Source organism: Streptomyces sp. NBC_00388, assembly GCF_036061255.1.
Lineage (GTDB): Bacteria > Actinomycetota > Actinomycetes > Streptomycetales > Streptomycetaceae > Streptomyces.
Genome location: NZ_CP107948.1, coordinates 1,632,501 through 1,742,549, shown reverse-complemented (window position 1 = coordinate 1,742,549; position 110,049 = coordinate 1,632,501). Strand labels below are relative to the sequence as shown.

Genomic DNA, 110,049 nt, shown 5'->3' with positions numbered 1-110,049 from the left:
GGACGCCTCCCTCGACGACATCGCGAAGCGCGCCGGAGTCGGTTCGGGCACGCTCTACCGTCATTTCCCCACCCGGCAGGACCTCCTCGAAGGGGTCTACGTCGACAGCATCGACGAACTGGCCGACCAGGCGGTCGAGTTCGGTGCCTCGGCGCGAGCGCCGGGGGAGGCGCTGGCCGACTGGCTGCAGAAGCTGGCGGAACAGCTGATCCACCTGCGCGGGCTCAAGACACTGCTCGGTGCGGCGATGGCCGACGGCACCACGCCGGTGATCTCGGACTGCAGCGGACGGCTCAAGGACGCGGCGGGCGACCTGCTCGCCGCCGCGCAGAAGGCGGGCGCGGTCCGTGCCGACCTGGAGACCGCCGAGGTGCTGCGCCTCACGCACGCCGTGGCCGCGGCGGCCGAGCTCGGCGCGGGCGGGCGGCCCGACGTGCGCCGCTATCTGTCCCTGATGATCGAGGGGATCGGTGGCGGGGACCGGCGGGCGATGTCCCTGTGAGGGGGTCGTGCCCGGCAGCCGGTGAGGCCGATGAGCTGCCCGGTGTCACGGATGTGGCAGGGCGGCAGCCCGGGGCGGTGGACGGGACGGGGTCGGAGGGGAGTGGCCGGACGGTGCTGTGCCGGATGTGCGGAAGGCCGCTGACGGGTCGCGCCTCGCGGCGCACCGGGCTCGGTCCGGCCTGCGACGCGAAACTGCATCCGGCGGGACCGGATATCCGGACCCGCCGGCACGGGGTGGATCAGGATCCGATCCCCGGCCTGGACTGAGCCCGGGGCGTACGGCTAGGCCGCGGGCCCGATCCCGCCCTGTATGGCAGCGGCCCACTCCAGCAGCAGGACTTCGTAGTCCTCCGAAGGCCACTCGCCGTCCGTCGTCTGGGCATCGACGAGCCTGCGAATGGCGTCGTTGGCCTGGGAGGCGGAAGGGGTGGTGGGCATACGAACCAGGCTACGGCCTGCCACTGACAGTTAACCCTCATCTGCGGGTGGTATCGGTCACGTGTTCCGGGTTGGGGCGTGTTGTCCGTCACTCGTACCGGGCAGTAGGGGCGCGACGGCCTTAACGGGCCTTTATGGGGACGGAGTTCGGGCCCGCGGGGTTGCCCCGCGATGGTGCGGCGCGGCTCACTCCGCCGGCGGGGCCACCGCCCCGGAAGGCGTCCCGCCCGGCGCGTCGCGCGGCGGGGTTTCGAGCCGCGCCCGGCCCTCCCGCATCGCCCGGTCGAGCGGGAGGCTCCCGTCCCCGAGGGCGATGCAGGTGTCGGCGTCCAGGGTGAGCCGGGCGTCGGGGCGGTCGGCCGGGCCGTCGCCGTAGAGCGGCTCGCCGCCGTCGGTGCGGACGTGGAACACCCCCTCGTCCAGCCGTACCTCGACCACCGCGGCGCCGAGCCCCGCCAGACGGCGGGCCAGGGGCAGGGCGAACCAGTGGGCGCGCAGGGCGTCCGTCGGCCGCCGCTCGCCGAGGGCGGGGGTGCCCCAGTCGGCCAGTGCGGTGAGGACGGGCAGCAGCGCGGTCCCCCGTGGGGTGAGTTCGTAGACGGAAGCGGGCGCCGGCGGCGGCAGCCTGCGCCGTGTCGCCAGCCCTTCGCGCTCCATGTCCTTGAGTCGTGAGGCGAGCACGTCGGTGCTGACCCCCGGCAGGTCGGCGTGGAGGTCGGTGTAGCGGCGGGGACCCGCCAGGAGCTCGCGGACGATCAGCAGGGTCCAGCGGTCTCCGACGGCGTCCAGGGCGCGGGCGGTGGCGCAGTACTGGTCGTAACTTCGGCGTGGCATGCACCGCAGTCTAGACAGAAAGTTGGACTTTCCAAGCTGCCACTTGGTAAAACCAAGTGAAGCAAGTGAGACCTGGGAGGGTCACGGCATGGAGTTCCGCCAGTCGAACAAACTGAGTGATGTCTGCTACGAGATCCGGGGCCCGGTGATCGACCAGGCCAACGCGCTGGAGGAGGCGGGGCACAGTGTGCTGCGCCTGAACACCGGGAATCCGGCGCTCTTCGGTTTCGAGGCACCGGAGGAGATCGTCCAGGACATGATCAGGATGCTGCCCCAGGCGCACGGATACACGGACTCGCGGGGCATCCTCTCCGCCCGGCGGGCTGTGGCCCAGCGCTACCAGGCGCTCGGGCTGCCCGACGTCACCGTCGACGACGTCTTCCTCGGCAACGGCGTCTCCGAACTGATCTCGATGGCGGTCCAGGCACTCCTCGAGGACGGGGACGAGATCCTCATCCCGGCGCCCGACTTCCCCCTCTGGACAGCTGTCACCACGCTGGCGGGCGGGCGGGCGGTGCACTACCTGTGCGACGAGTCGGCGGAGTGGTACCCCGACCTCGACGACATGGCGTCGAAGATCACCGACCGCACCAAGGCCGTGGTCATCATCAATCCCAACAACCCCACAGGTGCGGTCTATCCGCGCGAGATCGTCGAGGGCATCCTCGCTCTGGCCCGCCGCCACGGGCTGATGGTCTTCGCGGACGAGATCTACGACCAGATCGTCTACGACGACGCGGTCCACCACACGGCTGCCGCCCTCGCTCCCGACCTGGTCGTGCTCACGTTCAGCGGCCTGTCCAAGTCGTACCGCGTCGCGGGTTTCCGCTCCGGCTGGCTGGTCGTCACCGGGCCCAAGCAGCACGCGAAGAGCTACCTGGAGGGTCTGATGATGCTCGCCTCCATGCGGCTGTGCGCCAACGCCCCCGCCCAGTACGCCATCCAGGCCGCACTGGGCGGACGCCAGTCCATCAGGGAGCTGACGGCGCCGGGCGGCCGCCTGCGCGAACAGCGCGACCGGGCATGGGAGAAGCTCAACGAGATCCCGGGCGTCTCCTGCGTGAAGCCGAAGGGCGCGCTCTACGCCTTCCCCCGGCTCGACCCGAAGGTCCACCGGATCCACGACGACGAGAAGTTCGTCCTGGACCTGCTGCTCCGCGAGAAGATCCAGGTGGTGCAGGGCACCGGCTTCAACTGGCCGACCCCTGACCACTTCCGGATCCTGACGCTGCCGTACGCCGACGACCTGGACGCGGCCATCAGCCGGATCGGACGTTTCCTTGCCGGGTACCGCCAGTGACACCGGGCGGGGCCGCCGCCGTCACAGCGACTGGCCCGCGGGCTTGACCATGCCCCTGACCGTACGGGACTTCACGAACTCGCCCATCGCGGTCATCTCCCACTCGCCCGAGAACTGCCTGATCAGCTTGGCCATCAGCACCCCGGTCTGCGGTTCGGCCTCGGTCAGGTCGAACCGGACCAGCTCCTCCCCGCTCGCCGCGTCGATCAGCCGGCAGTAGGCCTTGGCGACCTCGGTGAACTTCTGGCCGGTGAAGGAGTTGACCGTGAAGACGAGAGCGGTCGCCTCGGCGGGGATCCTGCCGAGGTCGACCACGATCACCTCGTCGTCGCCGGCGCCCTCGCCCGTCAGATTGTCGCCGGAGTGCTTGACCGCGCCGCCGAGGATCGAGAGGTTGCCGAAATAGCAGCTGTCGATGTGGTTGCGCTGGGGGCCGAAGGCCATCACCGAGGCGTCCAGGTCGATGTCCTTGCCGTGGAAGGCCGGCTCCCAGCCGAGGCCCATCCGCACCTGGGACAGCAGCGGCTTCCCGCCCTTGACCAGGGAGACCGTCTGGTTCTTCCGGAGGCTGACCCTGCCCTTGTCCAGGTTGATCCGCCCGGTGCCGGCGGCCGGGGCCCGCGGTGCGGAGGGCGGGGGCGGCGCCGCGGCGGCGACCCGGGGGTCCGCCGGCGGCGCGGACGGCATCGGCGGGGCCTGCGGGGCTGCCGATGCGGGCGCCGGCGCTGCCGCGGGCTCCTCGACCGACACACCGAAGTCCGTCGCGATACCCGCCAGTCCGTTCGCATAGCCCTGGCCGACGGCGCGCACCTTCCAGGCGCCGTTGCGCAGGTAGATCTCCACGATGACCAGTGCGGTCTCGGCGCCCAGCCGCGGCGGGGTGAAGGAGGCCAGGACGCTGCCGTCGTCCGCGGAGCGGACGGTGGCCGTCGGCTCGATGCCCTGGAAGGTCTGGCCCGCCGCGTCCGGGCTCGCGGTGATCACGATCTTCTCGATGCCCGCGGGGACCGCAGCCGTGTCCACCACGATCGCGTCCGGCGCCGAGCCGCCGCCGGAGCGGTGGCCGACGCCGGGTCCCGACGGCTGGTTGTAGAAGATGAAGTCGTCGTCCGAGCGCACCTTGCCGTCGGCGGTGAGCAGCAGGCCCGACACGTCGAGCCGCACCGGACCTGCCACGTCCACCGCGACGCGGGAGGTCGGAAGCGGGATGTTCGAGCCTGAGGTCATTGCGGTCATGCCGGAGGAACGAGCGACAGGGCTTTACGGTTCCTTGAATCTTTCCCCGGGCCCGGGACGTCCCTCCCACGCGCCTCCCGCGGCCGGGTCACGTCCCCGGCAGCACCACGATCTTCCGGCCGATGCCCGCCTTGAAGCGGTCGAGCGCCGCCGGATATCCCGAAAGCGGCAGCCGGTCGCTGATGAAGACCGCCGGGTCCAGCACCCCGGCGGCGAACAGCTCCGCCGCCCGCTCGTAGCTGTGCAGCACCGCCATCGAACCGGTGATCGTGATCTCCTGGTTGTAGATCCGGTACGGGTCGATCGTCGCCCGTGTCGCGTAGTCGGCGACTCCGAACTGCAGATACGTGCCGGCCTTCGCCACCCGCCCCAGACCGTCCTGGATCGCGGCCGCGTTGCCGGTCGCGTCGATGACGACGTCCCAGCCCTGCCCTGCCCGGTCCAGCTCGTCCGCACCGCCCGCCGCCGCCGAGCAGCCCAGGCCGCGCGCGGTGGTGAGCCGTTCCTCGTTGATGTCGACGATGTCGACGCTGGCCGCCCCGGTCCGCTTGGCCAGCTCCAGCATCATCAGCCCCATGGTCCCCGAGCCGTAGATGAGCACGTGCGAGCCGAGCCTGCTGTTCAGCACGTCGTAGCCACGTACCGCGCAGGAGAGCGGTTCGATCAGGGCGGCGTCCTCGGTCCGTACGTGTTCGGGCAGTTTCACGCAGTTGGCGGCGGGTGCCACCGCGTACTCGGCGGCGCCGCCGGCGGTGGTCACGCCGATCGCCGCCCACTTCTCGCACATGTTGTTGTGGCCGAGACGGCAGTAGCGGCACTCGAAGCAGTACAGGGACGGGTCGACCGCCACCCGGTCGCCCGCGGCCAGCGAGGTGACATCGGAGCCGAGCGCCACGACCGTGCCGGCGAACTCGTGGCCGGGGACCACCGGCAGCGTGGGCGCGAACTCGCCCTGGAGGATGTGCAGATCCGTGCCGCACAGCCCGCACGCGGCCACCTCGACGATCACGTCGCGCGGACCGGGTGTGGGGTCGGGCACCTCCCCGTACGTGACCTTGCCGACGGCTTCGACGATGGCGGCCTTCATTTCACGGCTCCCAGCGAGAGGCCCTGGACCAGCTTGTCCTGGGCGGCGAACCCCGCGGCGAGCACCGGCAGGGAGATGACGAGCGACGCGGCGCACACCTTCGCCAGGAACAGGCCCTGGCTCGTGATGAAGCCGGTCAGGAAGACGGGCGCGGTCTGGGCGGTGACGCCCGTGAGCACCCGGGCGAAGAGCAGTTCGTTCCAGCTGAAGATGAAGCAGATCAGCGAGGTGGCGGCGATCCCGGGCGCGGAGATGGGGGCGACGATCCGGGTGAGGATCACCGGAAGTCCGGCGCCGTCGACCCGCGCCGCCTCGATGACGGCGACCGGCACCTCGGCCAGGAAGGACTGCATCATCCACACCGCGATCGGAAGGTTCATCGAGGTGTAGAGGATGACCAGCATCCAGATGTTGTCCAGCATCCCGGTGTTCTTCGCGAACAGATAGACCGGCAGCAGCCCGGCCACCACCGGGAGCATCTTCGTGGAGAGGAAGAAGAACAGGACGTCCGTCCACTTCTTCACCGGCCGGATGGAGAGCGCGTAGGCGGCGGGGAGGGCCAGCACCAGCACGCAGAGCGTGGAGACCACCGAGGCCACGGCCGAGTTGGCCAGCGCGGGCCAGGGGCTCGCGCCGCCGCCCGCGCCGAAGAAGTCGCGGTAGCCGTCGAGGGTGAGGGACGCGGCGAGTGACGGCGGGTTGGTCGCCGCGTCGGTCTCCGCGTGGAAGGAGGTCAGCGCCATCCACGCGATCGGCAGGAAGAAGAGGATCCCGGCCAGCCAGGCCGTCAGGCCGAGCAGGGTGCCCCCGGTGCGTGCGGCGCCCCGGGGCGCCGTCGTGTCTGCGGACTTCATGCGCGTGAGGCCTCCTCGCTGAAGAGGGACGAGACCACGCGGAGTGCGAAGGTCGCGATGATGATCGTGCCGATGACCACCAGGACCCCGGCGGCGGACGCGAGACCGTTCTCGTGTGCCTGGTAGAAGGCCTGGTAGACGGTGTACGGAAGGTTCGCGGTGCCCAGGCCGCCCGAGGTGATGGTGAAGACGGCGTCGAAGTTCTGCACGATGTAGATCGAGCCGAGCAGTGCGCCGAGCTCCAGGTAGCGCCGCAGGTGGGGCAGGGTCAGATGGCGGAAGATCTGCCAGCTGCCCGCGCCGTCGATCCGCGCCGCCTCGATCAGCTCCGGTGAGCGGCTCTGCAGCCCGGCCAGCAGGATCAGCATCATGAACGGTGTCCACTGCCAGACCAGCGACGCCTCGACCGCCAGCAGCGGAGTCTTCGAGACCCAGTCGGGCTGCGGGGCGCCCCCGCCCCCCACCCAGTGCAGGAGCCCGTTGAAGAGCCCGTACTCAGGGTTGTAGAGCACGTGCTTCCAGAGCAGCGCGGCCGCCACCGGGACCAGCAGGAACGGCGCGATCAGCAGCGTACGGACGAAGCCCCGGCCCTTGAAGCGGCGGTCGAGCAGCAGCGCCAGGACGAGTCCGAGCACCAGGCTGGCGAGGACGACGGCGACCGTCAGCAGCACTGTGGTCAGTACCGACTTGCGCAGGTCCGGGTCGGTGAGTACGTCGGAGTAGTTGGCGAATCCGGTGAAGTGCCGGGCTTTGGGGTAGAGCGCGTTCCAGTTGAAGAAGGAGATCACCACCGTCGCCACGAAGGGCAGCTGGGTGACGACGACCATGAAGATCAGGGCGGGCAGCAGGGGGGCCCGGGTGGCCCAGGCCCGCAGCCGGCCGCCCGGCGGTGCGGGCGGCGAGGGCGCCACGCGGGGCGCGGCCGGAGCGGTCGTCGCTGTCATCGTCCCTCGTACTCCTTCGCGATCTTCGCGGCGAGCCGCTGGGATGCGGCGATGGCCGCATCGACGGACTGGCGGCCGGCGATGGCCGCGCTGATCTCCTGGGAGACCTTGGTGCCGAGGTCGGTGAATTCGGGGATGCCGACGAACTGGATACCGGGTGCGGGACGCGGCTGCACCCCCGGGTTGCCGGGCTCGGCGCTCTTGATGGCGTTGAGCGTGACGTCCCCGAAGGCGGCGGACGCCTTGCGGTAGGAGGGGTCGGTGTAGGTGGAGGCGCGCTTGCCCGCAGGGGCGTCGGACCAGCCGCTCTCCTTGCCGACGAGCTCCTCGTACTGCTTGCCCGAGGCCCAGGAGATGAACTTCCAGGCCTTGTCCGGGTTGTGGGAGGTCTTCTGGATGCCCCACGCCCAGGTGTAGAGCCACCCCGAGCTGTCCGTCCTCTCGACCGGCGCCGGTGCGTAGCCGATCTTGCCCTTGACCGGGGACGAGGCCGACTCCAGCGATCCGGCGGCGGAGGTCGCGTCGTACCACATGGCGGTCTTGGACTGGGTGAGGTCGTTGAGGCACTCGGCGAACCCGGACTGCGCGGCGCCCGACTCGCCGTGGTCACGGACGAGTCGTACGTAGAAGTTCACCGCCTTCCGGAAGGCGGGGGAGTCGAGGCGGGCCTTCCAGTCCTTGTCGAACCAGGTGCCGCCGAAGGTGTTCACGACGGTGGTCAGCGGGGCGATCAGCTCGCCCCAGCCGGGCAGCCCGCGCAGGCAGATGCCCTTCATCCCCGGCCTGGCGCCGTCCGCCCTGGCGGCGAGCGAGGCGACCTGCTGCCAGGTGGGGTGGGCCGGCATGGTCAGATGCTTCGCCGCGAAGACGTCCTTGCGGTACATCAGGAAGGAGGACTCGCCGTAGAAGGGCTCGCCGTACAGCTTCTTGTCGTCCCCGGTGAGGGACTGCCGCAGCGCGGGCAGGATGTCCTTCTGGTCGAACGCGGTGTCCTGGGCCGCGTACGGGCCCAGGTCGTGCAGCCAGCCGTTCCTGGCGTAGATCGGGATCTCGTAGTTGCTCAGCGTGGCGACGTCGTACTGGCCCGCCTGGTTGGCGAAGTCCTGGCTGATCTTGTCGCGTACGTCGTTCTCGGGCAGCACGGTGAAGTTCACCTTGATGCCCGTCTCGCGGGTGAAGTGGGCGGCCGTGAGCTTCTGCAACTCCGTCATCTGCGGGTTGTTGACCATCAGCACATTGATCGAGTCCCCGCCGGACCCGCCTCCTCCGGCGCCGGTCCAGCAGCCGGACAGGCTGATGAGCAGCGCCCCCGATGCGGCCTGCGCGAGCAGTGCGCGCGGCCTCCGTCGGCTCGGGCTTCGCATGGATCGCTCCTCGGGTGGGTCGGGGTCAGACTCGGACGATCTGCGGTCCCAGCAGCGAGTAGCGGTGTGCCTCGGGTGCGGGCAGCAGGGTGCTGGTGACGATGGCTTCGAAGTCCGTGACGTCGGCGAACCTGCAGAAGCTCGACGCCCCGAACTTGGTGTGGTTCCCGGCGAACACCCGGCGTCTGGCGGCCCTGACCGCCTGCGCCTTGACCTCGCCGACCGCCGGGTCGGGCGTGGTCAGGCCGTGCTCGCGGGAGATCCCGTTGGCGCCGATGAAGGCCAGGTCGATGACGAACCCGGACAGCATCCTGGTCGTCCAGTGGTCGACGGTGGCCAGGGTGCCGGAGCGCAGCCGCCCGCCGAGCAGCAGGACGGTCGTCCGCTCGGCGAGTGCCAGTGCGCCCGCTGTCGCGAGGGACGCGGTGACCACGGTCAGCGGACGGTCGTGCGGCAGGGCCTCGGCGATCAGCTGGGGGGTGAACCCCTCGTCGATGAAGACCGTTTCGGCGTCGCCGAGCAGCCCGGCCGCAGCCTCGGCGATCCGCCGCTTCTCCGGTACGTGCATCGTCGTCCGGAAGTCCAGGGTGGTCTCGAAGCCCGCGCTCTCCACCGGGTAGGCGCCGCCGTGCGTACGCCGGACCAGCCCGTGGTTCTCCAGCGCGCGCAGATCGCGGCGCACGGTCTCCTTGGCCACCCCGAGGCGCGCGGACAGCTCGGTGACATCGACCGAGCCGGACTTCCGGGCGGCCCGGACGATTTCCCGCCGGCGCTGCTCCGCGCTCACTGACACTGGTTCTCCTCGGCTCTTCGCTTGCTGTGAGGAGATTTGTACAGCCGTCCGGATCATGTGAACAGGGCAGGAACGGGCTTGATCGTGCCCGTTTCTGTCTGTTTCCGCCGGGGTGGCACCGGTCCCACCTGGTGTGTTGTGCCCGTCCGGGCATGACAGAGGCCCGTCCGGTGTGCCGGACGGGCCCGTTTGCTGCCCGGATGCGGGCGCCCGCTGTGTCTGAACCGGTGGGTGGCGGGTCAGCGCGGCCAGATCGGCGGGTCGGTGAGGAATGGTCCGCCGAGGTGGGAGTGGGCCGGGTTCCCCGGGTCGAGCTCGCCCTGTTCGGCGATGAGCTTCGCCGCGTACGGCTCGGAGTCGTCCTGCGGTTCGTAGCCGAGCGCCCGCGCCGACGAGAGGTCCCACCAGATGCGGGTGTTGTCCGACGAGCCGTAGACCACCGAGTGACCGACACCGCCCGCGGTCAGCGCGGCGTGGAAGAGGCGCGCCCCGTCCTGCGGGCTCATCCAGACCGAGAGCATCCGTACGGAGACGGGCTCGGGGAAGCAGGAGCCGATCCGGACGGACACGGTCTCCAGGCCGAACTTGTCCCAGTACAGCTGGGCCAGGTCCTCGCCGAAGCACTTGGAGAGCCCGTAGTAGGTGTCAGGCCTGCGCGGGGTGTCGATCGGGATCAAGGCGCCCGGTGCGGCCGGGACTTCGCTGCCCGGGCTCGGCGTGTAGCCCACCGCGTGGTTGGAGGAGGCGAAGACGATCCGGGGGGTGCCCTCCTCGCGGGCCGCCTCGTACAGGTTGTAGGTGCCTTCGATATTGGCCCGCAGGATCTTGTCGAAGGTGGACTCCAGGGAGATACCGGCGAGATGGATCACGGCGTCGACACCCCGTACGGCCTCGCGCAGCGCCTCCCGGTCGGCCAGGTCGGCCGTGATCGCCGAGGGCTCGCCCTCGACCGGGACGGCGTCGAGGAGGCGCAGCTCGTAGCCGTACGCGGGCAACAGGCCCCGCATCAGGGTGCCGAGGCCTCCGGCGGCCCCGGTGAGCAGGATGGTGCGGGGAGCGGGCATGAGCGGGTCTCTCCTCGGTGAATCGGAACCGGCCGGCCGTGAGGGCGGATGCGTCCGGACGGATGCGTCCGTGGATCACATTCACATGCGTGGACAACGTAAGGAGGCCTGCCGAGCCTCGTCAAGTGGCGCGCGGAGCTGCGGATTCGGCGTCCGCCGAGGCGCTTCTTGTCTTGACCGCCCCCGCTCCGCTGGCTTAGCGTGGCGGAGTTCAGAGATATGGACACCGATCAGAACTATGCACGACTGGATGCCCCAGGGAGCGCCCGTGTCCTCAGCCCCGCTCGCCGGCCGACTCGATGGCCTGCTGTTCTTCCCCGTGACTCCGTACGGGCCGGACGGCGCCGTCGATCTCGATGCGTTCCGCGCGCATGTGCGCGACGGCATCGAGGCCGGTGCGGCCGCGGTCTTCGCCTGCTGCGGCACGGGCGAGTTCCACGCGCTCGGCCCCGAGGAGTTCGGCGCCGTCGTCGCCGCGGCGGTCGAGGTGAGCGCGGGCCGGGTGCCCGTCGTCGCCGGAGCCGGCTACGGCACTGCGCTCGCCGTCCGGTTCGCGAGGACCGCGCAGGAGGCGGGGGCCGACGGGCTGCTCGCCATGCCGCCCTACCTCGTCACCGGCGGCCAGGACGGGCTGGTCCGGCACTACACGGAGCTGGCGGCGGCCACACCGCTCGACATCATCGTCTACCAGCGCGACAACGCGGTGTTCACGCCCGCGTCGGTGGTGGCCCTCGCCCAGGTCGACGGGATCATCGGGCTCAAGGACGGGCACGGCGACCTCGACCTGATGCAGCGCATCATCAGCGCGGTCCGCACGGAGCTGCCCGGCCGGGACTTCCTCTACTTCAACGGTCTGCCCACCGCCGAACTCACCGCGCTCTCCTACCGGGCCATCGGCGTCACCCTCTACTCGTCGGCGGTCTTCTGCTTCGCCCCGGACATCGCACTCGCCTTCTACCGCGCGCTGCGCTCCGGCGACGACGCGACGGCGAACCGGCTGCTCGACGCCTTCTACCGGCCGCTGGTGGAGCTGCGCAACGAGGGGCGCGGGTACGCGGTGTCGCTGATCAAGGCCGGCGTACGGCTCGGTGGGCTGGACGTCGGCGGGGTCCGCCCGCCACTCGGTGAGCCGTCCCCCGAGCACATCGGCCGGCTCGCCGCCGTCATCGAGCAGGGCCGGGCGGCGCTGGCCGCCCCGGCGGTCGCGGCAGGGCCGGGGGAGCACGCGTGAAGACCTCCGCCTTCCTCTATCCCTGGGACGTCGTCGGCGACCCGGACGCCCCCGCCCGCATCGCGGATCTCGGTGTCCAGCAGGTCACTCTCGCCTCCGCCTACCACTCGACCCGCGCCCTGACCCCGCGTCACCCGCAGCACCGGATCGTCACCGCGGGACACGCCGCCGTCCTCTATCCGCCGTCCCCGGAGCGGTGGGCCGGACAGAAGCTGCGCCCCTACCCCGCCGGGTCCTGGGCCCCCACCCCCGATCCGTACGGAGAGGCCGCCGCCGCACTGGCCGCCGCGGGCCTTGAGGTCCACACCTGGGCGGTCCTGGCCCACAACACCCGGCTGGGCACCGAGCACCCGGAGACGTCCGTGGTCAACGCCTACGGGGACCGCTACCCCTGGGCGCCGTGCATCGCCCAGCCGGCCACCCGCGCCTACCTCACCGGCCTGGCCGTGGAGGCCGCGGTGCGCCCCGGCGCGCGCGGCACCGAACTGGAATCGCTGGGCTGGTACGGCCTCGCCCATCTGCACGCCCACGACAAGATCGCCGGAGTGGGGCTCGGTGACGCGGGCCAGTACCTGATGTCGCTCTGCTTCTGCCCGTCCTGCGCCGAGGGGTACGCCGGACTCGGCCTGGACGCGGCGGAGTTGAGCGCCGCGGTGCGCCGTGCGCTGGAACCCGGGTGGTCCTCGGGGGCGGCAGGCGCGGAGAGCGCCGCGGCCGGGGAGCTGCTCGGGGCCGGCCTCGCTGCCGCCACGCTCCGGTGGCGCACCCGGATCGCCCGCACGCTCCAGGAGCAGACCGTCGCGGCGGTACGGGCCGCGGCGGGCCCCGGCTTCCAGGTCCTGCTCCACGCCGACCCGGCAGCCCACCACTGCGGCGCGAACGCGGGCGTCGACCCCGGGCACATCCTGGGCGTCGCCGACGGTGTGGTGGTGCCCTGCACCGGCGGCCCCGCCCTCCTCGCCCCCTTCGCCGCGCACCGCACCGGCCGTACGGTCCTCGCGGCCAACCTCACCGTCGTCTCCGGCATGGGCGGCAGCCCGGCCACGCTGGCCGAGGACGCAGGCCGAGCCGCCGGACTGGGGGCGACCGAACTGCGGCTCTACCACGCGGGGCTGGCATCCGACGCCGATCTCGCGCTCGTACGGGCCGCACTGGCCTGACCCCCCCCGCTGCCCGGCCCGTACGCGCGGGCCCGCCCCTCACCCGGTGGCCGCGCTACCGCCTGCGGCGCAGCCCCGGGTCCTCGATCGCCGGCGGCGCCGCCGCGTAGTTGTCCGCCGGGTCGAGGTCCGTTCCCGGCGGGACGATCTCGTCGATGCGGTCGAGGATGTCGTCCGTCAGATCGATGCCGGCGGCGGGGAGCAGCCCGTCCAGCTGCTCCTGGGTGCGCGGGCCGATCAGCACCGAGCTGACGGCCGGGTGAGCGTGGGCGAAGGCGATCGCGAGCTGTGGCAGCGTCATCCCGGCGTCGTCGGCGAGAACGGTGAGCTCCGCCAGCGCGGCTGTCTTCAGCCGGCCGGCCGGAGCGGACGCGTCGTAGGCCAGTGGCAGGGCGGAGGACATCAGCCTGGCCCGGTGGGTGGCCGGAAGATCAGCCCGCCCGGAGAGCCATCCGCTGTTCAGCGGACTGAAGGTGAGCACGCCCAGCCCGTAGCGCTGAGCCGTCGGGAACACGGCGGCCTCGGGTCCGCGGGTGAAGACGGAGTACATGGGCTGCTCGGTCAGGAACCGGTGGAGGCCCCGCCGCTCCGCCTCCCACTGGGCCTCGACCGTCGTCTCCGCCGGGAACATGGACGATCCGAAAGCCCGGATCTTGCCTGCCTGTACGAGGTCGGACAGTGCGGAGAGCGTCTCGCCGATGCCGGTTCCGTGGTCGGGCCGGTGGATCTGGTACAGGTCGATGTAGTCGGTGCCGAGCCTGCGGAGGCTGTCCTCGACCGCCCGGACGATCCATCTCCGCGAGCCGCCCCGCTGGTTCGGGTCCTCGCCCATCGGCCGTCCGAACTTGGTCGCGACGACGAGACCGTCCCGGCGGCCCTTGACGGCCCTGCCGACGATCTCCTCGGACTCGCCCCTGGAGTAGACGTCCGCCGTGTCGATGAGATTGATCCCGGCATCGAGCGCGGAGTGGATGATGCGGATCGCGTCACCGTGGTCCTGGTTGCCCAGGCTCCCGAACATCATCGCGCCGAGCGCGATCTCGCTGACGGACATTCCGGTCGACCCGAGAGTCCTGCGTTTCACCACGTCATGCCTCCGATGCCTCATCGTGCTGATTCCTGCCAGCCCATCACGCGGCCGCGCCCGCCCGGTAGACCGATCCTGCTGTCCGGTTGCACGATCCTGGCGACTCTGCTCTTATCCCGCCATGACTGATGTGGCATCAACGCCCGGGCCCGCCGAGCGGACCGCGGCGCTTCTCGGCGAACTCACGGCGCTGATCGTGCGCCACGCGGGCGGGACCCCGGTGCGGAAGACCAAGATCCTGGACGGCGTGGCCATCACGTACGCGGACAGGCCCACGCTGCCGGTGAGCGCGATGTCGGAGCCCTCGCTCGCGGTGGTCTGCCAGGGCGTCAAACGCACGGTCCTGAACGGGGTGCCGCACGACTGCCGCGCCGGGCAGTATCTCGTCGTCCCGGTCGACCTGCCGGTGACGGGGCAGGCGCTGGAGGCCGGCGCGGACGAACCCTTCGCCGTCTTCAGCATGACGCTGGACCCGGCGGCGATCGCACCGCTGCTCCTGGAGACCGCCCCCACCGGGAAACGGCCCGCCCTCTCCGGCCTCGCGGTCAGCGAAGCGACGCCCGGACTGCTCGATCCGGTCGTCCGGCTGCTGCGCCTGCTGGGACGGCCGGACGACCTGCGGGTGCTCGCACCCGGCATCGAGCGGGAGATCCTGTGGCGCCTCATCACCGGTGACCAGGGCGCACTGGTCCGTCAGATCGGCCTCGCCAACAGCTCGGTCGCGCGTATCTCCCGCGCCATCCGCTGGATCCGCGGGCACTACGACGAGCCCCTGCGCGTCGCGGACCTCGCGGGGCTGGCCCACATGAGCCCGTCGGCCTTCCACCGGCACTTCCGCGCCGCGACCTCGATGACGCCGGTCCAGTTCCAGAAACAGATCCGGCTGCGGGAGGCACGCGCCCTGCTCATGGCCGGGCCGGCGGAGGTCGCGGAGACCGGCCACCGTGTCGGCTACGGGAGTCCGTCCCAGTTCAGCCGCGAATACCGCAAGGCGTTCGGCGCGCCGCCCGGCCGGGACGCGGCGCGCCACGCGGGGCAGGGTGCCGGGACCGAGTCGAAGGGCCCTATCCCCGTGCCCCGTACGCATGAGGCGTCGTCGTGGTGAGTGCGCTGAAGCCGAGCCGCTGGAGGATGGGGCGGCTGTCGTCGGACGCGTCGACCTGGAGGAGGCGGACGCCGCGCGCCGCTGCGATCCCCGTGCGGTGGGCGACCAGCGCGCGGTAGATACCCCGGCCGCGCCAGGCCGGGGCCGTGCCACCGCCCCAGAGGCTGGCGAACCCGGTGCCCGGATGGAACTCCATCCGGGCCGCGCAGACCGGTTCGTCCCCGGCCATCGCCACCACCGCGACCATCGAGTCCGGGTCCTCGGCCAGCCGGGTCAGCACCTGGTGGTGGATCCGCGAACCGTCCGAGCCGAACGCGGCCTCGTGGGCCCGCGTCATGAGAGCCACCCCGGCGGCATCGGTCACCGGCCGCAACTCCACCCCGTCGGGCAGCCGTACCCCGGTCGGCAGCTCCCGGACCTCGGCGACCATCACCGTCTCCTGCGGCTCCGGCGTGAACCCGGCAGCGACGAGCCGCTCGGCCAGGCCGGCCGGGCGGTCATGGCCGTACAGCTTCCACTCGAACTCGCGCTCCAGGGCGGCGAAATGGCGTACCACCGCGGCGATCGCGGCATCGGCGCCGGCCGCGTCGAGATCCGACCAGAGCACGCCGTTCCAGCTCTCGGCGTCCGGCCCCGTCTGCACCACCACCCCGCCGACGCGCTCGACCACGCTGCCCGGGCCGTCCGGCGGAGCATCGCGCCGCATGCGCAGGTCGAACGCAGCCCGTACCGCTTCCAGATCCATCCGATCACTCAACAGCGGGCCCCCGCGGCCCGCAACCGGGTTTCTCCGCAACGGATCCGCAAAGACCCTTGTGCACTCCATGTGATGCGCGTAGACAACCAGTGACCTGCAGTCCGTCACACCAGAACCGGAGCACACGCGCATGCCCTCCAGACTTGCCAGGATCTCCGCCTGTACGGTTGCCCTCGCCGCGGCCGGCAGCGCCCTCTACGGCATCGGCGCCGCCAGCGCCGACAACGCGGTGCCGAGGACGGACCGGGAGATCCCGAACGTCACCAAGGTCGAAGACAGCATCAACGCCTACTACGGCGGCACGCCCGACGCTTCGGGCGCCTACCAGGCCTCACCGGGGAGCAACTACGCCAAGCAGGTCCGGGGCATCGAGGCGCGCGCGAAGCGGCAGATCGCCGAGGCCGTCCACCGCACCGGGCACGGGCGCAAGCCCGCCATCGTGCTCGACGTGGACGACACGACGCTGCTCACCTACGACTGGGAGAAGAAGAACGGCTTCGCCTACAACGCGACCGCCTTCGACGACTACGTCCAGAGCGCGCGGTCGATCGCTGTCTTCGGGATGCCCGACGTCGTCAACTACGCGGCGAAGAAGGGCGTCACGGTCTTCTTCCTGACCGGACGTGACGAGTCGCAGCGCACCGCATCGGCCACCAACCTCACCCGGGCCGGATACCAGGTGCCGGTGGACAGGTCCCGCTTCTACCTCAAGGACAAGGCCGCAGCGCCGTCGTACCTGAGCTGCGCACAGCCCGAGTGGACCTGCACCACGGTCCAGTTCAAGGCCGGGACCAGGAAGCACATCGAGTCGCTCGGCTACACCCTCGTCGCCAACTTCGGGGACCAGTACTCCGACCTCAGCGGTGGCTACGCCGACAGGACGTACAAGCTCCCGAACCCGATGTACTTCCTGCCGTGACCCGCTGACGGCCCGCCGGGGCAGGGGATGATCCGTGCCCCGGCTCCGGCGCCCGGCCGGTCAGGCCGCCGGGGCCGGGGAGGAGCGCCGCGCCGCGACCGTCTCGTACCGCAGCGCCACCCCCGTCACGACCGCGCCGGCGCCCTCCCAGATCCCGACCCCGAGGAAACCGGACGGCGCACGGCCGGCCACGACGGCAGCGGTGAAGACCGCGAAGGTGAGCAACCGGAACGGCACCGTCCAGCGGAAGAAGGCCCGCCAGTCGGCGGCGGCCGCCAGCACGTAGTACGCACCCATGTTCAGCGCGGCCATCGAGGAGGCCGTGATGAAGGTCCGGGTGTAGTCGGACGCCGGCCGCCCGGACGCGGGCGCGGAGAGGCTCATCGCCTTCAGCAGCGCGTCGGGCGAGACCAGGCCGAGTACGCCCAGCGCGGCGGCGAGCACACCGAACACAGCCATGGTCCAGCCGGACGGGGAACGGGGCAGTCGTATGACCATGGCGGCACCCTACGGCCCGGCGGCCCGGCCGGGGGCCACTACGGGTCACCGGGCGGCTACTTCAGCGCCGCCGCCATCATCTTCTGCGCGACAGGCCCCGCGAGACCGTTGCCGCTGACCTCCGCACGGGCCGCGTCCGAGTCCTCGACCAGCACCGCGACGGCCACCTCCTTGCCGGTCGACCTGTCCTTCGCGTACGAGGTGAACCAGGCATAAGGCGTCTTGCTGTTGTTCACCCCGTGCTGGGCCGTGCCGGTCTTGCCGCCCACCACGGCGCCGGGGACCTTCGCGCTCGAACCCGTCCCCTGCTCGACGACCGTCTCCATCGCACTCTGCAGCTGGGACGCGGTGGACGCCGAGACGATCCGCTCGGACCGCGCCTTCTCGTAGGACTGGAGGGTGTTGCCGTCGCCGTCCGTCACCTTGGAGACCATGTGCGGGTCGGCCATCACCCCGCCGTTCGACAGGGCGGACGTCACCATCGCCATCTGGAGCGGGGTGGCCGTCACGTCGAACTGGCCGATGCCGCTCAGCGCCGTCTGCGCCTTGTCCATGTGCGAGGGGTAGGTGCTCGCCGACGCGCGCACCGGCACATCCCGCCGGGCGTCGTTGAAGCCGAATTTCTCCGCCATCGCCCGCACCTTGTCCTGGCCCAGATCGTCGGCCACCTTGGCGAAGACCGTGTTGCAGGAGTATTCGAGCGCGGTGCGCAGCGTCGCGTTCTCGCAGGGGTCCGCGGCGCTCTCGTTGGTGAGGTCCGTGGTCGTGCCGGGGAGCCGGTACGGGTCGGGGCTGTCGGTCTTCTCGTCGATCGAGGAGAAGAGCCCGTCCTCCAGCGCGGCCGCCGCGACCACCAGCTTGAAGGTCGATCCCGGGGGCAGCGGCTGGCGCAGCGCCCGGTTCAGCATCGGCTGGCTCTTGTCGCCGGTCAGCTGCTTCCAGGCGTCACCGTCCGTCGTGCCGCTGATCTTCGACGGGTCGTAGGACGGCGTGGAGACCATCCCCAGGATCCGGCCGCTCTTCGGGTCGATGGCGACGGCGGCGCCCTTCTTGTCGCCGAGTGCCTCGTACCCCGCCTTCTGCACGGCGGGGTCGATCGTGGTCAGGACGTCGCCGGGCGCGGTCTGCTTGCCGGTGAGCGCGTCGACCGGGTTCTTCAGCCGGGTGTCCGTCCCGTCGAGGACGTCGCTGTAGATCCCTTCGAGCTGCGTCGACCCGTACGCCTGCGAGCTGTACCCGGTCACCGCCGAGTACAGATCCCCGTCGGTGTAGGTACGCCGGTAGGCGAGATCGCCGCTCTTCGTCTTCTTCGATCCGGTGACCGGCCTCCCTCCCACGATGATGTCGCCCAGCGGGTTCGCGTACTGCGCGATGGCTGTGCGCCGGTTGTTCTTGTTGTCCGCGAGGGCCTTGGTCTCGTATGCCTGGACCCAGGTCGCCCGCGTGAGCAGGGCGAGGACCAGGAGCAGGCAGAAGACGGAGGCGCGCCTGATTGTCTTGTTCATCCCGTATGAGGACGAGCGGGACGGGCGGTGGCGTTCCGCTCCGGCGACTTTCTCAGGGATCTCTCATCCGGGCCGGACGAACCCCGACTCGTACGCGGCGATCACCGCCTGGGTACGGTCACGGGCCCCGGTCTTGGCCAGCACCGCCGCCACATGGCTCTTGACGGTGGCCGCCCCGATCCCCAGGCGCGCCGCGATCGCGGCGTTGGTGAGGCCCGTCGCCATCAGCCGCAGCACCGCCGCCTCCCGCCCGGTGAGCCGTGCGGCCCAGGGCGGCGGGGCGGCGGCCCGTTCCCGGCGGCCGTGCTCGGCCGCCAGCGCACGGACCGCCGCCGGGAAGAGCAGCGAGTCGCCGCTCGCCACCAGCCGTACCGCCTGGATCAGCTCATCCGGCGCAGCGCGCTTGAGCAGGAACCCCGAGGCACCCGCACGCAGCGCGTCGTAGACGGATGAGTCGTTCTCGAACGTCGTCACGACCACGATGCGCGGCGGCTCGTCCATCGTGGCCAGGATCTGCTCCGTGGCGCGGATGCCGTCGGTCTGCGGCATCCGGACATCCATCAGGACGACGTCCGGGCGCAGCTCCCGTACCGCCGACAGCGCCTCGGCGCCGGTCGCCGCCTCGCCGACGACCGTCAGACCGGGCTCGGCGTCGATGATGACGCGCAGCGCCGTACGCACCATCCGCTCGTCGTCGGCGAGCACCACCCGGATCACCGGTCGCCCCCGCCCAGCGGCAGCCGGACCGTGAGCCGCCACACCCCGTCCGCGGGCCCGGCCGCGGCCTCGCCGCCGAGCAGCGCGGCCCGCTCGCTGATCCCGCGCAGCCCCTGGCCGCCGCCGGGGCGTTCCGGGCGCGGCCGGGCCGGCAGCGGACTGTCCATCCAGATCCCCAGCTCCCTGCCCGCGAGGGCGATCCGCAGCTCCACAGGGCCGGCCCCGCCGTGCCGCAGGGCGTTGCTGAGTCCTTCCTGCACGATCCGGTACGCCTCACGGGAGACCCGCTCCGGCGCCCGGCCGGGGTCGCCCGACGCGGTGTACGCCACCGCCAGCCCGCACTGCGCGACCAGGCCGCCGAGCGCGTCCAGCGCCGGGCCGGTGGCGCGGTCCGGGTCCGGCGGTCCGCCGGGCGGCGCGGGGTCCGGCTCCCGCAACAGGCCCAGCACCGAGTCCAGTTCACCCACGGTGCGCCGGGTCGTCTCCTCGATCGCGGCCAGCGCCTCCCGCACGAACTCCCGGTCCGTCTCCAGCACCCGGCGAGCGGCGACCGCCTGCAGCGTCACCGCGCTCAGCGCGTGCCCCACGGAGTCGTGCAGCTCCCTGGCGAGCCGGTTGCGCACAGCCAGGGCGGTCGCCCGCCGCTCCGCGTCGGCCAGCCGGTCCATGGGGGTGGGCCCCAGGAGTACCGGTGCGGCGCGGGCCAGCAGCGCACCTGCGCCCGTGCCGCACCCCACCAGCGCGATCAGCAGGGCGGCCCCGGCCGGCGGGGCGAGCAGTACGGTCCAGCCCCCGAAGGCGTGGTCCGGTCCCGGACCGGCGCCCGGGCCGCGGTCGCGCAGCGCCGCCGAGAACGGCAGCGCGATCAGCAGCACGGCGAGCGGCGGTACGGCCAGCGTCAGCGCGCCGAGCACACCGCCGAGTCCGGTGTGCAGGGCGAACCACGCGGCGGCCCGCACCCGCGCCGCCCAGGACCGGGCCGGGCCTTCGGCCAGCAGCCCCGGACGCGTACCGCACAGCGTCCGGGCGGCGAGGACCGACAGCGGGCGGGCGCGCGGGACGAGCGCGGTGAGCGCCGCGAGCGGCAGGGCGCAGGCGAACGAGACGAGTTGCAGCGGCAGCGAGGTGTACACGGAGCGCCCGCCCGGGAGCGCTCCGGTCACCGCCGACGTGGCCAGGAAGTAAGGCATCAGCAGCGCGCCGCCCAGGACCAGGTGGACCCAGCGCAGCCGCGCCCGGAGACCGAACGGAGAGCTCACCGGTCGCGTTCCGCCAGGAAGCAGGCGCCGGCGGTGAGGACCAGCATCCCGACGGTCATCTGCACAGAGTAGGTCAGCGTCATCAGCTGGGTGGGGGTCCTGCCGGAACCGGCAGGACCGCCGGAGGCGAGTGAGGAGAGCAGCAGCCACCCTCCCCAGCAGGCCAGGGCGCTCGAGCCGGTCCAGGACAGGGCCAGCGGGACCCGGACAGGCAGCCGCCCGCTCCACCGGAAGGCGAGCAGCAGCACCCCGGCGGCGGTGACCGCGGTGAAGACGGCGAACACCGCTTCCAGGGCATAGAAGTCGCCGGTCCTGTCGGCGGCCCGGGCGGTGCCGAGACCCGCCCGCACCCCGCAGGCCCAGAGCGTGTGCATGACGCAGGGGAGCAGGGCGAACACGGTGGCTGCCACGGCCGTCGCCCGCTGGACCGGTGCGGTGGGGGTGCGGGCGGGCAGCTCACCGGCCCGGCCGCGCCAGAGGTGGCCCCAGCGGTCCCTGGCGTACAGCACGAAGAGGGTGCCGAGGGCGAGCCCCTGCACGATGAAGCCCGCGTAGACGACGTCGAAGACCCACTCGTCGAGGAACGGCGGACCGGGTGCGGCCGGGGCGGTGGAGCCGGCCAGGCCGTGGACCAGCAGCTGGACCGGGAAGCCGGTCATGACCGGTGCCAGCAGCCCGGTCGCCACCCACATCGGCAGGATCAGCAGCCAGGCCGGGACCCGCCGGCCCCAGGGCTGGGTGAGGAGCAGCGCCAGCACGATGACGCAGGAGTCCAGCAGCACCGATCCGCTGTTGCCTGCGATCATCGCCCCCCGGTGGTCGAGGAGGGTGCTGCCGTCGGGGATGCCGGTCCTGCCGCCCGCGACCCAGACGGTCTTCAGGGCGAGGTACGGGCCGCAGGACAGGATGGCGGCGGCGCGGAGCACGGCGCGCGGCCGGGAGGGGTGCGCGGGCGGCGCGGGGGCCGGGCCTGGCAGGGTCGTTGTCATACCCTCCACGGTCCGCCTGAGCCGCGCCGCGTACGTCGTTCCCGCAGACGATCCGCCTCCGCCGTGCGGCGGAGGCGCCCCTCATCCGGCCGCGACCGGATCCCGCCGGGAGCCGCCGTGTCCGGCCGCGGGGAGCGGCGTCCCTCAGAGCCGGCGGGTCGCCAGGGTCAGCCGGTCGCGGGCGTCGAAGAGCGCGTCCTTGACCATCTGTTCATGGGCCGGGGTGAGCCGGGCCACCGGCACCGAGCAGCTGATCGCGTCGCGGGCCGGGGTCCGGTAGGGGATCGCGACACCGAAGCAGCGCAGTCCCAGCGTGTTCTCCTCGCGGTCCACGGCGTACCCCTGCTCACGGACCTGGTGCAGCTCCTCGATGAGCTTCTCGCGGTCGGTGATGGTGTGCTCGGTCAGCTGCGCCATGGTCTCCGGCAGCATCTTGCGGACCTGCTCGTCGCTGTGGGTGGCGAGCAGCGCCTTGCCCAGCGAGGTCGAGTGCGCGGGCAGCCTGCGGCCGACCCGGGTGAACGGGCGCAGATAGTGCTGCGACTGCCGGGTGGCCAGATAGACCACGTTGGTCCCGTCGAGGCGGGCGAGGTGGATGGTCTCCGTCGTGTCGTCGGAGAGCCGGTCCAGGGTGGCGCGGGCCGCCGCGACGACCTCGTCGCCGTCGATGTAGGAGGTGCCGACGAGCAGGGCGCGTACCCCGATGCCGTACCGCGTGCCGGTCGCGTCGGTCTCCACCCAGCCCAGCTCCACCAGCGTGCGCAGCAGCATGTAGAGGCTGGACTTGGGGTAGCCCACGGCCTCCTGGACGGCCGCGAGCGAGTGCATGCCGGGGCGTCCGGCGAAGTACTCCAGCAACTCGACCGTCCGCACCGCGGACTTGACCTGCGCCCCACCTGCTGTCTCGGCAGTCGACATTCGACCTTGCCCCTCTTGTCAATGCTCAACGCGCGTTATTAGAGTTCCAGCAGAAATTCATCATCAGGAACTGTGTTCAGAATACCGAACAACTTTACCGAACAACTCGTTGTGCGGCAGTGGTTTGCGGCAGTGGATCTGGAAGGACGTCACGGTGGCAGCAACACCAGTCTGGAGTGTCGACCCCCGAACCGGGAAGCAGCGCGAGCAGGTTGCGCTGGAGGCCACGACGGGTGAAGTGGACCAAGTGGTCCGCGCCGCCCACGCCGCACGTGCGTCGCTCACCGACCGTAGGGTACGGGCCGCGCTGCTGCGCGCCGCGGCCGACCTGCTGGACGAGGCCGGGCCTCATGTCATCGAGGCCGCCGACGCGGAGTCGGCCCTCGGTCCCGGCCGCCTCACCGGTGAACTCGCCCGCACCACCGCGCAGTTCCGGGCGTTCGCCGACGTGATCGACGAAGGTTCCTTCCTCGACATCCGTATCGACCACCCGGACCCCGCCGCGACACCGCCCCGGCCCGACCTGCGCCGCTACAAGCTGCCGCTGGGTGTGGTCGCGGTGTACGCGGCGAGCAACTTCCCGCTGGCCTTCTCGGTGCCGGGCGGCGACACCGCGAGCGCGCTCGCGGCCGGCTGCCCCGTCGTGGTCAAGGCGCACCCCGACCACCCCGCCACGTCCGAACTCTGCGCCTCCGTGCTGCACCGGGCCGCCGAACAGGTCGGAGTGGACCCCGCGGTCGTCTCCGTGGTGCACGGCTTCGACGCGGGAGTGGCGCTCGTCAAGCACCCGCTGATCGCCGCCGCCGGTTTCACCGGGTCGGTGCGCGGGGGCCGTGCCCTCTTCGACGCGGCGGCCGCCAGGCCGGTCCCGATCCCCTTCCACGGTGAGCTGGGCTCGCTCAACCCGGTCGTGGTGACGGAGGCAGCGGCCGCCGAGCGGGCCGAGGAGATCGGCGCGGGTCTCGCCGCGTCCGTCACACTCGGCACCGGACAGTTCTGCGTGAAGCCCGGCTTCGTGCTCGTGCCCGCCGGGCCTGGCGGCGACGCCGTGGTCAAGGAGCTGACCGCCGCGGTCAGCGACAGCGAGGCCGGTGTCCTGCTGGACCACCGGATGCGGGACAACTTCCTGGCGGGCGTCCGCGAGCGGGCCGCCCTGACCGGGGTCGACGTGCCGGTCACACCCGGCGCGGGCGGCGAGCACACCGTCAGCGCGGGCTTCCTTTCCCTGCCCGCCGCGCTGCTCGCCGCCGACGGTGAGCACGATCTGCTCCTGGAGGAGTGCTTCGGCCCGGTCACGGTCGTCGCGCGGTACGACTCCACCGACGAGATCGCCGTGGTGCTCTCCCGGCTGCCCGGCAACCTGACGGCGACCCTCCAGGTGTCCGCAGCCGAGGCCGCGGGCGACGGCGACGCAGCCGCCCTGCTCGACCGGCTCACCCCGCTCGCCGGACGGGTCCTGGTCAACGGCTGGCCCACCGGCGTGGCGGTCGCCCCCGCCCAGCACCACGGCGGCCCCTACCCGGCGACCACCTCCACCTCCACCTCGGTCGGCGGTACCGCCATCGAGCGCTGGCTGCGCCCGGTCGCGTACCAGACCACACCCGAGGCGCTGCTCCCGCCCGAGCTGCGCGACGCCAACCCGCTGGGCCTGCCGCGCCGTATCGACGGGCTGCCCGGGTGACCCGGCTGCCGGAGCTGCCCTTCCCGCTGCTCCCGTACGGTCCGCAGGCGCCCTGGGCGTACCGGGAGGGAGTGCTCTCGGTACGCGCCGGAGCGCACCAGGACCTGTTCGTGCCCCCGGCGGGCGACTCGCCCGAGCCGGCGTCGGACGCGCCCCGGCTCGTCGGCACACCACCGCCCGGGGACTTCCAGCTGATCGCCAGGGTGGCGGTCGGCTTCGCCGGAGCGGGGGACGCGGGCGCGCTGTACCTGGAGACGGGCGAGCGCGAGTGGGCCAAGCTCTGCTTCGAGCTCTCCCCTGACACTCCCACGGTCTGCTCGGTGGTGACCCGGGGGTACTCGGACGACGTCAACTCCTCGGTGGTGGAGGGCGGCAGCGTCTGGCTGCGGATCAGCAGGACCGGGAAGGCCTTCGCCTTCCACGCCTCGGCCGACGGCGAGCGATGGACCTTCGTACGGGTCTTCGCGCTCGGCGACGCCGCGGCGGCTGCCCGGGCCCGGATCGGCTTCCTCGCCCAGTGCCCGGCGACCGACGGCTGCGCGGTGACGTTCGACTCCGTGCGCTACCGGGACCACGCCCCCGCGGGGATGCGCGACGGCAGCTGACGGTGCGGGACCGGGCCATCCCGCACCGCCCGTTCCCGCCGACCGGCGGACCGGCGGGCCGAGGTCTGCCGTGCGGTCCCTGCCCATGCGCTCGGCGCGGGCCGCCGGGGCTCACGCCTCGCGCGGCGCGGGCTCATCCGGGCGGGCCGCGGGCACCTCTCCCGGCGGGTCGGCCTCACCCCCAGCGCCTACCGGGCCTCCTTCAGCCGCCTCACCACCACGCGGTGACCGGCCGCCCTGCAACCGGACGGTGATCAGCCGGCGTCCCTTCCGGCATGACACCCGCCGTTCTGATCCGCCCGGCCCGCCCGGCGGACATCGGTACCATCGCCGCGTTCCACGTTGCGGCCCGCGCCACGTACTACGAAGGCCGGATACCGGTCGAGGAGTACGCGAGCCCGGAAGTGCACGCACAGGTCCTGGACGGCTGGGCCCGTGCGATCGGACGGCAGGACGGCGGGGTGCTCTGCGCCGAGACCGCCGGCACCGTCTCCGGTGTCGCGTCCTTCCGGGTCTCGCACGGAGCCATGACGCTCATGCAGTTCCACGTCGATCCGGCCTGCTGGAGCCGGGGGATCGGGGGCGCCCTGCACCGTGCGGTCGTGGCTGCCTGGCAGCGGGACGGCGTGCCCGAGGCGCGGCTCGACGTCTACGAACACAATCTGCGGGCCCAGCGGTTCTACGCCCGGCACGGGTGGCTGCCGGAAGAGCCGGCGACCGGTGAGCCCGGCGGCGCGCACCTGACCCTGCGGCTGGAGATCCCGGCCGCCCCGGCCCGCGGCTGACGGCGGGGGCGCGTCCCCGCGGTGCGGCACCGCGGCCGTGGTCCCGCGGCCCGGCGCGCCCCGGACGGCGGGGAGCGGAAGCCGGGCCGCACTGTTGCCCGGGAGCGCGGCGCTCCGCGGCATCCGCGGGCACCCGCCGGTGCGTCCGCGGTGTACGGCCGGACCGCGCCCCTCGCCGTCCCGCGGGACCTACTCGGTGACGCGCACCGCGCCCGACGGGCAGAGCATGCCCGCCTCACGCGCCGCTGCGTGGGCCTCGGCGCCGGGTGCGGCGGCCAGGACCGTCACCACACCGTCGTCGTCCTGGTCGAAGACCTCGGGCGCCGTCAGGGCGCACAGGCCCGCCCCGACGCAGACCTCCCGGTCGGCCGTCACACGCATGGCTGCTCCTTCCGCCGCGGTCACCAGGTGACCGGGAGTTCGTTGACGCCCTGGATCGTCGTTCCCGGGCGCAGTGTCAGCTGCTCCACCGGCACCGCGAGCCGCAGGCCCGGCAGCCGTGATATCAGCGCCGTGAGAATGATCTCCAGTTCCAGGCGTGCCAGGTTCTGGCCGAGACACTGGTGCACGCCGTAGCCGAAGGCCAGGTGGTGGCGGGCCTCGCGCCGCACGTCGAAGGTGTCGGGGTCGGCGAAGACCGAACTGTCGCGGTTGGCGATGGAGTTGGTGACGATGACGCCCTCGCCCGCACGGATGATCTCCCCGGCGATCTCGATGTCCGCCGTCGCGATGCGTCCCCCGGCGATGTCCGCGATCGCCAGATAGCGCAGCAGCTCCTCGACCGCGCCCGGTACCAGCGACGGGTCGGCGCGCAACGCGGCGTACTGCTCGGGGTGTTCGAGCAGGGTGATGACGCTGAGCGACGTCATCGAGGCCGTCGTCTCGTGGCCGGCGACCAGCAGCAGGATGGCGGTCGACACCAGTTCCTCGCGGTCGATCGTGCCCTTCTCCAGCTGCTCCGTGACCAGCGTGCTGAGCAGCCCAGGACCCGGATTTCCGCGCAAGGAGTCCACCAGGCCGCCCAGATAGCCCTCCAGCTCGTCCCGGGCCGCGCGGGTGCCCGCGGCGTCCGGGGACTGGATCAGCCGCTTGCTCGCGTCCTGGAAGAAGTCGTGCTCGGCATAGGGCACGCCGAGCAGCCGGCAGATCACCATGGAGGGCACGGGCAGCGCGAACTGGCTGACGAGGTCGGCGCCCGGTCCGGAGGCGATCATCTCGTCCAGGAAGCCGTGCACGATCTCTTCGATGTCGGCCCGCATGCCCTTGATGCGCCGGACCGTGAACTCGCTGATGGTCATGCGGCGCTTCGGCCCGTGCTCGGGCGGGTCCAGGCCGATGAAGGCCGGCCGGCGGTCCCGGAAACTCGTCACCCGCTCGGAGGTCGCCGGGAAGTCGGCATGGGTGCGATCGGACGAGAGCCGGGGGTCGGCCAGCAGCTTCCGTGCCGTGTCGTATCCGGTCACCAGCCAGGCCTGGCGGCCGTCGTAGAGCGTGATCCGCTGCAGCGACCCCTCCTGGTCGCGAAGGTCGTTGTACTGGTCGGGCAGGGCGTAGGGGCAGGTGCGGTCGCTGGGGAAAGCGGGTGCGCCTGATGGGGGCGTCGTAACGGTCTCGGTCATCGTTCCCTCGATGTGCTCGACGCTTAAAGAACGGTCAGTTCTCTAATGGGAGGCTAGGCTGACCCACTCCAGGTTCACAACGGGTGCCTGACAAATGGCTGGGAGTCATGCCTCCGATGAACGGGGACGCGCCGGACCGGCCGGCCGGCGACCATCGCAGAAACCCCCGCCGCCGCGGCGAGGAGCTGGAGAACGCGATCCTCGCGGCGGTCCTGGACGAACTCGCCGAGGCCGGTTACGCCGGACTGACGATGGAGCGGGTGGCGGCGCGGGCCCGCACCGGCAAGGCCGCCCTGTACCGGCGGTGGCCCGGCCGCGCCGAACTCGTCATCGACGCCTGCGCCGCCCACCGGCTCGCCGAGGCCGATCTGCCCGACACCGGGGCCCTGCGCACCGACGTCCTGGGCGCGCTGCGGCAGCTCTCCGCCCGGCTGGCCACCTCGCACGGCGACATCCTCCGCGGCCTCCTCACCGAGGCCATGCACGATCCCGAGTTCGCCCGCCTGGTCCGCGAACGGGTCCACACCGCGGGCCCGGGGCCGATCGAGGGCCTGCTGCGGCGCGCTGTCGCACGTGGCGAGATCGCGTCGTGGGTCCCTGCCTCCCGGCGGGCGACCGTCGCGGTCGACCTGCTCCGCAACCACTACCTGCTCTTCGGCGCCCCGGTCCCGGAGCACGTCATCACCGAGATCGTCGACGACGTCTACCTCCCCCTCCTGCTCGCCCCGCCGGGCGTCCCGCCGGAGCCCCCGCCGGCCCCGCGGCCCGGCGGCACGGGCGGCGACGCGCGGCCGTGACGCGGACGCTCCTCGCGTGCGGCGGAACCGCCGGACCCCGGTACCGGCTCTCAGCGGTCGGCCCCTCGCCTCCCGCCGGGCACGCCCGCCCGGGTGGGAGAGCTGACCGCGGGATGGCTGGAGGGCCGCAGCTGAAGGACTCGGGGCGGTCCGGCGCGTCCCGAGTGTCCGGCGCGCCCGGAGTGTCCGGCTGGGTGCTCACCCCGCCGGGGGCCGCCCCGCCGGGAATGGGCTGGTCCGTACGCATGTTCTCCAGGGTGCGCAGGGGCTTCCTGCACCGTACGACCCTGGAGAGATGAAGAACATGCGCGTCGAGATCTGGAGCGACATCGCCTGCCCCTGGTGCTATGTGGGCAAGGCCCGGTTCGAGAAGGCCCTGGCCGGCTTCCCGCACCGCGACCAGGTCGAGGTGGTGCACCGGTCCTTCGAGCTCGACCCGGGGCGCGCGAAGGGCGATGCCGCACCCGTCATCGAGATGCTCGGCAAGAAGTACGGGATGAGCACGGAGCAGGCACAGGAGGCCGAGAACAACATCGCGGCCAACGCCGCCGCCGAGGGGCTCGGGTACCGCACGGAGGGCCGCGACCACGGCAACACCTTCGACATGCACCGGCTGCTGCACCTCGCCAGGGAGCAGGGCCGCCAGGACGAGCTGATCGGGCTGTTCTACCGGGCCAACTTCGCCGGGGAGCGGTCCGTGTTCGACGGCGGCGACACCTACCTGGTGGAGCTGGCGGCGGAGGCGGGGCTCGACGCCGGCGCGGCCCGCGCGGTGCTCGCCGACCCCACCGCCTACGCCGACGAGGTACGGGCCGATGAACGCGAGGCCGCCGAACTCGGCGCGAACGGCGTGCCCTTCTTCGTCCTGGACCGGGCGTTCGGTGTGTCCGGCGCCCAGCCCGCCGAGGTCTTCACCCAGGCGCTCGGCCAGGCCTGGGACGCCAAGCCGCGGCTGGTGCCGGCCGGCGGCGGCGGTGAGGTCTGCGGCCCCGACGGGTGCGCGGTCCCGGCGCCGGGCGACCGGGCCTGACCGCAGGGCCCGGCCGCCCGGGGTCACCCCCGGCCGATGGTGTGCGCCGCGTCGTGGAAGGCGCGGCGCACCGCTGTGATGCCGTCCCCGGTCCTGCTGGGGTGCACCCGGTTGGTGAGCAGCACCGCGTACCGCCCGGCCGCCGGGTCGACCCAGAGGCTCGTACCGGTGAACCCGGTGTGCCCGTACGAAGCGGGCCCGAAGGAGTCGCCTACGGGGGAGCCGACCGGATCCTGGCCCTGCCAGGCGAGCCCCCTGCGCAGCGCCAGGGTGTCCGTGTGACCCGCTGTCATCCGGGCGTACGTCCCGGGGCGCAGCAGCTCGCGCCCGCCGCCCGCGAGCGACCTGCCGAGCCGCTCCATGTCTGCGAGTGAGGCGAACAGGCCCGCGTGGCCCGCGACCCCGCCGAGAACCACGGCGTTCTCGTCGTGCACCTCGCCGGTGACCACCCGGCCGCGCCACGGGCAGTCCTCCGTGGCCACCGCACGCGCCCGGCCCGCCGCATCCGGCGTGAAGCCGGTGTCGGTCAACTCCAGTGGCGCGCACACCAGTTCCGCCACCAGTCGGTCAAGTGGCCGCCCTGCGGCCGCCTCCGCGATCAGCCCGAGCAGGATGAAGCCCTGCGAGGAGTACTGGACCAGGGTGCCGGGCGGCGCGGCCGTGGGCAGTCTCCGTACGGCGTCCAGCAGCGCCGCGCGCGTGGGGTGATCCCGGTAGAGGGGCACCCCGCCGGGCATCCCCGAGGTGTGCGTGAGCAGGTGATGAAGCGTCAGGTCTGCCTTGTCGCCGCCCCGGTACTCCGGAAGGTGCGTGCCTACGGTATCGGTGAGCGCGAGTGCGCCCGCGTCGACCAGGGCCATCACCGCGAGGCCCGCGACCGGTTTCGTCACCGATGCCAGGTCCCACAGCTCACTGCCGTCGAGGGCCGGTCCGCTCCAGCTCCTGGTGCCGGTCCAGCCCCGGTCCAGCGGGCCGTCGGCCGTGCCGACCGACCAGGCTGCCGCCGAGTACACCCGGCGCTCACGCCCCGCGGCGAGCACCTCGGCCGGCCGTGCGCCGTACGTCCCGCCCGCGTCCCCGGTGTCCATGCCGACCGCCCCTGTGTCCGTCCCCGCGTCCGCCTGGTCCATGCCTGCCGCCCCCGTGTCCTGCGGGACCGCGCCCGCCCTCGGATGTGCTTCCCGTCCCGCGCCGTTCTCGCTCATCCCCGGCCGCCGTCCCGCGCCTGCGTGCCCCCGGCGATGCCCAGTGCGGGACCGCTGCTGCCGAGACCGGCCGACACCGCGCGTGCCGCCGCCCGCACCATCGGCCCGAACACCTCGGCGCTCTCCGGGTCCAGGGTGAACGTCAGCCCCGAGATGCCGATCGCGCCGATCACCCGTCCGTCGCCGTGCGTCACCGGTGCCGCCACCGCCCGGACGTCCTGCTCGTGGTACTCGTCGTCGACCGCGTAACCGCGCGCCGCCGTACGGCGCAACTCGGCCCGGAGCGAGCCGGGTTCGGTGAGGGTGCGGGAGGTGTACGCGACCGGCGGGGCCTCTTCGAGCACCGCTGCCACCTCCTCGTCCGGCAGCGCGGAGAGCATCGCCAGGCCGGCCGCCGTGCAGTGCAGCGGGGTCTCGCCGCCCGGCCGGGTGCTCATCCGGTAGCCGCGTACCGGCTCCGACTGTTCCAGGAGGACGGCGGTGCTCCGGTGGCGTACGGCGTAGTAGGCGAGCCGGCCGGTGCGTGCGCGCAGGTCGGCCAGTGCCGGACGGGCCAGCCGGAGGTCCTCGCCGGCGTCCAGTGCGGCCGCGGCCAGGCCCAGCAGCCGCGGCCCCGCCCGGTAGCTGCCGCCCTCCGCCGGCTGTGCGAAGCCGTACTCGGCCATCGTCCGCAGATGGCGGTGGACCGTCGGTTTGGTGAGCCCGGTGCGCCGTGCGATCTCGCCCAGCCGGTGCGGGCCGCCCGCCTGTACCAGTGCCTCCAGGACCTCCATGGCTTTGTCGACGGGGCCCTTCCCGGGCTCCTGCTCGCTCGATCGGGTGTTGACCATGTTCGCCATGACGCCTAGCTTAACCGCAACGAATTCCATCTTCCGGAACGGAAGTGTTGCTCAATGGAACGAATACGTCAGGGGTGGGCCGTGGACCGCAACCACCTGTCCCGCCGCGACGTGGTGCGGCTCGGCGGTCTGCTCGTCCCGGCCGTCGCCGCCCCGGCTCTCCTGACGGGGTGCGGTACCGACCCCGCGAGCAGCGCCGGCAATGTGCTGCGGGTCTCGCAGCCCGGCGACGCCGCGACCATGGACCCGCAGAAGCAGGGCGACATGGTCTCGATGAACGCCCTCATCAACATGTTCGACACGCTCACCACCCGGGGCCGCGACAACAAGCTGCACCCGCGCCTCGCGCTCTCCTGGACGGCACGGTCCGAGCGCACCTGGCGGTTCCGGCTGCGCCCGGGGGTGGTGTTCCACAACGGCGAGCCGTGCGACGCCGCCGCGGTGAGGTTCAGCATCGAGCGCCTGCTCGACCCGGCGACCAAGTCACCCATCGTCGAGCTGCGTTACGTGAAGAGCGTGAGCGTCGTCGACCGGCTCACCGTGGACGTGCACACCACGCTGCACGACCCGATCCTCCCCGACAAGCTCTCGCTGTTCGGGGGTGTGGTCGTCCCGCCCCGCTACATCGCCCGGGTCGGGGACGGGGGATTCGCCGCCCATCCGGTCGGCACAGGGCCGTTCACCTTCGTCAGCTGGCAGCGCGACCACCAGCTGCGGATGCGGGCCGACGCGAAGCACTGGGCGGGCAGGCCCCGCGTCGCCGAACTCGTCTTCAGCCCTGCGCCCAATCCCTCGTCGTCGCTCGCGGCACTCCAGAGCGGCGGCGTCGACCTCGTCGCGGGACTGACCCCCGACGCCGCCCAGCAGCTGGAGGGATACGCCGGAGTCACGCTGGACAGCTACCCGGGCATCCGCACCTCGTACCTCTCGCTCAACACCCTGGACGGCGGCCCGCTGGGCGACCACCGGGTACGGCAGGCCCTCAACCACGCGATCGACGTCCCGCTGCTGATCAAGGAGGTGCTGGGCGGCAAGGCCCGCGAGGTACCCGCCATGATCCCGCGCGGCGCCTACGGCTTCGACCCGTCCGTCAAGCCCTTCACCCGCTCCGTGGCGAAGGCCCGCGCCCTGCTCGCCGAAGCCGGGTACCCGCACGGCTTCTCCACCACGCTCACCGCGTCCAACGCCGACTCCAACGTCGCCGAGGCGCTCTCGGGACTCCTCGCCCGCGCCGGGGTGCACGCCCGTGTCGCCCTCCTCGACCCCGGTACGTACGCGTCCCGCCTCACCTCCGACAACCACGGCGCGCTCGGCCCGATGTACCTCGCCGCGAGCACCGTCTGGACCCTCGACGGCGAGAGCATGCTCCAGTCCGTCGTACGCAGCGACCGCAGGCAGAGCCGCTGGCACTCCAGGGAGGCGGACCGGCTCATCGACGCCGAGGAGCTCTCGGTCGACCCCGGCGAACGCGCCCGCGCCTTCTCCGACCTGCAACGGCTGATGCGTGAGCAGGCCCCCTTCGTCTTCCTCTACCAGCTCGACAACATCCTCGCCCGCAACTCACGCCCCCGGTGGAAACCGGGCGCCGCGGGCTCGCTGGCCATGCAGAACGCGGAGGTCACGGTATGAGCGACCTGTCCCTGCGGGAACCGGTAACAGCGCCCGGCGCCCCGGCCCGCACCACCCGCGACCGGACCCGGCTGCTGCGCGGGGTCCTGGTGCGGCTCGGCACCGCGCTGCTCGTCCTGCTGTGCACCGCGACCGTCTCGTTCTTCCTCGTCCGCCTCTCCGGGGACCCCGTCAAGCAGCTGCTCCCGCCGGACGCGACCGCCCGCCAGGAGACGGTGCTGCGCGCGAGCCTCGGCCTGGACCGCCCGCTGCTCACCCAGTACCTGGACTTCCTGTGGGGGCTGCCCCGCCTCGACTTCGGGAACTCCCTCTTCTACAACGAACCGGTGCGGACCGTGCTGGCCGACCGGCTGCCCGCCACCCTCCAGCTCGCCGGCGCGGCACTGGTGGTGACCCTCGTCATCGCGGTACCGGCAGGGATCTTCGCCGCCATGCGCCGCGGCCGGGCCTCCGACCGCGGAGTGATGACCGGCGTACTCCTCGGGCAGTCCACGCCGCCCTTCTGGGTCGGCATCCTGCTGATCCTCGTCTTCGCCGTGGGTCTGCACGCCCTTCCCGCGTCCGGATACGGCACCTTCGCCAACCTGGTCCTGCCCGCGGTCACCCTCGCCGTCTACTCCGTCGCGGTCGTCGCCCGGCTGCTGCGGTCCTCACTGATCGACGTGCTCTCCTCCGACCACATCCGCACCGCCAGAGCCAAAGGGTTCGGCCCGGTCAAGGTGGTGCTCCGGCACGGGCTGCGCAACGCCTCGCTGCCCGTGATCACCGTGGTCGGCCTCGAAGTGGGCAGCCTGCTCGGCGGCGCGATCCTCACCGAACAGGTCTTCTCCTGGCCCGGGGTCGGACAGCTGACCATCGAGGCCATCTCCAAACGCGACTTCCCCCTGGTCCAGGCAACCGTGCTCTTCTTCGCCGCGACCTTCGTGGTGGTGAACCTGCTGGTGGACCTCTCCTACAGCTTCCTCGACCCGAGGGTGAGGTCAACCAAGTGAGCCCGCTGCGCCCCATGACTCCGGCGAAGACGGACCGGACGCCCGTCCCACCGCAGGCCCCGTCCGCACAGGCCGCGGCCCCGGCCCGCGGCCCCGGCTCCGCCGCACTGCGGGCCCTGCTGCGCAACCGGCTCGCCGTCGCCGCCCTGGCCGTACTCGCGGTGATGCTGATCGCCGCTGTCCTCGCCCCGCTCATCGCCCCCTGCGACCCGAACACCCAGGACCTGCTGCTGCGGCTCCGTCCGCCCGTCTGGCAGCACGGCGGCAGCAGTGCCCACCTCCTCGGCACCGACCAGCTCGGCCGGGACATGCTGTCCCGGGTCATCTACGGCACCCGGGTCTCCCTCCTGGTCGGCGCGGGCGCCGCACTCCTCGCCGGCGTCATCGGCACGGCCGTCGGCCTTGCCTCCGGGTACTTCGGCGGCTGGACCGACCGGGTCCTGATGCGGCTGGCCGACGTCCAGCTCGCCTTCCCGGCGATCCTGCTGGCCCTCGCCATCGTCGGCTTCCTCGGCTCCGGCCTCTGGTACGTGATCCTCGTGCTCGGCTTCACCGGCTGGGTCTCCTACGCCCGCGTCGTCCGCTCCGAGGTCATGTCACTGCGCTCCCGCGACTTCATCACCGAGGCACGGGCGATCGGTGTCACGGACGGCACCATCATGCGCCGTCACCTGCTGCCCAATGTGATGGCGCCCCTCGCCACCATCGGCACCCTGCACATCGCCGCGGCCATCGTCGCCGAGGCGTCCCTGAGCTACCTCGGCCTCGGTGTCCCCAAGGAGACCGTCACCTGGGGCTCGATGCTCTCCGACGGACAGCTCTACCTGGGCACCTCCTGGTGGCTCGCCGTCTTCCCCGGAGCCGCCCTGATGATCACCTCGCTCGCTGTCAACATCACCGGCGACGCCCTGCGCGACGTCGCGGACCCGAAGGCGTACCGCCGATGAAACCCACCCCCGCCCCCGCGGAGCCGCTGCTCCGCATCAGCGAACTCAGCGTCGACTTCCGGCTCGAAACCTCCACCGTGCACGCCGTACGGGGTGTCTCCCTGGACGTCGCCGCCGGCGAGACGCTCGCTGTCGTCGGCGAGTCAGGCAGCGGCAAGACAGCCACCGCCCTCTCGGTGCTGCGTCTCAACCCGGCGCCCCCCTGCGTCTACAGCGGCGGCGAAATCCTCTTCGACGGCCGCGACCTGCTCGCGCTCTCCGAGAAGGAGCTCGGCCGGATCAGGGGCCATGACATCGCCATGGTCTTCCAGGACCCGATGACCAGCCTCGACCCGCTCCAGCGAGTGGGCGGGCAGGTGGCCGAAGTGCTCCGGCACCACCGGGGGCTGTCCCGCGCCGAGGCGAGGGAAGCCGCCGTCGCTGCCCTGGACGAGGTCGGCATCCCCGACCCGGAACGCCGCTACCGGCAGTACCCGCACGAGCTCTCCGGCGGCCTGCGCCAGCGCGTGATGATCGCGACCGCGCTGGTGGCCAGGCCGCGCGTGCTCATCGCCGACGAGCCGACCACCGCCCTCGACGTCACCGTGCAGCGGCAGATCCTCGACCTCCTGGTCGAGCTGCGGCAGCGGCACGGCATGGCCGTCGTCCTCATCACCCATGACCTCGGCGTCGTGGCCGAGACCGCCGACCGGGTAGCCGTCATGAACCGCGGCACGGTCGTGGAGACCGGCGACGTCCTGGACGTCTTCACACACCCGGCGGACGACTACACCCGCCGGCTCCTGGACGCGACCCCCCGACTGGAGTCGGCATGACATCCGGAACCGGCCCCGCGCGGCCCCGTACCGACCCCGCCACCGCCCCCGGCCCGCACGCCGGACGAGGCCGCCCGCTGCTCGAACTGGAGAACCTGCGCAAGGAGTTCGGCAGCAGGCCGGTGAGCGTCGCCGTGGACGACGTGTCGCTGACCGTGTACGAGGGCGAGACCCTGGCCCTGGTCGGCGAATCGGGGTGCGGCAAGACCACGCTGACCAGGCTGCTGCTGCGGCTCATCGAGCCCACCGCGGGCCGGGTGCGCTTCGCGGGACAGGACATCGGCGCCCTCGCACCGGCCCGGCTGCGCGCGGTGCGCAGGGAGATGCAGGTCGTCCTGCAGGACCCGTACTCCTCCATGAACCCCCGGATGCGGATCACCGACATCGTCGCGGAACCCCTGGTCACCCACGACCCGGCGGCGCGCGGCCGGCGCGGCAGGGCCCGCACCAGGGAGCGTGTCGGCGAACTCCTGGAGGCGGTCGGCCTGGACGCGGGGATCCAGGACCGCTATCCGCACGAGTTCTCCGGCGGCCAGCGCCAGCGCGTCTCGATCGCCCGCGCGCTCGCCATCGAGCCCCGGCTCGTGGTGCTCGACGAACCCACGAGCGCCCTCGACGTGTCCGTGCAGGCCAGGATCCTCGATCTGCTCGCGGAGCTCCAGCAGCGCCTCGGCCTGACGTACGTCTTCGTCTCGCACAACCTGGCCGTGGTACGCCAGGTGGCCGACCGGGTCGCCGTGATGCGCGGGGGCGCGCTGGTGGAGGTCGGCGACGCGGCCGATGTCTTCGCGCGCCCCCGGCACGCGTACACCCGCCGGCTCCTCGACGCGGTTCCCGACCCGGATCCGCGCACCGCACGCCGCACGGCAGGACCGGCGGGCGGCGCGGCCGGGGCGGGCCCGCGATGACAGGACCCCGCCGCATACGCGCCGTCCGGCCGTCCGGTCCGGGGTCAGCGCGGATACGGGCCCTACAGATGCGACAGGACGAGACCGGCCCCGCCCAGCAGCGCCACATCGTCCACGGCAGCCGCGCTGACCAGCACCCTCGGCTGCTCGGCGGCGGCGGACGCCCCGTCGGCGCTGTCGGCGCGCAGCCGCTCCTCGATCAGCGTGCGGAACCGCTCGCCGCCCTCCTGCGCCTCGCCGTGCAGCACGAAGAGCCCGGGGGCGAAGAGCTGCTGCACGTTCATCAGCCCCAGGGCCAGGTTCCGTGCGTACTCCTCGACCACGCGGCGGGCCGGCTCGTCCGCGTCCTCCACCAGCGCGGCCAGCGACAGCCGGTCGCCGAGCCCGGACGCCCGCGCGCGTTCCCGGAGCCAGCGGGTGGTGGCCACGGTCTTCCAGCAGCCGCGGCGGCCGCAGGTGCACGGGTCGCCGCTTGCCGACACTGTCATGTGGGCGCCGCTGCGGCCCCCGGGCGGGGCCAGCACCTCCCCGTCGTACAGGATGCCCACGCCCAGCACCTCGCCGGTCGAGACCGAGGCGAAGGTACGCCGCCCGCGCCCCGGTCCGAACCAGCGGTCGCCCAGCACCTGGAGCCTGGCCCGGTGCTCGACCCGCACCCGCAGCCCGGTCAGCGCGCCCAGCCGTGCGGCCACCGGGTAGCCGCGCAGCGCGGGAACGTCGTTGACCTCGGTGATCAGACCCGCGGCCGGGTCGACCAGGCCGGCCGCGGCCACCCCGACGCCCTCCGGGTCATGACCGGCGAAGATCCGGGCGGCTGCGGCAAGCGCGGCGTCGACGTCCCGCGGTGTCGCCGCGCCCGCGTCGTACGTGGCCTCGGCCCGCTCCAGCACGGCGCCCGACATCGTCAGGACGGCCGCCGTGATCCGGCCGGGCACCAGCTCCACCGCACCGAGCGTCCGCCGGGCGCCGGACTGGAGGGGGACCGGAGCGGGCTCGGGCACCAACCGCAACGGAGAACGTCTCTGCACCATGCACCGACTCTGCCACGGCGGAGTTTCGAGGAGGTAGCACTGTGAGCCAACTGCAACCAGCCCGGCAGACCCGGCTGACCGAACTGACCTGGGGCGAGGTCCGCGCGGCGGGCGAGCACGGCATCGCCCTGCTGCCCATCGGGTCCCAGGAACAGCACGCAGGGCATCTGCCGATGGGCACCGACACCCTGCTCGCCGAGGCGGTCGCGGACCGGGCGGGCGCCCTGCTGGCCCGGGAAGCGGACGCGCCCGCGGTGGTCCGGCTCCCCACGCTGCCCTTCGGGCACAGCCCGCACCATCTGTTCGCCGCCGCCGTCTCGCTCTCCGCCGCCACCCTGGGCGCGGTACTCGACGACATCCTGGACTCGCTCGTGACCAGCGGATACCGCCGGATCATGGTGGTGAACGGGCACGGGGGCAACGACGAGATCATGCGCCTCGCCGTGAAGCGGTTCGCCCTGCGCGCCGACGTGACCGTCGCCGCCTGCTCGTACTGGACCGTCACATCCGGTGCTGACGACGGGGGCAGGCCCGAGGTCACCCCCGGCCACGCCGGATGGTTCGAGACCTCACTGATGCTGGCGGCTCACCCGGACCTGGTCCGTACGCCGGTAGCGGCGCGCGCCCCCGTCGAGCCCCCGCCGCTCTTCGACAACCCGCCGTACCCGGGGCTGACCGTGGAGCGCCACGGCGAGTGGGAGCGGGTGGGCGGGGCGACCGACGACGCTTCCGGCGCCGACGCGGAGCGCGGCGCCCGGCTGCTCGACGACCGCGCCACCGGACTGGCCCGCGCGATCCGCGCGTTCGACGCCGCGACCCGCTGAGCCGCAGGGCGCCGCACTGCCGCACCGCTTCACCGACGCAGATCCGAGGAGAGACAGAGAGACATGAAGATCACCGATGTCGACGTATGGGTTGTGAACCTTCCGCTGGTCAATCCGTTCACCAGCTCGTTCGAGACCAAGACGGGGGAGACCCGCACCGTGGTGCGGATCCGTACCGACTCGGGTGTGGACGGCTGGGGCGAGACCATGTGGGGCCGGCCGGTCGCGGCGATCGTCGAGGCGCTCGCCGCCGACCTGATCGGCACCAGCCCGTTCGCCCTGGAGAGTTTCCACCGCAAACAGCACATGGTGCCCTTCTTCCACGGCTACCTGGGTTACGCGGCCATCGCCGCCCTGGACGTGGCCTGCTGGGACGCGATGGGCAAGGCCACCGGGCAGTCGGTCACCGACCTGCTGGGCGGGCCCGTACGCGACGAGGTCCCCATCACCGCGCTGGTGACCCGCGCCGACGCGCCGGGGGTGGGCGCCGACGGACTGCCGCAGGCCCTCGCCGAGCACACCGCGCGGGTGGTGGCCGAAGGAGGCTTCGACGCGGTCAAGCTCAAGGGCACCCGGGACGTCTCCGGTGACGTCGCCATCCTGCGGGCCGTCCGCGAGGCGCTGCCCCGGGTGAACCTGCGGGTCGACCCGAACGCCGCCTGGTCGGTCCCCGACTCGGTGCGCGCCGGGATCGCCCTGGAGGAGCTCGACCTGGAGTACCTGGAGGACCCCTGTGTCGGTATCGAGGGCATGAGCCAGGTGCACGCCAGGGTCCGCATCCCCCTGTGCACGAACATGTGCGTCGTCCGCTTCGAGGAGTTCGCCCCCGCGGTACGGCTCAACGCCGTCGACGTGATCCACGGCGATGTCTACAAGTGGGGAGGCATCGCCGCGACCAAGGCCCTCGCCGCCCACTGCGAGACCTTCGGGCTCGGCATGAACCTGCACAGCGGCGGCGAGCTGGGCATCGCGACCGCGGCCCATCTGGCGGTCGTGTCCAGCACACCCGTCCTCTCCCGGGCGATCGACAGCATGTACTACCTGCACGCCGACGACATCATCGAGCCGCTGCACCTCGAAGCCGGCCGGCTGCGGGTGCCCACAGGGCCCGGCCTCGGAGTGACCGTGGACGAGGAGAAGCTGCGGCACTTCGCCGCGGTCAACGAGCGGGAAGGGGACCTGACCGGATGAGCCGCGTACCGGAACAGCCGGCGGAGCCGACCGGCACCCGGGCGGTGCACACCGTCCGCGCGCCCCGCCCCGCCGGGGCCTACAGCCAGGGAGTGGTCGCCGGGGACTTCCTGTTCACGGCGGGCTTCGGCCCGCAGGACCCGGCGACCGGGAAGGTGCCCGGCACAGTGGGCGAGCAGACGGCCCAGGTCCTGCGCAACGTCCGTTCGGTGCTCGCCGAGCGGGGGCTGGGCCTCGACCACGTCGTCAAGGTGACCGTGCATCTGGCGGCGCTCCACCAGGACTTCGCCGCCTTCGACGCTGCGTACGGTGAGTTCTTCACCGCGCCGTACCCGGTGCGCACCACGGTGGGCTCGGAGCTGATGGACATCCTGGTCGAAATCGATGTGGTGGCGTACGCCGGTCGGTGAGCCGCCCCGCGGCGGCGGGTGAACACGCAGGTCAGCGCCGCTCCATAAGGACCACTTGGCGGTACCCGGCGCCATCGCACCATGGACGGTGCGCAGCCGGGGCCGCAGAGTGGGAGCCATGGAGACCTTGGCAGGCGCCGAGTTCGCGCCCGAGATGACCTATCTGAACACCGCGAGCAGCGGGCTGCTCCCGGTCCGTACGGTCGCCGCGATGCACACCGCCGTGACGAGGGCGGCCGCGGGCAGGCCGACCGACATGTTCGCCGATGTGGAGGCGGCCCGCGCCTCCTTCGCGCGGCTCGCCGGAGTCCCGGCCGCCCGGGTCGCGGCCGGGGCGTCCGTCGCCGTCTACAGCGGGCTGATCGCCGCTTCGCTCCCCGACGGGGCGGAAGTCCTGTTCGCCGAGGGTGACTTCAGCTCGCTGGTGAACCCCTTCGTCGTACGGGGCGGCCTCAAGGTGCGTTTCGCGCCGCTGGACTCACTGGCGGAGGCGGTGCGCCCGGGCACGGCTCTCGTCGCGGTGAGCGCGGTGCAGTCGGCCGACGGCCGGATCGCCGGCCTCCCGGCGATCCGGGACGCGGCCCGGGCGTACGGCGCCCGCACCCTGGTGGACGCGACCCAGGCGGCGGGGTGGCTCCCGCTCGACGCGGCCGGGAACGACTACACCGTCGCCGTCGCCTTCAAATGGCTGGCCTGCCCGCGCGGGGTCGGGTTCCTGGTGGTGCCCGAAGACCTGGGCGGGCTGACGCCTGCCTTCGCCGGCTGGGTCGCGGGGGAGGAGCCCGCGGACAGCTGCTACGGCCCGGTGAGCGAACTCGCCCGCTCCGCGCGGCGGTTCGACGAGAGCCCCAGCCTGTTCTCGTACGCCGGCGCCCGGCACTCCCTCGCCCTGATCGAGGAGGTCGGACCCGCGGCGATCAGGCAGCACAATGTGGCACTCGCCGATCGGTTCCGGGACGGTCTCGACCGGATCGGACAGCGCGCCGTCGCAGCGCCGGGTTCGGCGATCGTCGCGGCCCAGGGGCTCGGCCACCGCAGGGACGAACTGGGCCGGGCCGGCGTCGAGCTCTCCGACCGGGCGGGCCATCTGCGCGCCGCGTTCCACCTCTACAACTCGGCCGCCGACGTCGACCGGCTCCTCGACGTGCTCTCCGGCTGACCGGGCCGCCGGCCCGGAGTGGAGGACGGGCCGAAGCCGCATACGCGGGAGGGGGACGGCACTCAGTGCCGTCCCCCTCCCGCGTACTTCGGATCACTTCACCGGAGTGAAGTCCCGTGCCCCGATGAACTCGGGGCGCCGGATCGGAGCCGCGTAGGGCTCCACCGCCGCGTTCTCCACGCTGTTGAACACGATGAAGACGTTGCTGCGGGCGTAAGGGGTGATGTTGTCACCCGAACCGTGCATGCAGTTGCAGTCGAACCAGGTGGCCGAACCGGCGCGGCCCGTGAAGAGCCGGATGCCGTGCGCGCCCGCCATCCGGGTCAGCGCGGCGTCCGACGGGATGCCCGCGTCCTGCATCTGCAGCGACTTCTTGTAGTTGTCCTCCGGCGTCTCGCCCGCACACCCCAGGAAGTGCTGGTGCGAGCCAGGCATGATCATCAAGCCGCCGTTGGTGTCGAGGTTCTCGGTCAGTGCGATCGATACGGACACCGTCCGCATGTTCGACAGACCGTCCTCGGCATGCCAGGTCTCGAAGTCCGAGTGCCAGTAGAAGCCACTGGCCCCGAAGCCGGGCTTGACGTTGATCCGGGACTGGTGGACGTAGACGTCCGAACCAAGGATCTGCCGGGCCCGGCCCAGCAGCCTTTCGTCCCTGACCAGGCCGGCGAATACCTCGCTGAGCCTGTGTACCTCGAAGACCGACCGTACGTCCTGGGACTTCGGCTCGATGATGGACCGCTCGTCGGCGCGGACGCCCGGGTCGGTGATCAGCCGGTCCAGTTCCGCACGGTAGAGGGCCACCTCGTCGTCCGTGAGCAGATCGCCGACGGTGAGGAACCCGTCCCGCTCGAAGCCCTGGAGCTCCGGCTGAGGAATCGGGCCCGCCGCGCCGGGCTGCGACCAGACCACCGGGTCCTGGCGGGGGGTGGTCACTTCACTCGCACCGCGGGTGGGATAGAGATCCGCCCGGATGTTGGACAGTACTTCGGTCATGGCTCAGACCTCCTCGGTCAGCAAGGGGTAAACGCCGTTCTCATCGTGGTCCTCCCGTCCGGTGACCGGAGGGTTGAAGACGCAGACGCAGTGGAAATCGGTCCTGGGGCGCAGGGTGTGCTTCTCGTGCCCGTTCAAGAGGTACATGGTGCCGGGCTCGATCCAGTGGACCTCGCCGGTGTCGTCGTTGGTGAGCTCGGCCTCGCCCTTGGTGCAGAGCACCGCCTCGATGTGATTGGCGTACCACATCGACGTCTCGGTCCCCGCGTACAGGATGGTCTCGTGAAGAGAGAAGCCGACTCCCTCCTTGGCGAGCACGATGCGCTTGCTCTCCCAGGTTCCCGACTTGGACTTGATGTGTCGGTCGGTTCCCTCGACATCCTTGAACGATCGGACAATCACTGTGACTTGAGCCTCTCTGTGTAGCGAACGCGCGGCGGGTGCGCCGTGCGTCAGGCGGTGTCGCGGACGGACCGGGCCAGAATGCTCAGGCCCTCGTCCAGTTCTTCGGCGGAGACGGTCAGCGGCGGCAGGAGCTTGACGACCTCGCTCTCCGGTCCTGAGGTCTCCAGGAGCAGCCCCAGATCGAAGGCGCGGCGGCAGACCGCCGTGGCACGCGGCTTGTCGGCGAACTCGATGCCCCAGACGAGGCCGCGGCCGCGGAAGCTCACGCCCGCGCCGTCGTTCTCCTCGACGAGGGCGAGCAGCGCGCGCTCGACCTGCTCGCCGCGGGCCAGGGTCTGCTTCTCCATCTGGCCGTCGGCCCAGTACGTCTCCAGCGTGGCGGTGGCGGTGACGAACGCCGGGTTGTTGCCGCGGAAGGTGCCGTTGTGCTCGCCCGGCTCCCAGACGTCGAGCTCGCCCTTGAAGAGGCAGAGCGACATCGGCAGGCCGTAGCCGCTGATGGACTTCGACAGGGTGACGATGTCCGGGGTGATGCCCGCTTCCTCGAAGGAGAAGAAGCCACCCGTACGGCCGCAGCCCATCTGGATGTCGTCGACGATCAGCAGCATGTCCTGGCGGTGGCAGAGGTCCTGCAGCGCGCGGAGCCACTCGGCGCGTGCGACGTTGATGCCGCCCTCGCCCTGGACCGTCTCGACGATCACGGCGGCCGGCTTGTTCAGGCCGGAGCCCTGGTCCTCAAGCAGACGCTCGAACCAGAGGAAGTCCGGGATCTGGCCGTCGAAGTAGTTGTCGAACGGCATCGGCGTGCCGTGGACCAGCGGGATACCGGCGCCGGCCCGCTTGAAGGCGTTGCCGGTCACGGCCAGCGAGCCGAGCGACATGCCGTGGAAGGCGTTGGTGAACGAGACGACGGACTCGCGGCCCTTGACCTTGCGGGCCAGCTTCAGCGCCGACTCGACGGCGTTGGTGCCTGTCGGGCCCGGGAACATCACCTTGTACGGCAGGTCACGCGGGCGCAGGATGACGTTCTGGAAGGACTCCAGGAAGGCGCGTTTGGCGGTGGTGGCCATGTCCAGGCCGTGGGTGATGCCGTCGCGCTCGATGTAGTCGATCAGCGCGCGTTTGAGCACCGGATTGTTGTGGCCGTAGTTGAGTGAGCCGGCTCCGGCGAAGAAGTCGAGGTAGGTGTGGCCGTCCTCGTCGTGGAGGTAGCTGCCCTGGGCGTGATCGAACACGGCCGGCCAGCTGCGGCAGTAACTGCGCACCTCGGACTCAAGGGTCTCGAAGACACTCAGGGCGGGCGGGGTGATGGTCACAGCAAGTCTCCTGGGGTGAGGGATGTCAGTCAGGCCGAGACGGGGCTGATGCGGTACAGCACTTCCGGCTGGTGCGTCCCTTCGGGGAACAGTCCGCCGTCGAAGAGCACTTCACGTTCCACTGCTGCCCCGTGACGCTCTGCGAACGAGCGGAACAGGCGGTCGGACGCGGTGTTGTCCGGGGAAATGGTGGTTTCGAGCTCACGAACCACTCCCCTGGCGGTGACCTTGGCGATCAGCGCGTCCAGCAGGAGACCGGCGAGGCCCTGGCCGCGGGCGGCCCGGTCGACGGCCACCTGCCAGACGACGAGGGCTTCGGGGCGGTCGGGGCGCACGTAACCGGTGACGAAGGCGACGGGGTCACCGGTCGAGTCGCGCGCCACCACAGAGGTCGCGGCGAAGTCGCGACACCACAGCAGGTAGCTGTACGAGGAGTTGAGGTCCAGCACCTCGGAGTCGCGGGCGATACGCCAGATCGCGGCCCCGTCCTCCACTCGTGGGGTGTCTATCTCCGGGAATTCGCTACGGGCACGTACAAGGTCTTCTTGCGCGGCGGTCATGTAAGGAAAATTTACCCAGCAAATTCAAAAAATGCATTCTGGCCCGGGGTTGGCCAAAACTGGAGTCCGTGCTATCGCGCGGGCGCGGGTCGAGGCGCTGTGGGTCGCGAATATGGCTGATTTGTCCTGGAATTATCGGGCAAATTGACGCCATTGTGGGGTCGGTCACATGTGCGTAACCTTCGTGACGCGTGTCCGAAACCCGCTGGTCGACCGGTTGGAAAATCCTGCGTTTAGGGGGCCGGAAAGCGGGCAGAAGAAACAAGTGCGCTGTGCAGAAAAAGCCGGAATTCTGCATTCTGTTAATTCTCTTTGATTACAACGGCGGGCCTGCCCCGGCCCTGTGCGGCCGGGGCAGGCCCGCCTTCGTCGCGCGGGGGACCGGCGGCTCAGCCGCGCTGCCAGGCCTCCGAGACCGCCCCGCGGGCGGCCTCAAGGTCCACAGCCGCTCCCGAGCCGCCCAGTGCGGCACCCAGTGCCGCGAGCGAGGAGTGCACCACGCCCTGGGTGGCGTCAGGGCCGTAGTGGTTGATGCGGACCATCTCGCGGGCGAGCGCCCCGCCACCCGCGATCAGCGGCAGCGTGGGGTCGGCCGCAAGGGCCTTCCTGACCAGCTGTGACGCATCGACTCCGGAGGGGGTGCGGAGCGTCGTGGCCACCGGGGCCGCGTCCCGCGCCTCGTGGACGAACGGCGTGATGCCGCCGCCCAGGGCGAGCGCCCCCGCCCGGGTGGCCGCTGCGGCCCTGGCGTGCCGGTCCATCAACGCCGCGGGACCCTCCGACTCGATCCGCTCCAGACAGGCTCCCAGTGCCAGCATCTCCAGCTGGGCGGGCGCGTGCGGCAGCGCGGTGCGGCCCGCGTCGATCCAGCGCTCCTTCCAGTCCAGGAGCGACAGGTACGAGCGGCGCGGGGCCTGCGGATTGTCCGCGAACCGCTGCCAGGCGCGCTCACTCACCGAGACGGCCGAGACCCCGGCGGGGCCGCCCATGCCCTTCTGCGCACCGATCACGCAGAGGTCCACCCCCCAGACGTCGGGCAGCAGCGGCTCCGCGCCCACCGACGCGACCGCGTCCAGCATGAAGAGCGCGCCGTGCGCCCGGACCGCCTCACCGATCTCCGCGACCGGGTTGGTGTTGCCGGTGGCCGCCTCCGCGTGGACCAGCGAGACGAAATCGATCTCGGGGCGGGCCGCCAGCGCCTCGCGGACCTGGGCCGCGGTGACCGCGGTGTGGAACGGCACGGCCAGGTCGACCACGGTGACCCCGCAGTCGCGCAGCCAGTTGCCGAAGGTCTGGCCGTACGGCCCGGTGATCACGTTGAGCGCGGTGGAGCCCGGCCTGGCACCGGAGCGGATGCATCCCTCCAGCGGCAGCAGTGCCTCTCCCTGCATGATCACGACGTCCTGCCGGGTGCCGAGCAGCGCGGCCGTCTGCCGCTCGATCGCGGCGAAGTGCGCGGGGGTGAGCGGGGCGAGGTCAAGGAAGGGGTGCGTCACGGTGGTGCTCTCTTCGCGAGTTCGTTCGGGCTGGCCGTCCGATGGTACTGAGCAGGCACCCGGCCCCTCCCGGGCGGCGCGGCCCCGTCGTTAGGCTCGCGCCATGAGCGATCACACGGTGCTGCATGTGAAGGGGCGGGTGCTGGTCGGGCCCGACGACGTCAGGGACGAGCTGTGGGTGGTGGGCGGGCGGATCACCTACGTACGCCCGGCCGCGGAGGCCGCCACCGTGCGGGGCTGGGTGCTGCCGGGTCTGGTCGACGCGCACTGCCACGTCGGGCTCGACGCGCACGGCGCGGTCCCGGACGGGACGAGCGAGAAGCAGGCGCTCAGGGAGCGGGAGGCCGGTGCGCTGCTGCTGCGCGACGCCGGGTCGCCATCGGACACCCGCTGGATCGACGGCCGGCCGGATCTCCCGAAGATCATCCGGGCCGGCCGCCATATCGCGCGCACCCGCCGTTACATCCGCAACTACGCCCACGAGATCGAACCGGGCGACCTCGTCGAGTACGTCGCAAGGGAGGCCCGCAACGGTGACGGCTGGGTCAAACTCGTCGGCGACTGGATCGACCGCGCCACCGGGGACCTGTCCGCCTGCTGGCCGCGCGGGGAGGTGGAGGCCGCGATCGCCGAGGCGCACCGGCTAGGCGCCCGGGTCACCGCGCACTGCTTCGCCGAGGACTCACTGCGCGACCTCGTGGAGGCAGGCATCGACTGCGTCGAACACGCCACCGGGCTGACCGACGAGACCGTCCCGCTCTTCGCCGAGCGGGGGGTCGCGATCGTGCCGACCCTGGTGAACATCGCCACCTTCCCGCAGCTCGCCGCGGGCGGGGACGCCAAGTACCCACGCTGGTCCGCACATATGAGGCGGCTGCACGAGCGCCGTTACGACACCGTCCGCTCCGCCTACGACGCGGGCGTCCCGGTCTACGTCGGCACCGATGCCGGCGGTTCCCTGCCGCACGGCCTGGTCGCCCAGGAGGCGGCGGAGCTGGTGAAGGCGGGCATCCCGGTGCCCGACGTGCTGTCGGCGGCCTCCTGGGGCGCCCGGGAGTGGCTCGGCAGGCCCGGTCTCGCCGAGGGTGCTCCGGCGGATCTCGTGGTGTACGCGGACGACCCCCGGGAGGACGTCCGGGTGCTGGGCGCGCCGCGGCAGGTGGTGCTGGAGGGTCGTCCGGTGGGGTGAGGCGACGCGGGTCGCTGCGTTGACGCCCCGTGGGGCGCCGGGTTGACCGGGCGTGACGTGAGGGCTCCGGCACTCGTTGAGGCACCCGGTGTGCTCCCCGTGGGGCCACCGGCGCACCACCCTCGGGGAGTGAAACAGGGGGCCGGAGGGAACGCCCGTGCCTCAGGATTCGAATGCAGACGCGGAAACACCACTTTGGAGTGAACTCACCTCAGGTTGCTGACCGTTCACCCACAGTGCGTAAAGATTCCGGTGTCTCGGTCGCCGGCGCACCCACGAAGTCCCCGTGGGCCGCGCCCCCGGCGACGTCATGTCTCTTGTGGGGGTTCCACCACTTTGAACAGCAACACCTTCCGCATGCCCGCACGCCGTACGGCCACCGTCCTCGTGGCCGCCGCGCTGACCGCAGGCCCGGCGGCGCTGCTCGTCGCGGTACCGGCGCAGGCGACGACCGGCAGTGCAGGAAAGGCGAGCGCTGTCGTGCTCCGTACCGGGCTCGACGTCTCGCTGCTCAACAAGACCGTCGATCTGCCGCTCACGGTCGCGCTCAACGAGGTGCACGCCCCGGCCAGCGCGGACAGGACGGCCCTCACCGCGAAGCTGGACGGCGTCGACCGGGGACGCCCGTTCAGCCTGCTGCGCGCCGACGTCGCCACCGCGCAGGCCACGGCCGACCGGCACAAGGCCGAGGGATACGTCAACGTCGCCCGTGCTTCGGTCCATGTCCCCGGGCTGCCGCTGCTCTCGCTCATCGAGGTCGAGAAGGTCACGTCGAAGGCGGTGTGCGAGGCCGGCGAGCGACCGCACGCCGAGTCCACCGTGCTCGGCCATGTGGCCGTCCTCGGGAAGAAGATCACGCTCAGCGCCGCCGGCACGACACAGATCCACGTGCCCGCCGTGGGCGATGTGACGCTGGGCCTCTCCAGGACGAGCACGACGTCCCGCACGGCCGCCGCCACGGCGCTCCAGCTCAAGGTGTCCGTCAACCCGCTGAAGCTGAACGTCGCCGATGTGCAGGGCGAGGTCACCCTCGCGCAGGCGACCTGCGAGTCGCCGAAGGCCGTACCGGGCCACGGTGGTGGCCACCCGGCGCAGCCCACTCCGGCTCCCGGGGTCAAGGAGCAGACCGCGGCCCACCCGAAGCCCGTGGCCCAGCCGGAGAAGGAGAACCTGGCGGAGACCGGCGGCAGTTCCACGACGCCGTACATCGCGGGCGGCGCCGCGGCGCTGGTCCTGGCCGGCGGCGGCGCGCTCGTGGTGGCCCGGCGGAGCCGCGACAAGGCCTGATCCGCACGGAGCCGGAGCCGCACCGGGGGGTACGGCCCGGGGACGGCAGGGGGGCCCGGAGGAAGCGGACCCAGGGAGAGGGGGCCCTGGGCACAGGACCTCCGGGTGCAGGGGGAGACGGGGGAACAACGGGGAGCGGGGGAAGACGGGGGGACGGGGGAGCAAGGGGGCACGGGGGAGGGGAACGGGGAGGGCAGGAGGGGACCGTACCGGCCGGTACGGTCCCCTCCTGCCCGGGCGTCAGCCGCAGACCCCGCTCAGCGCCTGGTCCAGCGCCAGCAGGAACCGGTTGGTGGTGGTGCGGTCGCGCACCGCGAGCCGCAGCCACTCGGGCCCGAGCCCCGGGAAGGTGTCGCCGCGGCGGGCCGCGAAGCCCAGTCGGCGGAGCCGCTCGCGTACCTCGTCGGCGCGTTCCATCCGGACGAGCACGAACGGGCCCTCGGCCGCCTCCACCGCGTGGACCTCGTCGAACTCCGCGAGCCCGGCCAGCAGATGGGCGCGGTCCCCGGCGACGGCGTGCGCGGCCAGCGCCGCCTCGGTGAGCGCCGGAGCCGTCGAGCAGGCCTCGGCCGCGGCCAGCGCCGGGGTGGACACCGGCCACAGGGGCTGGGCCCGGGCCAGCAGCTCGATGGTCTCCGGCTCGGCCAGCACATAGCCGATCCGCAGCCCCGCGAGCCCCCAGGTCTTCGTCAGGCTGCGCAGGACGATCAGGCCCGGCACATCCGTACGGCCCGCCAGCGTCTCGCGCTCGTCGGGCACCGCGTCCATGAACGCCTCGTCGACCACCAGCAGCCGCCCCGGCGCCGTCAGCGAGGCGAGCGTCTCCGCGGGATGCAGCACCGATGTCGGGTTGGTCGGATTGCCGGCCACCACCAGATCAGCCGACTCCGGGACGGCCGCAGGGTCCAGCCGGAAACCGTCCGCGGCCCGCAGCAGCACCCGCCGCACCGTGTGCCCGGCATCGCTCAGGGCCGCCTCGGGCTCGGTGAACTGCGGGTGCACGACCACGGGTCTGCGTACCGGCAGCGCGCGGGCGATCAGTACGAACGCCTCGGCGGCGCCGGCCGTCAGCAGGACCCGCTCCACCGGCAGCCCGTGCCGGGCGGCAACCGCCGCTCGGGCGGCCCGCCCGTCCGGATACGCGGCCAGTCCGCCGAGCGACCCCGCTATGTGCTCCCGGAGCCAGGGCGGGGGAGTGCCCGCCCGCACGTTGACCGCGAGGTCGGTGAGGCCGCCGGGGCCGCAGTCCCGTACCTCCGCATCGCCGTGGTGCCGGAGATCGTGGACTTCAGTGTGTGTGCGCATGACTGCCATGGTGGTGAAGGAGTTGCCCCTCGTCATCAGGGTTGACGTGGTGCTGTTGTGGAAGTCCGGCGTTCGCCGCGCTGCCGGGCGGGCTGCCCGGGTCCGCCGGGGCAGGACCCGGCTGCGCCCGGCGCACCACGGCGCAGGTCGCGCGCGCCGGCCGGCTGCCGTGCGGCGCCGACTTGCGCTTCGGCACGAGCAGTTCGCCGCCGCCGGCGAGCGCGGAGGCCTCGGCGACCGACGGGGTGCCGACCGCGGCCAGCGCGGTGGCGGACGGATGGGGGACGGGGATCCGCGCGAGGGCGCGGGCGGGGTACGCGCGCAGCGGTACGCCGAGCCGTCCGGCCGCTGCCACCAGCCCCGGCTCTGCGGCCCTGGTGTCCACGGTCGCCAGCTCATCGACATCGAGCACCGAGAGCCCGGCGTCCCGCAGTGCGGCAGAGACGAGTGCGAGCACCTCGTCGGCGCTGACCCCCCGGGAGGCCCCGACGCCCACGACGAGCCGTCCGGGCGGGGCCGCCGCGTGCTCCGGGTCGCCCGCGGGGCCGGGGCCGGCCGCGGTCATGAGGGCGGGGTCCGCTCCTGGTGGGTTCCCGCGTTGACATGCGGGACCGGGGTGTCATGGGCTAGCAAGGGCCCATGGCGGTCTTCGTCGCGCTCGGCGCGTTCCTGATGACGCTGGTCGGTGGCTGGACGGCCCAGCGCGTCACCGACCGGCGCCATCTGGTGCTGGGACTGGCCGGCGGTCTGATGCTCGGCGTGGTCGGCCTCGACCTGCTGCCCGAGGCGCTGCGCGCGGCGGGCGGCGAGATCTTCGGCGTCCCCGCGGCGCTGCTGCTGTTCGTCGCGGGCTTCCTCGCCGCGCACCTGGTGGAGCGGCTCCTCGCCGTGCGCCAGACGGCACACGGGGCGGCGGAGGAGCGGGTGCCCCAGGTCGGGCTGACGGCGGCGGCCGCGATGGTGGGCCACAGCCTGATGGACGGCGTCGCCATCGGCGCCGCCTTCCAGGTGGGCGGCGGCATGGGCGCCGCCGTGGCCATCGCGGTGGTGACCCACGATTTCGCCGACGGCTTCAACACGTACACCCTGACCAGCCTGTACGGGAACGCCCGCCGCAAGGCGGTGGCCATGCTGATCGCCGACGCCCTGGCTCCGGTGGTGGGGGCGGCGTCGACCCTGCTGTTCACTCTTCCGGAGCAGCCACTCGGCTGCTATCTCGGCTTCTTCGGCGGCGTGCTCCTCTACCTCGCCGCCGCCGAGATCCTTCCCGAGGCCCACCACGACCACCCGGCCCGCTCCACGCTGCTCTGCACGGTCGCGGGGGTGGCGTTCATCTGGCTGGTGGTGGGAGTCGCCGGCTGAGCACCCGGGGCTGCCCTGCCCCGCACCGGGAGCGCGTCCGTTCATCCCGCGCATCCGTCCAGGAACCTGCGCGCCACGGACGGCTGCGCGGCCCAGTGCGTGTGCAGATAGCTCGCGTGCACGCCCTGCTGGACGAAGCCCTCGACCCGGCGCTCCGGCTGGTGCACGCCCCACGCGGGCGAAGCGCCCGCGCCGGGCTCCAGCACCGTCCGGTGGAACTCGTGGGCCCGCAGCCGGGTCCCGGCCGGGGCGAGCGAGCTGTCCGACACGGCGACCGCGTCCCGGTAGCCGAGCGTCAGCCGCTCCGACATCCGGGCCTCGGCGTCCAGCACTCCGCACATCGGATGTCCGTCGAGCGAGCGCGACAGATAGAGCAGCCCCGCGCACTCGGCGGCGACCGGTGCGCCCGATGCCGCGAGCCCGGCCACGGCCTCGCGCAGCTGCTCGTTGGCGGACAGTTCGGGCCCGTACACCTCCGGGAAGCCGCCGCCTATGACGAGCGCGGCGGTCCCGTCCGGGAGTTGCTCGTCGTGCAGGGGGTCGAAGCCGACGACTTCGGCGCCCGCGGCGGTCAGCAGCTCGGAGTGCTCGGTGTACGAGAAGGAGAACGCGGCGCCGCCCGCGACGGCGACGACCGGACGGCCGCCTCCGCCCGTGCCGCCACCGCTGCCTTCACGGGCGCTGCCTGCCCGCTCGCCGGCCCCGGCGCCCAGGGCGTCCCGCGGGTCCCACACCCCGGTCTCCAGCGGCGGCGCACTCCGGGCCAGCGCCAGCACCGCCTCCAGGTCGCACCCCGCTCGCACCTGCTCGGCCATCGCGGCCACCGCGTCCACCGCGTCGGGCCGCCGTTCGGCCACCGGCACCAGACCCAGGTGCCGGGAGGGGGTCCGGGCCTGCCCGGTACGCCGGAGCACCCCGAGCACCGGCACCCCCGACTCGTCCAGGGCCTCCCGCAGCAGCGCCTCGTGACGGTCGGAGCCCACCTTGTTGAGGATCACCCCGCCGATCCGCACCCGGGGGTCCCAGGAGGCGAACCCGTGCACCAGCGCCGCCGCCGACCGGGACTGCGACGACGCGTCGACCACCAGGACCACCGGTGCCCGCAGCACCTTCGCGACCTGCGCGGTGGACGCCAGCTCGCCCTGCCCTGCCGCTCCGTCGTACAGGCCCATCACGCCCTCGACGACCGCCAGATCGGCGCCCGCCGCACCGTGCGCGAAGAGCGGTGCGATCAGCTCGGTACCGCAGAGGTACGCGTCGAGATTGCGCCCGGGGCGGCCGGTCGCCAGCGCGTGGTAACCGGGATCGATGTAGTCAGGACCCACCTTGTGCGGCGACACGGTCAGCCCGCGCCCGGCGAACGCGGCCATCAGGCCGGTGGCGACCGTGGTCTTGCCGCTGCCCGACGACGGTGCCGCGATGACGAGTCTGGCTACCACTCGATGCCCCTCTGCCCCTTCTGCCCGGCGTCCATCGGATGCTTGACCTTGGACATGTCGGTCACCAGGTCGGCGAGGTCGAGCAGCGGCTGCGGGGCGTTCCGCCCGGTGATCACCACGTGCTGGGTGCCGGGCCGGTCCCGCAGCACGGAGACCACCTCACCGGTGTCCACCCAGCCCCAGTGCATGGGGTACGCGAACTCGTCGAGCACGACCAGCCGGTAGGTCTCCGCGGCCAGATCGCGCTTGACCTGCTCCCACCCCTCACGGGCCGCTTCCTCGCTCGACTCGATGTCCCGCTGGACCCAGGACCACCCCTCGCCCATCTTGTGCCAGTCGACCGTCCCGCCCTCTCCGCTGTCCCCGAGCACCCGCAGGGCCCGCTCCTCGCCGACCTTCCACTTGGCGGACTTGACGAACTGGAACACCCCGATGGGCCAGCCCTGGTTCCAGCCGCGCAGCGCGAGCCCGAAGGCCGCGGTCGACTTCCCCTTGCCGATGCCCGTATGGACCATGGTCAGCGGCCGGTTGCGGCGCTGGCGGGTGGTGAGCCCGTCCTCGGGCACGGTGGTCGGCTGTCCCTGCGGCATTACGCTGCCCTCCTCGGTGAACTGCTCTGTACGTCCTTGACCAGACCGGCGATGCTCTCGGCCCGCAGCTCGTCCAGCGTCACGGCGGTGCCGCCGAGCCGCTGCGCCAGCTCCGCTGCGAGCCCCAGCCTGACCGGCCCCGACTCGCAGTCCACGACGACCGACGCGACGCCCTCCGCCTCGTGCAGCCGCGCCGCGCGTGCGGCCAGCGCGACCGGATCGGGGCCTCCTGTGGCCCGCCCGTCCGTGACGACCACCAGCAGTGGCCGCCGCGACGGATCCCGCATCCGCTCGATCCGCAGCACCTCGTGGGCCTTCAGCAGCCCTGCGGCCACCGGGGTGCGCCCACCGGTCGGCAGCGTGTCGAGCCGGGCCGCCGCCGCGTCCACCGACGAGGTCGGCGGCAGCGCGATCTCCGCGCCCTTCCCGCGGAAGGTCACCAGACCCACCTTGTCCCGCCGCTGGTACGCGTCGAGCAGCAGCGAGAGCACGGCGCCCTTCACCGCGCCCATCCGCTGCCGTGCCGCCATCGACCCGGACGCGTCCACCACGAAGAGCACCAGATTGCCCTCCCGCCCCTCGCGGGTGGCCTGCCGCAGATCGTCCCTGCGCACCACCAGACCGCGGCCCGACCGCCCGCGCGCCCGCTGGTGCGGCGCCGCGGCCTGGACCGTCGCCGCCAGATGCAGCTTGGTCAGCGCGCCCTGCGGCCGGCGCGAACCGGTGGTGCGGCCGTGCTCGGTCCTGGCCCTGGAACGGCGGCCGGCTGCGCCCTCGCCGAGCCCCGGCACGCTCAGCATCCGGGTACGGAACGGTTCGGCGGCCTTCGCGGCCGGCTGCTCCCGTCCACCGCCCGGTGCGGCGGGCCCGCCCTCGCCCGCCTCCTGCGGCGCGGGCGTGTCGGACCCGTCGGCCGGCGGCTCCTCCCGCGGCGGCGTGTCGCCCGGCGTGCCGTCCCCGTCGCGCTGCGGCGGCAGCCCGCCGCCGCCGCCACCGTCGGGGCCCGGCCCGTCGCCGTCCCCGTCGCCGTCCTCGGTCCCGGACTCCCTCAGCGTGTCGTCGAGCTTGTCCTCGTCGAGTCCCGGCGCGTCGAACGGATTGCGCCTGCGGCGGTGCGGCAGCGCCAGCAGCGCGGCCTGCCGTACGTCATCGGCTGTGACATCCGTACGGCCCGCCCAGGCGGCCAGCGCGGTCGCGGTACGGGCCATCACGATGTCCGCGCGCATCCCGTCCACCTCGAAGGCGGCGCAGGTCGCGGCGATCTGCCGCAGCGCCGGATCGCCGAGCCGCACGGCGGGGAGCAGCGCCCGCGCGGCCACGATGCGCTCCCGCAGTTCGTTCTCCTCGTCCGCCCACCGGGCGGCGAACCCGGCAGGGTCGTCGTCGTACGCGAGCCTCCTGCGCACCACCTCGACCCGCTGGTCCGTGTCGCGCGAGGCGGCCACCTCGACGGTCAGCCCGAACCGGTCGAGCAACTGCGGCCGCAGTTCGCCCTCTTCGGGGTTCATCGTCCCGACGAGCAGGAACCGTGCGGCGTGCCGTACGGAGACACCTTCGCGCTCCACGTACGAGGCGCCCATCGCCGCGGCGTCGAGCAGCAGGTCCACCAAGTGGTCGTGCAGCAGGTTGACTTCGTCGACGTAGAGGATCCCGCGGTGTGCGTCGGCGAGCAGCCCCGGCTCGAACGCCTTCACGCCCTCGGCCAGCGCGCGCTCGATGTCCAGGGCGCCGACCAGCCGGTCCTCGGACGCGCCGACGGGCAGTTCGACCATGCGCGCGTCGCGTGTCACGCCGCCCGTGTTCTCGTGCGGACCGTCCGGGCAGTCCGGGTCGGGTGCGCCGGGGGCGCAGGAGAAGCGGCATCCGGCGACCACCGGGACCCCGGGCAGCAGCGCGGACAGGGCGCGCACCGCCGTACTCTTCGCGGTCCCCTTCTCGCCGCGTACGAGGACGCCGCCGACTGCGGGGCTGACCGCGTTGAGCAGCAGCCCGAGACGCAGGTCATCCATGCCCACGACAGCGGTGAACGGGTAGGGCGTACTCATTCGGGGTTCACTCCTTCACATGCTCGGGTGACAGGTTCGGTAACGGGCGGACGCCCGGCGGGGACCTCCGGGGCCCCGGGAGCTCTCATGGCGCTCCCGGCGGGACGAAGGGGAGCCCGGCCGGGGCGCCCGACTCGATGAGCGCGAGCAGCCCATCGGTGTCCGCGTGCTCCTCGATGAGGTCGCCGAGCCGGTCGAGCTGCTCCTCGCGGAGCACGCCGAAGCTGGTGTCGGGGGCCGGTACGAAGCGGCGCCCCGCGACGGCAGCGACCTCGCGCAGGAAGGCCCTGCGGAAGCCGTCGCTCTCCAGCGAGCCGTGCCAGTGGGTGCCCCACACGGAGCCGGCGCGACAGCCGTCCAGGAAGGGGGAGCCGCCCAGGACCTCCGCGACCCCGTGGTGGATCTCGTATCCGTCGACGGGCTCGCCGAGCGCCTCACCGGTGGGCCGCGCCAGGGTCTTGCCGACGGCGAACCGTACCCGCACGGGCAGCAGGCCGAGCCCGGCCACGGACCCCGCACGCGATTCGACGGTGTCGTCGATGTGCTCGCCGAGCAGCTGGAATCCGCCGCAGATGCCCAGCACGGGACGGCCATCGGCGGCCCGCCTGGCCAGCGCGTCCGCGAGCCCGCGCCGGCGCAGCCACTCCAGGGCGCGCACCGTGCCGCGCGTCCCCGGCACGATCACCAGGTCCGCGTCGGCCAGCTCATCCGGGCGGTCCACGAACCGCACCACGACGCCCGGTTCGGCGGCCAGCGCGTCCACATCCGTGAAGTTCGACATCAGCGGAACCGCGCAGACGGCGACCCGCAGCACGTCCTGCCCGTGCGGCGCCGACACGGCCGACTCGCGCACCGCGCCGCGCATCGACACCCGCAGCCCGTCCTCCTCGTCGATGCCCAGACCGTGGGTGTACGGCAGAACGCCGTAGGTGCGCCGTCCGGTGAGCCCCTGCAGCATGTCCAGGCCCGGCTCAAGCAGGGACACGTCACCGCGGAACTTGTTGACGAGGTACCCGGCGACGAGCGACTGGTCCTCGGCGCTCAGCAGCGCCGTCGTACCGAAGAACGACGCGAAGACCCCGCCCCGGTCGATGTCGCCGACGACGACCACCGGGAACCGCGCGGCGCGCGCGATGCCCATGTTGACGATGTCGGTCCGCCGCAGATTGATCTCGGCGGGACTCCCCGCCCCCTCACAGATCACCGCGTCATACGTGCTCCGCAGCTCGGCGAGGCAGTCGGTGACCGTGGAGAGCAGCGCCTGCTGCCGTCCGCCGTGGTAGCCGCGGGCGCTCATCTCGCCCACCGGCTTCCCCATCAGCACGACCTGGCTCGACCGGTCGCTGCCCGGCTTCAGCAGTACCGGGTTCATCAGCGCGGTGGGTTCCACCCGCGCCGCCTGCGCCTGCATCGCCTGGGCCCGCCCGATCTCCGCGCCCTCGCGGGTGACGAACGAGTTGAGCGACATGTTCTGCGCCTTGAAGGGGGCGACCTTCACGCCCCGGCGCACCAGCCACCGGCAGATCCCTGCCGTCACCACGCTCTTCCCGGCATCCGATGTCGTCCCGGCCACCAGCAGTCCGCCGCTCATCCGCGCACCTTCCTCACTGCGAGAGCCGTCGCGAGCGCCAGCAGGGACACCCGGCGGGACAGCCGCACCGCGCGCTCGATGTCGCCGACGGCCACGGGCCGGCCGCCGCTGTTGAGTACCGCCCGGTGCTCGGGCCGGCCGCCGTACGCGAGGGTGCCCCCGAGCCGCACACCGAGGGCGCCGGCGAACGACGCCTCCACCGGGCCCGCGTTGGGGCTCGGATGGCCGCCCGCGTCCGACCGCCAGGCCCGCAGGGCGCCCCGCGGGTCGCCGCCCGCGAGGACCGCGAGTACGGCGGTGAGCCGGGCGCCCGGCCAGCCCGCCAGGTCGTCGAGCCGGGCCGACGCCCAGCCGTACCGCAGATAACGGGGCGACCGGTGGCCGACCATCGCGTCCAGGGTGTTCACCGCCCGGAACCCGGCGAGCCCGGGGACCCCGGCCAGTGCTCCCCATACCAGCGCCCCCACCACCGCGTCGGAGGTGTTCTCGGCCACGGACTCCACGACGGCCCGCGCGATCTGCTGCTCGTCGAGGGCCTGCGGGTCGCGTCCGCACAGATGGGGCAGCCGCTCCCTGGCCGCCGCGACATCACCGGCGGCCAGCGCGGCGCCCACGGCGCGCGCCTCACGCCCCAGCGAGGTGCCGCCCACGACGGCCCAGGTGGCGGCGGTGGTCAGGGCGACAGCGGCGGCAGGACGGCCGCGTACGGCACGCCGGGCCAGCACGGCGGCGCCCACCGCGCCGCCCGCACACACCGCGGTGTGCAGGGCGCCCCACCCGCGGTGGTCGCGCCACAGCCGGCGCTCCACCGCGGCGGCGGCCCGCCCGAAGGCAGCGACCGGGTGGCCACGCCGGGGGTCGGCGAAGACGAAGTCCGCAAGGAGGCCCGTGGTGGCGCCGTAGACGAAGACACGCTCGGCACGCATGGGGTCAGCAGGCCGGTACGCCTCGGCGGGCCGTCGGAGCGGCCGTGCTCGGTACAGCGGGCGGTTCGGGCAGCTGGCAGCCGCACATGGCGTAGTCCTCACTCAGGGTGTCCGCGCCCTGGTACGACGTGACCGGCGGTGAGAGTTCCTGGCTTCCGGGGTGTGATCCCCGGTGACAGTGGCGGGACCGCGCCGGATTCGCACCGGCTTCCTCTCCTGCCGCCGTATTGGCCCCGGAAGTCCACCACGGTCGGCGAACACCCGTCAACCCGCCTTGACCTGCGGCGGGGCAGTGTGCCGAGCCCCACACGGACCGCCGGGGGCCGCCCGGACGCCCCGCACGGTCCCGGCCGCGCGCGGAAGCGCCCGCCCGGCGGCCGGTGGGGGCCGCAGGACGGGCGCGGGGGCGCTGTGGGGGAGGGGTGGTGGTCAGGCGACGATCAGATAGATCCCGTACGCCACGGCCGCCGCGCAGAGCGCGAAGCAGGCGTACGAGCCGGCCCGCACGGCCTGCGCCGGGCCCCGGCCCGTCCCGGCCGGTGAGGCGGCGGCGGGCGCGGTCGCGGTACCCGCTTCTGCCGCGGGCTTCCGTGCCAGGCCCACCACGCCGAGGGTGAACAGGCCCACCAGTCCGACGGTCGCCACGAGGCTGACGCCGAAGACGGTGCCGAGAGCTGCCCAGTCGATGTCCATGTGCGGTGTCCTTCTCCTTCAGACCGTGGCGGGCCGGTTGGGCTCCGGCGCGGGGATGGTGGCCCGGAGACCGTCGGAGACCGCTCCGGCGGGCGGCGGGGCGACGGCCGCGATGGCGGTCGTCACCACCCCCGCCGGTCCGTCGGACGCGACCGGTTCGTCAGGGGTGACACTGTGCTGGCCGACCGGCGTGCGGCGGGAGAGCGACCAGATCACACCGGAGCCCACGACCAGCAGAGCGGCGACGGCTCCGACGCCCCACGGGCCGCGGCCCGTCAGGTACTCGGCGCCCGCGCCGACGAGCGCCGCGGCGGGCAGGGTCAGACACCAGGCGACGAACATCCGGGTGGCGGTTGACCAGCGGACCACGCCGCCCTTGCGGCCGACGCCCGCTCCCATCACGGCGCCCGAGCAGACCTGGGTGGTGGAGAGGGAGAAGCCGAGGTGCGAGGAGGCCAGGATCACGGTTGCGGCGCCGGTCTGGGCGGCGAAGCCCTGCTGCGGCCTGAGCTCGGTGAGGCCCTTGCCCATGGTGCGGATGATGCGCCAGCCGCCCAGGTAGGTACCCAGTGCGATGGCGGTGCCCGCGGAGACGATGACCCACAGGGGCGGGTTCGATCCCGGTGCGATGACGTGGCCGGTGACCAGGGCGAGGGTGATCACGCCCATGGTCTTCTGCGCGTCGTTGGTGCCGTGGGCCAGCGAGACGAGGCCGGCGGACGCGATCTGGCCCGCCCGGTAGCCCTTGGCGGTGGCCTTCTCGTCCGTACGGCGGCCGATCCGGTACGTCAGCCTGGTCGCCAGCAGCGCGGCGAACCCGGCGACCACCGGAGCGGCGACCGCGGGGAGCAGCACCTTGGTGATGACGACTTCGCCGTTGACACCGGACGAGCCGACCGACATCAGCGTGGCCCCGATGAGCCCGCCGAAGAGTGCGTGGGAGGAACTGGACGGCAGGCCGAGCAGCCAGGTCAGCAGATTCCAGAGGATGGCACCGACGAGTGCCGCGAAGATCACTTCTGTGGTGATGCCCTGTTCGTTGATGATCCCGCCGGAGATCGTCCTGGCGACCTCGACGGACAGGAAAGCGCCGACCAGGTTGAGCACGGCGGACATGGCCACCGCGGTCTTCGGTTTGAGAGCGCCGGTCGAGATGGTCGTCGCCATCGCGTTGGCCGTGTCGTGGAAACCGTTCGTGAAGTCGAACACGAGAGCGGTAATGATCACGATCCCAAGGAGCAGGGTCAAGTGTTCCATTTACCTGGGCAATCGTTCGAGGTCATTGACGAGACGAACCTAGGCAACCTTGGTGAACGGAAGATGAACTGAGCCGGGCGCTGTGGTGACCCTCCCCGGAGGCGCTGGTTCCGTCTCTGTCCCGCGGGTGCGCCGGCGGCATACCGGAGCGCGCGGGGGCCTGGCATCATCGCCGGACGACCGGCCCTGCCCGCTCCCCGCGGGCGGCGGGCCGGCGGCGCACCCACCGGGGCGGTCCCGGGACCGGCAGCGACGGAGGAGCGGAAGCGATGGAAGGTACGGCAGGGGAGCCGCAGGAGGCCGGTCCGCTCGCGAGGGCCTGGCAGGAACTGGTCGCCACCGCCCGCAGGACCGCGGCCGATGGGCTGGTCGTCGGCACATCGGGCAACGTCTCGGTGCGCTGCGGCGACCTGGTCCTGGTCACGCCCAGCGGAGTGCCGTACGAGAGGCTCGGGCCCGGCGACACCGTCGCCGTCGACCTGGACGGCCGCCAGGTGACGGGCGAGCTGAGACCGACCAGCGAACTGCCCCTGCACCTGGCCGTGTACCGCGCGACCGCGGCCACCGCCGTCGTCCACACGCACGCCGTGCACGCCACGGCGGTCTCCACCCTCGTCACCGAGCTGCCCGTCGTGCACTACATGGCCGCCGCGCTGGGCGGCCCGGTCCGCGTCGCCCCGTACGCGCTCTACGGAAGCGAGGAGCTGGCCGCGCACATGCTCACCGCCCTCGCGGACCGCTCCGGCTGCCTCCTCCAGAACCACGGCACGGTCACCCACGGCGGCTCGCTCGATCAGGCCTACGACCGCACCGCCCAGCTGGAGTGGATGTGCCGGCTCTGGCTCACCGCCTCCGCGCTGCCCGGCCGCACCCCGTCCCTGCTCTCCGCCGCGCAGCTGGCCGAGGTCACCGGGAAGCTCCGGGGATACGGCCAGCCCGGCCGGGACAGCCCGGGCCCCTGATCCGGCGGCCGTGCCGCACCGGCCCCGGACCGATTGCCCCGGCCGGGTGGCATCCCGGTGCGGGGCCACCGACACTGGAGGGATGCGCCCGGCAACCGCGACGGCAACGGCCGTCACCACCCTGATCGGCGTCGGCGCGGCCGCGGCAGCGGCCGGCCGGCTCGCCGCGAACGCCGCCCTCAACGCGTCCCACGGCCGGGCCCTGCCCGCCGAACCCCGGCTCTCCGTCCACGCCACGGCCCCCGGCCGGGTCACCCTCACCCGCTGCCTGGCCTCGCTGCGCCCCGGTGTGTACGGGCTTGAGGGCTCCGGGGTCCACGCGGTCGTCGGGCCGGTGATCGACGGCGGCTCGGAGACCGCCGACACCGTGGTGCGCCGGCTCGACCGGGTCACCTACGGCAAGCTCACGCCCGGCACCCGGGTGCGGCTCACCCCGCAGGTGTACACGGGCGACCCGCGCTCCGCTCTCGGCATCGACCACGCCGACGTGGACATCCCCGGCGAACTCGGCTCCTTCCCGGCCTGGTTCGTGCCCGGCCCCCGGCCCGCCTGGGTGATCACGGTGCACGGGCTCGGCACCGGCAGGGAACACCCCATGAACGTCCTGCGCTTCCTGCACGAGCAGCAGTTCCCCGTCCTCGACATCTCCTACCGCGGGGACCCCGGGGCTCCCGCGTCCCCGGACGGCGTCGGACACCTCGGCGCGTCCGAGTGGCGCGACCTGGACGCGGCCATCCGCTACGCCGTCCGCTACGGCGCGGAGCGCGTCATCCTGCACGGCTGGTCCACCGGCGCCGCCATGGCGCTGCACGCCGCGGCGGGGTCAGGGATGCGCGAGCTGATCAGCGGCCTGGTGCTCGACTCGCCGGTCCTCGACTGGGAGGCCACCCTCGGCGCACTGGCCTCCGCCCGGCGCACCCCGGCGGCCCTGGTGCCGCTCGCGGTACGCGCGGCCCAGGGACGCACCGGCGTCAACGGCGACCGGCTGCGCTCCGCCGCAGACCCGCGGGCGCTGACCGTCCCCACGCTGATCTTCCACGGCCCCGACGACCGGGTGGCCTCCTGGCGGCGCTCCGCCGAATTCGCCGCGGGCGCGCCGTCGCTCGCGGAGCTGCGGACCGTCGAAGGCGCCCCGCACGGAGCCATGTGGAACGCGGACCCCGGCGCCTACGAAGAGGCCCTGCGGCGCTTCCTGACCCCGCTGATGTAGCGGAAGCGGCCCGCAGGCCCGCTTCCGTGCGCCCAGCGTCAACCTGTAGCGAGGGGTTCCGTTTGGGCTTTCGGCCCGTCAGAGGCAAGACTGCTCCCCGTGACGTCCCGTAACCCGCGCGACTCCAGACTCCGCCTCGTCCGCCCCCGACCTCTGGTCACGGCCCGCCGTGTCGTGAGCAACCGGCCCATCCGCCCCGCCCCGCGCCCGCCGGCCGGCACCCCGGCCCCGTCGGAGCTCGCCCGCCAGGCCAGGGCGGTCCTCGCCGACGCCGTCCGGATCGCCCGCTGGGCCGGGGACGCCCGGCCGGTGCAGGGCGGCGGGGCGCTCACCGCCCCCGCCGCCGAACACGCCGTGAGCGCCCTCTCGTTGACACCGGAAGCCGTCCGCGCGGGCTGGGACCGCGCCCGGCTCGCCGGACTCGTCGAACTGCACGGGGACGTCGCCCGCCCCGGGTGGCGGCTGCGCGCCTGGGACGGCGACGACAGTGCGGTGCTGCGCGGCTGGGTCGCCCTCTTCGACGCCTGGTCGATCGTCCACCCGGTCGCCGCCGACGTCCCGCCCACCGCGGTCGCCGAGGTCGTCGAGGCCGTACCGCAGGTGCTCTCGCTGCTCCAGCTCTCCGCGGGCGCGGTGACCGTACCGGCCCTGCTCGACCTGCTCCGGCAGCGCGTCGCCGAGCTGCACGAGGAGCGCTGCGAGGTCGCCTACGGCCCGCAGCCGCAGCCGCAGCCCGAGCCGCCATCGGACGGGGCGCAGCTCGCCGCGCTGCTCGACTGGGCGCTGCGGGGCCTGGCGGCGGTCGGGGCCCTCACCCTGGCCCCCGGCCTGGCGACGCTGACCCCGCTCGGCAACTGGGCGGTCTGGGTCAAGCTGGAGCAGATCTGTGTCGCGGCGCAGAGCCCGGCGGGCAACATCGAGCAGCGCGCCGACGCCATGCTCCGCGGCTGCGCGGGGCTGACGCCCGGCCCGGCACGGGCCGAGTACCGCGCCTGGCTGGCCGCCCGCACCGTGAGCAGCGCCGTCTCCGAGCTGCTCGGAGTGGCCCGCGGCGAGGACGCTCTGCTGCGGGGCCTCGCCTTCGAGGCCCTGCGGGTCGTCGGGGCCCCCGCGGAAGCGGCGGTACGGGGCGCGGCGGCGGAGAGCTCGCTGCGTCCGTACGCGGTGCTCTGGCTGGCGGAGTACGAGGGCGCGGACCCCGAGGACGCCCACGACGCGCTCACCCGGGAAGAGGCGACCTGGCTCTGGGTGGACACGGCGGCGGCCGTCGCCGACCACGGGGAGAGCACCCTGCTGGTCCGCCATCTGGAATCGGCCGTGCAGGGCACCGTGCCCGCGCTGCTCGAAGAGGTGCGGGCCGTCGGGCACCCGCGCACGGTGCAGGTGCTGGTGGCGCTGGCGGCCGCGCACCCCGATCCCGCTCTGGCGAAGGCGGTGCGCAGGGCCGCCTTCCAGGTGCACACCGGAGGCGTCTGAGCCCTGGCGCCGGTGGGCCGGCCGCACCTCCCGGCCCACCGGCGCCCGGCCGTGGGATCTCCCGCACGGTCCGCGGACCGGAGTGCGGTTCGCCCGGCTTGCGACCGGTATGTTCCCGGCCGGGTGCCGGGCACCGGCAGAGTGTCCGCGCGGCACCGTTAGACTGGGCCCCATGGCATTTCTCCTTGTGCATTAGCCGGCGTCGAAGCAACCCTCCGCCTGCCCTTCCGCCGTCCATACCGCCCTGGAGTTTTTCCGTGATCACCGCTTCCGGCATCGAGCTGCGCGCCGGCGCCCGAGTCCTCATCGAGTCCGCTTCCTTCCGTATCGCCAAGGGCGACCGCATCGGCCTCGTCGGCCGCAACGGAGCGGGCAAGACCACCCTCACCAAGTGCCTCGCCGGCGAGGGCGTCCCCGCCGGGGGCACCATCACCCGCTCCGGCGAAGTCGGCTACCTCCCGCAGGACCCGCGCACCGGCGACCTCGACGTCCTCGCCCGCGACCGCATCCTCTCCGCCCGTGACCTCGACTCCGTGCTGCGCAAGATGCGGGAGAACGAGGAGCGCATGGCGAACGGCCAGGGCGCGACCCGCGAGAAGGCGATGAAGAAGTACGAGCGCCTTGAGACGGAGTTCCTGACCAAGGGCGGGTACGCGGCCGAGGCCGAGGCGGCCACCATCGCCGCGGCCCTCGGACTGCCCGACCGGGTGCTCGGCCAGCCGCTCCACACGCTCTCCGGCGGTCAGCGCCGCCGGGTCGAGCTGGCCAGGATCCTCTTCTCGGACGCCGACACCCTGCTCCTCGACGAGCCCACCAACCACCTCGACGCCGACTCCATCGTCTGGCTGCGCGAGTACCTGAAGAACTACCGCGGCGGCTTCATCGTGATCTCCCACGATGTCGAGCTGGTCGAGACGGTGGTCAACAAGGTCTTCTATCTGGACGCCAACCGCACCCAGATCGATGTCTACAACATGGGCTGGAAGCTCTACCAGCAGCAGCGCGAGGCCGACGAGAAGCGCCGCAAGCGCGAGCGTCAGAATGCCGAGAAGAAGGCCGCGTCCCTCAACTCGCAGGCCGACAAGATGCGCGCCAAGGCGACCAAGACCGTCGCCGCGCAGAACATGGCCAAGCGCGCCGACCGGCTGCTCGCGGGGCTGGAGGCCGTCCGGGTCTCCGACAAGGTCGCCAAGCTGCGCTTCCCCGACCCGGCGCCGTGCGGCAAGACCCCGCTGATGGCGGAGGGCCTGTCCAAGTCGTACGGCTCGCTGGAGATCTTCACCGACGTCGACCTCGCGGTGGACAAGGGCTCCCGCGTCGTCATCCTCGGCCTCAACGGTGCCGGCAAGACCACGCTGCTGAAGCTGCTCGCCGGGGCCGAGAAGCCCGACACCGGTGAGGTCATCGGGGGCCACGGCCTGAAGATGGGCTACTACGCCCAGGAACACGAGACGCTGGACCCCGACCGCTCGGTCCTGGAGAACATGCGCTCCGCCGCGCCCGATCTCGACCTGGTGCAGGTCCGCAAGACGCTCGGCTCGTTCCTCTTCTCGGGCGACGACGTCGACAAGCCGGCCGGGGTCCTCTCCGGCGGTGAGAAGACCCGGCTGGCCCTGGCCACCCTCGTGGTCTCCTCGGCCAACGTGCTCCTTCTCGACGAGCCCACCAACAACCTCGACCCCGCGAGCCGCGAGGAGATCCTCGGAGCGCTGCGCACCTACAAGGGCGCGGTCATCCTCGTCACCCACGACGAGGGCGCGGTGCACGCCCTGGAGCCCGAACGGATCATCCTGCTGCCCGACGGTGTCGAGGACCTGTGGGGCCCGGACTACGCGGATCTGGTGGCACTGGCCTGATCCGCCGGGCCGCGGCCGGCCTTCCCGGCCGGTCCCGTGGCCTGATCCACTCGCTGATCCACCGCCTGATCCAGTCGGGGTGGATCATTCGGCTTACACGTGATCCTTCATCTGGGTGAGCCGCTCTCGTACCCCGGCGTGTCCCGCGCCCGCTTCCCGTTGCACGGGCCCGGCGCGGACCCGTATCGGGCCCCGTCTGCCGCACCGCCTCTGACCAGCGACTTCGTGCTCAGCGGCGGTCCGGCGCGTGCCCCGCGGACGCCGGAATGCCGCGATCCGCTCCGCACAGTGAGCCGGGACACAGAAATACCCGGGGCACAGACCTTGCCGAATGGGTGGCCAGGAAGCCCGGTAGGGGTGATCATGAGAGTCCAGAGCGCACTTCCTTGAGGAGGCACGGGTGGCCGAGACTCTGAAGAAGGGCAGCCGGGTTACCGGCGCCGCGCGTGACAAGCTCGCGGCAGACCTGAAGAAGAAATATGACTCCGGTGCGAGCATCCGGGCACTGGCCGAAGAGACCGGCCGTTCCTACGGATTCGTTCACCGGATGCTCAGTGAGTCCGGTGTGACGCTGCGAGGGCGCGGCGGAGCAACGCGGGGCAAGAAGGCCGCATCGGCCTGACGGGCCCGCGGTCCGGGGCTCACCCGGTTCACGTGACCACCCGCCCGGCCGAGAGGCCGGCGGGATGGTTACTGTGCAGTCACTTAACTGTCTGCACCGAACCGGAGACGCTCATGACCTCGCTCGACTACGTGCTCGACAAGGACGGCGTACGGCTCACCGTCGAGGACGCGGTTGCCACGGTGACACTGGCCAACCCCGCGAAGCGCAACGCCCAGTCTCCCGCTCTGTGGCGGGCGTTGACGGAAGCGGGACGGTCACTGCCGGGCAGTGTTCGCGTCGTGGTGCTGCGCGGAGAAGGCGCGTCCTTCTCCGCGGGCCTCGACCGGCAGGCGTTCACGCCTGAGGGTTTCGACGGTGAGCCTTCCTTCCTCGATCTGGCCCGCGGTGATGACGCCACGCTCGACGCGGCCATCGCCGGGTACCAGGAGGCGTTCACCTGGTGGCGCCGGACCGACCTGATCACGATCGCCGCCGTTCAGGGCCATGCGATCGGTGCCGGGTTCCAGCTCGCTCTCGCCTGTGACCTGCGGGTCGTCGCCGAGGACGTGCAGTTCGCCATGCGCGAGACCAGCCTGGGGCTCGTCCCCGACCTCACCGGCACACACCCGCTGGTGGGGCTCGTCGGCTATGCCCGTGCGCTGGAGATCTGCGCCACCGGCCGGTACGTGCACGCCGACGAAGCCGTCCGCACCGGCCTGGCCAACCTCGCGGTGCCCGCCGCGGAGCTCGACGCGGCGGTCACCGACCTCGCGGCGGCGCTGCTCGCCGCCCCCCGCGACGCGGTGATCGAGACCAAGGCGCTGCTGCTGGGAGCGTCCGGCCGTACCTACGAGGAGCAGCGCGCAGCGGAGCGGGCCGGGCAGGCCCGCAGGCTGCGCGACCTGGCCGGCCTGTCCGACTGAGTATCCGTACGGCGCTCCCGGTGTCCCTCACGAGACCCGCCGCGGGCGGTGCTTCACCGCGCGCAGCCTGACCTCGGCGGGAAAGCTGTCCAGCCCCGCCGACTCACGGGCGTGTGCCAGGGTCCCGGTGGTGAGCCCCGAGAGCGCCGTCACCGGCTCCGCGTGCGCCGCGAGGCGCAGCCCGATCCGGGCCGCGGGGGAGGTGCGCCGGCCGGTCAGCCGGACCGCCGCACCGTCGACGCCGTGCAGCGACTCGGCATCGGCGGCCATCGCGTTCTCCAGGGCGCGGCCCCTGAGCCGGGCGCCGTCGCCGTCCCCGCTGTCCACCAGCACCTCGGAGAGGCGCGAGCGGCGCAGCTGGGAGAGCAGCCACCACAGCGCGAGCAGCACGATGACGGCGAGCGCCGCGATGACCACCGGCCACCACCAGCTGTCGCCGCGCCACTTGGTGCGGCGTGCCGTGCTGAGCAGGACGTCGTGCGGACCGTTCCAGGGCCACCACGAGGGCACGGAGAGGTGGAGTCCCGCCGCCAGCACCGCTCCGCCCAGGGCGAGCAGTACCAGTCCTGCGAGGGTGAGCAGCACCCGGTTGACCGTCTTCACCATCGCGGCGTCACCCCTTTCCTGCGGGCCGCAGGACCCGTACGGACAGCCGGGGGCGTGAGGCGAGCCCGAGCCCGCTGATGCCCGCGGCCATCGCGCTGTCCAAGTCGGTCCGCACGTCGTCGAGTTCACGGAAGTGCGAGCGGGCCCGCACCTTGACCCTGGCTCGCTTCACCCGGATGTGCACGGACTGCACACCGGCCACCTCCATCGCCCGGTCGCGCAGCACCAGCGCGGCCGCGTCCCTTTCGAGACCGGCCTTCACCTGCGGGCTGCCGCGCCGCATCGAGAGCAGCGAACGCAGCCCCGGGGTGAGCGCCAGGATGATCAGCCAGAGACCGATGGCCATCACCACACCGGAAAGGACCTTGATCCAGATGCTGTCGAGCGGCCGGGTCGCCAGGTCGTGGGCGGCCACATGGCGCCAGTGCATCGCGGGCCGCCCGGCCCGGACCGCCGACACGTCGTACAGCAGCAGGCCGGCCCCGCCGATCAGCATGAGCGCCAGCAGCGCCGCCGGTGTCCTGCGCCGTGACCAGAAGCGTCCCGCCCGGCCGCCCGCGCCGGACTCCGGAGCGTACGCCGTCGCCGAACCGGGCCGGCCGGGCTCGGCGGGGGGTTTCTCCATCACGGGGAGCCGCCGGGTGCTGTCGTCGGCTTCGCTCATCGGGCCCTCCCCCGGTCGGAGCCGCGGGTCTGCTCGGAGTGCAGGCGCTCGACCTGTACCGCCACCTCGGGCACTTCCATGCCCGCCAGCGATTCGACCCGCTGGGCCACCCGGCGGCGGACCGCACCGCACTGGGCGCCGATGTCGCACGGATAGCCGAGATCCAGACTGACCCGCACCCGCGCACGGGAGTCCTGCACCGTCACTGTGGCGTTGGGCGGGCTGCCGCCACCGGGCACCGTGCCGATCGCCTCACGTGCCGCCTGCGCCGCGATCTTCGACACGACCCGGTCGGCGATGCGGGTCGAGCCCCGTTCCGCGGGCGCCACCTGACCGGTCATCGCCGCCCGTCGCCGTGGTCGCGGCCGCGGAAGAAGTCGCCGGCCTCCAGGTCGCCGTCGGCGAACTTGCCCACGACGAAGCCGATCGCGCCGAGCGCGGCCACCAGAAGAAAGGCTCCGAAGCCGCCGAAGTAGCCGGCGAAGCCAAGTGCCATACCGACCAACAGGCCGACCACAGCCATACTCATCGTGCGCTCCTAAGCCGAAGGTACGGGGTCACTGAAGTCGGGACTCCGGCTCTTCGTCGTCCTCCTCGTCGGGCAGCTTCACATCGCTGACCGCGATGTTGACCTCTACCACCTCAAGGCCCGTCATACGCTCCACGGCCGAGATGACGTTCTCCCGGACGTCGCGGGCGACCTCCGCGATCGAGACTCCGTAGTCGACGACGATCTCCAGGTCGAGAGCGGTCTGGACCTCTCCGACCTCGGCCTTCACCCCGCGTGACACGGACTTGGAGCCGCCGGGCACCCGGTCGCGCACCGCACCGAAGGTACGGGAGATACCGCTGCCCATCGCGTGCACGCCGACCACGTCGCGCGCCGCGAGGCCGGCGATCTTCTCGACCACCCCGTCCGCGATGGTGGTCCTGCCGCGGGTGGCGGGGTTGCCGCCGCCGCGCTTGGTCACGTCGGCCCTGCGGGACTCCTGGCCTGCCGGTCCGTTGCCAGGGGTCTCGGACTGGTTCTGCTGCGGGGTCTCACTCATCGCGTACGTCCCTCTCCGAGCGGTAGCGGATTCTGTGCCCACGGTAGGTGTGCTTTCCCGGTTCCGCGCCGGGAATGCGGCAGGGTGGGGGCATGACGGGTGACGGAAACGACGGTTGGGCGCAAGCCGTCCGCAGCAGGCTCGGCCTCGGCAGGCTGCTGCCGCTGGGCGGTGCGCAGGACGGCGCATGGATCGCCGAGGAGGCGGCCGTCGCGGTGCTGAGACGCGCAGCCGCCGGTGTGCCGGGGACCGTGCTCGGCAGGCTGAGGATCGCTCAGGCCGGGTCCGGCGCGTCGGTGCCCGCGGCGGTCCCTGCCCCGCCGAGCGCCCTCCCGCCAGGCCCGCTGCGGGTCGAGGCGGAGGCCGAGGGGATCGCCGGGGGAGAGGCGCTTCCGGCAGCCGTCGAGCGGCTGCGGGACAGGGTGTTCGGCGCCTGCGCCGATGAGCTGGGGCTCGCTGTGACCGAGGTGGACGTACGGGTGACGGGGCTCCTGGAGACCCGGCCGAATCCGTCGGTGGTGGTTGGGCCGGACAGGGGAGCCGCCTCCGTGCGGGGCCCCGAGGCGGAGGCGGCGGCCGCCGTCCCCGGCGTCGCCCGTCTGACCGGCGTGCTGGGAGCGGCCGTGCAGCGCACCGACAGCCATATCAGGGTGGAGTTCGCGGTGGCCGCCGGACGGCGGGCACTGGATGTGGCCGGGGCGGTGCGGGCCGCGGTGGCCGCCGCCGGTGCGGACCGGCCGGTGGCGGCGCTGGTCACGGCGGTGGAACTGCCCTGACCATGTCCTGGTCCCCGCCTCGCCCCGCCTCGCCCCGCCTCGCCCCGCCTCGCCCCGCCCCGGCCCGGTGGCCGGGGCGGGACCGGTGATCAGAACCCGTGCCTGGATCCGCCGTCGACCGGCAGCATGACCCCGGTGAGGTACGAGGCGCCCGGCGACAGCAGGAAGGCGGCGGTCCTGCCGAACTCGGCGGGCTGCCCGTAGCGGCGCAGCGGAATCCCCGCCTCGGAGCCGGCGCGCGAGGCCTGCGGGTCGCCGCTGAGCGAGTCCAGCTGCCGTACCCGGTCCGTGTCGATCCGGCCGGGCAGCAGCCCGACCACGCGGATCCCGCGCGGACCGACCTCGTCGGCCAGCGACTTGGCGAATCCGGCCAGACCGGGGCGCAGTCCGTTGGAGATCGTCAGCCCCCCGATGGGTTCGTACACCGAGCCGGAGAGCACCAGCCCGATGACGCCCCCGTCGGAGAGCTCGGCGGAGGCGGTGCGGGCCAGCCGCACCGCGCCGAGGAAGACGGACTCGAAAGCCGTCTGCCACTGCTCGTCCGTGGTGCCGGCCGCGGAGCCGGGGGCCGGGCCGCCCACGCTGATGAGGATGCCGTCGAAGCGGCCGAAGTGCTCCCGCGCGGTGGCGATGAGCCGCCCGGCGGCAGCCGGGTCGCTGTTGTCCGCCGCCACCCCGAGCACACCGGGACCCAGCTCGGCCGCCGCCGCTCGCGCCGTCTCCTCCTCGCGTCCCGTGATGAGCACCTTCGCCCCGTCCGCCGCCAGCTCGCGGGCGGAGGCGAACCCCAGCCCCCTGGTGGCCCCGGTGACGATGTAGACGCGGTCCTTCAGTCCAAGATCCATGGCTCTATCCTGCATCCTCCTCGGGCGCCCCCAGCGCCCGGGCCAGCGCCAGAGCGGTGTTCACCAGACCGACGTGGCTGAACGCCTGCGGGAAGTTGCCGAGCTGCCGCCCCGCCACCGGGTCGTACTCCTCGGCGAGCAGCCCGACATCGTTGCGGAGTGCCAGCAGCCTCTCGAAGAGTGCTTCCGCCTCCTTCACCCGGCCGGTCAGCCGCAGTGCGTCGGCCAGCCAGAACGAGCAGACCAGGAACGAGCCCTCGCCCCCCGGCAGACCGTCCACCGCGGGCCCGGCGGTGCTGTACCGGCGCACCAGCCCGTCGTGGCTCAGCTCTTCGTGCACCGCGTCGATCGTCCCCATCACCCGCGGGTCGTCCGGGGGCAGGAAGCCGACCTGGGGGATGAGCAGCGTCGCCGCGTCCAGCTCGGCGGAGCCGTAGGACTGGGTGAACGTGTTGCGCTCGGGGTCGAAGCCCTTCTCGCACACCTCCGCGTGCACCTCGTCCCGCATCCGCCGCCACCGCTCGACGTCCCCGCGCAGCTTCGGCTCGGCCTCCAGGGTGCGGACGGCCCGGTCCGCGGCCACCCAGGCCATCACCTTGGAGTGCACGAAGTGGCGGCGCGGCCCGCGTACTTCCCAGAGCCCCTCGTCCGGCTCGCGCCAGCGCGACTCCAGGAAGCCGAGCAGGGCCAGCTGGAGGCTCCAGGCGTGCTTCTCGCCTGCCAGCCCCGACGTGCGGGCCAGATGGAGCGAGTCGATGACCTCGCCGTACACGTCGAGCTGCAGCTGCGTCACGGCCCCGTTCCCGGTGCGCACCGGCGCCGAGCCCTCGTGGCCGCGCAGCCACCCCAGCTCCGTCTCGGGCAGCCGCCGCTCGCCCGAGAGCCCGTACATGATCTGCAGGTCCCCGGGGCTGCCGGCCACCGCGCGCAGCAGCCAGTCGCGCCAGGCGGCGGCCTCGTCCAGATAGCCGCAGGCAAGCAGCGCGCCGAGGGTGAGCGTGGAGTCGCGCAGCCAGCAGAACCGGTAGTCCCAGTTGCGTACGCCTCCGAGCTCCTCCGGGAGCGAGGTGGTCGGGGCGGCGACGATGCCGCCGGTCGGCGCGAAGGTGAGCGCCTTCAGGGTGATCAGCGACCGGACGACGGCTTCACGGTACGGGCCCTGGTACCGGCAGCGCGCCGACCAGGCGTGCCAGTCCTCCAGCGCGTGGTCCAGCGCCTCGTGCGGGTCCACCAGCGGCGGGCGCTGTTCCTGCGAGGGGTGCCAGGTGAGGACGAACGCCACCTTCTCGCCCGCGGCGACGGTGAACGACGAGCAGGTGGAGAAGTGCTCGCCGTATGTCCTCACCTGTGGCTCGCTGCGCAGCCACACCGAGTCCGGGCCCGCCACCGCGACCCGGTGGCCGTCCGAACGGCGCATCCACGGCACGACGGATCCGTAGTCGAAGCGCAGGCGCAGCTTGCCCGCCATCTCCACCTCGCCGGAGATTCCTTCGACGATCCGCACGATGTCGGGGGCGGTGTCGCGCTGCGGCATGAAGTCGATGATCTTGACCGTGCCGGTGGCGGTCTCCCAGACCGATTCCAGGACGAGCGATTCGTCCCGGTAGCTCCGCCTGGTGCAGTTGCCGGCCCCGGCCGGGGCGATGCGCCAGTGGCCGTTCTCCTCGTCGCCCAGCAGGGCGGCGAAGCACGCCGCCGAGTCGAAGCGGGGCAGGCACAGCCAGTCGATGGAGCCGTCCCTGCCGACCAGGGCCGCGGTCTGCAGATCGCCGATGAGGGCGTAGTCCTCGATACGTTGGGTCACGGATTCCCGTGTTCCCGGGAGCGCGCCGCGCTAAGCAGCCGCGGGCACCGGTTCGGGTGTGCTCTCGGAGACGGCCGCCGCCCGTTCGCGCCTCTCACGGCGTGCGAGGACGACGAACCCGATGGGCACCCCGGCGGTGAAGAGCCACCACTGGACGGCGTACGCCATGTGCGGGCCGATGTCGGAGTGGTCCGGCGGCGGGATCAGCTGCGGCGAGTCGCCCCTGGGCTCGGGCGCGGTCTGCTCGATGTAACCGCCCAGGACCGGCCTGCCCAGCGCTTTCGCCTGCTGGGCGCTGTTGATGAGCATCACCTGGCGGGGCGGCAGCCCCCGTACGTCCTTGATGCCGCTGTCCCCGGTCGTCTGATCGGCCATCAGCCGGCCGGTCACGGTCAGCTCACCCCTGGGGGCGGCCGGGATCCTGGGCAGGGTGATCTGGCTGCCGTTGTCCGGGATCCAGCCGCGGTTGATCAGTACGGTCCGCCCGCCGTCCAGGACGAAGGGCGTCAGGACGTGGTACCCGACGGTGCCGTCGGACGATGTCCTGCGCCGTACGACGACCTCGTGCGCGGTGTCGTAGTGCCCGGTCGCCGTCACCTGGCGCCAGTACTGGCCGTACGGCACGGTGTGCCCGGGGGAGGTGAGCTCCCCGACCGGCACCGGTTTCGATTTGAGGTTCTCGCCGATGAGCGTGTTCTGCGCGACCTTGTGCTCGTGACGGTGCAGCTGCCAGAAGCCCAGCTTGATCATCGTCGGCATCAGGACGAGAGAGACAAGGGCGAGAATCACCCACTGCCGTGTCAACAGGAAGCGGTACACGTCTCTGAAGGTACCCGCCCGGAGAAGCCCCCCGGACGGGGGGTCCCGCCGGAGGGACAGAACCGGGCAGAATCAGACCTTGTCGACGATGCCCTCCTTCCCCTCCGCACGGGCGCAGTGCCCGCCGCAGTACCACTCGCCTTCGACCTCCACGCCCTGCCCGATCACCCGGACACGGCAGTGCTCGCAGATGGGTGCCATCCGGTGGATGGCGCAGGAGAAGCAGTCGAAGACGTGCACCGCGCCCTGCGCGTGCACCTCGAAGGACATGCCGTAGTCGTTTCCGCATACCTCGCAACGGGCCATGCGCCACAGGGTGGGACGCACGGGCGGCGACGGGCCAGCGGGCGGCGGGCGAGTCGCCGGGCAATCACCCGTCTGCCGGGGCCGGGCCGACGTCGCGCAGCAGCTGGGTGAAGGCGGCCTCGTCGATCACGGGGGTGCCGAAGGACTTGGCCTTGACCGTCTTGGAGGTCGCCGATTCCGGGTCGTTGGTGACGAGCAGGCTGGTCAGCCGGGAGATGCTCGTCGCCACATGCAGCCCGGCCGCGGCGGCCCGGTCCTCCAGCAGTTCGCGGTCGACGGAGGTGTCACCGGAGAACGCCACCCGCATCCCCTGCGCCAGCGGCTTCCCCGGCACGTACCGCCCCGGATTCGGGTAGGGGCAGGCGGGCCGCTTCCTGGCCGGGCGCCAGCTGCCCTGACCGTACGAGGCCTGGTAGCCGACGCGCGGCGCGGCCGGTGCGTCCGACCACTCGGTGAGCGGCCGGCATTCCAGCAGCGGCAGCCGCACCCCGTCCCTGGCCGCGGCGTGCAGGCTCGGGCGGAACGCCTCGGCCAGGACCCGGGCGTCGTCGAGCGCGTGGTGGGCGCGCTCCTGCACGACACCGAAGTGCGCGGCGAGCGACTCCAGCTTGTGGTTGGGCAGCGGCAGGGCGAGCTCCTTGGCGAGCGCGATGGTGCACAGCCGCTGGCGGACCGGGGCGGTGCGCTCGGCGCGGGCGTACTCCCTGGCGATCATCTGCCAGTCGAAGATCGCGTTGTGCGCGACCAGCACACGGCCGTCGAGCCGCTCGGCGAACTCGGCCGCGATCTCCGGGAAGAGCGGGGCGCCCGCCAGGACATCGCTGGTCAGACCGTGGATCCAGACAGGGCCGGGGTCCCGCTCCGGATTGACCAGCGTGTACCAGTGGTCCTCGACCTCGCCCCGGGCGTCCAGCCGGTAGACGGCAGCGGAGATTATCCGGTCGTCGCGTGCGAGGCCGGTGGTCTCCACGTCGACGACCGCGTACCCCTGCGGGTACGCGGCCGGCCACGCTGTCGCTGCTGTCTGGCGGTCGTCGAGCATGGTCACAGAGAATACGGGCCCCTGCCGACAACGGGGCAACCCCGGTGGCCCCCCGGCCCGCCCCGTGGGGCCTCCCCGCCCGCGCGGGGCGGCGGATATGTGCCGCCTCCGGTGCCCCGTACCGGATATGACGGTACGTCGGTTCCAGCGGGCGCCGCCCGCTCCGTTCTGTCCGGCGCGGAAGCCGGGCCGTCCGGATGAGACTCTGGGCCGATGACCGACTCCTCGCACCACGAACCCCACCACAGCGGCCTCGGAGCGCGCCTCAACTGGCTCCGGGCCGCGGTGCTCGGAGCCAACGACGGCGTCGTCTCCACCGCCGGTATCGTCGTCGGCGTGGCGGGCGCCACCGGCTCGCGTACCGCGCTGCTCACCGCCGGTCTCTCCGGACTGCTCGCCGGATCCATGTCGATGGCGGCGGGGGAGTACGTCTCCGTCTCCACCCAGCGCGACTCGGAGAAGGCCGCGCTCGCCCAGGAGAAGCGCGAACTGCGTGAGACCCCGGAAGCCGAACTCGACGAGCTGACGGGGCTCCTGGAGGAGAAGGGGCTCTCCGCCGAGCTGGCCCGCGAGGCCGCCGAGCAGCTCACCGAGCGCGACGCCCTGCGCGCTCACGCGGAGGTGGAGCTGGGGATCGACCCCGACGACCTCACCAGCCCCTGGCACGCGGCGGGCGCCAGCTTCGCCGCCTTCACGGCCGGCGCGCTGCTGCCGCTGCTGGCCATCGTGCTGCCGCCTGCCTCGCTCCGGCTGTACATCACGGTGCTGTCGGTCCTGGCCGCGCTGGCCGTGGCGGGCTGGTGGAGCGCCCGGTCGGGCGCGGCGCCGGTGCGCCCCGCGGTGGTGCGGAACATGGCCGGGGGCGCGCTGGCCATGGCCGTGACCTACGGGGCCGGGGCGCTGCTGGGGGCGGCGGGGGTCTGAACCGGGCCGCAGGGCCGGTCCGGGCGGCGCCGCGGCGGCCCGGGAAGGCGGGCTGCCCGGGGGGCCGGACGCCGCTCGGGCGGCGCCGGTTGGCGGAACTCACCAAAGCGCGCTGACAGAATGTCTCGCATACTTGTCGGTAACAACATCTAGCCGGGGCCGATCCGGCGGCCTTACGGTGCTGGCATGCCGAACCTGCCCGATGTCGTGCTGTGGTCCATACCGGCGTTCGTCCTGCTCACTGTCGTGGAGATGGCGAGCTACCGGTTCCATCCCGATGAGGACTCCGCCGGATACGAGACCAGAGATGCCGCCACCAGTATCGGCATGGGCCTCGGCAGCCTGGTCTTCGACTTCCTCTGGAAGATCCCGATCCTGGCGGTCTACACGGCGGTCTACGAACTCACCCCGCTGCGCGTCCCCGTCCTGTGGTGGACCGTCCCGCTGATGCTGCTCGGCCAGGACTTCTTCTACTACTGGTCGCACCGCGGACACCACGTCGTCCGCGTCCTGTGGGCCTGCCATGTCGTGCACCACTCCAGCCGCAAGTTCAACCTGACGACCGCCCTGCGCCAGCCCTGGACGTCGCTGACCGTCTGGCCGTTCTACGTCCCGCTGATCGCCCTCGGCGTGCATCCGGCCGCGCTCGCCTTCTGCTCGTCCGCCAACCTCGTCTACCAGTTCTGGGTGCACACCGAGCGGGTCGGCAAGCTCCCGCGCCCCTTCGAGTACGTGCTCAACACGCCCTCCCACCACCGGGTGCACCACGCATCGCAGGGCGGCTACCTGGACCGTAACTTCGGCGGGATCCTCATCGTCTGGGACCGGATGTTCGGGTCCTTCACCCCGGAGACCCTGCGGCCGGTGTTCGGGCTGACCAAGAACATCGAGACCTACAACCCGCTGCGGGTCGCGACCCATGAGTACGCGGCGATCGCCCGGGACGTACGGGCCGCGACGAGCTGGCGCGAGCGGGCGGGGCGGGTCTTCGGCGGGCCCGGCTGGCAGCCGGCGCAGGCGCCGGGGGCGGCAGCCGTCCCGGCGGAGCCCGCCACGGCGGTCACCGCCCCCGCGCTCACCGCCCCCGCCCTCCGCGAGACCCCGACCGAGCCCATCGCGTGACGCCGGAGCGGGAGAGGGCGGCGCGGCTGCTGCTGCTCGCCTACGCGCTCGCCGCCCTCACCGACCTCTGCGCGCTCCTGGCGCACGGACACACCGCCGATACGCTGCACACCGTCGCCAAGCCCCTCCTGATGCCGCTGCTCGCGGCCCAGGTACACGTCCGCGGCGCACCCCGGCTGCTGATCGCCGCGCTGCTGTCCGGCTGGGGCGGCGACATCCTGCTCCTGATCGACGCGCAGCCCGCCTTCCTCGCCGGGATGGCGCTCTTCGCGGCCGGGCACCTCTGCTACCTGGTGCTCTTCGGCCGCGGCCGGACGAACCCGTACCTCGGGGCGGGGTACGCGGTCGCGCTCGCCGCCACGGCCGCCGTACTGCTGCCCGCGCTCCCGGCCGGGCTGCGGGCCCCGGTGGCGTGCTACTCGCTGCTGCTCACCGCCATGGCGTACCGGGCGAGCGCCCCGGGACTGCGGGCCGGGCTCGGCGGGGCGCTCTTCCTGGTCTCCGACACTCTGATCGCCACGGGGATCGCGGACCTGCCACAGCCGCCGGCAGCCGACTTCTGGATCATGGCCACCTATATCGCGGCTCAGTCCCTGCTGGCCGCCGGGGTGCTCGGTTACCGGACAGGGCCGGCCTCCGCGTACCGTGAGGCTCGTACATCTGTCTGATCAGCAAGGATCCGCCCCATGCGCGCCACCGTCATCCACGCCCCCCACGACATCCGGGTGGAGGAGGTACCGGACCCCGCGGTCCAGCAGCCCACCGACGTCGTCGTCCGCGTCCTGCGCGCCTGCATCTGCGGCAGCGATCTCTGGGCCTACCGGGGCGTGGCGGCCCGCGTCCCCGGGCAGCGCATCGGCCACGAGTTCCTCGGCATCGTCGAGGAGGCCGGTTCCGGTGTGCGGGGCTTCGCCGCCGGTGACCTCGTCGTCGCGCCCTTCGTCTGGTCCGACGGCACGTGCGGGCAGTGCTCCGAGGGGCTCACCACCTCCTGCCCGCAGGGCGGCTTCTGGGGCTCGGTCGGCTCCGACGGCGGACAGGGCGAAGCCGTCAGGGTGCCGTTCGCCGACGGCACGCTCGTCAGGCTCCCGGCCGACGCCGCGTCCGACGACCACCTGCTCACCGCTCTGCTCGCGCTCTCCGACGTCATGGGCACCGGTCACCACGCCGCCATCGGCGCCGGAGTGCGCCCCGGCTCCACCGTGGCCGTCGTGGGCGACGGAGCGGTCGGGCTCTGCGGCGTACTGGCCGCCAGGCGGCTCGGCGCCGAGCGCATCATCGCGCTCGGCCGTCACCAGGCCCGTACGGACATAGCCCGGACCTTCGGCGCCACGGACATCGTCGCCGTCCGCGGCGACGAGGCCGTCGCCGCGGTGCGCGAACTGACCGGCGGCCAGGGCGCGCACGCAGTGATCGAGGCCGTCGGCACCGAGCAGTCGATGGCCACCGCCGTCGCCGTCACCCGCGACGGCGGGGCCATCGGATACGTCGGTGTCCCGCACGGCAGCGGCACCGGCCTGGACCTGAGCGACATGTTCAACCGCAACATCACGCTGCGCGGCGGTGTCGCGCCGGTCCGCACCTACATCCCCGAGCTGCTCGCGGACGTCCTGGACGGCACGATCGACCCCTCGCCCGTCTTCGACCGGACCGTCGCCCTGGACGAGGTGCCGGACGGCTACCGGGCGATGGACGAGCGCACCGCGCTCAAGGTGCTGGTGAAGTAGGCACGGAGACCCGGTGGCCCCGGCAAGCCGGGGCTACCGGGTGACCGCGTGCAGGGCGTCGGCCAGGCCCGCCCCGTAGAAACCGTTGTGACTCCCGCTGCCCCGGCAGACCGCGTCGGCCTTGCCGTCACCGTCGAAGTCGTACGGGTCGGGGCAGGCGAGCGGGTCCGCCCCGGCGTACAGCAGCGCCTTGACCTGCGCCGGTGAGGCGTGCGGATGACGGGACTCGATCAGGGCCACCACCCCGGCGACATGCGGGGACGCCATCGACGTACCGGCCATGTAGGCGTAGCCGCCGCCGGGCACAGGGCCGAGGACCGCGCTGCTGGTGGCCGGCTTCTCGGGGGGCTGGTACGCGGTCGAGTCGCCGCCGGGCGCCGCGATGTCGACGACCCCGAGGCCGTAGTTCGAGTAGGAGGACTTCAGCGTCCTGGTACCGGTCGCCGACACCGTGACGACGCCCGGCAACTGGGCCGGGACATCAAGGCACTTGGACGGATCCACCGTACGGGACGCCGCGGTGCCGTCGTCCGGGCTCAGGGTGTCGGTGACCCGGTGCGAGGCCAGGTCGTAGCCCTCGTTGGCCGCGGCGGCGACATTGACGGTGCCCTTGCGCTCCGCGTACCGCGAGGCGCGGGTGACCGCTTCGACCAGGGCCTTCTGATCCGGGTCGTCCGTGCACTCGAAGTACCACGGGTCGGTGAAGTAGCTGTTGTTGGTCACATCGGCGCCGTGGTCGGCGGCCCAGACGAAGGCGCAGACGACCGCCTCCGTGTAGAAGAACGAGGACGCGTCGCCGACCTTGATGCCGGACACCCTGACCCCGGGAGCGACCCCGGTGATACCGACACCGTTCTTCGCGCCCGCGATCTCGCCCGCCACATGCGTGCCGTGCGGGCTCTCCGCGCCGGTGGGCCGCCAGGCTCCGTCCGTGGTGTCGGGCCTGCCCGTGACGCAGTCGGCCGATGCCGCACGGTCGAAGTTGGGGGCGATGTCCGGGTGGGTGTCGTCGACGCCCGTGTCGATCACCGCGACCGTGACGTCACGGCTGCCGAGCGTCGTGCGGTGCGCCAGGTCCGCCTTGATGGCCCGCATGTCCCACTGGAGCGGCTCCATCGGGTCCTGGCCAGGCGCGGCCCTGGCCGCCAGCACCTTCTGCTCCCGCGCCGTGAGCCTCAGCGGCGTGTCGGTGTCCGTCACCGACTCGGCGGGCAGCGGCGCGGTGCGCGTGGCACCGGCCGAATCGACGCCCCTGGTTCTTCGGAGGGTCCTGGCGAAGTCCGGATTCGCCGAGTGCGCGACGATCACGCCCACCTGCTCGTACGCCATGACCACCGACCCGCCCGCCCGGGTGACGGCCTGCTCCGCCGAGGCCGCCGCCCGGTGCCCGGTCCCGGTGTTCACGACGTACGACAGCGCCGGGCCCGCACCGGAAGCGGGGGAGCGCGCCGGGCCGGTGTCCTGTTCCGCCGCGGCCGGGCCCGGCAGGACGCCGAGCGAGGCGAGAAGCGCGAGTCCGGCGGAGAGCGCGAGCGCGCGCCACCGCCGGGATGCCAGATGAGCCATGGGTTCTCCCCATCATCCGTATCAGCCACCCCGCTGCGGGACCGCAGTCGGGCAGTACACGACCAGTGAAACCAGCACCTGCCGCTCGCAGCAATCGGTCCGGCACACCAATCGGTCCGGCACAGCGGTCCTTCAGGCGGGAACGGCCCGCCGGTGAGCCGGCCAGTGCGGCGCCGTCAGCCCGTCCGGCGGGAACAGCCCGGCATTGAACCACCCCGCCGTGCGCTCCGTGCCCTTGTGGGAGGCGCCTCACCGCGGGCCCTCCGGCAGTACGCCCACCGTCCGCACGTCGCGAGGAGAATCCGTGGCCACCGTCGAACCACAGCCCCCGGGCGTCACGGGCGCCGAACCGGGCCGGCCCACGGCGGAGCTGTTCGCCGAGGTACAGCAGAGCGCCGAGTTCGGCGAACTGCGCCGCGCCCACCGGTCCTTCGCCTTCCCGCTGACCATCGGCTTCGTCGCCTGGTATCTGCTGTACGTCCTGCTGTCGAGCTACGCGGACGGCTTCATGGGCACCAGGCTCTTCGGCAACATCAACGTGGCCCTGGTCCTGGGCCTCGGCCAGTTCCTCACCACGTTCCTCATCGCGTGGCTCTACTCGCGGCATGCCGCGACCAGGCTGGACCCGAAGGGTGCTGCCATCAAGTCCCGTATGGAGGGCCACTCATGAGCCCCGCAGTCCAGCTCGCCGCATCGGCGACCACCCAGCACCGGCCCCTGATCATCACGCTGTTCGCGGTGTTCGTCGTCGCCACGCTCGTCATCACGGTCTGGGCCGGGCGCCAGACCAGGAGCGCCGCCGACTTCTACGCGGGCGGCCGGCAGTTCTCCGCGCTGCAGAACGGACTCGCGGTCTCCGGCGACTACATGTCCGCCGCCTCGTTCCTCGGCATCGCGGGCGCCATCGCCCTCTTCGGCTACGACGGCTTCCTCTACTCGATCGGCTTCCTGGTCGCCTGGCTTGTCGCCCTGCTGCTCGTCGCCGAGCCGCTGCGCAACTCCGGCCGCTACACGATGGGCGACGTCCTCGCCTACCGGATGCGCCAGCGCCCCGTCCGCACCGCGGCCGGGGCGTCCACCATCGTCGTCTCGATCTTCTACCTGCTGGCGCAGATGGCGGGCGCGGGTGTCCTGGTCTCCCTGCTGCTCGGCATCACCAGTGACGCCGGGAAGATCGCCATCGTCGCGCTGGTCGGTGTCCTGATGATCGTGTACGTCACGATCGGCGGAATGAAGGGCACCACCTGGGTCCAGATGGTCAAGGCCGTCCTGCTGATCGCCGGAACCATCCTCATCACCTTCCTGATCCTGCTGAAATTCCACTTCAACGTCTCCGACCTGCTGGGCTCGGCCGCGTCGAACAGCGGCAAAGGGAAGGCGTTCCTGGAACCCGGCCTCAAGTACGGCGCCACGGGAACCTCGAAGCTGGACTTCATCTCGCTCGGCATCGCCCTGGTGCTCGGTACCGCGGGCCTGCCGCACATCCTGATCCGCTTCTACACCGTGCCGACGGCCAAGGCCGCCCGCAAGTCGGTGAACTGGGCGATCGGCATCATCGGCGCCTTCTACCTGATGACGATCGTGCTCGGGTTCGGCGCCGCAGCCCTCCTCAAGCCCGCCGACATCATCGCGTCCAATCCGGCGGGCAACACGGCCGCGCCGCTCGCCGCCCTGGAGATCGGCGGCGGCGCCGGCTCCACCGGGGGGTCGGTCCTGCTCGCGGTGATCTCGGCGGTCGCCTTCGCCACCATTCTCGCCGTGGTCGCCGGGCTGACCCTGGCCTCCTCGTCGTCGTTCGCGCACGACATCTACGCCAACGTCATCCGCAAGGGGCAGGCCACCGAGAAGGAGGAGATGCGCGCGGCCCGGTGGGCGACCGTGGCGATCGGCGCCGTCGCCATCGTGCTGGGCGCCTTCGCCCGCGATCTGAACGTCGCGGGGCTGGTCGCCCTCGCCTTCGCGGTCGCCGCGTCCGCGAATCTGCCGACCCTGCTCTACAGCCTCTTCTGGAAGAGGTTCACCACGCGCGGCGCCCTGTGGTCGATCTACGGGGGTCTCGTCTCGTCCGTGGTGCTTGTGCTCTTCTCGCCGGTCGTCTCCGGGAAGCCCACCTCGATGTTCAAGGGCGCCGACTTCGCCTGGTTCCCGCTGGAGAACCCCGGCCTCATCTCGATCCCGCTGGGATTCCTCCTCGGCTGGCTCGGCTCGCTGCTCTCGTCGGAGGAGCCGGACAAGGACAAGTACGCCGAGCTCGAAGTCAAGTCCCTCACCGGATTCGGCGCCCACTGACCGCGGTCCTCACGGGCCGTACCAGGTGACGCCCACGGGTCCGGTCGTAGATCCCTACGACCGGACCCCGTATACCTCGTGGTAATCCGCCCCCTGCCGCTGTCACAGGTGTCGCGTACGCTCGGTCGCGTACATCGTTTCCGTCATCGGGGAGGGGGCCCACCGTGCTTATCGACACTTTTGGCCGAGTGGCCACTGACCTGCGGGTGTCGCTCACCGACCGCTGCAACCTGCGCTGCACCTACTGCATGCCCGAAGAGGGCCTGCAGTGGCTCGCCAAGCCCGACCTGCTCACGGACGACGAGATCGTCAGGCTGATCCGCATCGCCGTGACCGAGCTCGGCATCACCCAGGTCCGCTTCACCGGCGGTGAGCCGCTGCTGCGTCCCGGGCTCGTCGGCATCGTCGAGCGTGTCGCGGCCCTGGAGCCGCGCCCGCGGATGTCTCTCACCACCAACGGAATCGGCCTCAAGCGCACCGCTGCTGCCCTGGCGGCCGCGGGCCTCGACCGGGTCAACGTCTCGCTCGACACGCTGCGCCCCGACGTCTTCAAGACCCTCACCCGCAGGGACCGGCACCGCGACGTACTGGACGGCCTGGAGGCCGCACGCGCGGCCGGGCTCACCCCGGTCAAGGTCAACGCCGTACTGATGCCGGGGCTCAACGACGACGAGGCACCCGACCTGCTCGCCTGGGCCGTGCAGAACGACTACGAGCTGCGCTTCATCGAGCAGATGCCGCTCGACGCCCAGCACGGCTGGAAGCGCGACGGAATGATCACCGCGGGTGACATCCTCCAGTCGCTGCGCACCCGCTTCACGCTGACCGACGAGGGCACCGGCGAGCGCGGTTCGGCCCCCGCCGAGCGCTGGGTCGTCGATGGCGGACCGCACCGGGTCGGTGTCATCGCCTCCGTCACCCGCCCCTTCTGCGGGGCCTGCGACCGCACCCGGCTCACCGCGGACGGCCAGGTGCGCACCTGCCTCTTCGCCCGTGAGGAGTCGGATCTGCGCGCCGCGCTCCGCTCCGGCGTGCCCGACGAGGAGATCGCCGGGCGCTGGAAGCTGGCGATGTGGGGGAAGAAGGCCGGATCCGGGCTGGACGATCCTTCGTTCCTCCAGCCCGACCGGCCCATGTCGGCGATCGGCGGCTGACCGCCCGCGCGGCTCAGCCCTGGGCCCCGCCGGTCCGCCCGTCCTGCTCCCAGTCGGCCAGGGCCACCACGTCCTTGAGGAAGCCGCGCACCCCCAGGAACTGGGACAAATGCTCCCGGTGTTCCGCACAGGCCAGCCAGGTCTTCCGGCGCTCCGGGGTATGCAGCTTCGGGTTGTTCCAGGCCAGGACCCAGACGGCGTCCGTCCGGCACCCCTTGGCCGAGCAGACCGGGGCGGGCGGGACCGGTCCTGGACCGGTGGTGTCAGCGGAGTTCACGCCTCAACCCTAGGCCAACGCCTCGTCGTTACGGACCGGACGAGAGCCTGGAGGAGGCGGGGAGAAGGGCGACGCCGAGCAGCCACGGGGGGAGCTGCCCGGCGTCGGTCCGTCGCTCCGACGGGGGATGCGGAGCGCCTGCAAAGTATGTCACGGGCCTATGGTGAAGCGGCACCGGAACTTCATGATTGATCTGAGCTTTTCTTGAGCTTCGGCAGCCATGGGGATCCGGGCCCCGGCTCAGTCCTGCCCGGCAGCGGGCTGCTCACGCTCCGTGGTGGTGGTCCCGTCCGCCGCTTCCGCCCCGGAGACCACGGACGACGGTTCCAGCGGCGGCCGGAACGGTGCGGGAACGAACGTGGTGGGGAGCACCGGGGCGTTCTCCCGGCCCGCGTTGGCGATCACCACGGCGACGTACGGGAGGAAGGCGCCCAGGATCAGGGTCGCGATCGCCACCGGCCGCGCCACGTTCCAGAGAACCGCGGTCAGGATGACCGCGACCGTCCGCACCGTCATCGAGATGATGTAGCGCCGCTGCCTGCCGCGCACATCCTCCGCGAGTCCCGTCCGGGCGCCCGTGATCCGGAAGACCTCACCACTGCTCTGCTTCCGCATCCCGCTCCACCACCCGATTCCCGCGCCGGACTCTCCCCGGACCGGACGGCACCACGTTACGCCGACGCCCCGCCGCCGATAAGACCGGGGCGCGCCCCCGTTCTTCCGTACCGGGTCCGTCCGCGCACGTATGGAGCTGTCCGACATGCGCCGTATGGAGGAGGGGCCGACACTGGGGCCCATGCGTAAACGGCAGCCGCATCAGGAGGCGACATGAATTGGTTGTGGGCCATCATCGTGGGGCTGGTGCTCGGTCTGATCGCCAAGGCGATCATCCCGGGCAAGCAGCAGATCCCGCTGTGGCTGACCGTGATCTTCGGCATCCTGGGCAGTGTGCTGGGCAACTGGGCGGCGACCGGGCTCGGCGTCAACGACACCAACGGCATCGACTGGATCAGGCATCTGCTCCAGCTGATCGGCGCCGTGATCGTCGTCGGCGTCGGCGACAAGCTCTGGACGGCGATCCGGGGCAACAGGCACGCCACCTGACCCCCGCCGCAGGGGTGTGGGGCGGCCCGGTACATACCGGCCGCCCCTCACCCCTGTGCCCCGGCCCCGGGGCAGCGCCGCTATCCGCCGGTGACCTCGACCGCGGCCAGGTTCTTCTTGCCGCGCCGCAGTACCAGCCACCGCCCGTGCAGCAGATCGCCGGCATCCGGCACCGCGTCCTCGGCGGTGACCTTCACGTTGTTCACGTACGCCCCGCCCTCCTTGACGGCGCGGCGGGCCGCCGACCTGCTCGGTACGAGACCCGTCCCGGCGAGCAGCTCGACGACCGGGACGAGCTCACCGACCTCGGTGTGCGGCAGCTCGGAGAGCGCGGCGCTCAGCGTCGCCTCGTCGAGCTCCGTGAGCTCACCCTGGCCGAACAGCGCCCGGGACGCCGCGACGACCGCCGCGCACTGGTCCGCGCCGTGCACCAGCGTCGTCAGCTCCTCGGCAAGCGAACGCTGGGCGGCCCGGGCCTGCGGACGCTCCGCGGTGAGCTGTTCCAGCTCCTCCAGCTCCGCGCGGCTCTTGAAGCTGAGGATGCGGTTGTACGTGGAGACGTCGCGGTCGTCCACGTTCAGCCAGAACTGGTAGAACGCGTACGGCGTCGTCATCTGCGCGTCGAGCCAGACGGCCCCGCTCTCCGACTTGCCGAACTTGGTGCCGTCCGCCTTCACCATCAGCGGGGTGCCCAGCGCGTGCACGGACGCGTCCGGCTCCAGGCGGTGGATCAGGTCGATCCCCGCCGTGAGGTTGCCCCACTGGTCGCTGCCGCCCTGCTGGAGCGTGCACCCGTACCGGCGGTACAGCTCCAGGAAGTCCATCCCCTGCAGCAGCTGGTAGCTGAACTCGGTGTAGCTGATGCCCTGTTCGGACTCCAGGCGGCGGGCGACCGACTCCTTGGTGAGCATCTTGTTCACCCGGAAGTGCTTGCCGATGTCCCGCAGGAACTCGATCGCGGAGAGCCCCGCGGTCCAGTCCAGGTTGTTGACCATCACCGCGGCGTTCTCGCCGTCGAAGGAGAGGAACGGCTCGATCTGGGACCGCAGCCTGCCGACCCACTGGGCGACGGTCTCCGGGTCGTTCAGCGTCCGCTCGGCGGTCGGCCGGGGGTCACCGATCTGACCGGTGGCCCCGCCCACCAGCGCCAGCGGCCGGTGCCCGGCCTGCTGGAGCCTGCGGACGGTGAGGACCTGCACGAGGTGGCCCACGTGCAGGCTCGCCGCCGTCGGGTCGAAGCCGCAATAGAACGTGACGGGACCGTCCGCGAGCGTCTTGCGCAATGCGTCCTCGTCAGTGGAGAGGGCGAAGAGCCCCCGCCACTTCAGCTCGTCGACGATGTCCGTCACGGGTCTCGCGTCTCCTTCGGTGTGGCTGGAAGTACGTCCCAGAGGTTATACGCCCTGGCTGACGGAACTCATATTGAAATCCGGGATGCGCAGCGCGGGCATCGCGGCACGGGTGAACCAGTCGCCCCACTCGCGCGGCAGTGTCCGCTCCGTCCGCCCGGCCTCGGTGGCCCGGGAGAGCAGATCGACCGGCGACTCGTTGAAGCGGAAGTTGTTCACCTCGCCCGTGACCTCGCCGTTCTCCACCAGATAGACGCCGTCCCTGGTCAGTCCGGTCAGCAGCAGGGTGGCCGGGTCGACCTCCCTGATGTACCAGAGGCAGGTCAGCAGCAGGGCGGGCCCGTCGTGCCCCGACGCGGCCACCATCTCTTCCAGGGTGCGGTCCCCGCCGCCGTCCAGGATCAGATTCCCGATGGCGGGAGCCACCGGCAGGCCGGTCAGCTCCGCGCTGTGCCGGGTGGTGACCAGGCGCTCCAGCCTGCCGTCGCGCACCCAGTCCGTGGGGGAGAGCGGCAACCCGTTGTCGAAGACCGACGAGTCGTCGCCCGAGGCGTGCGCGAGGACGAAGGGCGCCGATTCCAGACCGGGTTCGGCCGGGTCGCTGCGCAGGGTCAGCGGAAGCGGGGAGAGCAGATCGCCCAGCCGGGTCCCGCCGCCGGGCCGGGAGAAGACCGTACGGCCCTCCGCCGCGTCACGGGCGGCCGACGACCAGAACTGGTAGATCAGCAGATCGGCCACGGCGGTCGGCGGCAGCAGCGTCTCGTACCGCCCGGCGGGCAGCGAGACCCGCCGCTCGGCCCAGCGGAGCCGCTGCGCGAGCTCGGCGTCGAGCGCCGCCGGGTCGACGTCGGTGAAGTCACGGGTGGCCCGGCCCGCCCAGGCGGAGCGGGACCGGTCGGGGGACTTGGCGTTCAGCTCCAGCGTGCCGTTCGGCTGGTCGTGCCGCAGCCGCAGGCCGGTCGAGGTCCCGAGGTAGCTGGAGGTCATCTCGTGGCTGGCGAAGCCGTACAGCTCCCGCCCGCCGGCCCGCGCACGGGCGAAGGACTCGCCCAGCGCCGGCGCGAAGGCGTCGAAGACCGCGGGTGTCGTCTCGGCGGGCGCCCCGGTGAAACCGGGCGAGGCGGGCACCCCGGTGACCAGCGGCCGTGCGTCCTCGGCGGGGGAGCCCTCGCGGGCGGCGGCCTCCGCGGCCCGGACCAGCGGTTCGAGGTCACCGGCGGTCACCGCCGACCGCGAGACGACACCGGATGCGGTGCCTTCCTTGCCGTCGACCGTCGCGATGACGGTCAGGGTCCGGCCGCGGGTCACACCGTTAGTCGTCAGCGCGTTCCCGGCCCAGCGCAGATTGGCGCTCGAATGCTCGTCGGCGATGACGGCGCAGCCGTCTGCCTCGGACAGGGCGAGAGCCCGCTCGACGATCTCGTACGGCTTGCTGGTGCGGTTCGACGGGGTCATCGCCCGGCCTCCTGAGCAGTGTTCAAGATGTTGACGCCCCGGAAGAGGGCCGAAGGGCAGCCGTGCGAGACCGCGGCGACCTGCCCCGGCTGGGCCTTGCCGCAGTTGAAGGCGCCGCCCAGCACATACGTCTGCGGGCCGCCGGTCTTCTCCATCGAGCCCCAGAAGTCCGTGGTGGTCGCCTGGTACGCGACATCCCGCAGCTGCCCGGCCAGCCGGCCGTTCTCGATCCGGTAGAACCGCTGCCCGGTGAACTGGAAGTTGTAGCGCTGCATGTCGATCGACCACGACCGGTCGCCCACCACGTAGATTCCCCGCTCGACGCCCCCGATCAGGTCCTCGGTCGAGAGCCCGCCCGGTTCCGGCTGGAGCGACACATTGGCCATCCGCTGCACCGGCACATGCCCAGGCGAATCCGCGTACGCGCACCCGTTGGACCGGCCGAGCCCGGTCAGCTTCGCGATCCTGCGGTCCAGCTGGTACCCGACGAGGGTGCCTTCCCTGATCAGGTCCCAGGACTGTGCCTCGACGCCCTCGTCGTCGAACCCGACGGTGGCCAGACCGTGTTCGGCGGTCCTGTCGCCGGTCACGTTCATCACGGGGGAGCCGTACGCCAGCTTCCCGAGCTGGTCGAAGGTGGCGAAGGAGGTCCCGGCGTAGGCCGCCTCGTACCCGAGCGCCCGGTCGAGCTCGGTGGCGTGCCCGATCGACTCGTGGATGGTCAGCCAGAGGTTGGACGGATCGACGACCAGGTCGTAGGCGCCGGCCTCGACACCCGGCGCCCGCATCTTCTCGGCCAGCACCTCCGGGATCCGCTCCAGTTCGGCGTCCCAGTCCCAGCCCGTGCCGGTCAGGTACTCCCAGCCCCGCCCGGCCGGCGGCGCGATGGTGCGCATCGAGTCGAACTCACCGGTGGCCGCGTCCACCGCCACCGCGGTGAGCTGCGGGTGCAGCCTGACCCGCTGCTGGGTGGTGACGGTACCTGCGGTGTCCGCGTAGAACTTGTTCTCGAGGACGGTCATCAGCGAGGCGTCCGCGTGCGCGACGCCGTCCGCCCGCAGCAGCCGCGCCGACCAGTCGGCCAGCAGTGCGGTCTTCTCCTCGGCGGGTACGGAGAAGGGGTCGGTCTCGTACGAGGAGATCCAGGTCCGGTCCGCGTGCACCGGCTCGTCCGCCAGCTCCACCCTCTCGTCGGACCCGGCTGCCCTGATCACCTTGGCGGAGAGCTTCGCCATCGCGACCGCCTGCCCGGCCACCCGGGCCGCCGCGTCCATCGACAGGTCGACGCCGGAGGCGAACCCCCAGCTCCCGCCGTGCACGACCCGCACGGCGTACCCGAGGTCCGTCGTGTCCGCCGACCCGGCGGGGCGGGCGTCCCGCAGCCGCCAGGTAGCGCTGCGGACGCGTTCGAAACGGAAGTCGGCGTGGTCGGCACCGAGTGCGCGGGCCCGCGCGAGCGCCGCGTCGGCCAGGGCGCGCAGCGGCAGAGCCGTGAAGGCTGCGTCGATCGAATGTGGCACGGAGGTCTCCTGTCGTCACGACCGGTCGCTCGCATCATGTCGTGCGGACGGCTCCCGCTGCCAGATGCTTTCTGTAGGGACCCGACAGGCGCCGCCGCGTGGCGCTGTCGGAGGCCGATTCCTCCGAATCGGGGCAGGACCGATAGTTTGCGTGAGTACCACACAGCTATCGAAAGGGTGATCCGTTGAGCCGCTCGGTTCTCGTCACCGGAGGAAACCGGGGCATCGGGCTCGCTATCGCCCGTGCCTTCGCAGACGCAGGCGACAAGGTCGCGATCACGTACCGCTCCGGTGAGCCGGCAGCCCTTGCCGAACAGGGGTTCCTGGCCGTCAAGTGCGACATCACCGACACCGAGCAGGTGGAGCAGGCCTACAAGGAGATCGAGGAGAAGCACGGTCCCGTGGAGGTGCTGGTGGCCAACGCCGGTGTCACCAGGGACCAGTTGCTGATGCGGATGTCCGAGGACGACTTCACCGCCGTACTCGACACCAACCTCACCGGAACCTTCCGGGTCGTGAAGCGGGCCAACCGCGCGATGCTGCGGGCCAGGAAGGGCCGCGTCGTCCTCATCTCCTCGGTGGTCGGCCTGCTCGGCTCCGCGGGACAGGCCAACTACGCCGCGTCCAAGGCCGGACTGGTCGGCTTCGCACGCTCCCTCGCCCGGGAGCTCGGGTCCCGCAACATCACGTTCAACGTAGTCGCACCCGGTTTCGTCGACACCGACATGACCAAGGTGCTCACCGACGAGCAGCGCGCGGGCATCGTCTCGCAGGTGCCGCTCGGACGGTACGCGCAGCCGGAGGAGATCGCCGCTACGGTGCGGTTCCTCGCCTCCGACGACGCGTCGTACATCACTGGAGCCGTCATCCCCGTTGACGGCGGATTGGGCATGGGTCACTGATCACATGAGCGGAATTCTCGACGGCAAGCGCATCCTCGTCACGGGTGTGCTGATGGAGTCCTCCATCGCCTTCCACACCGCCAAGGTGGCCCAGGAGCAGGGCGCAGAGGTCATCCTCACCGCCTTCCCGCGGCCCACGCTCACCGAGCGCATCGCCAAGAAGCTGCCCAGGCCCGCCAAGGTCATCGAGCTGGACGTCACGAACACCGAGCACCTCGACCGGCTCGCGGACCTGGTCCGCGACGAGCTCGGCTCGCTCGACGGTGTCGTCCACTCCATCGGCTTCGCGCCGCAGGACGCGCTCGGCGGGAACTTCCTCAACACCCCGTTCGAGTCGGTCGCCACGGCGATGCACGTCTCGGCGTTCTCGCTGAAGTCGCTGGCCATGGCGTGCCTGCCGCTGATGAGCGAGGGCGGCTCGGTCGTCGGGCTCACCTTCGACGCCCAGTACGCGTGGCCGCAGTACGACTGGATGGGCCCCGCCAAGGCCGCGCTTGAGGCGACCTCCCGTTACCTCGCCCGGGACCTGGGCAAGCAGAACGTCCGCTGCAACCTGATCTCCGCGGGCCCGCTCGCCTCGATGGCCGCGAAGTCCATTCCGGGCTTCTCGGAGCTGGCGGACGTCTGGAACCACCGCTCGCCGCTCGCCTGGGACATGGCCGACCCCGAGCCGGCCGGCCGCGGTGTCGTCGCGCTGCTCTCGGACTTCTTCCCGAAGACGACCGGCGAGATCATCCACGTCGACGGCGGCGTGCACATGATGGGCGCCTGACCGCCCGCTCCGCCCCGGAGGCCGCGTGACCGCCGATGAGGCGGCGCGCGGCCTCCGTGCGTGCCGCCGCCCGGGATGCGGCGCCGGGCCCGTGGCGGGGCCCCGGACCACCGGGAGGCCGGCGGGCCCCGACTCGTGCGACGGGGCAAACCCCCGCAGACTGATCAGGCCGGGGCACAGCCCGGCTCTCCCGGGGAGGAGGCACGGGCATGCGTTCGATCCGCTACCGGACAGCGGTCCTGCTCGTGACCTCGGTCTCGGTCGCGGGGCTCACCGCCCCCACGAGCGGGCAGGCGCAGGCGGCGGCCCCCTTCGGCGCCGGATGCCTCATAGCCGTCAGCGGTTCGCACACGACGGCCACCTGTCACAACAGCTACGTGGTGACCGACCGGGTCTCCCTGCACATCGAGTGCGCCCGCTGGTGGGACATCGACACGGACAGCGCGCCGGTCGAGGTCGGGCCCGCCCGGAGCGTGCGGCTCACCGGCCGCTGCTGGAAGGGGATCGGCTCGGTCTGGGTGACGCACCGGCGGGCCGGCTGAGCCCTGTCAGGCCGGGTCGGCCAGGCAGGAGGTGAAGGCGTGGCTCGCCGCCTCGGCGGCCGCCAGGTCCGCGTCGCCGTTCCGGATCGCCTCGACCAGCCGGGTGTGGTCCATGTATCCCTCGGGCCGCAGCTCACGTCCCACATCGCCCCGGAGCCAGTGGCGGAGCAGGTCGCCGAGGTCGGCGTAGAGCTCGGTCAGTACGTCGTTGTGCGAGGCGTTCACGATCGCCAGGTGCAGCGTCGCATCGGCGGCCACGAACGCCTCGGCGTCCCCCGCCTCCCAGGTCCGCTCCCGTTCCGCGAGCAGCGCGGTCAGCTGCTTCACATCCCGCTCGGTACGCCGCTCCGCGGCCAGCCGGGCGGCCGAGGACTCCAGGGTGGACCGCAGCTCCGCGACGTGCCGGGGGTCGGAAGCGGCGAAACGGCGGTGCATCACGCCGGCCAGCTCACTGGTGGCGGCCACGTAGGTGCCGGAGCCCTGGCGGATGTCCAGCAGCCCGTTGTGCGCGAGGGCGCGCACCGCCTCCCTGACGGTGTTCCTGGCCACCCCCAGCTGCTCGACCAGTTCCGGCTCGGTCGGGATGCGTGAACCGACCGGCCACTCGCCCGAGGTGATCTGGTTCCGCAGTTCGGTGATCACCTGGTCGGCGAGTGCGGAACGGCGGGGAGAGTTCAGCGCCATGGTGCTCCTCGTTCGGGGTCGGGCGGCGGGGATTCCGGGTCGGGCGGCTGGGAGAAGGAGAGTGGACAACCAATCATCCCATGATTCTATGATGTCCTTATGTCAGTCGACGAGACGAAGATCCTCACCCCCGTGGCCGATTCGCCCACGGCCGAACCGCGCACCGCGGTGGACACCGCGCCCCCGCAGCCCGCCGCGTGGACCGTGAAACTGGTGATGGCCGGCATCGTTCTCGCCGCCGTCAATCTCCGGCCTGCCATCACCAGTCTCGGCGCGCTCCTCGAAGAGGTGCGGGACGGTCTCGGGATGAGCGGCAGCATCGCCGGTGTCCTCACCTCCGTACCGCCGCTCTGCTTCGCCGTCTTCGGCGTCATGGCACCCCGCCTCGCCCGCCGCTTCGGACCCGGCGCCGTCGTCTGCGCCGGCATGGTGGCGATCACCGCGGGTCTGGTGATCCGGCCCTTCGCGGGCGGCACGGCCGGCTTCCTGGCAGCCAGCGCACTCGCGCTGATGGGCATAGCCGTCAGCAACGTGCTGATGCCGGTGATCGTCAAGCGGTACTTCCCTGAGCGCGTCGGGACGATGACCGGCCTCTACTCGATGGCCCTCGCCCTGGGCACGGCCCTGGCCGCCGCCGTCACCGTGCCGCTGACCGGCGCACTCGGCGGCAGCTGGCGGCTGGGCCTCGGAGTGTGGGCGGGGCTGGCCGCCGTGGCCGTGCTGCCCTGGATCGCGCTGATCAAGGACCGCAGCACGACGGCGGCGAACGCCGCACACGCGGCCGGGACCGGGGGAGCCCCCGCCGCGCCGCAGGCTCCCGCGCGGCGGATCACCAGCAGCCGCACCGCGTGGGCTCTCGCCTGTTTCTTCGGCCTCCAGGCCACCGCCGCGTACATCACCATGGGATGGATGCCGCAGATCTTCCGCGACGCCGGGGTCTCGGCCGGTACGGCGGGGCTGCTGCTCGCCGTCACGATGGTGATGGGAGTGCCGCTGGCCTTCGTCATCCCGCGGCTGGCGAGCCGGATGAAGAACCAGGGCCCCATCGTCATCGCCCTCGGCTCCTGCGGCCTGGTCGGCTACGCCGGTCTCTATCTGGCCCCGTCCGGGGGCGCCTGGGCCTGGGCGCTGCTGCTGGGTATCTCCAACTGCTCCTTCCCGCTGGCCCTCACGATGATCGGCATGCGCTCCAGGAGCGGCGCCGGAGTGGTCAGGCTCTCCGCCTTCGCCCAGTCCACCGGCTATCTGATCTCCATCCCAGGGCCGCTGCTCGTCGGCGTCCTCTACCAGCACAGTGGCGGCTGGGGGCTGCCCATCGCGCTGATGGCCGGGCTGATGGTGCCGCAGATCGGCGCGGGAATCCTCGCAGGGCGGGACCGGACGATCGAGGACGAATCCTGAGATGCGAGACTGACGTCATGCCAGTGCTCGAACCGAATCCCCAGAACGGTCAGAAGAAGCTCCTGCTCGTGCTCGGAGCCATGCTCGCGGTCACGGTGATCGTCGCGATCATCGCCACGCTCGCGTCGCCCTGACCCGGAGCGCCGGTCCCGGGGTCCCGGGCCCCCGGCCGTGATCCGCGGCCGTGGCCCCGGCCCCGTGGTGGGGCTGGCACCACCGTCCCCTAGGGGGCCAGGGTCAGGGTGAAGTGGGTGGGTCACCGGATGGGACAGGGCCCGCACACTCCGTAGGTTCAGGTGCATCAGCCACCGCGAACCCATGGAGGCGGCCATGCCGGCCCGTCCGCACACCCCGCGCCCCCGCCACCCCGTGCAGAGCGGCATCGACATCCGGCTGCCCTGGTGGGCCATCGCCCTGCCCGCCCTCGCCTTCGCCGTCCTGCTGCTGCTGATCAGCGCGCCCGGCCAGGCTCACGCGGACAACGGCCGGGCCTCCGTCACCCGCGTGCTGGAGCGGATCGAGCAGAGCCTGCCGCGTTGAGGCCCCCGGCCACCGTGGCGGGGCCCTGTTCACTCGTGCCGGGGCAGCCTCCCAACACCCTGCGCCCGATGGTCCGATCCGTGCGAAGCTGGATTGTATGAGCGCCGTTGTGTCATCCGGGGAGACAGTCCCCGAGTCCCGCAGGATCGTCCTTCTCCGGCACGCGAAGGCCGACTGGCCCGAGGTGTCCGACCACGACCGGCCGCTCGCCGACCGCGGCCGGATGGACGCCGCGGCGGCCGGCAGCCGGCTCGCCTCCCACGGGTTCCCTCTCGACCTGGCCCTCTGCTCGACCGCGGTCAGGACACGGGAGACCTGGAAGCTGGCGGTCCAGGAGCTGCCTGACCGCCCCCGTACCGTCTACGAGGAGCGGCTGTACGAGGCGTCCCTCGGCGAACTGATCGCGCTGCTCAACGAGATCCCCGACGACGTCGGCAGTGTGCTGGTCATCGGCCACAACCCCGGTACGCACGCTCTCGCCGACGCCCTGTCGGGGCGCACCGAGGGCGACGCACTGCCCCGGATGAACCGCAGCGGGTACCCGACGGCGGGGATCGCCGTCATCGAGTTCACCGGCCCCTGGAAGTCCGTCGAGCACGGGGTCGGCACCCTGACGTCGTTCTGGTCGCCGCACGAGTAAGCAGCGCCGCCCCGCCCGCCGTACGCGGCACGGCCCCCGGCCCGCACCCGCAGGTGCCGGCCGGGGGCCGTGTCAGATCGCGTCGTCGACGAGGCCGTCCGCGGCCTCGACCTCTTCACGGGTGATGCCCAGCAGATAGAGCACGGTGTCCAGGAACGGCACGTTCACCGCCGTGTCGGCGGCCTTGCGGACGACGGGCTTGGCGTTGAACGCGACACCCAGGCCCGCCGTGTTGAGCATGTCCAGGTCGTTGGCACCGTCCCCGATGGCGACGGTCTGCGCCAGCGGGACACCCGCCTCACCGGCGAACCGCCTCAGCAGCCGCGCCTTGCCCGCGCGGTCCACGATCTCGCCGACGACCCGTCCGGTGAGCGTGCCGTCGACGATCTCCAGCGTGTTGGCCGCGGCGAAGTCGAGTCCGAGCCGCTCCTTGAGGTCGTCGGTGACCTGGGTGAACCCGCCGGACACGATGCCCACTTGGTAGCCGAGCCGCTTCAGCGTGCGGATCAGGGTGCGGGCGCCGGGCGTGAGCCGCACCTCGGACCGTACTTTGTCGACGACCGAGGCATCGAGCCCCGCGAGCAGCGCCACGCGGGCGTGCAGCGACTGCTCGAAGTCCAGCTCACCGCGCATCGCGCGCGCGGTCACCTCGGCGACCTCCTGCTCGCACCCCGCGTGTGCGGCGAAGAGCTCGATCACCTCGTCCTGGATGACCGTCGAGTCGACATCCATCACGACGAGCCGCTGGGCGCGGCGGTGCAGCCCCGCAGAGATCACGGCCACGTCCACCCCGAGCGCTGCGGCCTCGGTGGCGAGCGCCGTCCGCAGCGCCTCGGTCTCCACCCCGGACACCGCGAACTCCACTGCGGTCACCGGGTACTTGGCCAGCCGGAAGATACGGTCGATGTTGCCGCCGGTCGCGGTGATGCTGGCCGCTATGGCCGCGGTCGACTCGGCGGCCAGCGGATTCCCCAGCACGGTCACATGGGAACGCCCGCTGCCCCGGGGCCGGTTGTCGCCGGTCCCGGAGATGATCTCGGCCTCCAGCCTGAGGGACTCGGCCCAGCTGTGCACGGTCGCCCGCAGCTCGCCCTGGGCGTTGCCGCCGGGGCCGGGCGCGGTGACAAGGGCGCACAGCACGATCCGGCCACGGGTGACCACCTGTTCGATGTCGACGACGTCGACGGCGTAGGCGGCGAGGGTGTCGAAGAGACCTGCGGTGATGCCGGGGCGGTCCTTCCCGAAGATCTTGACGAGAAGGGTCGGGGAGTCCTCGTGGACTGGGGGCTGCGATGCGCTCATGGTGATCCCACCGTATAGGGCGCGGCCTCGCCGCAGGCAGCCCGTCCCGAGGACCGGACGCACGTGGCGGGGCCTGCCGGTGGGCCGGCCGCGGCAGCTCCCATATGTCCCGTACGTCGCCCGGACCTGTGCTCCTCCACTCCATTGGTACGCGGTCGTCACACAGCCCGGCTTCCCGATGCCTCTCTGTGCCTGAAATAGTTCCCCAGGATGTTCGCCATCCCTGGACTCCTGCAACGGGGTACCTCGGGGGACAATAAGTGGGGCTGGAGTGCAGGAACTCGTAGTTGAACTGAATGGCAGGATCTGGACGCTCGATCCGTCCAGGTCGTACGCCCTCGGCCGTGATCCGCAGGGAGACCTGCCGGTCGACGACGCCAGGGTCTCGTGGCGGCACGCCACCATCAGCTGGGGAGGCCATGGTTGGGTCATCGAGGACCAGGGCTCGACCAACGGCACCTATGTCCAGGGGCAGCGGATCCAGCAGCTGGAGATCGGCCCCGGCTCGGCGGTGCACCTCGGGAATGCGACCGACGGCCCGCTGCTGAACCTGTCGGCCGCCGCCGCGCCCAGCGCGGCTCAGGCGCCCGCAGCGGTACAGGCCCAGGCCCAGGCGCCCGCGCCACAAGCACACGCGCCACAAGCACACGCACCGCAGGCCCAGGCAGCGCAGGCGGCGTACGCCCCGCCCCAGCAGCAGGGGGCCCCGGCGGACTGGGCCCCGGCCCAGCAGCCGCCGCAGAACGCGGCCCCGCAGGGCTGGCAGCAGCCGCAGGGGCAGGTGCCCCAGCAGGGCGGCCCGGCCGGCGGGGGCGCGGGGGCCTCACCGGTCTACGGCGACCGCAGCCCGACCACCTTCCACCAGCTGTCCATGGGCCGGGTCATGCGCATCGGCCGTGCGCTGGAGAACGAGCTGGTCGTCTCCGACCTGCAGGTCTCGCGTCACCACGCCGAGTTCGTGGCGACACCGGACGGCCGTTTCGAGATCCGCGACCTCGGATCCCACAACGGCACGTATATCAACGGCCAGCCGATGGCCAAGTCCGGCACGGCCCTGATCGGCCCGAACGACATCGTCGGTGTCGGCCACTCCACTTTCAGGCTGGTCGGTGACCGCCTTGAGGAGTTCGTCGACACCGGTGAGGTCTCCTTCTCCGCCCGCCACCTCACGGTGACGGTCGACGAGGGCAAGGACATCCTCAAGGACGTCTCGTTCGGCGTCCCCGAGAAGTCGCTCATCGCGGTCATCGGACCGTCGGGCTCCGGGAAGTCCACGCTGCTGAAGGCGCTCACCGGCTACCGGCCCGCCAACCGCGGCGACGTCCTCTACGACAACAGGAACCTGTACAAGCAGTTCGCCGAGCTGCGCCAGCGCATCGGACTGGTCCCGCAGGACGACATCCTGCACAAGGAACTCACCGTCCGGAAGGCGCTGAAGTACGCGGCCAAACTGCGCTTCCCCGCGGACACCACCGAGGCCGAGCGCTCCTCGCGCATCGACGAGGTGCTGCGCGAGCTGAAGCTGGACATCCACAAGGAGAAGCGAGTCGCCTCCCTCTCCGGTGGCCAGCGCAAACGCGTGTCGGTCGCGCTCGAACTGCTGACCAAGCCCTCGCTGATCTTCCTTGACGAGCCGACGTCCGGCCTCGACCCGGGCATGGACCGCGATGTCATGCAGTTGCTGCGCGGGCTCGCCGACGACGGCCGTACGGTCCTCGTCGTCACCCACTCCGTGGCCGAGCTCGCCATCTGCGACAAGCTCCTGGTCATGGCGCCCGGCGGTTCGGTCGCGTACTTCGGACCGCCCGAGGAGGCGCTCAACTTCTTCGGCTACAGCAGCTGGGCCGATGTCTTCTCGGCCTTCGAGAACTACCGCGACTACGACTGGTCGGGGCGCTGGCGCGGTTCGCAGCACTACCAGATGTACGCGGCGGACATCGACGCCGCCGCCGTGCAGTCGTTCCAGATGCCGCCCGCCCAGTCCATGAAACCGCCGAAGCCGCAGGCCTGGGGCTCCCAGCTCTTCACCCTGATGAGGCGCTATGTGTCGGTGATCGTCTCCGACCGGGGCTTCATGGCGCTGTCCCTGCTGCTGCCCGCGGTGCTCGGTACGGTCGGCGCGCTGATCCCGACGGACTACGGACTGGGCTTCGGCCCGCCGAGCGGGCACCTCAGCAACGGCGACGGTGCGGTGATCCTGCTCATCATGGCGGTGGGGGCCTGCTTCGCCGGGGCGGCCAACTCCGTACGAGAGCTGATCAAGGAACGAGTGATCTACGAACGGGAGCGGGCCACCGGTCTGTCGCGTTCCGCCTATCTGATGTCCAAGGTGATCGTGCTCGGCCTGATCACCCTGGTGCAGGGCGCCATCATCGGCGGGATCGGCTTCGGGACGAAGACGGCCCCGGCCGACGGGCTGATCTTCTCGACCTCCACCCGGGTCGAGCTGACCCTGCCGATCATGGCGCTCGGGCTCACCTCGATGATGATCGGCCTGATCATCTCCTCGCTGGTGAAGACCTCCGAGAAGACCATGCCGCTCCTCGTCATGTTCGCCATCACGCAGGTCGTCTTCACCGGGTGCCTCTTCACCCTGAACGGCGCCGCCGGGATCAACCAGTTCTCGTTCCTGATGCCCGCCCGCTGGGCGGTGGCAGCGGCGGGCGCCACCGCGTCGCTGAACATCCTGCTGCCCAACAAGAAGAACCCCACCAGCACGGACCCGCTCTGGGACCACACCCTGGGCACCTGGGTGATGGACATGGGGATCCTGCTGGCCATCGGCGTCGTCTGCGGTGTCTTCGTGGCGCGGCTGCTGCGCCGCCACGAGCCCGAGGTCATGCGCAAGTAGACCCGGCGCGCAGGCCCCGGACCACGCCGAAGGGCGGCACCCGCAGTGGGGTGCCGCCCTTCGGCACGGTCCGGCGTTGCCCGACCGGGTACGTGCTCAGTGCCGGATCAGTAGGCGCTGTTGACGTTGTCGATCGAGCCGTAGTTCGCTGCGGCGTAGTTCGCCGCGGCGGTGATGTTGGCGACCGGGTCGTAGATGTTCGTCGACGTGCCGGCCACGTGGTACTGGTCGAACGTCGGCTGGATGGTCTGGAGCAGGCCCTTCGACGGGACGCCGTTCTGGGCGTTGATGTCCCAGTTGTTGATGGCCTGGGGGTTGCCGCCGGACTCGCGCATGATGTTGCGCTGCAGGCCGTCGTAGGAGCCGGGTATGCCCTTGGCCTTCATGATGTCCAGGGCCTGGCGGATCCAGCCGTCGAGGTTGTTCGCGTACAGGGTCGTGCGGGTCGCGGCGCGGCTGGCGGCCGTCTTGGCGGCACGCTCCTTGGCGGCGGCCTTGGCCTTCGCCGCGGCCTTCGCCTTGGCGGCGGCCTCGCTCCTGGCCTTCGCCTCGGCCTTCGCCTTGGCCTCTGCCTTCGCCTTGGCCGCGGCGGCCTTGGCCTTGGCCTTGGCGGCAGCGGCCTTGGCCGCCTTGTCGGCGTGGGCCTGCTGGGCGTGGAGCCCCGCCGCCACCGTCTTGGTCTGCGAGGCGAAGGCCACCGGGGCGGCGTCGACCGACGTGTGGGTCGTCTCGGCGGACGCGTTCCCGGGAACAAGCGTGAAGGCGACGGCTGCGGCGCCGACGGCGGCGATACCACCGATCGAGTACTTGTGGGTCTTGGTCAGCCGACGACGGCCGTGGCGGTTCTCGGTCATGCGGGCGTACCTCTTCGAATAGCGGAAGTCGCGAGCGCCGGGGGCGGCGGAACGCCCCGGGGGCGGCGACGGGAGCAATTCTTAGCGGCCGCAAAATCTTGTGGCAAAGGTGTGACGTACGATCCCGCTTAGTGGCGCAGGTGGGGTAAAGGAGGGCTGAGTGCCCGCGCGTACCCGGCCCAGGAGCCCCTTAAGCATCAACTAGAGAACCTCGTAAGTGACGTGGGTCCTATGTGCGGCGTCACACCGTTCGCACAGCGAATTCACAGTGCGTTGCTTGAGCAATGCGGAGTGTCAGGTTCCTCATGCGGAAGGATGAGGTGGACGTCCCCGAACTCGTGCCGGAGGTAGAGGGCGCGTACCGCTTCCGCGTAGCTGCGCTCCAGAGCACCCGGCCCCGCCACCGCCTCCAGCATCAGCAGGTGCGAGGCCCCGGGCTCGTGCAGCCCGGTCAGCAGCCCCTCCACCACCCGCACCCCCCGGCCGGGTGTGACGAGCAGATCCGGCCACCCCGACAGCGCCCGCACCACTTCGCAGGACCCGGCCGCGGTCTCCAGCGCGCGCACCGCGGTCGTCCCCACCGCCACGATCCGGCCGACGCCCGCCTTCGCCGCGTTCACCAGGCGTGCGGTGGCCGCCGACACCTCGAAGCGCTCGGGGTACGGGGTCTCGTCCGCCTCGGCCGACGCGACCCCGGTGTGCAGCACCACCGGCGCGAACTGGATCCCCCGGCTCACCAGCTCCGCGACCGGCCCGGCGGTGAAAGGCCGTGCGGCGCTCGGCATCTCCGCCGAACCCGCCCCGTCCGGCGCGTCCAGTGCGAGCACCGTCTGATGGGCGGAGAGCGGCTGGTCGCGCCGGATGTACGCGTACCGGATCGGGCGTCCGTGCCGCCCCAGCAGCTCCGGCCCACCGCCCGCCGACGGCCGCACCCACCACAACCGGTCCTCACCGGCGGCCGGCGGTTCGTCCCACACCAGAGTGACGCCGCCGGGCAGCCGTACCACGGACCCCGCGGGACCGCCCGCACACCGCCGGGTGCTCCCGCCCGGCACCGGCTCCCGCAGCTCCACCGCCCACCGGCCGTCGTCCCCGCGGGCGGAGAAGTGCACCACGACACGGCCCCCGGCGGCAGCGGTCCCGTCCACCGCGGCGGGCAGCGTCCGCGAGGTGTTCACCACCAGCACGTCCCCCGCCCTGAGCTGCCCCGGCAGCTCCCGGAAGGCGTGGTGGGAGACCGCCGCGCCGCGCGACACCATGAGCCTTACGTCGTCCCGCCCGCGCCCGCGCTCCTCGGCGGGCGCCGCCGCCGGCAGCACGCCCGGAACCCGCGCCGCCGGCCGCCGCCCGCTCATCGCGCCACACCCGTCAGCGAGGCGGCCGTGTACCGCCCGCCGGCCGGCCGCTCGTCGAGCAGCCGCAGGAACGCCGGGACCACCTCCGCGGGAGCGGGCCTGTCCTCCCTGTCACCGGGGACCGCGGCCGTGTACAGATCGGTCCGCATGTCACCCGGGTCCACCGCCCACACCCGCAGCTGCGGCTCCTCGGCGGCGAGCACCGCCGCCAGCTGATCCAGTGCGGCCTTCGGCGCCCCGTATCCGCCCCACGCCGGGTACGCCCCGACAGCGGCGTCCGAACTCACCGTGATCACCGCCCCCGAGCCGGCGGCCCGCAACAGCGGCAGCGCCTCCTGGACAAGACCGAGCGCGGCCACCACATTGGTCTCCAGCGCTGCCCGCAGCCCGTCGAGCGCCAGCTCCCCGAGGCGTACGAGCGGTTCGGCGCCCAGCGCGCTCGCGCTGCTGACCAGCAGATCGAGCCCTCCGAGCTCCCGCGCCGCCCCGATCAGCCGGCTCCGGTGCGCGGCGTCCGTGACATCCCCGCTCACCGCCACGACCCGGGTGCCGTGCTCCGCGAGGGCCCGCGCGGTCATCTCCAGCACCTCCCCGGTCCGCGCGCCGATCACCAGGTCCCAGCCCCGCTTCGCGAGCCCCTCCGTGAGCGCCCGCCCCAGCTCCTTCGAACCGCCCGTGATGACTGCTACCGCCATGACACGCCCCTCTTCCCGGTTTCCCGGCGCTCCGGTCGCGCCGGGCCACCAGCGCAGGAAGGCCCCCGCGCCCGGCGCCTCGTCCGCGGGTCGCAGGAGCGGTGGCAATTCGTCCCGGTCCGCACGGCCCGGTGACCTGGTCCCGATGGACCGGGCCGGTACCGTCCGCAGCCCGATACGGGCCGTCCCGGCCGCCGGTACGGTGTGGCCATGTCCCATCGACCCGCTTCGGGCCTGTCCGCGGTGAGCACCGCGCTGCTCGCCATGAGCAGGCACCTGGAGGTCCGCGACGTCCTCAAGACGATCGTGGCCTCGGCCCGTGAACTGCTGGACGCCGAATACGCCGCGCTAGGGGTCCCCGACGACCACGGCGGCTTCGCCCAGTTCGTGGTCGACGGAGTCAGCGACGCGCAGTGGAAGGCCATCGGCCCGCTCCCGCGCCAGCACGGCATCCTCGCCGCGATGCTGCACGACGAGAAGGCCCAGCGCCTCGACGACGTACGGGAGGACCCCCGCTTCGGCGGCTGGCCGTCCGCGCACCCAGACATGTCCGACTTCCTGGGCCTGCCCGTCCGCGACGGCGACGAGACGATCGCGGCCCTCTTCCTCGCCAACAAGCGGTGCACCGGGCCGGCCGGCCGCTGCGGATTCACCGAGGAGGACGAGGAACTGCTGACGATCCTCGCCCAGCACGCCGCCATCGCCCTCACCAACGCCCGTCTCCACGAGCGCAGCCGTGAACTGACCATCGCGGAGGAGCGCTCCCGGCTGGCGCACGAGCTCCACGACGCCGTCAGCCAGAAACTCTTCTCCCTGCGGCTGACCGCGCAGGCCGCCGCCGCCCTGGTCGACCGCGACCCGGCCCGTGCCAAGGACGAGCTCCAGCAGGTGGCCGGTCTCGCGGCGGAGGCAGCCGACGAACTCCGCGCCGCCGTCGTGGAACTGCGCCCCGCGGCTCTCGACGAGGACGGCCTGGTCCACACGCTGCGGACGCACATCCAGGTACTCGACCGGGCGCACGGCCCCCATGTCACCTTCCGGGGCGGGCCGGTGCGGGCGCTGCCCGCCGCTCAGGAGGAGGCGCTGCTGCGGGTGGCCCAGGAGGCGCTGCACAACGCCCTGCGCCACTCGGGCGCCGGACGGATCGATGTCGTACTGGACAGGCGCGGGCAGGGCGCTGTCCTGCGGGTCACCGACGACGGCGCCGGGTTCGAGCCCCCGGCCGTCCGGCGGGCCGGCCGGCACCTCGGCCTGGTCTCCATGCGGGACCGGGCGAGCGGTGTCGGCGGCAGGCTCACGGTGGAATCGGCGCCCGGCGAGGGTGCCACGATCGAGATGGAGGTGCCCGGTGGCTGACACCGCACCCAGGCCGAAGGCGGCCATCCGCGTCCTGCTCGTCGACGACCACCAGGTGGTCAGGCGCGGCCTGCGGACCTTCCTCGAAGTGCAGGACGACATCGAGGTCGTGGGCGAGGCACCGGACGGGCAGCAGGGGGTGGCCGCCGCCGAGGAGCTGCGCCCCGACATCGTCCTGATGGACATCAAGATGCCGGGCATGGACGGCATCGAGGCCCTGCGCAGGCTCAGGGAGCTGGCCAATCCGGCGCGCGTCCTGGTGGTCACCAGCTTCACCGAGCAGCGCACGGTGGTACCCGCCCTGCGCGCGGGCGCCTCGGGCTACGTGTACAAGGACGTCGACCCGGAGGCGCTGGCCGACGCGATCCGCTCGGTCCACGCCGGGCACGTCCTCCTCCAGCCCGAAGTGGCCGGGGCGCTCCTCTCGCAGGAGCCGGGCGGCGGCCAGGGGAGGGGCACCGTACTCACCGAGCGGGAACGCGAGGTGCTCGGGCTGATCGCCGACGGACGCTCCAACCGGGAGATCGCCCGGGCGCTGGTCCTCTCCGAGAAGACCGTCAAGACGCATGTCTCGAACATCCTCATGAAACTGGACCTCGCCGACCGGACCCAGGCGGCGCTCTGGGCGGTAAGGAACGGGGCGGCGGGCTGAGCGGACCGTCACATTCCGGTGTGAGATTCATACCGTCGGGTGTAAGTCACCCACATGGCGTATCCCGGCGGCCTCACCGCCGTTCTCCATGCGTGCTGCGGCGCCGGCCGCAGCCGACTAGGAGGATCCTGAAATGAAGAACCTGAAGAAGGCCGTCACCATCACCTTCGTCGCCGGTGGCGTTCTCGCCGCCGGAGCCGGCGCGGCCTCCGCCGCCTCGCACGCGGCGGGTGCGGCGACCAACTCGCCGGGCGTCGCCTCCGGCAACGTCGTGCAGGCCCCGGTGCACGTCCCGGTGAACCTGGTCGGCAACACCGTCTCCGTGATCGGTGTCCTCAACCCCGCCTTCGCCAACCACGGCATCAACGGCTGACCGGACGAAGGTCACCCGCAGACGGCCCCCCGGACGCACACGCGCCGGGGGGCCGTCAGCGGCGGGCGCCCTGTCAGCCGCGCCGCTCCTGCTCCTCCACATACGCGTTGTACGCCGCCACCTGCGCCCGCCTGGCCACCCGCTCCACCGGCCGCAGCGCCTCTCCCCGCGCGGACATCTCCGACGCGCTCACCGCACCGCCCGGCCCGTGCTCGTACGCCACCGAGACCAGCAGTCCCACTCGCCGGGCCAGTTCGAGCACCCGGATGGCGCGTGCCGGATACCCCGGTGCGAGCAGCTCGCCCGGGCCGGCCTCCGCCCGGGCCCGGTAGGCGTCGATGGCCGCCTCAGCGGCCGGCCCGCCGCCCGCCACATCGAGACCCGAGAGCACCGCGGTCGCCTCCCGCAGCGCCTCCGCGAGCTCCCGTTCCGCCTCGCCGAGCGAGGGCACATCGGCCGGCGGTGCCTCGCGGACCGGCAGGCAGTGCCAGACCACCTCCCGGTGCAGATCCCCCTCGGGACCCGCTTCGTACAGCTCAGGGACCAGCCCCAGCGGTACCCCGAAGGCGGTGACCGCCTCCGCCGCCTCCAGCGCCCGCGCGTTGAATTCCGGCGGTCCGCTGAGGCCGAGCGGATGCCCCGCTGTGGGCATCGCCACCCGGAAGCCCGTCGCGCCGAGACCCCTCAGCCGGCCCAGCGCCAGCGTGAGCCCGACAGGCCCCGCCTCCCCCGGCAGCCCCTCCACCCGGTGCACCGCGTCCTCTCCCACGATGGCGAGCGCGGCGTCATCCGGCGATACAATTCCGGCCAAAAGGGCATTTCCCCATGAGGCCAGCCGTCCTGAGCGTGGTTCCGTGAACATGGACCCAGCCTAGGGACTGGACCTCGGCACGGGGCCGCTTGCCCGGTGGCGTAGGTTTTCCCTGGGAGCTGCGCCCACAGGCGCACGCGTGAACCGAGACTGCATGGGGAGACAACGCGCTCATGAGCGATGTACTGGAGCTGCTGGACGTATCGGTGGTCCGCGACGGACGTGCTCTGGTGGAAGACGTCTCCTGGGCGGTGAAGGAGGGGGAGCGCTGGGTCATCCTCGGCCCCAACGGCGCGGGCAAGACCACCCTCCTCAACATCGCGTCCAGCTACCTCTTCCCGACGACCGGCAGTGCGTCGATCCTCGGTGAGCAGCTCGGCAAGCCCGGCACCGACGTCTTCGAGCTCCGCCCCCGCATCGGCATGGCCGGCGCCGCCATGGCCGAGAAGATGCCCAAGCGCCAGACCGTCCTGCAGGTGGTGCTCACCGCCGCCTACGGCATGACCGCCACCTGGAACGAGGACTACGAGGAGGTCGACGAGCAGCGCGCCCGCGCCTTCCTCGACCGGCTGGGCATGACCGAGTTCCTGGACCGCAAGTTCGGCACGCTCTCCGAGGGCGAGCGCAAGCGCACCCTGATCGCCCGCGCGATGATGACCGACCCCGAACTGCTCCTCCTCGACGAGCCCGCCGCCGGTCTCGACCTCGGTGGCCGCGAGGACCTCGTACGCCGTCTCGGCCGGCTCGCCAAGGACCCGTACGCGCCCTCGATGGTGATGGTGACCCACCACGTCGAGGAGATCGCCCCGGGCTTCACGCACGTCCTGATGATCCGTCAGGGCAAGGTGCTCGCCGCCGGACCGATGGAGACCGAGCTGTCCTCCCGCAACCTCTCCCTCTGCTTCGGGCTCCCGCTCGTCGTCGAACAGCGGGGAAACCGCTGGACCGCGCAGGGCCTTCCGCTCGGCTGACCGGTTCCGCACCCCTTGCGCCCTGTCCCCGGAGGGGACTGCCGCCCTACCATGGCCCCGTGGACATCGAGGCATGGGTGTGGTGGCTGATCGGGGCGGCAGGGCTGGGAATCCCGCTCGTCGTCACCACCATGCCGGAATTCGGGATGCTGGCCGCCGGGGCGGTCGCCGCATCGGTCGTCGCCGCCCTCGGCGCGGGCCCGGTGGCCCAGGTCCTCGTCTTCGTGATCGTGTCCGTCGCGCTCATCGCGGTCGTACGCCCCATCGCGAACCGGCACCGGTCCCAGCGGCCCGAACTGGCCACCGGCATCGATGCGCTGAAAGGCCGTCAGGCCGTCGTCCTGGAAAGGGTCGACGGCAGCGGGGGCCGTATCAAGCTGGCCGGAGAGGTCTGGTCGGCGCGCTCACTCGACGGCGACACCAGTTACCAGCCAGGTCAGCAGGTCGACGTCGTGGAGATCGACGGCGCGACAGCCGTAGTCCTGTGACAGAACCTCACACACGGCAGACCGCGGTCTGCGAAAATCGATCATCGCGAACTGCCGGCAATCGAAGGGCACGGGGAGCACGATGCCATCCGTCATCATCGTTCTGATCATTCTGGTGGTGCTGGTCTTCATCGCCCTGATCAAAACGATCCAGGTGATCCCACAGGCCAGCGCCGCCATCGTCGAACGCTTCGGCCGCTACACACGCACGCTCAACGCCGGGCTGAACATCGTCGTCCCGTTCATCGACTCGATCCGCAACCGGATCGACCTCCGGGAACAGGTCGTGCCCTTCCCGCCGCAGCCGGTGATCACCCAGGACAACCTGGTCGTCAACATCGACACGGTCATCTATTACCAGGTGACCGACGCGCGCGCAGCGACCTACGAAGTGGCCAGCTACATCCAGGCGATCGAGCAGCTCACCGTCACCACCCTCCGCAACATCATCGGCGGCATGGACCTGGAGCGGACCCTGACCTCCCGCGAGGAGATCAACGCGGCGCTGCGCGGTGTGCTCGACGAAGCCACCGGCAAGTGGGGCATCCGCGTCAACCGCGTCGAACTCAAGGCCATCGAGCCGCCGACCTCCATCCAGGACTCGATGGAGAAGCAGATGCGCGCCGACCGTGACAAGCGCGCCGCGATCCTCCAGGCCGAAGGCGTCCGGCAGTCCGAAATCCTGCGCGCCGAAGGTGAGAAGCAGTCCGCCATCCTGCGCGCCGAAGGTGAGGCCAAGGCGTCGGCGCTGCGCGCGGAGGGTGAGGCCCAGGCCATCCGTACGGTCTTCGAGTCGATCCACGCGGGCGACGCCGACCAGAAGCTGCTCGCCTACCAGTACCTCCAGATGCTCCCCAAGATCGCCGAGGGCGATGCCAACAAGCTCTGGATCGTGCCGAGCGAGATCGGCGACGCGCTCAAGGGACTCAGCGGAGCCTTCGGGAACCTCGGCGAGAACGTGCCCGGCTTCAACACCGCCAAGGAGCAGCAGCCCGCGCCGCCCGCGGCCAGGCGCCCCTCGGAGTGACGGAGAAGCCCGCCCCGCCGGGGCGGGCTTCGACGCCCAAGGGCAGCGGAGTGCCCGCCGGCTACGCGGTCTGCGGGAGCCAGCCGGGCAGTGCCTCCCGGTCGCCGACACCGAGAGCGAGCATCATCGCGTCGGCCGGGGTCGGCACGAACGGCTTGCGCAGCAGGGGCATCCCGGCCTGGTCCGGGGTACGGGCCGCTTTCCGGTGGTTGTCCTCCGCACAGGAGGCGACGGTATTCAGCCAGGTGTCCTGGCCGCCCTGAGCACGCGGCACCACGTGGTCGACGGTGGTCGCCCGACGTCCGCAGTACGCGCACCGGTGCTGGTCCCTGACCAGCACCCCCCGTCTCGACCACGGTGCCTGTCTTCGGAACGGGACCCGGACGTAGCGGCAGAGCCTGATCACCCGGGGCACCGGGAGTTCCACGGCGGCCGCACGCACCCGCAGACCAGGATGGGCCTGCTCCACCACGGCCTTGTCCTGGAGCACCAGCACCACCGCGCGGTTGAGCGTCACCGTCGACAGCGGTTCGAAGCTGGCGTTCAGTACCAATGTGTCCCGCATGGTGCCCACCTCCGTGTGCCGGCCCACCCCCTGGCGGGCTGGGATCAACTCTGGCCGGGCACGCCACGATGGACAACGCAATAAAAAAGGCCCTGCCCTGATCTCTCCAAGACCAGGGCAGGGCAAACAACCGGGCGCGGTTCAGCTTTCGGCGGGAGCCGCGTACTCCGCGACGAGCTGGGCGCGTGCCAGCGTGTGGAAACGCAGATTGAAGCCGACCGCGGCCGGCGGCGTGTCCGAGTCGATACCGAGCTGCGCGGTGTCCACCGCGTACACGGTGAAGACATAGCGGTGGTTCTCACCGGCCGGCGGCGCGGCGCCCCCGAACTCCTTCGCACCGTAGTCGTTCCGCGCCTGGACCGCGCCGGGCGGCAGCCCCTTGGACGCGCCACTGCCCGCGCCCGCCGGGAGCCCGGTCACCGACGCCGGGATGTCGAACAGCGACCAGTGCCAGAACCCGCTGCCCGTGGGCGCGTCGGGGTCGAAGCAGGTCACGGCGAAGCTCCTGGTCTCCGGCGGGAATCCCTCCCACCGCAGCTGCGGCGAGGTGTTCCCCGCCGCGTACACCTGAGCGTCCTTCAATACCGACCCCGGCGCGATGTCCTCGCTCACCACGGTGAACGAGGGCACCGGCGGATGGAAATCATGGGGGAGCGGCGGCTTGCTGAGCCCGGTCACGACGGCACCTCCTGCATCGGCTGTCAGTTCCGCCTCCGACCCTAGAGCCAGTTCCGCCTGCCACCCACATCGGCCATCCACTGATGGAGGAAACCCGTCCAGTCGGTCTCCTGGAAATCGTGCAGCCCCACCTGGAACGCCCGGTACGAGTCGCTGCCCTCGCTGAAGAGGCCCGCCTTCTTGTCCATTTCCAGTATCACGTCCATCTCACGGTCATCCGTGACGAAGGTCAGCTCGACCTGATTGAGCCCGCGGTACTGCTCCGGCGGCGCGAACTCGATCTCCTGGTAGAAGGGGAGCAGCTGGCGCGTGCCGCGGATGTGCCCCCGCTCCAGGTCGGCGCTCATGAAGCGGAAGCCGAGCGTGCCGAAGGCGTCGAGGATGGCCTGCTGAGCCGGGAGCGGGTGCACCTGAACGGGGTCCAGGTCCCCGGAGTCCAGCGCACGCGCGATCTCCAGCTGGGTCGTCACCCCGATGTGCATACCGGGAAGCGGCCGCCCCGCAAGCGTGGTGATCGGGGTCTCCCAGGGAATTTCGAGCCCGAACGGCACCACGTGCAGATCGCCCGCCGCGATGGCCAGTTCCCCGCCGAGACGCAGTTCGGTGAACTCGATGTCCTGCTTGATCTCGTGGTCGCCGCCCTCGGTCTCCACCCGCCCCTGGAGCCCCACCGAGAGCCCCTCGATCCGCTGGTCGACGGCGCCGCCCCGGATCCGCACCTCGCCCTGGACCACACCGCCCGGTACGACGTTCACCTCGGCCAGTTCGGTCTCCACCGAAGCGCCGCCGGCCCCCAAGCTCGCGAGCAGTCTCCTGAACCCCATTGCCCACTCCCTCCCTGTTCCTTGTTGATCTTGCCCCCCATACATACGCGTCCACGCCCGGCGACCGCCAGTCGGTCCCCAGTACGCTCGTACGGCATGAAGGCAAGCCCGGACCGCAAGCCCCTGCCCCGCCACTTCTTCGCGCGCTCGGTACTGGAGGTGGCCCCGGATCTGCTGGGCCGCGTCCTGGTCCGCCGTACGCCGGAGGGGCCCATGGAACTACGGCTCACCGAAGTGGAGGCCTACGCGGGGGAGGCCGACCCGGGCTCCCATGCCTACCGGGGCCGCACCGCTCGTAACGACGTCATGTTCGGCCCGCCCGGACATGTGTACGTCTACTTCACCTACGGCATGTGGCACTGCATGAATCTGGTCTGCGGCCCCGAGGGCAGCGCGAGCGGGGTACTGCTCCGCGGGGGAGAGGTGACCGAGGGCGCAGCGCTGGCACGCTCCCGCCGCCCCGCGGCCCGGAACGACAGGGAGCTGGCCAGGGGCCCGGCCCGGCTGGCGACCGGTCTCGATGTCGACCGGTCGCTCAACGGCGCGGACGTCTGCGCGCCGGGTGAGAGCCCGGTGACGCTCCTCGCCGGCACGCCGCCCCAACCCGGGCAGGTACGCAGCGGCCCCCGCACGGGAGTTGGCGGAGAGGGCGCCCACCAGCCGTGGCGCTTCTGGATCGATGGCGATCCCACGGTCAGTCCGTACCGGGCGCACGTTCCGCGCAAGAGGCGGGCTTGACTCGGCCGGTACGGACCCCTAATGTAGTCCGAGCCGCTTGACACGGTGACTGCTATCGGAACAGCCCATCGGGCCGAACCTGAGCAGCCCGAAGCGGCCAACCACTACCTAC

At 72.1% G+C, this 110,049-nt stretch carries 115 protein-coding genes and 1 riboswitch (1 of these 116 cut by a window edge); of the genes, 54 read left to right on the top strand and 61 right to left on the bottom strand.

Annotation, left to right across the window (positions count from 1 at the left end; translation table 11 throughout):
* On the top strand, positions 1–502 hold the 3' portion of the coding sequence (locus OG917_RS08035) for a TetR/AcrR family transcriptional regulator (RefSeq protein ID WP_328316855.1). 86 nt of this gene lie to the left of the window's left edge; 502 of the gene's 588 nt are visible here — the last part of the coding sequence; its start codon lies beyond the left edge, outside the window; it ends in the stop codon at positions 500–502.
* Between the two features lie 53 nt (positions 503–555).
* Complete coding sequence (locus OG917_RS08030) at positions 556–771, top strand: DUF6011 domain-containing protein (protein WP_328321726.1); 216 nt, start codon at positions 556–558, stop codon at positions 769–771.
* 15 nt (positions 772–786) lie between these two features.
* Here the strand turns inward: OG917_RS08030 and OG917_RS08025 are convergent, their stop codons facing one another.
* Positions 787–942 carry a hypothetical protein gene (locus OG917_RS08025; protein WP_328316854.1) on the bottom strand — a complete coding sequence of 52 codons (156 nt, stop codon included), beginning with the start codon at positions 940–942 and terminating at the stop codon, positions 787–789.
* Positions 943–1,128: 186 nt separating this feature from the next.
* A complete protein-coding gene (locus OG917_RS08020; RefSeq protein WP_328316853.1) occupies positions 1,129–1,776 on the bottom strand; it encodes a winged helix-turn-helix transcriptional regulator in 648 nt (215 codons plus the stop codon).
* Positions 1,777–1,864: 88 nt separating this feature from the next.
* Here OG917_RS08020 and OG917_RS08015 point away from each other — a divergent pair, with 88 nt between their 5' ends.
* Positions 1,865–3,076 carry a pyridoxal phosphate-dependent aminotransferase gene (locus OG917_RS08015; protein ID WP_328316852.1) on the top strand — a complete coding sequence of 404 codons (1,212 nt, stop codon included), beginning with the start codon at positions 1,865–1,867 and terminating at the stop codon, positions 3,074–3,076.
* 21 nt (positions 3,077–3,097) lie between these two features.
* Here the strand turns inward: OG917_RS08015 and OG917_RS08010 are convergent, their stop codons facing one another.
* From OG917_RS08010 to OG917_RS07980, 7 genes are all read right to left on the bottom strand, one after another.
* Positions 3,098–4,312 (bottom strand): TerD family protein, encoded by a 1,215-nt coding sequence (locus OG917_RS08010; RefSeq protein WP_328316851.1) that lies wholly within the window; start codon positions 4,310–4,312, stop codon positions 3,098–3,100.
* An 88-nt stretch (positions 4,313–4,400) separates the two neighbouring features.
* Positions 4,401–5,399, bottom strand: a complete 999-nt coding sequence (locus OG917_RS08005) for a zinc-dependent alcohol dehydrogenase family protein (protein WP_328316850.1) — start codon at positions 5,397–5,399, stop codon at positions 4,401–4,403.
* The gene (locus OG917_RS08000) at positions 5,396–6,253 is read right to left on the bottom strand and encodes a carbohydrate ABC transporter permease (RefSeq protein ID WP_328316849.1); all 858 of its coding nucleotides are present in this window, start codon (positions 6,251–6,253) and stop codon (positions 5,396–5,398) included. The genes OG917_RS08005 and OG917_RS08000 overlap by 4 nt, the downstream gene beginning before the upstream one ends.
* A complete protein-coding gene (locus tag OG917_RS07995; RefSeq protein WP_328316848.1) occupies positions 6,250–7,197 on the bottom strand; it encodes a carbohydrate ABC transporter permease in 948 nt (315 codons plus the stop codon). The genes OG917_RS08000 and OG917_RS07995 overlap by 4 nt, the downstream gene beginning before the upstream one ends.
* Complete coding sequence (locus OG917_RS07990; protein WP_328316847.1) at positions 7,194–8,561, bottom strand: ABC transporter substrate-binding protein; 1,368 nt, start codon at positions 8,559–8,561, stop codon at positions 7,194–7,196. The genes OG917_RS07995 and OG917_RS07990 overlap by 4 nt, the downstream gene beginning before the upstream one ends.
* 25 nt (positions 8,562–8,586) lie before the next feature.
* Positions 8,587–9,348, bottom strand: coding sequence for a DeoR/GlpR family DNA-binding transcription regulator (locus OG917_RS07985; RefSeq protein WP_328321724.1), 762 nt, complete (start codon positions 9,346–9,348; stop codon positions 8,587–8,589).
* A 245-nt stretch (positions 9,349–9,593) separates the two neighbouring features.
* Positions 9,594–10,418, bottom strand: coding sequence for an NAD-dependent epimerase/dehydratase family protein (locus tag OG917_RS07980; RefSeq protein WP_328316846.1), 825 nt, complete (start codon positions 10,416–10,418; stop codon positions 9,594–9,596).
* A gap of 268 nt (positions 10,419–10,686) precedes the next feature.
* Between OG917_RS07980 and OG917_RS07975 the strand changes: the two genes are divergently transcribed.
* Together OG917_RS07975 and OG917_RS07970 are read left to right on the top strand one after the other, a co-directional pair.
* Entirely contained in the window at positions 10,687–11,649 is a 963-nt protein-coding gene (locus tag OG917_RS07975) for a 5-dehydro-4-deoxyglucarate dehydratase (protein ID WP_328316845.1), read from the top strand.
* Positions 11,646–12,809, top strand: a complete 1,164-nt coding sequence (locus OG917_RS07970; RefSeq protein WP_328316844.1) for a hypothetical protein — start codon at positions 11,646–11,648, stop codon at positions 12,807–12,809. The genes OG917_RS07975 and OG917_RS07970 overlap by 4 nt, the downstream gene beginning before the upstream one ends.
* Positions 12,810–12,864: 55 nt before the next feature.
* Here OG917_RS07970 and OG917_RS07965 read toward each other — a convergent pair whose 3' ends face one another.
* Positions 12,865–13,893: an aldo/keto reductase gene (locus OG917_RS07965; protein WP_328316843.1), complete on the bottom strand. Its 1,029-nt coding sequence runs from the start codon at positions 13,891–13,893 to the stop codon at positions 12,865–12,867.
* A 124-nt stretch (positions 13,894–14,017) separates the two neighbouring features.
* On the opposite strand from OG917_RS07965, the gene OG917_RS07960 reads away from it, so the two are divergent.
* Entirely contained in the window at positions 14,018–15,001 is a 984-nt protein-coding gene (locus OG917_RS07960) for an AraC family transcriptional regulator (RefSeq protein ID WP_328316842.1), read from the top strand.
* On the opposite strand, the gene OG917_RS07955 is transcribed toward OG917_RS07960, so the two are convergent.
* Positions 14,961–15,746 carry a GNAT family N-acetyltransferase gene (locus tag OG917_RS07955; RefSeq protein ID WP_328316841.1) on the bottom strand — a complete coding sequence of 262 codons (786 nt, stop codon included), beginning with the start codon at positions 15,744–15,746 and terminating at the stop codon, positions 14,961–14,963. The genes OG917_RS07960 and OG917_RS07955 overlap by 41 nt on opposite strands.
* Before the next feature lie 142 nt (positions 15,747–15,888).
* Here OG917_RS07955 and OG917_RS07950 point away from each other — a divergent pair, with 142 nt between their 5' ends.
* On the top strand, positions 15,889–16,677 hold the full coding sequence (locus OG917_RS07950; RefSeq protein ID WP_328316840.1) for an HAD family acid phosphatase: 789 nt from the start codon (positions 15,889–15,891) through the stop codon (positions 16,675–16,677).
* Between the two features lie 60 nt (positions 16,678–16,737).
* On the opposite strand, the gene OG917_RS07945 is transcribed toward OG917_RS07950, so the two are convergent.
* The 6 genes from OG917_RS07945 to OG917_RS07920 form a co-directional block, all read right to left on the bottom strand.
* Positions 16,738–17,175 (bottom strand): hypothetical protein, encoded by a 438-nt coding sequence (locus OG917_RS07945; protein ID WP_328316839.1) that lies wholly within the window; start codon positions 17,173–17,175, stop codon positions 16,738–16,740.
* A 56-nt stretch (positions 17,176–17,231) separates the two neighbouring features.
* A complete protein-coding gene (locus OG917_RS07940; RefSeq protein WP_328316838.1) occupies positions 17,232–18,680 on the bottom strand; it encodes a peptidoglycan D,D-transpeptidase FtsI family protein in 1,449 nt (482 codons plus the stop codon).
* A 63-nt stretch (positions 18,681–18,743) separates the two neighbouring features.
* Positions 18,744–19,394: a response regulator transcription factor gene (locus OG917_RS07935; protein WP_443059062.1), complete on the bottom strand. Its 651-nt coding sequence runs from the start codon at positions 19,392–19,394 to the stop codon at positions 18,744–18,746.
* Positions 19,394–20,656, bottom strand: a complete 1,263-nt coding sequence (locus OG917_RS07930; protein WP_328316837.1) for a sensor histidine kinase — start codon at positions 20,654–20,656, stop codon at positions 19,394–19,396. The genes OG917_RS07935 and OG917_RS07930 overlap by 1 nt, the downstream gene beginning before the upstream one ends.
* Entirely contained in the window at positions 20,653–21,645 is a 993-nt protein-coding gene (locus OG917_RS07925) for a hypothetical protein (RefSeq protein WP_328316836.1), read from the bottom strand. Before OG917_RS07925 ends, OG917_RS07930 begins: the two co-directional genes overlap by 4 nt.
* 144 nt (positions 21,646–21,789) lie before the next feature.
* Positions 21,790–22,563, bottom strand: coding sequence for an IclR family transcriptional regulator (locus tag OG917_RS07920; RefSeq protein ID WP_328316835.1), 774 nt, complete (start codon positions 22,561–22,563; stop codon positions 21,790–21,792).
* A gap of 154 nt (positions 22,564–22,717) precedes the next feature.
* Here OG917_RS07920 and OG917_RS07915 point away from each other — a divergent pair, with 154 nt between their 5' ends.
* The 3 genes from OG917_RS07915 (at position 22,718) to OG917_RS07905 (ending at position 25,634) form a co-directional block, all read left to right on the top strand.
* Positions 22,718–24,244: an aldehyde dehydrogenase (NADP(+)) gene (locus OG917_RS07915; RefSeq protein WP_328316834.1), complete on the top strand. Its 1,527-nt coding sequence runs from the start codon at positions 22,718–22,720 to the stop codon at positions 24,242–24,244.
* Positions 24,241–24,849 carry a DUF1349 domain-containing protein gene (locus tag OG917_RS07910; protein WP_328316833.1) on the top strand — a complete coding sequence of 203 codons (609 nt, stop codon included), beginning with the start codon at positions 24,241–24,243 and terminating at the stop codon, positions 24,847–24,849. The genes OG917_RS07915 and OG917_RS07910 overlap by 4 nt, the downstream gene beginning before the upstream one ends.
* Before the next feature lie 275 nt (positions 24,850–25,124).
* Positions 25,125–25,634, top strand: coding sequence for a GNAT family N-acetyltransferase (locus OG917_RS07905; protein ID WP_328316832.1), 510 nt, complete (start codon positions 25,125–25,127; stop codon positions 25,632–25,634).
* Positions 25,635–25,823: 189 nt separating this feature from the next.
* Here OG917_RS07905 and OG917_RS07900 read toward each other — a convergent pair whose 3' ends face one another.
* The gene (locus OG917_RS07900; RefSeq protein ID WP_328316831.1) at positions 25,824–26,015 is read right to left on the bottom strand and encodes a ferredoxin; all 192 of its coding nucleotides are present in this window, start codon (positions 26,013–26,015) and stop codon (positions 25,824–25,826) included.
* A 20-nt stretch (positions 26,016–26,035) separates the two neighbouring features.
* Positions 26,036–27,253 carry a cytochrome P450 gene (locus OG917_RS07895; protein WP_328316830.1) on the bottom strand — a complete coding sequence of 406 codons (1,218 nt, stop codon included), beginning with the start codon at positions 27,251–27,253 and terminating at the stop codon, positions 26,036–26,038.
* A gap of 107 nt (positions 27,254–27,360) precedes the next feature.
* On the opposite strand from OG917_RS07895, the gene OG917_RS07890 reads away from it, so the two are divergent.
* Positions 27,361–28,050: a TetR/AcrR family transcriptional regulator gene (locus tag OG917_RS07890; protein ID WP_328316829.1), complete on the top strand. Its 690-nt coding sequence runs from the start codon at positions 27,361–27,363 to the stop codon at positions 28,048–28,050.
* A 304-nt stretch (positions 28,051–28,354) separates the two neighbouring features.
* The gene (locus OG917_RS07885; RefSeq protein ID WP_328321720.1) at positions 28,355–29,080 is read left to right on the top strand and encodes a DsbA family oxidoreductase; all 726 of its coding nucleotides are present in this window, start codon (positions 28,355–28,357) and stop codon (positions 29,078–29,080) included.
* Between the two features lie 23 nt (positions 29,081–29,103).
* On the opposite strand, the gene OG917_RS07880 is transcribed toward OG917_RS07885, so the two are convergent.
* Positions 29,104–30,168: a serine hydrolase domain-containing protein gene (locus tag OG917_RS07880; protein WP_328321718.1), complete on the bottom strand. Its 1,065-nt coding sequence runs from the start codon at positions 30,166–30,168 to the stop codon at positions 29,104–29,106.
* Positions 30,169–30,281: 113 nt separating this feature from the next.
* Positions 30,282–31,124, bottom strand: coding sequence for an IclR family transcriptional regulator (locus OG917_RS07875; protein WP_328316828.1), 843 nt, complete (start codon positions 31,122–31,124; stop codon positions 30,282–30,284).
* 54 nt (positions 31,125–31,178) lie between these two features.
* Between OG917_RS07875 and OG917_RS07870 the strand changes: the two genes are divergently transcribed.
* Genes OG917_RS07870 through OG917_RS07850 form a run of 5 tightly spaced genes read left to right on the top strand, consistent with a single transcriptional unit; the run spans position 31,179 to position 36,415 of the window.
* Positions 31,179–32,753 carry an ABC transporter substrate-binding protein gene (locus OG917_RS07870; protein WP_328316827.1) on the top strand — a complete coding sequence of 525 codons (1,575 nt, stop codon included), beginning with the start codon at positions 31,179–31,181 and terminating at the stop codon, positions 32,751–32,753.
* A complete protein-coding gene (locus OG917_RS07865; protein ID WP_328316826.1) occupies positions 32,750–33,745 on the top strand; it encodes an ABC transporter permease in 996 nt (331 codons plus the stop codon). Before OG917_RS07870 ends, OG917_RS07865 begins: the two co-directional genes overlap by 4 nt.
* A gap of 14 nt (positions 33,746–33,759) precedes the next feature.
* Positions 33,760–34,692 (top strand): ABC transporter permease, encoded by a 933-nt coding sequence (locus OG917_RS07860; RefSeq protein WP_328316825.1) that lies wholly within the window; start codon positions 33,760–33,762, stop codon positions 34,690–34,692.
* Complete coding sequence (locus tag OG917_RS07855; RefSeq protein WP_328316824.1) at positions 34,689–35,507, top strand: ABC transporter ATP-binding protein; 819 nt, start codon at positions 34,689–34,691, stop codon at positions 35,505–35,507. The genes OG917_RS07860 and OG917_RS07855 overlap by 4 nt, the downstream gene beginning before the upstream one ends.
* Complete coding sequence (locus tag OG917_RS07850) at positions 35,504–36,415, top strand: ATP-binding cassette domain-containing protein (RefSeq protein ID WP_328316823.1); 912 nt, start codon at positions 35,504–35,506, stop codon at positions 36,413–36,415. Before OG917_RS07855 ends, OG917_RS07850 begins: the two co-directional genes overlap by 4 nt.
* A gap of 62 nt (positions 36,416–36,477) precedes the next feature.
* On the opposite strand, the gene OG917_RS07845 is transcribed toward OG917_RS07850, so the two are convergent.
* Complete coding sequence (locus tag OG917_RS07845; protein ID WP_328321716.1) at positions 36,478–37,425, bottom strand: ROK family protein; 948 nt, start codon at positions 37,423–37,425, stop codon at positions 36,478–36,480.
* A 62-nt stretch (positions 37,426–37,487) separates the two neighbouring features.
* Between OG917_RS07845 and OG917_RS07840 the strand changes: the two genes are divergently transcribed.
* The 4 genes from OG917_RS07840 (at position 37,488) to OG917_RS07825 (ending at position 41,030) form a co-directional block, all read left to right on the top strand.
* Positions 37,488–38,270: a creatininase family protein gene (locus tag OG917_RS07840; RefSeq protein ID WP_328316822.1), complete on the top strand. Its 783-nt coding sequence runs from the start codon at positions 37,488–37,490 to the stop codon at positions 38,268–38,270.
* Positions 38,271–38,333: 63 nt separating this feature from the next.
* Positions 38,334–39,461 (top strand): mandelate racemase/muconate lactonizing enzyme family protein, encoded by a 1,128-nt coding sequence (locus OG917_RS07835; RefSeq protein ID WP_328316821.1) that lies wholly within the window; start codon positions 38,334–38,336, stop codon positions 39,459–39,461.
* Positions 39,458–39,871: a RidA family protein gene (locus tag OG917_RS07830; RefSeq protein ID WP_328316820.1), complete on the top strand. Its 414-nt coding sequence runs from the start codon at positions 39,458–39,460 to the stop codon at positions 39,869–39,871. The genes OG917_RS07835 and OG917_RS07830 overlap by 4 nt, the downstream gene beginning before the upstream one ends.
* Before the next feature lie 118 nt (positions 39,872–39,989).
* The gene (locus OG917_RS07825) at positions 39,990–41,030 is read left to right on the top strand and encodes an aminotransferase class V-fold PLP-dependent enzyme (protein ID WP_328316819.1); all 1,041 of its coding nucleotides are present in this window, start codon (positions 39,990–39,992) and stop codon (positions 41,028–41,030) included.
* A gap of 93 nt (positions 41,031–41,123) precedes the next feature.
* Here the strand turns inward: OG917_RS07825 and thpD are convergent, their stop codons facing one another.
* The 5 genes from thpD to OG917_RS07800 form a co-directional block, all read right to left on the bottom strand.
* Complete coding sequence (thpD, locus tag OG917_RS07820) at positions 41,124–42,026, bottom strand: ectoine hydroxylase (protein WP_328316818.1); 903 nt, start codon at positions 42,024–42,026, stop codon at positions 41,124–41,126.
* A gap of 3 nt (positions 42,027–42,029) precedes the next feature.
* Positions 42,030–42,428, bottom strand: a complete 399-nt coding sequence (locus tag OG917_RS07815) for an ectoine synthase (RefSeq protein ID WP_328316817.1) — start codon at positions 42,426–42,428, stop codon at positions 42,030–42,032.
* Between the two features lie 50 nt (positions 42,429–42,478).
* Positions 42,479–43,747 carry a diaminobutyrate--2-oxoglutarate transaminase gene (gene ectB / locus OG917_RS07810; RefSeq protein WP_328316816.1) on the bottom strand — a complete coding sequence of 423 codons (1,269 nt, stop codon included), beginning with the start codon at positions 43,745–43,747 and terminating at the stop codon, positions 42,479–42,481.
* A gap of 29 nt (positions 43,748–43,776) precedes the next feature.
* On the bottom strand, positions 43,777–44,307 hold the full coding sequence (gene ectA / locus OG917_RS07805; RefSeq protein ID WP_328316815.1) for a diaminobutyrate acetyltransferase: 531 nt from the start codon (positions 44,305–44,307) through the stop codon (positions 43,777–43,779).
* A gap of 389 nt (positions 44,308–44,696) precedes the next feature.
* Positions 44,697–45,803, bottom strand: a complete 1,107-nt coding sequence (locus OG917_RS07800) for a pyridoxal-phosphate-dependent aminotransferase family protein (RefSeq protein ID WP_328316814.1) — start codon at positions 45,801–45,803, stop codon at positions 44,697–44,699.
* A gap of 103 nt (positions 45,804–45,906) precedes the next feature.
* Between OG917_RS07800 and OG917_RS07795 the strand changes: the two genes are divergently transcribed.
* Together OG917_RS07795 and OG917_RS07790 are read left to right on the top strand one after the other, a co-directional pair.
* Positions 45,907–46,992, top strand: coding sequence for an amidohydrolase family protein (locus OG917_RS07795; protein WP_328316813.1), 1,086 nt, complete (start codon positions 45,907–45,909; stop codon positions 46,990–46,992).
* A 336-nt stretch (positions 46,993–47,328) separates the two neighbouring features.
* Positions 47,329–48,279, top strand: coding sequence for an SCO1860 family LAETG-anchored protein (locus tag OG917_RS07790; protein ID WP_443058920.1), 951 nt, complete (start codon positions 47,329–47,331; stop codon positions 48,277–48,279).
* 240 nt (positions 48,280–48,519) lie between these two features.
* On the opposite strand, the gene cobC is transcribed toward OG917_RS07790, so the two are convergent.
* Positions 48,520–49,584 carry an Rv2231c family pyridoxal phosphate-dependent protein CobC gene (gene cobC, locus OG917_RS07785; RefSeq protein ID WP_328316811.1) on the bottom strand — a complete coding sequence of 355 codons (1,065 nt, stop codon included), beginning with the start codon at positions 49,582–49,584 and terminating at the stop codon, positions 48,520–48,522.
* Entirely contained in the window at positions 49,568–50,149 is a 582-nt protein-coding gene (locus tag OG917_RS07780; protein ID WP_328316810.1) for a cobalamin biosynthesis protein, read from the bottom strand. Before OG917_RS07780 ends, cobC begins: the two co-directional genes overlap by 17 nt.
* Before the next feature lie 74 nt (positions 50,150–50,223).
* Between OG917_RS07780 and OG917_RS07775 the strand changes: the two genes are divergently transcribed.
* Positions 50,224–50,946, top strand: coding sequence for a ZIP family metal transporter (locus OG917_RS07775; protein ID WP_328316809.1), 723 nt, complete (start codon positions 50,224–50,226; stop codon positions 50,944–50,946).
* Positions 50,947–50,987: 41 nt separating this feature from the next.
* Here the strand turns inward: OG917_RS07775 and OG917_RS07770 are convergent, their stop codons facing one another.
* The 7 genes from OG917_RS07770 to OG917_RS07740 all read right to left on the bottom strand — a co-directional run bounded on the left by OG917_RS07770 (position 50,988) and on the right by OG917_RS07740 (position 59,487).
* Positions 50,988–52,385, bottom strand: a complete 1,398-nt coding sequence (locus tag OG917_RS07770) for a cobyrinate a,c-diamide synthase (protein ID WP_328316808.1) — start codon at positions 52,383–52,385, stop codon at positions 50,988–50,990.
* Positions 52,379–52,975, bottom strand: coding sequence for a cob(I)yrinic acid a,c-diamide adenosyltransferase (cobO, locus tag OG917_RS07765; RefSeq protein ID WP_328316807.1), 597 nt, complete (start codon positions 52,973–52,975; stop codon positions 52,379–52,381). Before cobO ends, OG917_RS07770 begins: the two co-directional genes overlap by 7 nt.
* The gene (locus tag OG917_RS07760) at positions 52,975–55,020 is read right to left on the bottom strand and encodes a putative cobaltochelatase (RefSeq protein WP_328316806.1); all 2,046 of its coding nucleotides are present in this window, start codon (positions 55,018–55,020) and stop codon (positions 52,975–52,977) included. The genes cobO and OG917_RS07760 overlap by 1 nt, the downstream gene beginning before the upstream one ends.
* A gap of 85 nt (positions 55,021–55,105) precedes the next feature.
* Positions 55,106–56,611: a cobyric acid synthase gene (locus OG917_RS07755; RefSeq protein ID WP_328316805.1), complete on the bottom strand. Its 1,506-nt coding sequence runs from the start codon at positions 56,609–56,611 to the stop codon at positions 55,106–55,108.
* Positions 56,608–57,537, bottom strand: coding sequence for a cobalamin biosynthesis protein (locus OG917_RS07750; RefSeq protein ID WP_328316803.1), 930 nt, complete (start codon positions 57,535–57,537; stop codon positions 56,608–56,610). Before OG917_RS07750 ends, OG917_RS07755 begins: the two co-directional genes overlap by 4 nt.
* 123 nt (positions 57,538–57,660) lie before the next feature.
* Positions 57,661–57,797, bottom strand: a riboswitch (cobalamin riboswitch).
* A 169-nt stretch (positions 57,798–57,966) separates the two neighbouring features.
* Positions 57,967–58,230: a hypothetical protein gene (locus tag OG917_RS07745; protein WP_328316801.1), complete on the bottom strand. Its 264-nt coding sequence runs from the start codon at positions 58,228–58,230 to the stop codon at positions 57,967–57,969.
* An 18-nt stretch (positions 58,231–58,248) separates the two neighbouring features.
* Positions 58,249–59,487 (bottom strand): inorganic phosphate transporter, encoded by a 1,239-nt coding sequence (locus tag OG917_RS07740; RefSeq protein WP_328316800.1) that lies wholly within the window; start codon positions 59,485–59,487, stop codon positions 58,249–58,251.
* A gap of 269 nt (positions 59,488–59,756) precedes the next feature.
* Here OG917_RS07740 and OG917_RS07735 point away from each other — a divergent pair, with 269 nt between their 5' ends.
* The 6 genes from OG917_RS07735 (at position 59,757) to OG917_RS07710 (ending at position 66,518) form a co-directional block, all read left to right on the top strand.
* The gene (locus tag OG917_RS07735; RefSeq protein ID WP_328316799.1) at positions 59,757–60,449 is read left to right on the top strand and encodes a class II aldolase/adducin family protein; all 693 of its coding nucleotides are present in this window, start codon (positions 59,757–59,759) and stop codon (positions 60,447–60,449) included.
* A gap of 82 nt (positions 60,450–60,531) precedes the next feature.
* The gene (locus tag OG917_RS07730) at positions 60,532–61,659 is read left to right on the top strand and encodes an alpha/beta hydrolase family protein (protein ID WP_328316798.1); all 1,128 of its coding nucleotides are present in this window, start codon (positions 60,532–60,534) and stop codon (positions 61,657–61,659) included.
* Between the two features lie 99 nt (positions 61,660–61,758).
* A complete protein-coding gene (locus OG917_RS07725) occupies positions 61,759–63,135 on the top strand; it encodes a hypothetical protein (RefSeq protein ID WP_328316796.1) in 1,377 nt (458 codons plus the stop codon).
* 257 nt (positions 63,136–63,392) lie between these two features.
* Positions 63,393–64,991 (top strand): ABC-F family ATP-binding cassette domain-containing protein, encoded by a 1,599-nt coding sequence (locus tag OG917_RS07720; protein ID WP_328316795.1) that lies wholly within the window; start codon positions 63,393–63,395, stop codon positions 64,989–64,991.
* A gap of 400 nt (positions 64,992–65,391) precedes the next feature.
* On the top strand, positions 65,392–65,613 hold the full coding sequence (locus OG917_RS07715) for a helix-turn-helix domain-containing protein (protein WP_006123601.1): 222 nt from the start codon (positions 65,392–65,394) through the stop codon (positions 65,611–65,613).
* Positions 65,614–65,726: 113 nt separating this feature from the next.
* Positions 65,727–66,518, top strand: a complete 792-nt coding sequence (locus tag OG917_RS07710; RefSeq protein WP_328316794.1) for an enoyl-CoA hydratase/isomerase family protein — start codon at positions 65,727–65,729, stop codon at positions 66,516–66,518.
* A 27-nt stretch (positions 66,519–66,545) separates the two neighbouring features.
* Here the strand turns inward: OG917_RS07710 and amaP are convergent, their stop codons facing one another.
* The 5 genes from amaP to OG917_RS07685 are packed head-to-tail and all read right to left on the bottom strand — an operon-like array spanning position 66,546 to position 68,837.
* Complete coding sequence (amaP, locus tag OG917_RS07705; protein ID WP_328316793.1) at positions 66,546–67,124, bottom strand: alkaline shock response membrane anchor protein AmaP; 579 nt, start codon at positions 67,122–67,124, stop codon at positions 66,546–66,548.
* A 7-nt stretch (positions 67,125–67,131) separates the two neighbouring features.
* Positions 67,132–67,788, bottom strand: coding sequence for a DUF6286 domain-containing protein (locus OG917_RS07700; RefSeq protein ID WP_328316792.1), 657 nt, complete (start codon positions 67,786–67,788; stop codon positions 67,132–67,134).
* Positions 67,785–68,129: an Asp23/Gls24 family envelope stress response protein gene (locus OG917_RS07695; RefSeq protein ID WP_328316791.1), complete on the bottom strand. Its 345-nt coding sequence runs from the start codon at positions 68,127–68,129 to the stop codon at positions 67,785–67,787. Before OG917_RS07695 ends, OG917_RS07700 begins: the two co-directional genes overlap by 4 nt.
* Positions 68,126–68,317, bottom strand: a complete 192-nt coding sequence (locus tag OG917_RS07690; RefSeq protein ID WP_328316790.1) for a hypothetical protein — start codon at positions 68,315–68,317, stop codon at positions 68,126–68,128. The genes OG917_RS07695 and OG917_RS07690 overlap by 4 nt, the downstream gene beginning before the upstream one ends.
* Positions 68,318–68,345: 28 nt before the next feature.
* Positions 68,346–68,837 carry an Asp23/Gls24 family envelope stress response protein gene (locus OG917_RS07685; protein WP_328316789.1) on the bottom strand — a complete coding sequence of 164 codons (492 nt, stop codon included), beginning with the start codon at positions 68,835–68,837 and terminating at the stop codon, positions 68,346–68,348.
* Positions 68,838–68,929: 92 nt separating this feature from the next.
* Between OG917_RS07685 and OG917_RS07680 the strand changes: the two genes are divergently transcribed.
* Complete coding sequence (locus OG917_RS07680; protein WP_328316788.1) at positions 68,930–69,613, top strand: hypothetical protein; 684 nt, start codon at positions 68,930–68,932, stop codon at positions 69,611–69,613.
* A gap of 89 nt (positions 69,614–69,702) precedes the next feature.
* Here the strand turns inward: OG917_RS07680 and OG917_RS07675 are convergent, their stop codons facing one another.
* From OG917_RS07675 to OG917_RS07655, 5 genes are all read right to left on the bottom strand, one after another.
* Positions 69,703–70,458 carry an SDR family oxidoreductase gene (locus OG917_RS07675; RefSeq protein ID WP_328316787.1) on the bottom strand — a complete coding sequence of 252 codons (756 nt, stop codon included), beginning with the start codon at positions 70,456–70,458 and terminating at the stop codon, positions 69,703–69,705.
* 4 nt (positions 70,459–70,462) lie between these two features.
* Positions 70,463–72,262: a glycoside hydrolase family 15 protein gene (locus OG917_RS07670; RefSeq protein ID WP_328316786.1), complete on the bottom strand. Its 1,800-nt coding sequence runs from the start codon at positions 72,260–72,262 to the stop codon at positions 70,463–70,465.
* A 30-nt stretch (positions 72,263–72,292) separates the two neighbouring features.
* Positions 72,293–73,081, bottom strand: a complete 789-nt coding sequence (locus OG917_RS07665) for an SURF1 family cytochrome oxidase biogenesis protein (protein WP_328316785.1) — start codon at positions 73,079–73,081, stop codon at positions 72,293–72,295.
* A 72-nt stretch (positions 73,082–73,153) separates the two neighbouring features.
* On the bottom strand, positions 73,154–73,387 hold the full coding sequence (locus tag OG917_RS07660) for a hypothetical protein (protein ID WP_328316784.1): 234 nt from the start codon (positions 73,385–73,387) through the stop codon (positions 73,154–73,156).
* A 64-nt stretch (positions 73,388–73,451) separates the two neighbouring features.
* Positions 73,452–74,429 carry a DEDDh family exonuclease gene (locus OG917_RS07655; RefSeq protein ID WP_328316783.1) on the bottom strand — a complete coding sequence of 326 codons (978 nt, stop codon included), beginning with the start codon at positions 74,427–74,429 and terminating at the stop codon, positions 73,452–73,454.
* A gap of 213 nt (positions 74,430–74,642) precedes the next feature.
* Here OG917_RS07655 and OG917_RS07650 point away from each other — a divergent pair, with 213 nt between their 5' ends.
* The 4 genes from OG917_RS07650 to OG917_RS07635 all read left to right on the top strand — a co-directional run bounded on the left by OG917_RS07650 (position 74,643) and on the right by OG917_RS07635 (position 78,202).
* Positions 74,643–75,353: a VIT1/CCC1 transporter family protein gene (locus OG917_RS07650; protein ID WP_328316782.1), complete on the top strand. Its 711-nt coding sequence runs from the start codon at positions 74,643–74,645 to the stop codon at positions 75,351–75,353.
* A 186-nt stretch (positions 75,354–75,539) separates the two neighbouring features.
* Positions 75,540–76,475, top strand: coding sequence for a sterol desaturase family protein (locus tag OG917_RS07645; RefSeq protein WP_328316781.1), 936 nt, complete (start codon positions 75,540–75,542; stop codon positions 76,473–76,475).
* Positions 76,472–77,143: a lysoplasmalogenase gene (locus OG917_RS07640; protein WP_328316780.1), complete on the top strand. Its 672-nt coding sequence runs from the start codon at positions 76,472–76,474 to the stop codon at positions 77,141–77,143. Before OG917_RS07645 ends, OG917_RS07640 begins: the two co-directional genes overlap by 4 nt.
* Positions 77,144–77,161: 18 nt before the next feature.
* Positions 77,162–78,202 carry a zinc-dependent alcohol dehydrogenase family protein gene (locus OG917_RS07635; RefSeq protein WP_328316779.1) on the top strand — a complete coding sequence of 347 codons (1,041 nt, stop codon included), beginning with the start codon at positions 77,162–77,164 and terminating at the stop codon, positions 78,200–78,202.
* A gap of 33 nt (positions 78,203–78,235) precedes the next feature.
* Here OG917_RS07635 and OG917_RS07630 read toward each other — a convergent pair whose 3' ends face one another.
* Positions 78,236–79,768, bottom strand: a complete 1,533-nt coding sequence (locus OG917_RS07630) for a S8 family peptidase (protein WP_328316778.1) — start codon at positions 79,766–79,768, stop codon at positions 78,236–78,238.
* Positions 79,769–80,072: 304 nt separating this feature from the next.
* Here OG917_RS07630 and OG917_RS07625 point away from each other — a divergent pair, with 304 nt between their 5' ends.
* The 3 genes from OG917_RS07625 to moaA all read left to right on the top strand — a co-directional run bounded on the left by OG917_RS07625 (position 80,073) and on the right by moaA (position 83,211).
* Positions 80,073–80,438 (top strand): DUF485 domain-containing protein, encoded by a 366-nt coding sequence (locus OG917_RS07625; protein ID WP_328316777.1) that lies wholly within the window; start codon positions 80,073–80,075, stop codon positions 80,436–80,438.
* Positions 80,435–82,057 (top strand): solute symporter family protein, encoded by a 1,623-nt coding sequence (locus OG917_RS07620; RefSeq protein ID WP_328316776.1) that lies wholly within the window; start codon positions 80,435–80,437, stop codon positions 82,055–82,057. Before OG917_RS07625 ends, OG917_RS07620 begins: the two co-directional genes overlap by 4 nt.
* A gap of 164 nt (positions 82,058–82,221) precedes the next feature.
* The gene (moaA, locus tag OG917_RS07615; RefSeq protein ID WP_328316775.1) at positions 82,222–83,211 is read left to right on the top strand and encodes a GTP 3',8-cyclase MoaA; all 990 of its coding nucleotides are present in this window, start codon (positions 82,222–82,224) and stop codon (positions 83,209–83,211) included.
* 13 nt (positions 83,212–83,224) lie between these two features.
* Here the strand turns inward: moaA and OG917_RS07610 are convergent, their stop codons facing one another.
* Both OG917_RS07610 and OG917_RS07605 read right to left on the bottom strand, forming a co-directional pair.
* On the bottom strand, positions 83,225–83,488 hold the full coding sequence (locus OG917_RS07610) for a hypothetical protein (protein WP_328316774.1): 264 nt from the start codon (positions 83,486–83,488) through the stop codon (positions 83,225–83,227).
* A gap of 240 nt (positions 83,489–83,728) precedes the next feature.
* On the bottom strand, positions 83,729–84,103 hold the full coding sequence (locus OG917_RS07605; protein ID WP_328316773.1) for a DUF3099 domain-containing protein: 375 nt from the start codon (positions 84,101–84,103) through the stop codon (positions 83,729–83,731).
* Between the two features lie 213 nt (positions 84,104–84,316).
* Between OG917_RS07605 and OG917_RS07600 the strand changes: the two genes are divergently transcribed.
* Positions 84,317–84,592 carry a GlsB/YeaQ/YmgE family stress response membrane protein gene (locus tag OG917_RS07600; RefSeq protein WP_328316772.1) on the top strand — a complete coding sequence of 92 codons (276 nt, stop codon included), beginning with the start codon at positions 84,317–84,319 and terminating at the stop codon, positions 84,590–84,592.
* Positions 84,593–84,672: 80 nt separating this feature from the next.
* Here OG917_RS07600 and tyrS read toward each other — a convergent pair whose 3' ends face one another.
* Genes tyrS through OG917_RS07585 form a run of 3 tightly spaced genes read right to left on the bottom strand, consistent with a single transcriptional unit; the run spans position 84,673 to position 88,916 of the window.
* A complete protein-coding gene (gene tyrS / locus OG917_RS07595; protein WP_328316771.1) occupies positions 84,673–85,941 on the bottom strand; it encodes a tyrosine--tRNA ligase in 1,269 nt (422 codons plus the stop codon).
* A gap of 45 nt (positions 85,942–85,986) precedes the next feature.
* Positions 85,987–87,396 carry a metallopeptidase TldD-related protein gene (locus OG917_RS07590; RefSeq protein ID WP_328316770.1) on the bottom strand — a complete coding sequence of 470 codons (1,410 nt, stop codon included), beginning with the start codon at positions 87,394–87,396 and terminating at the stop codon, positions 85,987–85,989.
* The gene (locus OG917_RS07585; RefSeq protein WP_328316769.1) at positions 87,393–88,916 is read right to left on the bottom strand and encodes a TldD/PmbA family protein; all 1,524 of its coding nucleotides are present in this window, start codon (positions 88,914–88,916) and stop codon (positions 87,393–87,395) included. Before OG917_RS07585 ends, OG917_RS07590 begins: the two co-directional genes overlap by 4 nt.
* A 185-nt stretch (positions 88,917–89,101) precedes the next feature.
* On the opposite strand from OG917_RS07585, the gene fabG reads away from it, so the two are divergent.
* The 3 genes from fabG to OG917_RS07570 all read left to right on the top strand — a co-directional run bounded on the left by fabG (position 89,102) and on the right by OG917_RS07570 (position 91,132).
* A complete protein-coding gene (fabG, locus tag OG917_RS07580) occupies positions 89,102–89,818 on the top strand; it encodes a 3-oxoacyl-[acyl-carrier-protein] reductase (RefSeq protein WP_328316768.1) in 717 nt (238 codons plus the stop codon).
* A gap of 4 nt (positions 89,819–89,822) precedes the next feature.
* On the top strand, positions 89,823–90,590 hold the full coding sequence (gene fabI / locus OG917_RS07575) for an enoyl-ACP reductase FabI (RefSeq protein WP_328316767.1): 768 nt from the start codon (positions 89,823–89,825) through the stop codon (positions 90,588–90,590).
* 209 nt (positions 90,591–90,799) lie between these two features.
* Positions 90,800–91,132 carry a hypothetical protein gene (locus OG917_RS07570; RefSeq protein WP_328316766.1) on the top strand — a complete coding sequence of 111 codons (333 nt, stop codon included), beginning with the start codon at positions 90,800–90,802 and terminating at the stop codon, positions 91,130–91,132.
* 6 nt (positions 91,133–91,138) lie between these two features.
* On the opposite strand, the gene OG917_RS07565 is transcribed toward OG917_RS07570, so the two are convergent.
* A complete protein-coding gene (locus tag OG917_RS07565) occupies positions 91,139–91,816 on the bottom strand; it encodes a FadR/GntR family transcriptional regulator (protein ID WP_328316765.1) in 678 nt (225 codons plus the stop codon).
* 99 nt (positions 91,817–91,915) lie between these two features.
* On the opposite strand from OG917_RS07565, the gene OG917_RS07560 reads away from it, so the two are divergent.
* The 4 genes from OG917_RS07560 to OG917_RS07545 all read left to right on the top strand — a co-directional run bounded on the left by OG917_RS07560 (position 91,916) and on the right by OG917_RS07545 (position 94,397).
* The gene (locus OG917_RS07560) at positions 91,916–93,217 is read left to right on the top strand and encodes a CynX/NimT family MFS transporter (RefSeq protein ID WP_328316764.1); all 1,302 of its coding nucleotides are present in this window, start codon (positions 91,916–91,918) and stop codon (positions 93,215–93,217) included.
* A gap of 17 nt (positions 93,218–93,234) precedes the next feature.
* On the top strand, positions 93,235–93,351 hold the full coding sequence (locus OG917_RS07555) for an SGM_5486 family transporter-associated protein (RefSeq protein WP_327298391.1): 117 nt from the start codon (positions 93,235–93,237) through the stop codon (positions 93,349–93,351).
* Positions 93,352–93,547: 196 nt separating this feature from the next.
* Positions 93,548–93,757: a hypothetical protein gene (locus tag OG917_RS07550; protein WP_328316763.1), complete on the top strand. Its 210-nt coding sequence runs from the start codon at positions 93,548–93,550 to the stop codon at positions 93,755–93,757.
* A 97-nt stretch (positions 93,758–93,854) separates the two neighbouring features.
* On the top strand, positions 93,855–94,397 hold the full coding sequence (locus OG917_RS07545) for a SixA phosphatase family protein (RefSeq protein ID WP_328316762.1): 543 nt from the start codon (positions 93,855–93,857) through the stop codon (positions 94,395–94,397).
* A 72-nt stretch (positions 94,398–94,469) separates the two neighbouring features.
* On the opposite strand, the gene serB is transcribed toward OG917_RS07545, so the two are convergent.
* Positions 94,470–95,699, bottom strand: a complete 1,230-nt coding sequence (gene serB, locus OG917_RS07540; RefSeq protein ID WP_328316761.1) for a phosphoserine phosphatase SerB — start codon at positions 95,697–95,699, stop codon at positions 94,470–94,472.
* A gap of 271 nt (positions 95,700–95,970) precedes the next feature.
* Here serB and OG917_RS07535 point away from each other — a divergent pair, with 271 nt between their 5' ends.
* The gene (locus tag OG917_RS07535) at positions 95,971–98,550 is read left to right on the top strand and encodes an ABC transporter ATP-binding protein/permease (RefSeq protein WP_328316760.1); all 2,580 of its coding nucleotides are present in this window, start codon (positions 95,971–95,973) and stop codon (positions 98,548–98,550) included.
* Positions 98,551–98,657: 107 nt separating this feature from the next.
* On the opposite strand, the gene OG917_RS07530 is transcribed toward OG917_RS07535, so the two are convergent.
* From OG917_RS07530 to OG917_RS07520, 3 genes are all read right to left on the bottom strand, one after another.
* Positions 98,658–99,404, bottom strand: coding sequence for a transglycosylase SLT domain-containing protein (locus OG917_RS07530; protein ID WP_328316759.1), 747 nt, complete (start codon positions 99,402–99,404; stop codon positions 98,658–98,660).
* Between the two features lie 263 nt (positions 99,405–99,667).
* Positions 99,668–100,759, bottom strand: a complete 1,092-nt coding sequence (locus OG917_RS07525) for an S-adenosylmethionine:tRNA ribosyltransferase-isomerase (RefSeq protein WP_328316758.1) — start codon at positions 100,757–100,759, stop codon at positions 99,668–99,670.
* On the bottom strand, positions 100,756–101,454 hold the full coding sequence (locus tag OG917_RS07520; protein ID WP_328316757.1) for an SDR family NAD(P)-dependent oxidoreductase: 699 nt from the start codon (positions 101,452–101,454) through the stop codon (positions 100,756–100,758). The genes OG917_RS07525 and OG917_RS07520 overlap by 4 nt, the downstream gene beginning before the upstream one ends.
* Positions 101,455–101,664: 210 nt before the next feature.
* On the opposite strand from OG917_RS07520, the gene OG917_RS07515 reads away from it, so the two are divergent.
* The 3 genes from OG917_RS07515 to OG917_RS07505 all read left to right on the top strand — a co-directional run bounded on the left by OG917_RS07515 (position 101,665) and on the right by OG917_RS07505 (position 103,835).
* Positions 101,665–102,810 (top strand): GAF domain-containing sensor histidine kinase, encoded by a 1,146-nt coding sequence (locus tag OG917_RS07515; protein ID WP_328316756.1) that lies wholly within the window; start codon positions 101,665–101,667, stop codon positions 102,808–102,810.
* A complete protein-coding gene (locus OG917_RS07510; protein WP_328316755.1) occupies positions 102,803–103,462 on the top strand; it encodes a response regulator transcription factor in 660 nt (219 codons plus the stop codon). The genes OG917_RS07515 and OG917_RS07510 overlap by 8 nt, the downstream gene beginning before the upstream one ends.
* 133 nt (positions 103,463–103,595) lie before the next feature.
* A complete protein-coding gene (locus OG917_RS07505; protein ID WP_328316754.1) occupies positions 103,596–103,835 on the top strand; it encodes a chaplin in 240 nt (79 codons plus the stop codon).
* 73 nt (positions 103,836–103,908) lie between these two features.
* Here the strand turns inward: OG917_RS07505 and OG917_RS07500 are convergent, their stop codons facing one another.
* Positions 103,909–104,697 carry a hypothetical protein gene (locus OG917_RS07500; protein WP_328316753.1) on the bottom strand — a complete coding sequence of 263 codons (789 nt, stop codon included), beginning with the start codon at positions 104,695–104,697 and terminating at the stop codon, positions 103,909–103,911.
* 122 nt (positions 104,698–104,819) lie between these two features.
* Between OG917_RS07500 and OG917_RS07495 the strand changes: the two genes are divergently transcribed.
* The 3 genes from OG917_RS07495 to OG917_RS07485 all read left to right on the top strand — a co-directional run bounded on the left by OG917_RS07495 (position 104,820) and on the right by OG917_RS07485 (position 107,132).
* Positions 104,820–105,617, top strand: a complete 798-nt coding sequence (locus OG917_RS07495; RefSeq protein ID WP_328316752.1) for an ABC transporter ATP-binding protein — start codon at positions 104,820–104,822, stop codon at positions 105,615–105,617.
* Between the two features lie 59 nt (positions 105,618–105,676).
* Entirely contained in the window at positions 105,677–106,105 is a 429-nt protein-coding gene (locus tag OG917_RS07490) for an NfeD family protein (protein WP_328316751.1), read from the top strand.
* A gap of 82 nt (positions 106,106–106,187) precedes the next feature.
* Positions 106,188–107,132 (top strand): SPFH domain-containing protein, encoded by a 945-nt coding sequence (locus OG917_RS07485; RefSeq protein ID WP_328316750.1) that lies wholly within the window; start codon positions 106,188–106,190, stop codon positions 107,130–107,132.
* 61 nt (positions 107,133–107,193) lie between these two features.
* Here the strand turns inward: OG917_RS07485 and OG917_RS07480 are convergent, their stop codons facing one another.
* The 3 genes from OG917_RS07480 to OG917_RS07470 all read right to left on the bottom strand — a co-directional run bounded on the left by OG917_RS07480 (position 107,194) and on the right by OG917_RS07470 (position 109,199).
* Positions 107,194–107,697, bottom strand: a complete 504-nt coding sequence (locus tag OG917_RS07480; RefSeq protein WP_328316749.1) for an HNH endonuclease — start codon at positions 107,695–107,697, stop codon at positions 107,194–107,196.
* A gap of 141 nt (positions 107,698–107,838) precedes the next feature.
* Entirely contained in the window at positions 107,839–108,375 is a 537-nt protein-coding gene (locus OG917_RS07475) for a YbhB/YbcL family Raf kinase inhibitor-like protein (RefSeq protein WP_328316748.1), read from the bottom strand.
* A gap of 41 nt (positions 108,376–108,416) precedes the next feature.
* On the bottom strand, positions 108,417–109,199 hold the full coding sequence (locus OG917_RS07470; protein ID WP_328316747.1) for a sporulation protein: 783 nt from the start codon (positions 109,197–109,199) through the stop codon (positions 108,417–108,419).
* A 96-nt stretch (positions 109,200–109,295) separates the two neighbouring features.
* Between OG917_RS07470 and OG917_RS07465 the strand changes: the two genes are divergently transcribed.
* Positions 109,296–109,937, top strand: coding sequence for a DNA-3-methyladenine glycosylase (locus OG917_RS07465; RefSeq protein WP_328316746.1), 642 nt, complete (start codon positions 109,296–109,298; stop codon positions 109,935–109,937).
* The last annotated feature ends 112 nt before the right edge of the window (positions 109,938–110,049 follow it).

Excerpts from the sequence above, each read along its gene's own strand:
- OG917_RS07775 (WP_328316809.1), top strand. The coding sequence starts at position 50,224 with ATGGCGGTCTTCGTCGCGCTCGGCGCGTTCCTGATGACGCTGGTCGGT.
- OG917_RS07630 (WP_328316778.1), bottom strand. The coding sequence starts at position 79,768 with ATGGCTCATCTGGCATCCCGGCGGTGGCGCGCGCTCGCGCTCTCCGCC.
- OG917_RS07940 (WP_328316838.1), bottom strand. The coding sequence starts at position 18,680 with ATGAACAAGACAATCAGGCGCGCCTCCGTCTTCTGCCTGCTCCTGGTC.
- OG917_RS07515 (WP_328316756.1), top strand. The coding sequence starts at position 101,665 with ATGTCCCATCGACCCGCTTCGGGCCTGTCCGCGGTGAGCACCGCGCTG.
- OG917_RS07635 (WP_328316779.1), top strand. The coding sequence starts at position 77,162 with ATGCGCGCCACCGTCATCCACGCCCCCCACGACATCCGGGTGGAGGAG.
- OG917_RS07545 (WP_328316762.1), top strand. The coding sequence starts at position 93,855 with ATGAGCGCCGTTGTGTCATCCGGGGAGACAGTCCCCGAGTCCCGCAGG.
- OG917_RS07825 (WP_328316819.1), top strand. The coding sequence starts at position 39,990 with ATGGAGACCTTGGCAGGCGCCGAGTTCGCGCCCGAGATGACCTATCTG.
- OG917_RS07485 (WP_328316750.1), top strand. The coding sequence starts at position 106,188 with ATGCCATCCGTCATCATCGTTCTGATCATTCTGGTGGTGCTGGTCTTC.
- OG917_RS07525 (WP_328316758.1), bottom strand. The coding sequence starts at position 100,759 with ATGAGCGGGCGGCGGCCGGCGGCGCGGGTTCCGGGCGTGCTGCCGGCG.
- OG917_RS07905 (WP_328316832.1), top strand. The coding sequence starts at position 25,125 with ATGACACCCGCCGTTCTGATCCGCCCGGCCCGCCCGGCGGACATCGGT.
- OG917_RS07760 (WP_328316806.1), bottom strand. The coding sequence starts at position 55,020 with ATGAGTACGCCCTACCCGTTCACCGCTGTCGTGGGCATGGATGACCTG.
- OG917_RS08025 (WP_328316854.1), bottom strand. The coding sequence starts at position 942 with ATGCCCACCACCCCTTCCGCCTCCCAGGCCAACGACGCCATTCGCAGG.
- OG917_RS07605 (WP_328316773.1), bottom strand. The coding sequence starts at position 84,103 with ATGCGGAAGCAGAGCAGTGGTGAGGTCTTCCGGATCACGGGCGCCCGG.
- OG917_RS07830 (WP_328316820.1), top strand. The coding sequence starts at position 39,458 with ATGAGCCGCGTACCGGAACAGCCGGCGGAGCCGACCGGCACCCGGGCG.
- OG917_RS07710 (WP_328316794.1), top strand. The coding sequence starts at position 65,727 with ATGACCTCGCTCGACTACGTGCTCGACAAGGACGGCGTACGGCTCACC.
- OG917_RS07835 (WP_328316821.1), top strand. The coding sequence starts at position 38,334 with ATGAAGATCACCGATGTCGACGTATGGGTTGTGAACCTTCCGCTGGTC.
- OG917_RS07980 (WP_328316846.1), bottom strand. The coding sequence starts at position 10,418 with ATGCCCGCTCCCCGCACCATCCTGCTCACCGGGGCCGCCGGAGGCCTC.
- OG917_RS07470 (WP_328316747.1), bottom strand. The coding sequence starts at position 109,199 with ATGGGGTTCAGGAGACTGCTCGCGAGCTTGGGGGCCGGCGGCGCTTCG.
- OG917_RS07550 (WP_328316763.1), top strand. The coding sequence starts at position 93,548 with ATGCCGGCCCGTCCGCACACCCCGCGCCCCCGCCACCCCGTGCAGAGC.
- fabI (WP_328316767.1), top strand. The coding sequence starts at position 89,823 with ATGAGCGGAATTCTCGACGGCAAGCGCATCCTCGTCACGGGTGTGCTG.
- cobC (WP_328316811.1), bottom strand. The coding sequence starts at position 49,584 with ATGCGCACACACACTGAAGTCCACGATCTCCGGCACCACGGCGATGCG.
- thpD (WP_328316818.1), bottom strand. The coding sequence starts at position 42,026 with ATGACCGAAGTACTGTCCAACATCCGGGCGGATCTCTATCCCACCCGC.
- OG917_RS07590 (WP_328316770.1), bottom strand. The coding sequence starts at position 87,396 with ATGACCCCGTCGAACCGCACCAGCAAGCCGTACGAGATCGTCGAGCGG.
- OG917_RS07885 (WP_328321720.1), top strand. The coding sequence starts at position 28,355 with ATGCGCGTCGAGATCTGGAGCGACATCGCCTGCCCCTGGTGCTATGTG.
- OG917_RS07660 (WP_328316784.1), bottom strand. The coding sequence starts at position 73,387 with ATGGCCCGTTGCGAGGTATGCGGAAACGACTACGGCATGTCCTTCGAG.
- OG917_RS07890 (WP_328316829.1), top strand. The coding sequence starts at position 27,361 with ATGCCTCCGATGAACGGGGACGCGCCGGACCGGCCGGCCGGCGACCAT.
- OG917_RS07880 (WP_328321718.1), bottom strand. The coding sequence starts at position 30,168 with ATGGACACCGGGGACGCGGGCGGGACGTACGGCGCACGGCCGGCCGAG.
- OG917_RS07895 (WP_328316830.1), bottom strand. The coding sequence starts at position 27,253 with ATGACCGAGACCGTTACGACGCCCCCATCAGGCGCACCCGCTTTCCCC.
- OG917_RS07900 (WP_328316831.1), bottom strand. The coding sequence starts at position 26,015 with ATGCGTGTGACGGCCGACCGGGAGGTCTGCGTCGGGGCGGGCCTGTGC.
- OG917_RS07750 (WP_328316803.1), bottom strand. The coding sequence starts at position 57,537 with ATGCGTGCCGAGCGTGTCTTCGTCTACGGCGCCACCACGGGCCTCCTT.
- OG917_RS07465 (WP_328316746.1), top strand. The coding sequence starts at position 109,296 with ATGAAGGCAAGCCCGGACCGCAAGCCCCTGCCCCGCCACTTCTTCGCG.
- OG917_RS07655 (WP_328316783.1), bottom strand. The coding sequence starts at position 74,429 with ATGCTCGACGACCGCCAGACAGCAGCGACAGCGTGGCCGGCCGCGTAC.
- OG917_RS07680 (WP_328316788.1), top strand. The coding sequence starts at position 68,930 with ATGACGGGTGACGGAAACGACGGTTGGGCGCAAGCCGTCCGCAGCAGG.
- serB (WP_328316761.1), bottom strand. The coding sequence starts at position 95,699 with ATGAGCGCATCGCAGCCCCCAGTCCACGAGGACTCCCCGACCCTTCTC.
- OG917_RS07695 (WP_328316791.1), bottom strand. The coding sequence starts at position 68,129 with ATGACCGGTCAGGTGGCGCCCGCGGAACGGGGCTCGACCCGCATCGCC.
- OG917_RS07650 (WP_328316782.1), top strand. The coding sequence starts at position 74,643 with ATGACCGACTCCTCGCACCACGAACCCCACCACAGCGGCCTCGGAGCG.
- OG917_RS07875 (WP_328316828.1), bottom strand. The coding sequence starts at position 31,124 with ATGGCGAACATGGTCAACACCCGATCGAGCGAGCAGGAGCCCGGGAAG.
- OG917_RS07560 (WP_328316764.1), top strand. The coding sequence starts at position 91,916 with ATGTCAGTCGACGAGACGAAGATCCTCACCCCCGTGGCCGATTCGCCC.
- OG917_RS07925 (WP_328316836.1), bottom strand. The coding sequence starts at position 21,645 with ATGACAACGACCCTGCCAGGCCCGGCCCCCGCGCCGCCCGCGCACCCC.
- OG917_RS07600 (WP_328316772.1), top strand. The coding sequence starts at position 84,317 with ATGAATTGGTTGTGGGCCATCATCGTGGGGCTGGTGCTCGGTCTGATC.
- OG917_RS08000 (WP_328316849.1), bottom strand. The coding sequence starts at position 6,253 with ATGAAGTCCGCAGACACGACGGCGCCCCGGGGCGCCGCACGCACCGGG.
- OG917_RS08015 (WP_328316852.1), top strand. The coding sequence starts at position 1,865 with ATGGAGTTCCGCCAGTCGAACAAACTGAGTGATGTCTGCTACGAGATC.
- OG917_RS07850 (WP_328316823.1), top strand. The coding sequence starts at position 35,504 with ATGACATCCGGAACCGGCCCCGCGCGGCCCCGTACCGACCCCGCCACC.
- OG917_RS08005 (WP_328316850.1), bottom strand. The coding sequence starts at position 5,399 with ATGAAGGCCGCCATCGTCGAAGCCGTCGGCAAGGTCACGTACGGGGAG.
- ectA (WP_328316815.1), bottom strand. The coding sequence starts at position 44,307 with ATGACCGCCGCGCAAGAAGACCTTGTACGTGCCCGTAGCGAATTCCCG.
- OG917_RS07530 (WP_328316759.1), bottom strand. The coding sequence starts at position 99,404 with ATGACCGAGAACCGCCACGGCCGTCGTCGGCTGACCAAGACCCACAAG.
- OG917_RS07855 (WP_328316824.1), top strand. The coding sequence starts at position 34,689 with ATGAAACCCACCCCCGCCCCCGCGGAGCCGCTGCTCCGCATCAGCGAA.
- OG917_RS07505 (WP_328316754.1), top strand. The coding sequence starts at position 103,596 with ATGAAGAACCTGAAGAAGGCCGTCACCATCACCTTCGTCGCCGGTGGC.
- OG917_RS07735 (WP_328316799.1), top strand. The coding sequence starts at position 59,757 with ATGGAAGGTACGGCAGGGGAGCCGCAGGAGGCCGGTCCGCTCGCGAGG.
- OG917_RS07955 (WP_328316841.1), bottom strand. The coding sequence starts at position 15,746 with ATGGATCTGGAAGCGGTACGGGCTGCGTTCGACCTGCGCATGCGGCGC.
- OG917_RS07995 (WP_328316848.1), bottom strand. The coding sequence starts at position 7,197 with ATGACAGCGACGACCGCTCCGGCCGCGCCCCGCGTGGCGCCCTCGCCG.
- OG917_RS07795 (WP_328316813.1), top strand. The coding sequence starts at position 45,907 with ATGAGCGATCACACGGTGCTGCATGTGAAGGGGCGGGTGCTGGTCGGG.
- OG917_RS07690 (WP_328316790.1), bottom strand. The coding sequence starts at position 68,317 with ATGAGTATGGCTGTGGTCGGCCTGTTGGTCGGTATGGCACTTGGCTTC.
- OG917_RS07645 (WP_328316781.1), top strand. The coding sequence starts at position 75,540 with ATGCCGAACCTGCCCGATGTCGTGCTGTGGTCCATACCGGCGTTCGTC.
- OG917_RS07520 (WP_328316757.1), bottom strand. The coding sequence starts at position 101,454 with ATGGCGGTAGCAGTCATCACGGGCGGTTCGAAGGAGCTGGGGCGGGCG.
- OG917_RS07570 (WP_328316766.1), top strand. The coding sequence starts at position 90,800 with ATGCGTTCGATCCGCTACCGGACAGCGGTCCTGCTCGTGACCTCGGTC.
- OG917_RS07730 (WP_328316798.1), top strand. The coding sequence starts at position 60,532 with ATGCGCCCGGCAACCGCGACGGCAACGGCCGTCACCACCCTGATCGGC.
- OG917_RS07865 (WP_328316826.1), top strand. The coding sequence starts at position 32,750 with ATGAGCGACCTGTCCCTGCGGGAACCGGTAACAGCGCCCGGCGCCCCG.
- OG917_RS07700 (WP_328316792.1), bottom strand. The coding sequence starts at position 67,788 with ATGAGCGAAGCCGACGACAGCACCCGGCGGCTCCCCGTGATGGAGAAA.
- amaP (WP_328316793.1), bottom strand. The coding sequence starts at position 67,124 with ATGGTGAAGACGGTCAACCGGGTGCTGCTCACCCTCGCAGGACTGGTA.
- cobO (WP_328316807.1), bottom strand. The coding sequence starts at position 52,975 with ATGCCGCAGGGACAGCCGACCACCGTGCCCGAGGACGGGCTCACCACC.
- OG917_RS07780 (WP_328316810.1), bottom strand. The coding sequence starts at position 50,149 with ATGACCGCGGCCGGCCCCGGCCCCGCGGGCGACCCGGAGCACGCGGCG.
- OG917_RS07960 (WP_328316842.1), top strand. The coding sequence starts at position 14,018 with ATGACTGATGTGGCATCAACGCCCGGGCCCGCCGAGCGGACCGCGGCG.
- OG917_RS07740 (WP_328316800.1), bottom strand. The coding sequence starts at position 59,487 with ATGGAACACTTGACCCTGCTCCTTGGGATCGTGATCATTACCGCTCTC.
- OG917_RS07675 (WP_328316787.1), bottom strand. The coding sequence starts at position 70,458 with ATGGATCTTGGACTGAAGGACCGCGTCTACATCGTCACCGGGGCCACC.
- OG917_RS07480 (WP_328316749.1), bottom strand. The coding sequence starts at position 107,697 with ATGCGGGACACATTGGTACTGAACGCCAGCTTCGAACCGCTGTCGACG.
- OG917_RS07755 (WP_328316805.1), bottom strand. The coding sequence starts at position 56,611 with ATGAGCGGCGGACTGCTGGTGGCCGGGACGACATCGGATGCCGGGAAG.
- OG917_RS07500 (WP_328316753.1), bottom strand. The coding sequence starts at position 104,697 with ATGTTCACGGAACCACGCTCAGGACGGCTGGCCTCATGGGGAAATGCC.
- OG917_RS07620 (WP_328316776.1), top strand. The coding sequence starts at position 80,435 with ATGAGCCCCGCAGTCCAGCTCGCCGCATCGGCGACCACCCAGCACCGG.
- OG917_RS07555 (WP_327298391.1), top strand. The coding sequence starts at position 93,235 with ATGCCAGTGCTCGAACCGAATCCCCAGAACGGTCAGAAGAAGCTCCTG.
- OG917_RS07990 (WP_328316847.1), bottom strand. The coding sequence starts at position 8,561 with ATGCGAAGCCCGAGCCGACGGAGGCCGCGCGCACTGCTCGCGCAGGCC.
- OG917_RS07870 (WP_328316827.1), top strand. The coding sequence starts at position 31,179 with ATGGAACGAATACGTCAGGGGTGGGCCGTGGACCGCAACCACCTGTCC.
- OG917_RS08010 (WP_328316851.1), bottom strand. The coding sequence starts at position 4,312 with ATGACCGCAATGACCTCAGGCTCGAACATCCCGCTTCCGACCTCCCGC.
- OG917_RS07495 (WP_328316752.1), top strand. The coding sequence starts at position 104,820 with ATGAGCGATGTACTGGAGCTGCTGGACGTATCGGTGGTCCGCGACGGA.
- OG917_RS07745 (WP_328316801.1), bottom strand. The coding sequence starts at position 58,230 with ATGGACATCGACTGGGCAGCTCTCGGCACCGTCTTCGGCGTCAGCCTC.
- OG917_RS07685 (WP_328316789.1), bottom strand. The coding sequence starts at position 68,837 with ATGAGTGAGACCCCGCAGCAGAACCAGTCCGAGACCCCTGGCAACGGA.
- OG917_RS07950 (WP_328316840.1), top strand. The coding sequence starts at position 15,889 with ATGCCCTCCAGACTTGCCAGGATCTCCGCCTGTACGGTTGCCCTCGCC.
- OG917_RS07565 (WP_328316765.1), bottom strand. The coding sequence starts at position 91,816 with ATGGCGCTGAACTCTCCCCGCCGTTCCGCACTCGCCGACCAGGTGATC.
- OG917_RS07860 (WP_328316825.1), top strand. The coding sequence starts at position 33,760 with ATGACTCCGGCGAAGACGGACCGGACGCCCGTCCCACCGCAGGCCCCG.
- OG917_RS07945 (WP_328316839.1), bottom strand. The coding sequence starts at position 17,175 with ATGGTCATACGACTGCCCCGTTCCCCGTCCGGCTGGACCATGGCTGTG.
- OG917_RS07920 (WP_328316835.1), bottom strand. The coding sequence starts at position 22,563 with ATGTCGACTGCCGAGACAGCAGGTGGGGCGCAGGTCAAGTCCGCGGTG.
- OG917_RS08020 (WP_328316853.1), bottom strand. The coding sequence starts at position 1,776 with ATGCCACGCCGAAGTTACGACCAGTACTGCGCCACCGCCCGCGCCCTG.